The following is a 115,343-nucleotide window of genomic DNA, read 5'->3' on the forward strand; positions in this document are numbered from 1 at the left end:
CGGAACTTCCTCCGCCGGAAGCAGTTCCTTGCTTGTCACAGCTTATCTAGCTTATCACACTGATATCTGTTTGTCAAGCATTTCTTTTCCCTCTGCCGGATCACGGTCAAGTGTCAGGCTTTGGAAGCACCGCATTTTTCGCGAGTGCCTGACTATATTACCACCGAAGTGGAGGGCTGTCAACAGGTTTTTTAACTTTTATTTCTTTTTTTCTGCGATTCATACCGGGAAGCTGCGCCGCAGCAGGCTTCCCGGTATGTTAAACCGCGCCAATTTCCCGGATCGCTTCTGTCAGTGAGCGTACCGGGATCAGGCGAACCGGTGGTTTTCCTGTAATTTCCCTCATACACACCTGCGGCAGCATCACACAGTCAAAGCCCAGTTTTGCCGCTTCCTGCACACGCTGGGCAGCCATGCTGACCGCCCGGATCTCTCCGCTGAGCCCTACTTCTCCAAAACAGATCATACGGTCGGATATCGGCATGTCCCGGTAGCTGGAAACCACTGCCAGCGCCAGCGCAAGATCCAGTCCCGGTTCGTTCATACGAATGCCGCCGGCAATATTGATATATGCATCACAGTTTGACAGCGGCAGTCCGGCGCGTTTTTCCAGAACTGCCATCAGCAGATTGACTCGGTTTAAATCCGCGCCGGCCGCGGTACGTTTCGGAAAGCCGAAGCTGGTCCGGCTGACTAATGCCTGCACTTCCAGCAGGATCGGCCGTGTGCCTTCGATCAGGCAGGTGACTGCAGAACCGGAGGCATTCTCCGGCCGGCCGCTGAGCATATATTCGGATGGATTCTTCACTTCTGCCAGGCCGCTTTCCCGCATTTCGAAGACACCGATCTCATTGGTGGATCCGAAGCGGTTCTTTACCCCCCGCAGAATCCGATATGCCGCATGACGGTCGCCCTCAAAATACAGGACCGTATCTACCATATGTTCCAGCACACGCGGGCCGGCCACTACCCCTTCTTTGGTTACATGGCCCACCACAAAAATCGTGATCTGTTCTTCCTTGGCAAGCTGCATCAGGGCAGCCGTAGCCTGTCGAACCTGGGATACGCTGCCGGGAGCGGAAGATATTTCTTCACTGTACATCGTCTGGATGGAATCGATCACTGCAATCTCCGGTTTGCTGCGGCGCAGCGCATCCGTAATATCCTCCAGATTCGTCTCGCACAGCAGCAGCAGCTGATCGGAAAAATTCCCGATCCGCTCTGCCCGGATTCTGATCTGCTGCAGGGATTCTTCGCCGGAAATATACCAGACCCGGCGTCCGTCAGCCGCAAGGCTGCGGCAGACCTGCAGCAAAAGGGTGGATTTGCCGATACCCGGGTCTCCTCCCACCAGCACCAGGGAACCGCGCACCAGGCCGCCGCCTAATACACGGTCCAGTTCATCCATACCGGTAGTCATCCGTTCTGTATGGGTGACAGATACCTGTGACAGAGGCATGGGCTTTAGTTCCTTCCCTCCGGACTTTGCAGCCCTGCCTGAGGTCCCGGCTCTCCGTTCCGTCACTTCTTCCACAAAGGTATTCCATTCATGGCATCCGGGACACTGTCCCATCCATTTGGAAGATTCATATCCGCAGTTCTGGCAGAAAAAAATCGTTTTTTTGCTTTTCGCCATACAATTGATATCCTTATAAAAACTCTGTTATTCTTCTGTCCCGGACACTTCTTTCGTGCCGTTTACATAAAAGCGGAGCTCTCCGGATCTGGTGCCCACTTCCACTGTATCCCCGGCTTTGATGCGGCCTGCCAGAATATCCTCTGCCAGCCGGTCCTCCAGCTGTGTCTGGATCATGCGGCGCAGCGGCCGCGCGCCATACTTGGGATCAAACGCCTTCTCAGCAATATAGCGTTTGGCGGAATCCCGCACACGCAGCGTAATGCCAAGCTGATCGGCGGCGCGTTTTTCCAGCGTTCTGGTCATCAGCGCGGCAATCTTCTTCATATGCTCTTTGGTCAGCGCATGGAACACGATAATCTCATCGATACGATTCAGAAATTCCGGCTTGAAAATACGGCGCACTTCGGACATCACCTGTCCTTTCATGCGCTCATAATCCTGTTTGCTGTCCTCTCCGGACACAAATCCAAGCTTCTTCGGTTCCACAATCGACTGTGCGCCTGCGTTGGATGTCATGATAATGATGGTGTTCTTAAAGTCGATTTTTCTGCCGTGGGCGTCAGTAATATGCCCGTCATCCAGCACCTGCAGCAGGATGTTAAACACATCCGGATGGGCTTTCTCAATTTCATCAAACAAAATCACGGAATACGGATGGGTACGGACTTTGTCACTTAACTGTCCGCCCTCTTCGTATCCCACATATCCCGGCGGCGAGCCGATCATCTTGGAGACACTGTGCTTTTCCATATATTCCGACATATCTACCCGGATCATGGCATCTTCGGAGCCAAACACCGCCTCTGCCAGCGCCTTGGAAATCTCTGTCTTGCCGACTCCGGTGGGGCCGAGAAACAGGAAGGAACCAATGGGACGCCCCGGATCCTTCAGCCCCACTCTTCCTCTGCGCACTGCTCTGGATACTGCCCGAATCGCTTCCTCCTGGGCAATTACCCTGCGGTGCAGCAGCTGCTCCATATGGGTCAGCCGGCCGGCTTCACTTTCTGTCAGTTTCTGAACAGGAATATGGGTCCAGTCGGCAATCACTTCTGCGATTTCATTTTCACCGACTTCCAGTTTTTTCTGTTTCAGGCGCTGGTGAAAACGGGCAAGCGACCGGTCATATTCTTTCTGAAGTTTTTTCTTTTCCTCCAGAATACTGGATGCCTCCTCAAAAGAGTAGTCCGCAACGGCCTCCTCTTCCCGGACTTTCAGTTCGCCCAGGCGGTCTTTCAGCACTTTCAGACGGTCCGGGATGGCGTATTCCTTCATATGTACTTTGCTGGCGGCTTCATCCATCAGATCAATGGCCTTGTCCGGCAGGAACCGGTCGTTGATATACCGTTCGGAAAACCGCGCAGCCGCTTCGATGCCTTCATCGGTAATCTCCACCTTGTGATGCGATTCATACCTGCTGCGCAGGCCTTTCAGTATCTCAATCGTCTGCTCCACCGTCGGCTCTTCCACCGTTACCTTCTGGAACCGGCGTTCCAGTGCGGCGTCTTTTTCGATGTATTTGCGGTATTCCTCTATCGTAGTCGCGCCGATCATCTGCACTTCCCCCCGGGACAGGGCCGGTTTCATGATATTGGACGCGTCAATGGAGCCTTCCGCTCCGCCTGCGCCGATCATCATGTGCAGTTCATCCACAAAAAGGATCACATTGCCGCAGCGCTTCACTTCTGCTAACGCGCCTTTGACCCGCTCTTCAAATTCACCCCGGTACTTGGACCCGGCAATCATGGCGGACAGGTCCAGGCTGACCACCCGTTTGTTCTGCAGGTGTTCCGGTACGGCCTGCATGACGATCCTCTGTGCCAGCCCTTCTACGATGGCGGTTTTGCCCACACCGGGCTCCCCGATCAGGCAGGGGTTGTTCTTGCTCCTGCGGGACAGAATCTGGATCAGGCGGTTCATTTCCTCTTCCCGCCCCAAAAGCGGATCCAGCTCATCTTCTGCCGCGCGTCTGGTCAGATCGATGGAAAAATGATCCAGAATCGGCGTCTGGAGCTGGTTGATGTGTTTGCCTGATTTCAGCGCTTTGCGTTCTTCCTGGGACAGATCCCGGTCCTTTCCGGCTGCCGTCAGCACTTCCAGATAAATCTTCCCGGTATCTGCCTGCAGCGCTTCCAGCATGCGTCTGGCCAGGCACTCCTGGGATTCCAGGATACCTAAAAGCAGATGGAGGGTTCCGACTTCGTCACTTTTGAACCGTTCGGCCTGATTTTCCGCTTCCCGCAGAACCTGCACCGCCTCCGGCGTATACTCCAGTCTGCGCCGTCCCTGATTTCCGCTGCCCGGAAGGGCAAACTCATCAATCAGCCGGAGCAGCTCGTCAGAAGACACGGGCTGCCCTTTCAAAATCAGGGCTGCCGCGCTGTTATGCTGCAGCAGGCCGAAAAGAATATATTCAGACGACACCACATCCTGGTGCATCTTTCCGGCTGTCTCCTGTGCTGTATCCAGCACCTGCGCAGCCTGTCTGGTATAACTCTTCTGCATAAAAATATCTGCATGATCCCCTGTAAGGATCACTTGCTCCTTTCATAAAATCATTTTCCGTAATAACGGTCAAATATCTTGTCAATCAGCTGATGGGTTTCCTCTCTGCTGATTCCCTTGCATATAGCTTTGGCCACTGTCACCTGCATCTCATCCTGCAGTTCATCCATGGCGGCCAGTTTGTCCACATCCACAGCGATTACCGCGCCTCTTCTCCGATCCATGCGGAGAAGTCCTTCCGCGCGCAGAGAAGCATATGCTTTGTTCACTGTGTGCATGTTGATCCCGATGGTATCTGCCAGCTGTCTGACCGAAGGAAGCGCGTCGCCCTCTGAAAACTGTCCGGTCGCGATTCCGTAAATGATCTGATTGCGCAGCTGCATATACAGTGCCTCATCGCTTTCAAAATCTATCTGTATGTACATCATAAAGGCATCACCTCACCCTTGTTATAACAGAAGTGTAACAAAAACCTGTTCGATTATCCACCCTTTTCACAATTATTTTATATTTTAACCTTGAATTATTCTTTTATCTGTTGCATGCTAATAGAATACAGGCAGAAAAAATGCCGTGATTCAAGAAATACGGGGTGTTATTATGAAGAAAAAATATATTACTGTCTTTTTTGCAGCATCCGCGCTCTGTGCCGCGCTGCTGATGTCCGGATGCGGTTCTTCAAAGTCCGCTTCTTCCGCTCAGTCAGAAGCGTCTGCTCAGTCAGAAACATCCGCTCAGTCAGAAACACCTGCAGCCGCCGGCTCAGAAGAAAACAGTTCCGCTTCTTCCCAGGCAGGAAACAGCAGCTCCGGCGGCAGCCAGCAGTCTGCCGCGGCAAACAGCGGTCAAAACACAACGAACGGCAGCTCCGGCAGCAATTCCGGAAACTCTGACACAAAGTCTGACGCAGCCGCCGCCAATACGCAGCTCAGCATTACCAGCCGCTGGTACAATTCTGACGAAGCGGTACTGGCCAATGCCACCGTCATCGTATCCAGCGGCGATAAACAGCTGTATTCCGCGGTAACGGATGCTTCCGGCAATCTGGCCGCTTTTACTGTACCCGTCAGCACGGAGCTCACCTTTACGATCAAGGATGCCTCCGGCAAGCAGCTTGCCTCTTCCCGGATCACTTATCGTTCCAGCTCCTCTTATTCTCAGCTCCTAATCCATCCGATCAGCTCCGGAAACCAGACCGTAGATGTCCCTTCCACGGACAGCGCTGTGGTATCCGCCATGTTTATCAATAAGAATCATCAAGTCGAAAATGCCGGCATCACTAAGAAGCGCGGCTAAGACTTCCATCTGCGCCGGGCCGCCTGCCCGGCGCTTTTTGTGCAAAAGGCACCTTTGCCTGATCGGACTGCCTTCTATTCCGGCATCATAATTTCCAGATATCTGCCAATCTCTGCCCATGCCCTGCGGGATTCCGGCATCATGCGCATGGCCATCTGAAACACATGAAACATGCCGTCGTAGATGCTCAGCCGTACTTTGACTCCGCTTTTTTTTGCTTTTTCCGCCACCAGTTCCGAATCACTCAGGAGCATCTCATAGCTTCCCACCTGAATCAGCATCGGAGGAAATCCGTGAAAATCACCATACAGCGGCGAAAGAAACGGATTGGTCAGATCATTTGCCTGGGAATACTCCCGATTGTACAGCATGCTGTCCTGGGTGTTTCCAAACAGCGGGTCATTGTGATAATTCAGGACATACGACTCTCCGGAAGCCGTCATATCCGTCCAGGGTGACATGGCAATCAGTCCGCCGGGCAGCTTCCGGTTCTGACGTTTCAGATAATGGCACAGGCACATGGCCAGACCGCCTCCTGCCGAATCCCCGGCCACTATGATTTCTTCCGGGAACCAGCCCCGGTCAATCAGCCAGTTGTAGGCGTAAATCGCGTCTTCCAGCGCAGCCGGGTAGGGATGATCCGGTCCCACACGGTAATCCGGTGTCAATACGCTGATACCTCTGCCCAGTCTGCTGTAGGCCACCGCGAAATCCCGGTAGGCATTGCGCATGCCTGCCACATAACCGCCGCCGTGCAGCTGCAGCAGAACCATCCGGTCATTGATTTCCTCTGCTTCCAGCAGCTCCAGCCGGCAGTTTCTGCCTGCAATGATCCGATGGGAAAAATGCTCCGGCACTTTCCATTCCGGCTCATGCAGATTCAGATTTTTCCGTAGTTCTCCGTTTTTCAGTTTCTGTCCGATCAGATTGTCCGCTGTCACCCGGGCAATCACCTCCCGCATGACCGTACCGGTCAGACTGCTTTTTCCTTTCTTCATATTCTGCTCCCTGTATCTTTCCGCTATCCGACTGTCTTCTGTCAGCAGACAGTCGGCAGTCATCGCTTACATATGAAATCTGCGTCTTAATTCGCTGCGGGCCCGGGTGCCGCCCAGCACAATGGTCCCGGCAAAAATCACGATAACGCCAAACAGTACGCCGCCGAACGGAAGCATCCGCCAGATCAGGCCAGTCCCGAGAAAACGAAGCGCAAACGGCACCAAAGCCAGTCCGATCACCATAATCTGCAGAAAAATATAGCTCTGCCATTCTGTTTTGTGAATAAACATCAGGATCAGTATGGAGATATCCATCGCTGCCAGATAAAACGGGTACACATAATTCAGCGCCCAGCCGCGGTAACCCAGCAGGCCGTCCAGCAAAAGCACTAGCAGAAATGCCAGCAGCGACTGAATCGCTATTTTCACTTTATGGCTGATTGCGCTGTGCATGGAAATCCGCAGGGTAAAGTATCCGTACACCATACAGCCGCCCACCAGTATGGTCCACCACATTCTGTGATGCAGATACAGATTCATCACACACAGCAGGATTTCCACAACAATGGCCGCATAGGTATAGATATTCAGGGCGAAACGCATCCTCCGCCTGCCTCGGTCCGCATAGGGAAACACCGGCTCCACTGCCGGAATCTCCTCACCATTCCAGTGCTCTTCCGTAACGACTGTCTTGCAGAGAGGACAAAGGCTGGAAGGATCCAGCAGAATGATTCCGCAGTTTTCACATTTTTTCATGATATCGGCCCTCCCTTAACTGTAATATACTCCGTTGCTCTCCAGCAGTACGGGTACCCCTTCCGAAAACAGGAAGCGAAAAAACTCCTCCTGTATGCTGGGCCTGCGGAATACCGACGTAATTGTCAGCACCAGCCTGTTCTCATAGGAAATCAGGATGTTGCGCATTCCCTGTCCCTTCGTTTCGGAAATCACCGCGCTGAATTTATCCACATATGGCTGGTATTCTTTCCGTACGTGCACAGCACCCAGATTGGATACCGTAGTCGTGGCTGCCCGTGTGGATTTATTATATGCCGCTTTCAGAGCCGGCCGTTTAAAAAGCATCGGGATTGCGCGGGACAGCAGATTTGTGGCAGTAGAAACATTCGTGGAAAACTGTTCTTCCAGATGTTCCTTGGTAATTTGTTTTCTGAGGCTTGTCCGCACCTCATCCAACACATCTTCGAAGGTGTGCATCATGTGGCGCGGGGTAAATATAGCATTCACATTGGCAAAGAAATTATTGGTTGTTACCGACTGAAAAAAAGGCCGGAGATTCACTGGGACCACAGTCACAATCGGCAGACTGAAGTCCATACTGTGCCGTTTTTCCAGATAGATTGCCCAGGTCAGAGCCGCAACAATATATTCATTGATACTGGCGTTTCTGGCTTTTGCCGCCTTTTTCAGCTCATCCAGCGGGATATTTGCCTGGAGGATGCCCACCTTTCCCGCCGGGAACTGAGGGCCATGCAAAATATAGGCCTTCCGGAAATGATACGGACGCAGCGGTTTCTTCTGGTAATTATCCGAAAAACTGTCCTCCGTACTCAGGGATGTCCGGCTGGAAAGTTTGTCTCCGCAGAATTCTGCCAGCTCCCGGTGCGCCAGGCGCAGATACTGGTACAGCAGCTCTTTCAGAAAATTAATCGCTCCCATGCCGTCCGTCAGCACATGAAAAACCTCCAGATTGATCCTCCGGCGAAAATAGGTCACCCGGAAGAGATAGTTTTTATTTGCCTCTGCATTGATATAACGGCAGGGGTAGGTATTTTCCCGGCGGACCTGCGGCGCTTCCTGTCCGTTCTCTTCCAGATAATACCAGAACACGCCCTGACGCAGCCGTGAATTAAACAGCGGAAACTGCGGAAGAATCCGGTCCAGAGCCTCCTGCAGAAGCTGCGGCAGAATCTCCTCTTTCAATGTGACGCTGATTCGGTACACATTACTGACGGTTTCCCCTGTAATAATCGGATACATCAGTGCCGTGTTGTCCAGTTTTCTCCAGCGGATTTCCCCGGTTCCCCTGCGGCTGCGGTAGGCCCGGAAATCCTCCTCATTCTGAGGCGGTTCGTAGGTCTGCTTTTTTTCTTTTCTCTGTCTCTTTTTTTCTTTTTTCAGCTGTTTCTCAATCTGCTTTAACTGATCCCGGACAATTTCCAGAGATTCCTGCGCAGATACCAGATCCTGCTGATTTTCATTCTTTTTCATCTTTTACTTTATCGTTCTGTCTTCTGCTGCATTCAGATATATCTGCGGACGGCAATTCTATGGCTTCCCTTGCGGGTCACCGCTTTCTCTCCGTCATAGATCAGCTTTCCGAATCCGCGGATGGAAATCACATCTCCCGGTTTCAACATGCCGCTGTTATTTTCATACAGATATCCGTTGATAAATATTTTCTTTTCCCGAAACAGTTCCACACTCTGGCTGCGGGACAGGCGGCAGATCTTTGCCACCAGCACATCCGCCCGCGTACTTGCTACGATCAGTTCCTGGGGCTGCAGCACCGGTGCTGCTTCTTCCGGAATTTCAGCGCTTTCCCGGCACTGCACATAGGTATGGCGCACTTTGATCAGATTGTCCCTGATAAAACTGCTCATCTGCTCCTCGCAGAAGAGCCAGGCGCACTTCTCCCGGACAAAAATATCTCCCAGCACATCCCGCCGAATTCCCAGATGCATCAGCGCACCCAGAAAATCCCGATGAATCAGTGGATCTGCAAACTTTTTCATCCGCGGTTCGATCCGCAGACAGCAAATAGGGAATTCCACGGAATATCCCAGCTGTGCCTCGCTTCCGAAGCGAAGCATCTTCCGCTCACAGGCCTCTGTGCCGCCGTACAGCGCAAAATCCACATAAGCCAGTTCCTGTTTCATATTCAGAACTTCTGACTGTTCTTCCAGTGTCAGAAAATCAGTAAAAACGTAACGATTCTCCCGGCAGCTGCGATCTGCCAGATCCCTGATTCTCTTTTGAAATGCCGCAGCTTCCTGCTTCATCGCTCTGTTCGCCTCCTGTACTGTGCTGACACTTAGCGGCAGCGAACCGCTGTGCCGTACGCAATCACCTCAGCCGCTCCCTGCACAATCGCCGATGTCGTATAACGCACACCCACTACCGCGTCTGCGCCCAGTTTTTCCGCTTCTGCCCGCATTCGCTGCCGCGCCGTATCTTTTGCCTCTGCCATCATGGCGGTATAAGACTTCAGTTCCCCGCCGACCATGGTTTTCAGGCTCTGTCCGATATCTTTGCCGATGTGTTTGCTCTGGATCATACAGCCTTCCACCATACCCAGCAGTTCCAGTTCTTTCCCGGGGATCGTCTCTGTTGTAACAAGCAGCATAGGTTTTCTCCTCTCTGTATCTCGTCTTCTGCTGTCCGGCCATTCCGACCATAAGCTGTTCTTTCCTAATCATACTACATTTTATACAGAAATGAAAAGCGGAAGCCATACCACAGGGCATGACTTCCGTTCCAGTCTCTGCAGTCTGCCAAAAAACAGACCGTATTTTCTGTTTTTTACCGACGGGAAGCTTCGGCAAGCAGTTCCCTGCCTTCTTCTTCCTGCTTCTTTGAATAACCGTGCGCGTCTTCCAGCACCATATCTTTGACTTTCATCAGACGGATCTGTGTGCTTCGCTCATTTTCATCCAGTTTCATTGTGATGTATTTGATATTTTTCTGCGCTTCCGGAATAATTACGTGTTCCAGCGCGTTTACACGGCGGCGGGTTTTTTCGATTTCCGCCGACATCAGCTGGCATGCTTTTTCCTTTTCCGCCAGAGCCAGCATATCCGGCAGAATATCATACAGCGATTTTACCGCATCATCCAGATCACTGGACGTATAGGCAAATCCGTAGGAATAAATATCATTTTCATCCGCTGACCTGGTCTTGTATTCAAAAACCGGCACATCGACACTCATGACGTTCTTTTTGCCGCACTCCAGATATACCTCCTGTTTTGGAGCCATCAGAGCGGTATGGAGTCCTTGCTCGGACATGGCGGATTTGGCTACGACAAAATTTACATTTGCGCTCGCAATGCCTTTTTCCACTTTTTTCCGCAGCTCCATGTTTTCTCTGACAAGATCCAGAAACTGGCGCATCAGTTCGTCCCGTTTGTCTTTTAATAATTTGTGTCCGCGAACGGCTGTCACCAGTTTTCTCTTCTGGCGGGTCAGCTCCATTCGGGTCGGATTAATGGTAGCCAGCGTTCTCACTCCCTTCCTGCTGCTGTATTACGTATACGGAATTTTTTATTCCGGATCATAGTACTGATCCAGATACTTGTCATCGATACGTTTCAGCTCGCTTCTCGGAAGCAGACGCAGCAGCTCCCAGCCGATATCCAGCGTTTCCTCGATATCACGGTTGTTGTCATATCCCTGGGAAATGTATTTTTCCTCAAAAGCATCCGCGAATTTCGCATAGAGGATATCCATGTCTGACAGCGCGGCCTCTCCCAGGATCACCATCAGCTCTTTGGCCTCTTTGCCGCGGGCATATGCCGCGAACAGCTGGTTCATGGTATTGGAATGATCTCCACGGGTCTTTCCTTCGCCGATTCCCTTATCCTTCAGTCGGGACAGGGACGGAAGCACGTCAATCGGAGGCGTGATGCCCTTGCGGTAAAGCTCACGGCTTAAGATCACCTGTCCTTCGGTAATATATCCGGTAAGGTCAGGGATCGGATGGGTGATATCATCCTCCGGCATGGAAAGGATAGGGATCATGGTGATGCTTCCTTCTTTTCCTCTCATACGGCCGGCGCGTTCATACAGGGTGGCAAGGTCGGTATACATATAACCCGGATAGCCGCGGCGTCCCGGAACTTCCTTTCTGGCCGCAGACACTTCACGCAGCGCATCCGCGTAGTTCGTAATATCCGTCAGGATAACCAGTACATGCATATCCTTCTCAAAGGCCAGGTATTCTGCTGCCGTCAGCGCAAGACGAGGTGTGGAAATACGCTCTACCGCCGGATCATTTGCCAGATTGACAAACATTACGGTACGGTCAATGGCGCCGGTTTCCTTAAAGGATTCCACAAAATAGTTGGACTCATCAAATGTGATACCCATAGCGGCAAATACAACCGCGAACTGCTCGCCGGTACCCCGTACCTTTGCCTGTCTGGCAATCTGTGCCGCCAGCTGGGCATGGGGAAGACCGGATGCCGAGAAAATCGGCAGCTTCTGTCCACGTACCAGTGTATTCAGTCCGTCGATCGCGGATACACCGGTCTGGATAAACTCATTCGGGTATTCCCGGGCTGCCGGATTCATCGGAAGGCCGTTGATATCCCGCCGTTCGTCCGGAATAATCTCCGGGCCGCCGTCAATCGGCCGGCCCATGCCGTCGAAGACACGTCCCAGCATATCCGCGGATACTCCCAGTTCCATGCTTCGTCCCAGGAAACGGACTTTACTGTTGGAAAGATTGATACCGGTGGATGCTTCGTAAAGCTGTACCACAGCGTCTCCGCCGTCGATTTCCAGCACTTTGCAGCGGCGTTTTTCGCCGTTTACCAGTTCAATTTCCGCAAGTTCATCATAACCTACATCTTCTACGCCGCGTACCAGCATCAGCGGTCCGGCAACTTCCTGTATGGTTCTATACTCTTTCGGCATAACTTACAGGTCCTCCTTTCCGCATACTGCTGAGATTTCTTTGCTCAGTTTATCCAGTACCTCTTTGTAAGTCTCGTCTATCTTATCCTCTGTGGTGTATTTGAAACGGCCGATATCCTCCCGTACGCCGAGATTGATCAGCTGATTGATTCCGGTTCCCTGTTCCAGCGCTTCTCTGGCTTTCTCGTAATAAGCCAGCACCAGGCGCATCATCAGCAGCTGCTTCTTCGGAGATGTGTAGGTATCCACATCATGGAAGGAGTTCTGATGCAGGAAATCCTCACGGATGGAGCGGGCGGCTTCCATCTTCAGACGGTCAGAAGCGGACAGCGCGTCCATACCTACCATCTTAACGATTTCATCCAGGGAAGCCTCATCCTGCAGAAGATTCATCAGCTCCTGCCGGTTGCTCATCCAGTCTTCCGACACATTGTCATTGAACCAGCCGGATACATTGTCCAGATACAGCGAATAGCTGTTCAGCCAGTTGATTGCCGGGAAATGCCGTTTGTGGGCCAGATCCGCGTCCAGTCCCCAGAACACTTTGACAATCCGCAGTGTCGCCTGGGATACAGGCTCGGAAATATCACCGCCCGGAGGCGATACCGCCCCGATGACCGACAGTGCGCCTTCTCTGCCTTCTGTGCCGCAGGAAACCACGCTTCCGGCACGCTCATAGAACTCTGCCAGACGGCTTCCCAGATAAGCCGGATATCCTTCCTCACCGGGCATCTCCTCCAGACGGCCGCACATCTCTCGCAGCGCCTCTGCCCAGCGGGAGGTGGAATCGGCCATCAGTGCCACTGAGTAGCCCATATCACGGAAATATTCCGCAATCGTAATGCCTGTATAAATGGAAGCCTCCCGGGCTGCCACCGGCATATCGGAAGTATTGGCGATCAGAACCGTCCGCTGCATCAGGGATTCGCCGGTACGCGGATCCTTCAGCTCCGGGAACTCGTTCAGTACATCTGTCATCTCATTGCCGCGCTCGCCGCAGCCGATATAAACGACAATGTCTGCTTCTGCCCATTTTGCCAGCTGATGCTGGATCACTGTCTTGCCGCTTCCGAAGGGTCCCGGTACAGCAGCAACACCGCCGCGGGCAATGGGGAAAAAGGTGTCAATGACACGCTGACCGGTAATCAGCGGTTTGTTGGTGGGAGTTTTCTGCTTGTACGGACGTCCCACACGGACCGGCCATTTCTGCATCAGGGTCACTTCCTGATCCCCTGCCGCCGTCTCAATGACAGCCACGGTATCAGTTACCGTATACTGACCGGAACGGATGGATTTGATGGTTCCTTCCACTCCGTTCGGCACCATAATCTTCTGTTCCACAACCGGGGTTTCCTGCACGGTCCCCAGCACATCTCCGCCGATCACCCGGTCGCCGGCTGCGGCTGTAGCCACAAAGTCCCATTTGGCTTCCCGGTTCAGGGACGGCACCTCAACGCCTCGTTTCAGGCTGCCGCCGCCGGACACCTCCATGATGGCATCCAGCGGACGCTGAATACCGTCATAAATACTGGAGATCAGTCCCGGTCCAAGTTCTACAGACAGGGGGGCATTTGTGGATTCCACCGGTTCTCCCGGCTTTAATCCGGATGTCTCCTCATATACCTGCACGGAAGCCTGATCTCCGTGCATTTCAATGATCTCGCCGATCAGCCGCTGTTCGCTGACGCGCACCACGTCATACATATTGGCGTCACGCATTCCTTCCGCAATAACAAGCGGTCCGGCGATCTTTTTTATCGTTCCTTTGCTCATATGAATCTATAACCAACCTTTCTGTCAGCATGAATTCCGGCTTGTACTTCGTTATTCATTACCGAAAAGAATATCCGAGCCGACTGCTTTTTCCACAGAATTCTTGACATTCTGTATCCCGGCTCCCGTATTTCCCGCGATCCCCGGAATCAGGATAATGGCCGGCATTACCTGCTCGGCATACCGTTCGATTTCATGACTGATTTCCGCCGCGAGTCCTTCGGTAATATATATGACTGCATACTCACCTTCTGCCAGTCTTCTTAATTTTTCTTCGCCTTCTTCCGCACTGGATACGGCAAATATATCAAGACCCAGTGTGGCGAATCCGTAAATACTGTCATACGGTCCCAAAACTGCTATCTTATACATACATTTCCCTTATCCTTCCCCGGATGGAGTCTTCCGGCAGCTGATTTGCTTTGCCGGAAAGAATGATTCCCACCGTTTTGATCTCATTTTCCCTGGCCAGCACGTATGCCACTACCGGTCCGACGGAAAACGAAACATATTTCTGCGGTCTGATCGTATCGATAATACGGTTGTCATACCAGCGCTCAAATGCGGAAAGTGATTCCTCCAGAGCCGGCACAGCATCCCGGTATATGGTCCCGGAGATAAAGTTCTTTACCGCTTCTTCTCCGTTGGCTGCCGCGCGGGCCAGTTCCGCCACATTCATACTGCCGCAGGGAGCAAGTGCCTTTTCAATAAAATCAAGATTTTTGTGTACTCTGGCGCATCGCACCGCGATCTTAATATCTGCCACTGCCACTGCTGATTCCGCGTAATCTCTGATGATATCCTCCGCGGAGTGACGCCCTGTTTCGTAGATTGCGTCTAATGTGGCACGGTCAATAATCATATCACACAGCTGTCCGTCTCTTGTATGAAGCAGGGTTTCGTATGCTTCTTCCGCTGCTTTTGACATATTTACCGGCAGCTTATTGAATCGTTTTTCCCGTACAATCTCCATCATTTCCTCACCGGAAATCGATGTGTCATCATAAAAAATATACGGATTGGATCCCTCTGTGCATACCTGCTTGACCGCAGCCTTCAGATTGTGAAACAGATGCGCGTAAAGCAGCACATCAAACACATGGGCGTCTACGTTCAGCTGACGAATCACATCCCAGGTCTTTTCTGTCTCGGCTGCCAGTATCTCCTCTGCTGCCGCGCCGGAAGCCAGGGTATCGCCCCAGCCTTTTTCCGTCAGCAGCTGCAGACAGGATTCCTGATTCTTACAGTTCATCAGCTGTTCAATCACCGAAGCATCGAAAAGATTCTTTTCAAGTGCCCGTATACGCGCAACCGCAAAAGTGTAATCCAGATTACTCACGTGATTCCTCCTTTAATTGCGCTTTTTATAAAAATATCTCTTTGTGAATCAGATCTGTCAGGTCGTTTTGTTTTGCATCAAACAGTGCCCGGAACGTACAGTTCTCTTCCACACCGCCGTAGATCAGTACAAAGCCTTTTTCGATGGGCCTGGTTTCGCCGGAAAGTTTCAGCGTTCCGCCCTTCTCTGCGGCAATCGCGCTGACTTCTTCCATAAAGCCCTTCGGCATTTTCTGCACATCTTCTTTCGAAAAACAGATTTCTCCGTTCTGTGCTTCCGCATACAGACGAACCATCTTCTTTAAGGTCTCGAAATAGGTCCTGTCATCCTGTTTGCAGAACTTTTCATAAGCTTTCTGCAGCACTTCGGAAATGATTTCCTGTTTTGCGGTCAGCAGTGCGGTTCTTCTCTGCAGATCCGCGTTGGATTTGATCCGTTCCCCATAGGAAATCACATCCTGCCGGGATTTTGCCGCGATGGTTTTTTCCTGCCGGGCTGCTTCCTCCCCTGCTTCCTTCTTAATCTGCTCTGCCTGTGCTCTGGCCTTGGCTGTAATGCTATCTGCTGAGACTTGTCCTTCTTTCAGAATCTGATCTATTATTTCGTTAAGTCCCGCCATCTTCTGTTCTCCTTATCCTATTGTTCTAAGTCTGTGGTGCAGGCAGCCTGCCTGCCGCCGGTATCTGTCAGATCTTAACTGCGCTGACGGTTAATACAGAAATCAGAAGTGCAAGGATTGCGTAGGTCTCAACCATAGCCGGGAACAGCATTGCTTTACCGAACTGCTCTTCGTTGCGGGCAACGACGCCGATGGAAGCTGCGGCACACATGCCCTGATATTTGCCGGATACCAGACCTACGATACCAATCGGCATACAGGAACCAAGCATCAGAAGACCGGTGGTCCAGCTGATATCCGCGTAACCGCCGCCTAACAGACCAATCTTGGATAAAGCGATAAATCCGATCAGCAGTCCGTAAATACCCTGTGTACCGGGAAGCAGCTGCATGATCAGTACTTTCGCAAATTTGTTCGGATCTTCAGAAATAACTCCGGCAGCTGCCTGGCCTGCGATACCGCATCCCATTGCCGATCCTGCGCCTGCAAATAATACTGCACAAGCTGCGCCTGCCAGTGCCAAAGCAAGTCCTAAATATTCCATGATTAATTCTCCTCCTTAACATCCACATATTTCGTATTTTTCTTGAAAGGTTCAAATGGTCTGCCGCCGCCTTCGTAGAATTTTCCGAAGAATTCGACAAACTCAAGTCGGTTGGAATGTACATATGCACCAAGTGTGTTGATGAAAAGGCTCAGTGCCGTACCTACAATAAATACTACAATAAATATAATCAGCTTGATCACGCCGCTTCCGAACATGGTGCCGATCATATTAACCACCGATGCGATTACGCCGGTGGCCATGCCCAGCGCCAGCAGACGGGAATAGGACAGTACGTCGCTCAGCCATCCGGTAATGCCGTAAATGTCGTAGATTCCAAGAAGAATCCGTTTAACCGGCTTCTTGGACCGCCGTCCCGCAAACAGGATAATTCCAACTGCTCCGGCAATCGCCAGAATGCGGGCTAACAGATTCAGCCAGTCCGGAAATACCAGCTGCTTCTGAATAATAGAAGCCATGATTTCCGTCGGCAGAAGCATCAGAATCAGGCCGATCAGGAACGCGTACCAGAATACATCGTCGCAGATGAAATCCCAGACTTTTCCTTTTTTCAGGTAATTATATGCCTGCAGAGCCACACCCATGAACAGATGGATCAGGCCGAAAATCAGGCAGTAAACCAGCAGCCGCATCGGATCGTTCAGCGGTTCAAACCACAGTGCCGGAATATGCACCTGATGTCCGAAAAACTCTCGGGAAATCGTATCCACGATATCGCCGAAATAGCTGCCATACATGATTCCCCAGAACATGGTGGAAATACCGCCGATGCAGAACAGCTTGATGCTCTGCCGCATCTTGTCTTCCATACGCGGAAACTTCAGAAGCAGGAACAGCGACCCGATAAACAGGAGCAGTCCGTATCCGAAATCCGAAAGCATCATTCCGAAAAATACCGCATAGAAGACAGACATGATCACCGTGGGGTCAAATTCTCCCTTGTGCGGCAGTCCATAGGATTCCAGGACGCCTTCATAGGTTCTGGAAAACGGGTTGTTTTTCAGAAGAACCGGGGCCTCTCCTTTGATGTCCCCGAGTTCAAAGGCGCATCCGTAAGGTTCGATCACTTTCTTTTCAATGACCGGGATAGCCTGGACCGGAAGGTATCCGGTGACGAAAAATGTCTTCCGGGACTGGGGAATCTCTCCCAGCACCCTGTATTTCTCTGCTTTGACCCGATATTCATCGGAGAGGATTTCCAGACGTTTGCGCTCGGGAATGGTCGCCCGGATCGCAGCGATGGAATTCTCGATTGTTTTATTATTTTCTTCTATCTGTTTTCGATAAGACTCTGCCAGCTCTTCCGGGACTTTGTTTTCCGCAATGGAAGGCCTTACAAACCCTATCTCTCTCAGCGCATGTTCCAGCTTTTCAGCATCTGTCTTAAGGCAGGTCACCGCGAAATAGGTTCCTGTCTTCTCTGAAAACAGCAGATCCAGCTGATAGGCCGTCAGACCGGGCGCCCCTTTGGCAATGGCTTCTCCCAGCGCCTGTTCGGAAAATGCCCCCGGAACAGATCCTATGAGCAGACTGCTTTTTTCTGTACCGTCACAGTTCATCGGTACATCCAAAGCCATCCAGGGCGTCAGGGCTTCGATCTGTCCCTCCAGCTTCTGGTTTTCGCTTCGGCAGGTACTGATCACCTTAGCCAGACGGTTGACGTCTGCTGTAATTCCCCGAATATCATCATTTTCTTTCAGAACTTCTGTATATTCTTCCCGGGATAACAGATCCTTTCCTTCCAGGCCGGCCAGCAATGACTTCTTCCCCTCATCATACTGATCCATGATCTCTAAAGCACGCTCAATCTGCTGAATGTTCTTGTCATAGATCTGCTTCTTGTCAGAAGTATCCTCCCGTTTCAGGTATTTGCTTTTCGCATACTTGAAATTAAAATTCAGTTCTGTGACTCCAAGTGACTGCAGCTCATCGAGTATGGCCTGCCGATTGGTCTTCAATGCGCAGATACTGAATTTTTGCATCTGCAGTATCGCCATACAATTCCTCCTTTGTTGCTTGACCCCAATGTCATTGATTAATCCGGTAACAGACTGGCAATCACCTTGTCCACTACCTGGGCTTCAAGTCCTGCTACATTCTGCTTCAGGCTGTCGATCTCTGCGTTCACCTTTTTCATGGCTTCCTGCAGATCAATCACTCCCTGGTCCTGTGCAGACTTCAAATCCTGGGCCGCTTGTTTCTTTGCTTTCTGAATGCGTTCTGCCTTCATCTTTTCTGCATCCTGTCTGGCCTGTTCCACAATTGTTTCACTCTCCGCCTTTGCCTGTTTGACAAGGGCTCCGGCTTCCTTCTCGGCCTTTTTGACTGCATTTAAGGTCTTCTTCACATCCATTCCCACAAGCATTCCCTCCTTTCCTGTATTTTGTATCTGAAAAAATACATTACCAATGATAGCAAAGTATCCGTAAAAAAACAATAGTTTTTGTATACTTTGAATTCAAATAAAAAGTTGTGTCATACAATTTTTCTGTTCCACCGCAGGAATCCCGGAAAAATCATCTCAATTACTTCCTATTAAATATAGGCTTGAAAAATCAGTTTTCCACCACATAAAACAACCAGGCATACAGCAGTTTTTTCTGCCATATGCCTGGTTATTTTCTCGAAATTCATGTGGGAAGCTGCTCTTCCGCGCAAAAAATCTGATGCCAGTTATGCTTTTTTGCTGTTGGCTTTTGCCTGGAATTTCTCATTGTTCACAATAAAGCGTTCGTGGGTCCCTTCTCCGATCAGTCCTGCTTCATCTGTCACTTTCACCTGAAATACCAGACGTCTGCGGTCTACTTCCACCAGTTCCGTCTCACAGGTCACCTGCATGCCTACTGGTGTCGCTGCCACATGATTGATGGTAAGATTCGTGCCTACGGTTCCGCTTCCTTCTTCCAGATACGGTGCCACGCTGTCACACGCTGTCTTTTCAATCAATGCGATCATCACCGGCGTACCATACACTTCCAGAACGCCGCTGCCTACTGCTGCCGCTGTTTTTTCTTTTGTTACAGTGTCTGTCAGGGTGCCTTTGATACCTGTTTCAATCATTCTGTCTTCCTCCTGAAATTTGTTCTCTGCCTGTCTCAGTATACTTCATTTCTTTGTTCTTGTAAAAGTTCACGTTGTTTATTTTTCGGAACCTGTCAAGAATCTCTTTTTCATATCCCATACCGTCCGGTTCGTAAAACTTCTCCTCTTTATAAATATCCGGCAGGTACTGCTGATCCACGTAATGATTCTCATATGCATGGGCGTATCGATAACCGATCCCGTGTCCCAGTTCTTTGGAACCGGAATAATGAGAATCCTGCAGATAGGGCGGAATCGGCGCTTCCTTCTTTTTTCTGACCAGAGAAAGCGCCTTGTCGATCGCCAGATAAGACGCATTGCTCTTCGGCGCGCAGGCCACATAGGTAGCCGCCTGAGACAGTACAATACGGGCTTCCGGCATCCCCAGGCGTTCCGCCGCCAGTGCCGCGCTGACCGCCACCTGAATCGCATTCGGATCCGCGTTGCCCACATCTTCCGATGCGCAGATCATGATTCTGCGGGCAATAAATTTCACATCTTCTCCCGCATACAGCATCTTTGCCAGATAATAGACAGCCGCGTCCGGATCCGATCCCCGCATACTCTTAATAAACGCCGAAATCGTATCATAATGGCTGTCTCCATCCTTGTCATACAGTACGACCCGTTTCTGGATACACTCCTGGGCCACTTCCAGCGTAATATGGATCCTGCCGTCTTCACTGCGCGGCGTGGACAGCACGCCAAGTTCCAGGGCATTTAACGCATTCCGGGCGTCTCCGTTGGAGAGCTCTGCCAGATAATCCAGCGCTTCCTCGTCTGCCGCGACCTGATAAGACGCCATTCCCTTCTCCCGGTCTGAAACCGCCCGTTTCAGCAGCTGAAGAATCTCTTCCGGCTGCAGCGGCTTCAGCTCAAAGACCAGTGAACGGGAAATCAGCGCTTTATTCACTTCAAAATACGGGTTCTCCGTTGTAGCCCCTATCAGCGTGATCGTCCCGTCTTCTACAAACGGCAGCAGGTAATCCTGCTGTCCCTTGTGAAACCGGTGAATCTCGTCAATAAACAGGATAGTCTTGCGCCCATACATCCCCAGGGTATTTTTCGCCTCCTGAATCACGGCCTCCATATCCTTTTTCCCGGCGGAAGTCGCGTTGATCTGGCGGAATTCCGAGCTGGTGGTATGGGCAATCACCTGGGCCAGTGTGGTTTTTCCTGTACCGGGCGGCCCGTAAAAAATCGCTGACTGGAGCCGGTCCGCCTGAATCGCGCGATATAAAAGCTTATCCGGTCCGATGATGTGCTGCTGCCCCACCACTTCTTCCAGACAGGTGGGACGCATCCGGGACGCCAGCGGGGACTCCTGTTTCTGTGTTTTCTGCCTTGCATATTCAAACAGATCCATCGTTTCCTCCATGTTTCTTCGGAATCACTTTTTCGGGATGCCTTTCGTGGCATGCCGCTGCTTTCTCCATCTTACCACAAACCCTTTTTTCTGTCTGCATAACAAAAAACGAAGGCAAAAACTGCCTTCGTTTTTTATCAGGAAAGAAAAGTTATGGAACAAAAATCGGTCTGTATGAATTACTCACCGAAGAAAAGCTTCAGATCATCTTCTACACTGGAGATTCCTGCAATGCCAAAGTTCTCTACCAGAACGTTTGCCACGTTCGGGGACAGGAATGCCGGCAGTGTCGGTCCCAGATGGATGTTTTTCACGCCGAGGTACAGCAGGGCAAGAAGCACAATCACTGCCTTCTGCTCATACCATGCAATGTTGAATACGAGCGGAAGCTCATTGATATCTTCCAGGCCAAAGATCTCCTGCAGCTTCAGCGCAATCAGCGCCAGGGAATAGGAGTCATTGCACTGGCCTGCATCCAGTACCCGCGGGATTCCGTTAATATCGCCCAGGTTTAACTTGTTGTATTTATATTTTGCGCAGCCGGCGGTCAGGATGACTGCATCCTTTGGCAGTGCCTGCGCGAACTCGGTGTAATAGGAACGGCTCTTCTGTCTGCCGTCGCAGCCTGCCATTACGACAAATTTCTTAATTGCTCCGGATTTCACTGCGTCTACCACAGCGTCTGCCAGCGCGAATACCTGCTCATGTGCAAATCCGCCCACAATTTCGCCGGTTTCAATCTCTGTCGGTGCCGGGCAGTTCTTTGCCTGCTCAATGATTGCGGAGAAGTCTTTGGTTTCGCCATAGCCTGCGTCGATATGACGGCAGCCCGGATAACCTGCTGCACCGGTTGTCCACAGACGGTCTTTGTAGCTGTCTTTCGGCGGAACGATGCAGTTGGTGGTCATCAGGATCGGTCCGTTGAAGCTGTCAAATTCTTCTTTCTGTTTCCACCATGCATTTCCGTAGTTGCCTGCGAAATTGTCATATTTCTTGAAGAACGGATAGTAATGAGCCGGGAGCATCTCGGAATGTGTGTAAACATCTACGCCGGTTCCCTTTGTCTGCTCTAACAGCATCTCCAGGTCTTTCAGGTCATGACCGGAAATCAGGATACCCGGATTGGAACGCACGCCGATATCCACTTTTGTAATTTCCGGATTGCCATAGGTGGATGTATTTGCCTCATCCAGCAGAGCCATGCCCTGTACGCCGTATTTACCGGTCTCCAGCGTAAGCGCAACCAGCTCGTCTACGCCCAGGTCATCATTCAGAGTCTGTGCCAGCGCTTTCTGCATGAAAGCATCTACTTCCGGATCGTCTTTTAACAGCGCGTTTGCATGTTTGGTGTAAGCAGCCAGTCCCTTGACGCCGTAAGTAATCAGCTCACGCAGGGAACGGATATCTTCGTTTTCTGTTGCCAGTACGCCTACTGTCGCTGCCTTGGCATCATACTCTGCCTCGGAACCGTTCCAGAGTGCTGCTGCCGGCAGTGCGGAAGCGTCCGATACCTGTGCCAGCAGGTTCTGTTTTACTTCCAGTGTTTCTTTGATCCGTGCGGTAATCGCGTCCCGGTCAAAGTTGGCATTGGTAATTGTGGTGAAAAGATTTACCGATACCAGATGGTTGACATCCGCGGATACTTCCTTTCCTTCCGCGCGCAGCTGTGTACAGACTGCAGACAGTCCTTTGGTGACATAGATCAGAAGATCCTGACGGGCTGCCACTTCCGGTTTTTTGCCGCAGACACCGGATACGGTACATCCGGTACATCCTGCTGTTTCCTGGCACTGATAACAAAACATCTTGTTTTCCATAATGAATAAGCCTCCTTTTTCAGCTGTTGCTCTGCTTTCGCAGAAGTTTCTCTGTATGTTTGAATGACCTGTTGTATTTCAGTTCAAGTCTGGCGGCTGTCCGCCTTGCTATGGTGTAATCATACGTCATCCGAGCCATTTTCAGTGTTGCGCACGCAACATTTTTGCGATACACTAATAAAAACATCCGTACCTGTTCACATGCAGCAGAACCAAATGCCGGATTCCGGTGACAAATTCCCGCTCTGCTGCGCCCTTATAAGGAGTATACCATGCAGCAGACAGCAATTCCATATACAGATATCCCTCTTTTCTCAGAAATCCGGCCGGAGGACCTGGAAGTCATGCTGCACTGCCTGAAATCCTACCGCCGGACCTTTGCCAAAGGCGAGGTGGTGATTCTGGATCAGGACAAAGTCCCCTACTTCGGCGTGGTCTTAAGCGGATGCATCCATATGATGAAAGAAGATATCTGGGGCGGCCAAACCCTGCTGTCCTATATGAATCCCGGGGAGCTGCTGGGCGAAACCTTTGCCCTGCGCAAGGAAAACAGTTCCCACGTGTCATTTATCGCCGCCAAAAATTCCGAGATCCTGTTTATCTCTTCCTATCACATTCTGCATACCTGCCAGCGGGGCTGTTCCTTTCATCAACAGATTACCCAGAATATGTTCGATCTTTTGGGTGAAAAAAATATTGGCCTGATGGAAAAGATCGAAATCACTTCCAAGCCTACCCTGCGGGAAAAAATTCTGGCATTTCTCTCCCTGCAGGCGCAGAAGCAGGAATCCAAGTATATTACCCTGCCCTTAAGCCGGGTGGAAATGGCCAATTATCTCTCCACCAACCGCAGTTCCATGACCAGGGAGCTGGCCGCCATGCGGGACGAGGGGATCCTTGATTTTGACAAAAACACGTTTATCTTAAAAAAATAAGAAAAATCAGAAACGAAAAAGAACCGACTGTCTCCAGCGGTTCTTTTTCTATATATAGAAGATAGATCAGACGGCGGCCGAAATCCTCTGGCAGAAGGATGCCGCCCTGTGTAAATTACATAATATTTATTTTCTGCAGGCAATCCAAAATCAGTCTGCCTGTCCGTATATCGCCTCATAGCGCTCCAGGAGGCGCAGATAATGATCCTGTACGCCTTCCGCCTGCTTTTCTGCTTCGTAAGCAAGGCATTTTTTATCCAGTTCCGCAAGGACTTCCGGATCCAGGGAACGGTCCGCGAAGGGATAAACCGCGTTGTTTTCCTTTTCCACATGCTCCTGCAGCAGATTGGCATATCCCATGGCGTGGGTCAGAATATCCAGTTTATATTCTGTCCGCGGCTCTTCCTCATACAGTCCGCAGGCTGTTTCCAGCGCAAGCACATGGCTCCTGCCCAGATCATGCTCTACCAGCATGCCATGGGTAATCAGATTGTCCGCCACCGGCCCCAGACGGGAAACCATTTCCGGGAAGAGGAACACCTCTTCTTTTCCATGGTGATGCTGATCCGCGTATTTGCGGATAAAATCGATGATTTCCCGGAATTCCTCCGTCCTGACCTCTGCTCCGTCCAGAATCCCGCAGCACTTCCTGCGGATCACACGGAGCATCCGGCTGATATTTTCGTGTTCCTGTACCATTATTCCGGTCGTTTCACTCATAGTCATTCTCCTGTATCTCAGCCATCCGGCCAGCGGTATTTCAAAAGCTCCTGCTGTCTCAGGCTGCCTTTTTCACAATTGCGTAATGGGCATTCTCCGCAGACTCTACCGTCAGAGCGGTATCTGCCAGCATGCCGGCCATCAGCGCGTCCCGCAGCACATAATAATACGACGGGTTCCCCTTTGCTTCTTCCCAGTAGGAACCGTGCAGATCCTGCTCCTGATCCCATTCATAACGGGCATCTTCCTGACGTGTCACAACATTTACCCGGTCACAGGGCATACCGTTTAACAGCGTATTTTCAAAACACTGATAGGCATCCGCCGCTGTGGCATCTGCCGCAGCTCCATTCGCTTTCCCATAGGCGTAAGCACAGTTTTTCAGTGCCTCCAGGCGTCCTTCGTCCTCTGTTAAAAGTCCGGTAACCAGTTTCGCATAGCGTGTCTCTGCCTGATGGATGCGGTCCTGCAGCCAGCCGTGAATATTCGCGGTATCAATCAGTTCCTCCAGCGGACGGTCCTCTGTGCTTACATAATTCTCCCGTACCTGATCGGTTTCGGATACCCACTGCTTCTCTTCTGCCAGATCCGCGACTGCTTTGATCAGGCCTTCCTGAAACTGGATTTTTCGATACAGCCAATAATGAATCGGTCCTAAAAATGCGCTCATCTCTATTCCTCCTGTTTTACACATCCCGTGAAAGCCGCGTCTTTGCCGCTCCCGCTGGTTTTTATGATTCTTTCTCAATCCCCGGGCTGCCGGTCAGCCGCACCGTGGAGTCTTCAGACTCACGACAGTTACAGATACTCCGCGGTGCCTGCTTCCGTTTCCTGCCGGGAACCCCGGCTGTGTCATGCGGCAGCTGAATGATAGTTACTTGGGATGCTTCTGTTATAGCATGAACGAAAATAACCAGGTGTTGCGCATGCAACACCTGGTTAAAATTCATGATCAGGCCGCCGGTTCTTTCACTTTGGCCGTCAGTTCATCATTTTCCGTGTCAATCAGTATGGTATCTCTTGCCCGTACCTGATCCGCAAGGATCAGTTTCGCGGAAAGGGTTTCCACATGTTTCTGCAGATACCGTTTCAGCGGACGCGCGCCATACATGGGATCATAGCCATGGTCTGTAATATAAGCCTTTGCTGCCGGGGTCAGTTCTACTGTGATCTCCCGGTCAACCAGCCGTTTGTTCAGGTCTGCCATCAGCAGATCCACGATACCGGCGATGTTTTCCTTGGTCAGCGGTTTGAACATGATAATCTCATCCAGACGGTTCAGGAATTCCGGACGGAAATTGCCTTTCAGTTCGTTCATTACCCTTGCCTCTGCTTCCGGATTGATATTGCCGTTGGCATCAATGCCTTCCAGCAGATGCTGTGAACCCAGGTTGGAGGTCATGATGATAATCGTGTTCTTAAAGTCCACGGTTCTGCCCTGAGAATCTGTGATCCGGCCGTCATCCAGTACCTGAAGCAGGACGTTGAATACATCCGGATGGGCTTTTTCCACCTCATCAAACAGAACCACCGAATACGGTTTTCTGCGGACTGCCTCGGTCAGCTGACCGCCTTCATCGTAGCCGACATATCCCGGAGGCGCTCCGATCAGACGGGATACCGAGAACTTCTCCATATATTCCGTCATATCCAGACGCACCATGTTGTTTTCATCATCGAACAGATTAGCCGCCAGCGCCTTGGCCAGCTCTGTCTTACCTACACCGGTAGGGCCAAGGAACAGGAAGGAACCGATCGGTTTGGTCGGATCTTTGATTCCGGCTTTGGAACGGATAATGGCCTCGGTCACTTTGGTCACCGCATCATCCTGGCCGATGACCCGTTTGTGCAGTTCTTCATCCAGATGCAGGGTTTTGTTCCGTTCACTCTCGGTCAGTTTCGCCACCGGGATACCGGTCCAGCGGGAAATAATTCTCGCGATCTCATCCTCGCTGACATTCTGATGAACCAGAGACATGTCACGGTTCTTTACTTTCTCTTCCTCTGCTTCCAGCTCTTTCTCCAGCTGCGGTTTTCTGCCGTACTGAAGCTCTGCTGCCTTGTTCAGGTCATAATTACGCTGCGCCAGCTCGATTTCCTTGTTCAGGCCTTCCAGCTCTTCTCTCAGTTTCTGTACTTTTTCCACATCAGCTTTTTCATTGTCCCACTGTGCCTTCTTGGAGGCAAACTCGGACTGATATTCTGCCAGTTCTTTCTGCAGAGTGGCCAGCCGGTCTTTGGACAGCTGATCGGTCTCTTTTTTCAGTGCGGTTTCCTCGATCTGCAGCTGCATGATCTTCCGGTTTAATTCGTCCAGTTCTGTGGGCATGGAATCCAGTTCTGTCTTAATCAGCGCACATGCCTCATCCACAAGGTCAATGGCCTTATCCGGCAGGAACCGGTCTGAAATGTACCGATTGGACAAAACAGCCGCCGCAACCAGCGCGCCGTCTGTAATCTTCACGCCATGGAATACTTCATACCGTTCTTTCAGGCCACGAAGAATCGAGATGGTATCCTCCACCGTCGGTTCATCTACCATAACCGGCTGGAACCGCCGCTCCAGCGCGGCGTCCTTTTCCACATATTCCCGGTATTCATCCAGTGTGGTGGCGCCGATGCAGTGGAGTTCCCCGCGGGCAAGCATCGGTTTGAGCATATTGCCCGCATCCATGGCGCCGTCTGTCTTGCCGGCTCCCACAATCGTATGCAGCTCATCAATAAACAGGATGATCTCGCCTTCACTCTTGCGCACTTCATCCAGGACCGCTTTCAGACGTTCTTCAAATTCGCCCCGGTATTTTGCTCCCGCAATCAGGGCGCCCATATCCAGCGCAAACAGTTTTTTGTTTTTCAGTCCCTCTGGTACGTCGCCGCGGACAATCCGCTGAGCCAGTCCCTCTACAACGGCTGTTTTGCCGACGCCGGGTTCGCCGATCAGCACCGGATTGTTTTTTGTTTTACGGGACAGAATACGGATCACATTCCGGATCTCACTGTCACGTCCGATCACCGGATCCATCTTCTGGTCCCGGGCACGCTGTACCATATCATAGCCGTATTTTTCCAGCGTATCATAAGTAGCTTCCGGATTGTCCGAAGTTACCTTCTGGTTGCCCCGCACGGTGGACAGAACGGTCAGGAACCGCTCTCTTGTGATGCCATAGGTCCGGAACAGCTCTTTGATGGCCGGATTCGGGTAACGGATCATGCACAAAAACAGATGTTCCACGGATACATATTCGTCTCCCATCGCTTTCGCTTCGTCTTCTGCCTCAATCAGCACCTTGTTCAGCTGCTGGCCCACAAACACCTGTCCGCCGGAAACCTTGGTCCGCTTTTCCAAAGCTGCCACTGCTTCGTCTTCGAACTGGTTCCGGTTAATCTCCATTTTCTCAATCAGTTTCGGGATTAAGCCGTCTTCCTGCTGCAGCAAAGCCACCAGCAGATGTTCCTGCTCGATCTCCTGATTTCCATAGTCATAGGCAAGCTTTTCAGAAGCCTGAATCGCCTGCATGGATTTCTGTGTAAATTTCTGTATATTCATAAGTCACTGCCTCCTTTCCAGAGGAAATACCATTTTGATTCTATTGAAAAGACAGCCGCCGTTTGTTCTATGTTTTCTATAACAGCTCTGTCTGATAATGTTATAGCATGTATTATTAGCACTGTCAATAGTCGAGTGCTAATTATTTAAAAAATATTTGTTATGTATCTGAAACCCTTTTGTTATAGGGGGTTCAGGTACATAACAAACATTCATTTTTTCAAAAGAACTGGACCCGGTTCTGCTCCGTCATGTGGTTGTACACCTGCATCGTAGCATCAATATTCTAAAAATGATACTTAGGACTTACTGAATTCAACATTCACTAGCAAGATATTATTCCATATTCTGTCTATATTCTAGTTCCAGTTCATCCGCCAAATATGCATCACTCATGCAGTGCATATCCGATACACCGTCACGGATCAGTTGATAAACCTCGGAATGATAAAAAAAATCTAATGCCGCATCCAATGAAAGTCCCTGCTGTTTTGCAAAACATTCAATAACACGACTATATTTTTTCTGAAGTAAAATCGGATTTGCCATCATAATCTTTCACTCCCTTCAAAATGCAGTAAAGACAGCGCTTTTTCTGTACGAAAACAAATTTGCAGATTCGGCTTTTCATAACGCAACCGATTGATTGCTTCTGCTTTATCAATCAGTCCGTCAAAGAACAGCTCCACTGTATTAAACACCTTATCATTTGCAACACCACCAAGTACAAGATCGTAATCAGTCGTATCTTTTCCACTGCGGCAATTCAAAATAAACTCAAGCCATCCCTCAGAATAGGAAGCGAATCTCAAAACTTTCAGTTCCGTTTCTTTGTTTTCATCATATTCATATTTTGAAATAATACCGTCTTTTCCTCGGCGTTTGAATTTCCCGCACCATTTTACAGCCTGCCCATACAACGGTGTGACATAAAACCCACGCCCGAAGTCTACGTTAGGGCGGGAATGAACCAAATCCGGCTGTGCAATCTCTAAAAAAGAACCATGATAGAGAATCATACTTCCACGCCCCTTTCCTTCATCACATCAAGGAGGTCATTTACGATATATTCCCGGCTTTGAGTATGCAGCGCCTCATATTCCGGTACAATATAACCATTCAGAATATCGCTCTTTTCGGTAAATGCCTGATAGACACGCTCTGCATCCACACCCAGCTTTGCCGCAACATTTTCAATGCAAAATACAGCAAACTCGAGTTCATTGGAATTTTTAATTTTCCCATCTGCTATCATATGCAACCCCTCCTCCTACTGTTCCTATCTTTATCAATCAGCAATTTCCTCAGCTTTTTGTAACTAATTGCCCTTTCTTCACCTCAATCTTATTTACTCAAAAATAATGGTTCATGTGGTTAAGAAATCGGAATCTTTCGGCAAGAACTGCCTAGTAGACCGTAAATCAATTAATTATATCCATTGATGGTTCAAAATCTTCCATACTCTAAAATTAATACAATGTAACGATGAAGCCATCGGGCACAAAAGGTTTCAAATCATGCCGTCCATTTACTCAGAATGAATTTCACAGCATCCTTCAGGTTGTCGCTGAAATCACTCAGATCATCCATAGTAATAGCGCCGTCACTCACCAGTGCGGCAATATCCCAGTACGCCGAGCTTTTTTGCAGCTTTATCAGTACGCCCGGACCCTTTTTGTCCTGCTTGATCCGTTCATCCAGTTCCCAGAACTTCTTTGATGCAGGCCCCTCTCCGGAAAACAGTTCGATGTACTCATGATTGAGCTTTTCCATGTACGCTTCCTGCCAGTCCGTGATCCTTGAACAGAACAGTTTCCAGTCTGATTTTGAAATATCTACCATATTTTTTCTCCACGTAAAAAAATCAGGAAGCAGAGCCTGTCGTTCCACTTTCCGTCATGAAATCGAAGTCATCTCTTACGACTTCCAATATACCATTTTAACCGCTGCTTCTCTACCCCGGATTTCAGCCCAAGCTGACTGTTGTTTTCTTCCTGCTTTTATCTCTGCAGAAAACAACAGTCAGCGACCAATGCTAATGCGCCTCCAAACAAAAAAACTCCAATTGCAGTCGGCAACCCCAGCAGACCGCAATAATCAAAGGCCTTCTATGATTTTAATTTTATCATAGAAGACCTTAGTCAAACTTATTTGAGTTCGTTTTTACAGAGATGATTTCCCCGGCCCCGACTCTTTGTCAAATATCATCCTTTCATACTCCCAACAATTATGCTGCACCTCGAAGAGGTTCCATTGACTGCTCCTGAAAGAATGCTGCATCTTAGACTGCTCTGAGTTTTTGCTGTTCCTCTTCCAGCTGTCGTGCGTATAAATTAAATTGCCTGGGATCGTGACGCAGTCATACGATCCCAGGCAATTATTTTTCACCACCGATACTGGCAGCTTCTATGTTTTCTTTCTTCTATCGGATTGTAACCTTTATTTTTTTAGACACGCCGTTATGCGCATAAGCATATACATAACAGGTGCCCTTGCGGATCCCTTTGATCCTGCCGCTTTTTGTAACGGTGGCAATCGTCCTGTCCGTGCTCAGGTAGCGCAGCTTCGCTGCATAGCCTCTTGGCATCAGCCTTCTGCCTTTTTTCAGTGTCCTTACCGTTGCCTTGATGGCAGCCGTTTTGCCTGCTTTTATGCGAAGGCTGCTCTTTTTCACCGATACGCTTCTGGCATTTGTGTATTTCCTCGTATAACCGGTGGTATAGGCGTAAATCATTGGGCTTGTCCGTACATAGGACTTTTTGCCGTCCTTCATAACGTAGGCTTTGACGGTCGCCTTATACGCTGTCTGTTTTTTCAGTCTTGTCTTTGTCCACTTAAAGGTTTTGTTGCCTTTGATGGTTTTAACCTTCTTTGGAGCTTTTTTCCCGTATTTGCCAAGGAAGATGTCATAGCCTTCCGCGCCTTTGACTTTACTCCAGGTGAACGCAAGACTGCTTCTGCCCTTAGCTGTCATCTTCGCAAGGAGAGTTCCGCTTACTTCCGCAGCAGGCTCCGGTTTTTTAATTTCCTGCAGCGCACTTGCGTAATCGGTTTTCTCATCATTGTTGTACTGTTCGTTAAAAAGATACAGATGATCATTATCTCCAAGCTTACCGTCTGTATGGATCTCAACCGTTCCGGATGCATCGCTGCCCACGGTGCAGTTCTTGATCCGTCCGTAATACGTGATCTTTGCGTCTGCATCCGTGATGGGCTTATCGGTAATGATCGCTGACACATATTCGTTATACCCGGGTACAGCACCTTTGTAAGAGACGGATACTCCCTTGTCGGAAAGAGTAGTCTTGGAAACCGCAAAACCGGAATGCGCATCGTCCGCAACGGTCACTTTCCATGCGTTTGCGTCTAAATATTCGTTCGAGTGGGCGATCTGGTCAGACCGCGATTTCAGTGCATCGGCACCCGCGGGGTTGGATTCTTTGCCTAACTTAGCTGAAGATGTGAAGAGAACCGATTGAAGTTTCAGATGAAAAGCAGGACGCACCGCGTAAACTTTGATCAAACCGTCTCCCTCGAAGTTGATGTCACCATTTTTCATAACGAACGCTGCCTTGTTTCTGCTGTTACCCGGCGAGCGCAGCCACCAGGCCTTTTGCAAATAAGGAGCCGTAAGACGGATGTCAGGGTTTACGTTACTCGCTTCCCTCGTGGACAGCGGCCACAGAAGCGCATCTTTTACTTCGCTTCCGGCAATACCATCTGTATTATAAGCCATATAGTCCCCGGACTTCAGTGTCTTTGCGGCGACTGCCGCCTTCTCACCGCTCGAAAAGTTGTCAGCAATGGCATTAACCATTTTTCTGAGTCTGCTGTCTGCGTATGCATTACTGAACAAGTTGCTGGGATAGGGCAAATCGAACGCAGCCTCACCAAAACGGCCGTAGTAATCGTACTGCAGAAGCGCTATCGTATTTCTTTCACTCGCTGCGCCGCTGCGGTCATATCCGATCACTTTCCATGTTTTGTCCCCATAGTATAAAATCTGCGCTTCGTCCGTATTCGAATACTGTTTCAGCACATCTGTTCCCAGGTTCATGGATGGATCTCCGGCAGCCGCATAAGCCGGCACCGCCATCTGCGGGAGGAATCCTGCCATTACGGCAACTGACAGTCCTGCTGCAAGAAACGGCCGCATTCGTTTCTTTACTCGTTGTTTCATGCTATCGCCTCCTTTTTTCACTGCGTCTTCACGACGAAGAACGCACTTTCTGTAAACCTTCCTCTTCCTTTTCTACTCACTTTGATCTTACATACTTTTGCTTCTTTCAGGCAGACCCATATGGGTACTTATTGAAAAGATTCAAGGGAAAGAAAAAGCAGCCCATGAACAACTCATGGACTGCTTTGGTTTTTGATTTATTTCGCTTTAACGGTATAGGCATGCACGTAAGGGGAACTGTACTTCTTACCGTTGACCTTCACATAGGTGCGGATCCGGAAAACATAATTTTTCCGGGACTGTGCTGAAATCGTAAGGGAAGTCTTCTTTGCGGACAGATTCTTTATCGTGTACTTGGCGGCGCCTTTCTTCTTGTAGGCGATGCGGTAGCCGGAAATTCCGGATACGCGGGACCAGCGTACGGTAACTTTTTTCTTTGTACTGGACTTGCCTGTAAAACGTGTCGTCGGAACGGTAACCTCTGTCGGAGCGGAAGCTGCCGGCTCACAGTACTTCAGAGAAATCCAGGCCGGTGTGCCATTGTACAGAAATCTGCCCCAGCGGCCGCTGGTGGAAGTAACGGTAACCGTATATCCCCGGGTAACGGTACCGACAACCTCTGAGGTATTGGATGCCTGAGACCGAATATTCAAACTCCCCGCTGTTACTTTATAAGTACCCTTCGCGTATGTCTGGGCAGATGCTGTAGACGCGGTATCCGCGCTGCTCTCGGAACCCTGATAACGAAGCACATGGGTCCAGCTTCTGCTGTAGAAAGGTTTGGTGCTGATCTCCTGGCCGGTAGAATCTCCCGGTCTGCCGTCGATGTCCTTATGCGCGCCGACGATCTTGCCGTTTCCTGCATAAAGCTCTACATGGCCATATCTCCAGAGGATATCACCGGCTTTCAGATATTTGGTTCCGGCAGTGCTGAGTTTTAATTCGGAAGCGGAATAATCCTTAAACCCGACGGAAGTCAGGCTGCTGCGCATATCTGCGGTACAGGATGCGCCGCCGGTAGGGATTCCCGCTGCTTTATAAGCAGAAATGACGAAAGAACTGCAGTCATAATCCGGATTGCCCCAGCGTCTGCTCTGGCTGTATCCGTGTTTCTTATCCGCCGCGGTGGCAACTGCCCACTTCACTGCGTAAGACGCGGATGCTGCCTGTGCAGGCATGGCCGGTACAGCGGTCAGAATCGTGGCTGCCGCAAGGCCGATTGCTACAAGCTTCTTTTTCATCTTTCTCATATACTCTTCCTCAACAGACTCTTAACGATTTACAGGATCGGAATAAACGAACGTCATTTGAATATATTTTACGTTTTTGACATGCTTTTGTCAAATATTTCTTACAAAATGCCCTGGGTTTTTCTCATTGAAAAAAGCCCGCAAACCCTTGTTTTATCAGGGTTTTGCGAATTATTTCTGTAGTTTTTATCTCCCGCCCTTTATTGTACTGAAAAAAATACATTCATATTCTTAACATTTCTGTAACATATTATTTCCCGGCATAAAAAACGGACAGGGGAAAATTCCCTGCCCGTTAAAGACTGATTGGAATAAAAACCGATCGCCCGTCCGTACTGTCCGCTTATTCTGCGCGCAGTCTCTTGATCTCTTCGGTCATAGCCGGAACTACTTCAAACAGATCGCCTACGATACCGTAATCAGCGATGGAGAAGATATTTGCTTCCGGATCTTTGTTGATGGCAACGATGCAGTCGGAACCGCCGATACCAGCCGCATGCTGGATCGCGCCGGAGATACCGCAGGCAATGTACAGCTTCGGTCCTACGGTCTTGCCGGTCTGTCCTACCTGGTGGCTGTGGGAAATCCATCCGCTGTCTACTGCCGCACGGGATGCGCCAACGGTAGCGCCCAGAACGTCAGCCAGCTCTTTTAACGGTTCGAAACCTTCCGGACCGCCTACACCACGTCCGCCGGATACGATGATATCTGCGCCTTCCAGATCTACCAGCTCATCGGCAGCCTCTTTGATGACTTCCAGAATCTTGGTGCGGATCTGGTCTTCGGAAACATGGAAATCGATATTGATGATCTCAGCTTTGCCTTCTGTCTTGTCGCCCTTCTTGAATACGCCGGGACGTACGGTACCAAGCTGCGGACGGTTGTCCGGGCACATGATGTTTGCCATCAGGTTGCCGCCGAATGCAGGACGGGTCCAGATAATATTATCTGTCTCGTCGTCATAGTTCAGCTGAGTACAGTCTGCAGTCAGACCTGTCTTTAATTTGCAGGATACACGGGGACCCAGGTCACGTCCGTTCGGTGTAGCGCCAAACAGCATGGAGGTCGGTCCGTATGTTAAAACAGCGTGCTCTACGGCTGCTGCGTATGCATCGGTGGAATAATCTTTATATTCCGGTCCGTCGATGACATAAATCTTGTCTACCCCATGTGTATTAGCTTCGTCGATTGCCGGCTGTACGTTGCTTCCCACAATCAGTGCACACAGATTGCCTTTCTGCTTTTCCGCCAGACCGCGCCCCGGATTCAGAAGCTCGATGCCGACATTCTTAGCGGAACCATCTTCATTGGTTTCTACGAATACCCATAAATCTTTTGTTTTTACTTCCACGATATTATCCTCCTGAACTCAAATTAGATGATGTTAGCGTCGATAAGCATTGCAGCGAGTTTCTGGCCTTTCTGTGCGCCATCCTCGCCTTCGATGATAATGCCGCCTTTTTTCTGTTCCGGAACAAAGGTGGATTTTACCTTTGTAGGAGAACCTTTTAAGCCGATGCTGGAATCATCAATTCCAGGAAATTCTTCATAGCCGAGAACCGGGATTTCTGCCTTTCTGGCTGCCAGTTTACGTTTGATATTCGGATAACGGGGATCCCATGCCGGTTTTGTAAATGTAACAAGGCAAGGAGTCTTAACACCGATTACGGTGTTGCCGTCTTCTTCTTCTCTTAAGATCTTCAGGCCGTCTTCGTATACTTCTGCGGTCAGACCATAGGTCACCTGGGGAAGTCCAAGATGCTCTGCAAGCTCGCATCCTACCTGAGCGGTATCGCCGTCAATTGCCTGTTTGCCGCAGAAGATCGCGTCGAATTTTCCTTCGGTCTCTTCAATCTTCTTTACTGCGCAGGAAAGAATGTAGCTGGTTGCCAGTGTGTCAGAGCCGCCGAACTGACGTGCGGATACCAGATAAGCTTTATCTGCCGCAATGGCAAGGCCTTCTCTTAATACTGCTTCCGCCTGCTGCGGTCCCATGGACACAAGTACGATCTTGGTATCCGGATCAGCATCTTTAATTCTGGCGGCTGCTTCCAGGGCATAGCCGTCAAACGGGTTCAGAATACTCGGAACGCCCTTACGAATCAGTGTGTTTGTTTCCGGATCGATTTTGATGATCGTTGTATCCGGTACCTGTTTTACACATACTAAAATGTTCATATGATATCCTCCTAATCATAAATTCGTAATCACTTGAAAATTACGATACCTTTCTTAATATAAGCTTTTTTTACAGCACTGTCAATAAACATCTTGTATTTTTGCTAATATTTTAACAACACTTTGCACAAAACTTATTTCTTACATAATATATCATTTTTATGCATAACATGCGAAGTGTTTTTGTATGCATAACTGACTTTTCCGTCAAAAAAAGGCCATGGGGGTTCCACCGTTATCACATGGTGGAACCCCCATGGCCTGTCTTCTGCTTTTTTGTCTTTACTGCTCCGCAGGATCTGTTTCAAAAGCCTGGCGGATACTGTCATAGTGCAGGAAAATTCCTTCCCGGGCATATGCTCTGATCTCATCCAGGGTCGCGATCTGAAATCCGTCTGTCTCGGACTCCTGGGCGTGGACATCGGACTCGTCAAAATCCAGCACGAACCGATAGACATCGACGAAATAATTGTCTCCTTCTCCGGGATTTTCCCGATGATAGGTAAACAGATATCCGCCGTCCGCATGCCGCACATCCAGTCCTGTCTCCTCTTTGACTTCTCTGCACACGGCATCAAAGGAGGACTCGCCTGCCTGGGCAGCCCCGCCGGACACTTCCCACCAGCCCGGCGCCCAGGCTTTGGTCATCACGCGGCGGGTGATCAGAAACCGGCCGTCCGGACGCGCGATCACGCCCAGTACCGTAAGATGATACTCATCGTCCTTCAGGCACCAGTCATTCCGTTTCATTTTCCGGCCGGTGAGCTGTTTGTTTTTATCATAAATATCCCAGTATTCCATAATTCTTTTTCTCCGCTGTCCGCTCTGCCTGTTCCAGGCGGACGTATTACTTGTTCTGTTCTGCTCTTCTGCGCGGTATTCCGGTGAAACGAGGTCTATTCCCTTCCGTCCCAACAATATGTGCAGAGCTTGCACCGGTCTATGCCGGTGGAATCCAGCATATCATCCAAACGGTTGTATGCCAGGGACGTAAAATTCAGCTGCTGCCGGATGCGCTCCAGCATTTTCGCGTATTCCGGCGTATCCGGATCCGCGTAAACGGAAAGGGTCTCTATATCTTCTACGATACGCCCTTCTTCTTCATTGATGACTCTTCTGGCAATCAGTTCCATTTCAGAAGTGGAGCGGGAGAAGTTCAGATATTTGCAGCCAAATAATATCGGCGGGCAGGCCGGCCGGATATGCACTTCCTTTGCCCCGCTGGCATACAGGAATTCTGTGGTTTCCCGCAGCTGCGTGCCCCTTACGATCGAATCATCGATCAGGAGCAGCCGCTTATTTTCGATCAGTTCATGCACCGGGATCAGCTTCATCTTGGCGATCAGATCCCGTCGCTTCTGGGTCGGCGGCATGAAAGAACGGGGCCAGGTAGGGGTATACTTGATAAACGGGCGCGCAAAGGGAATGCCGGACGCGTTGGAATATCCAATGGCGTGTCCCAGGCCGGAATCCGGTACGCCTGCCACCACATCAATATCTTCCTTCGTCATTCCGTCCCGCTGTGCCAGCAATTCTCCGCAGCGGTTGCGCATCCGTTCAACGGACACCCCTTCGTAGCTGGAAGACGGATAGCCGTAATAAACCCATAAAAAGGTACAGATCTTCATGTCCGTACCGGGTTTTACCAGGGTAGTCACAGCATCCGGCGTCATGACAGCGATCTCACCCGGACCCAGCTCCCGATAATCCGTGTATTCCAGATTCAGATAAGCAAATTCCTCGAAGGAAGCGCAGAATCCCTCTTTTTTCTGTCCGATCACCAGGGGCGTCCTGCCCTTTTTGTCCCGGGCACAGTAGATTCCTTTGGGCGTCATTACCAGAATGGTCATGGATCCGTCGATCATCTCCTGGGCGAATCGGATCCCTTCCACCAGATTTTCCTTCTGGTTGATCAGTGTGGCCGTCAGCTCTGTCTTGTTAATCTCGCCGCCGCTCATTTCCAGGAAATGGGCATGACCGTCTTCAAAGACTTCCGCAATCAGCTCTTCGGTATTGTTGATCTTGCCCACAGTAGTGATCGCGTATGTCCCGTGATGCGAACGGACAATCAGCGGCTGCGGGTCATAATCCGAAATGCAGCCGATCCCCATGTGCCCCTGCATCTGTCTGACGTCTGATCCGAATTTGGTACGGAACGGAGAGTTTTCAATATTATGGATGGAGCGGTTAAATCCATCCTCCCCGTATACTGCCATGCCCGCTCTTCTGGTCCCGAGATGTGAATGATAATCTGTTCCGTAGAACAGGTCAAAGACGCAGTCCTCTTTCAGGGCTGCCGCAAAGAATCCTCCCATTATGCCTCCTTGCTGCTCCGGGCAGGTGTCCTGCCGCAGCTGTCGTATTTGCCGTATTTACATAGACAAATCATTATACCATGTACAGCTAAAATACGCTACGCAAAGTACTGGTCAATTCCGTCAGCGATACCGTCGGCAAGTTTTTTCTGATAAGAAGGATCCGCCATCTGCTGATCTTCCCGCGGATTGGTCATATAGCCCAGTTCCACCAGTGTCACCGGAATTTTGCTCCAGTTATTTCCGGAAAGATCGTTCCGTTCTACCACGCCTTCGCTTCTGGCACCGGTGGCGGCACAGAGATGTCGGATCACATCGGAAGAAAGCTTTCTGCTCTTTTTGTAAAGGCCCGCGTTATATCGGTTGGAAGGGCTCATGCAAATGGCCATGGCGCCGTGGGCGCTGCTGTCACTGACCCCATTGGCGTGAATCCGGACATAGATTTCCGCTCCGGAGCGGTTGGCCAGTTTTGCCCGTTCCACATTGCTTATATTGACATGATTGGAGGTGCGGGTCATCACCACCCGATAGCCCCTGCTTTTCAGGGCCGTCTGCAGCCTTTTGGAAACCTGGAGGTTCAGTTCGTATTCATTCAGCCCTGTCACCGTACCGGATGTGCCGGAGGCAACTTTTGCCTTTTTTTCGGAGGAACCGGGGCCTACCGGTTCTGTTTCGGAATTGCCCCGGGCCTGATGGCCGGGATCAATACATACCGTATGACCGCTGCCGGTTTTTTCCGCGGTTTTCTCCTCATTCGACGGCTTCTTTGCCTGTTTCCCGTCGGCGGCATTTTTCCGGGAGCCGTCAGTTTCGGAGTTTTCCCCGATGCCGGAAGTTTCCCCGGTGCCGGATTTTTTCCCGGTATCGGAGGATTCTGCCTTTTTCTCTGTGCCTTCCGCTCCCGTCTTTTTCTCCGTCTCCGCTGTACCGGATGTGCGCTCGGAAGCGGAGGATCCTGCCTCTTTCCCGGCGGATGTCTCCGCTTGCTGCTGTGTATCCGCTGCAGTCTTCTGTCCGGGAGCTGTTTCCTGTGTATGCCCGCCGCCGCAGGCAGTCAGCATTCCTGCAGCAGCTGCCAGTATCCCGGCCGCTGCCAGTTTTCGCATTTGTTTTCCTGTCATACGTATCCTTCCTCCCTGATCAGCTGAGGCGTCCCACAATCATCCGAAGCAGATCCTTCGGCTCCCGGGCAATACTCTGCGCCTCATTTTCCAGCAGGAATTTTTCATCCCGGAATCCCCAGCTGACGGAAATGCTGTCCATCCCCGCGTTCTGCGCCGTCCGGATGTCCACATCCGAATCCCCGATATAGACGCCTTCTACCGGATCCATGGACAGCTGGCGGCAGACAGAAAACACGGAGTCCGGCGCCGGCTTCCTGCGGATTCCTTCCCGTTCGCCTACTGTGATATCGAAAATCCCGTCAAAAAAATGGGTGCAGAGCTTCTGCACCGGCGCGTCTGCCTTGTTGGAAACAACGGCAAGCTTGACGCCGATATGCTTCAGCATCAGCAGCACCGATTTGATATCGTCATAGGGCCGGGTCAGATCCATGCAGTGCCGGCTGTAATGACTGCGGAATTCCCGGAAAACCTTCTCCTCCAGCGCCGGATCTGTCCCCACCGGCACAGACCGGCTGATGAGAGTTCGGATTCCGTTTCCCACATCTTCCCGCACTTCTTCCAGAGTTCTCCGAGGCAGATTTTCCGCTGCCAGAGCATAATTAACGCTCATGTGAAGATCCCCTAATGTATCTAAGATTGTTCCGTCAAGATCAAAAACTGCTAATCTATAATCCATACTATTACTTCCTTATACAAAACTATCTGAATCGTAATTTTTTTACTCTTCATTACTTTTTAATGGATTATTCTACACGAAACAAATAAAAAATACAAGGAGCCTTTTTCAGGCTCCCTGTATCCATTCCTGCATTATTCTGCCGGCTTGAAGTCATCTTTTGCCGCGCCGCAGATCGGACAGCACCAGTCATCCGGAAGATCTTCAAATGCTGTGCCGGGTGCTACACCGTTATCCGGGTCGCCGACTTCCGGATCATATATATATCCGCAGGGTTCACATTCGTATTTCATCTATAAGGCTCCTTTCTTTTTATCTGAAATCAGACTCGCATACAGCCCATTCCATATGCTACCCTGATTCTATCACAGAACACCGTTTAATATAAGACTTTTTTTGTATATTTTCAAAAAGATTTCCTGCTCAGTCCTGCTGCATCTGATATCCGTAATAATCAAAATAAAAATCCAGTCGGTCGTTGATCTTGCGTCGGATTCTGTCCTCCAGCTGGAAGTGATTTTTCTGGTAATTCTTCTGGCTGTCCAGATAATCTTCAAAATAGGGTCTGGCTTCCGCATATCCCTCCAGCTGCAGCTGCTGATAGATCTTCCGGAGATAGGCTTCCGGATCCTGGCAGAAGTCTTCATATCGGATGTCGATATGATCCTCCGGTTTCATTTCTTCCAGTTCATGGATTGCCTTGCGGTAGACACGGGCGCACAGGTCGATGGAAACATCCTCAATCACTTCCCTGGGAGCCGGCGTATTCAGGCAGAAATTATCCATTTCTTTGGTAAACATATTGATGGTGGACGGAATCAGCGCATAGGGATGCCGGAAAATATTGATAAACTTGGCCGCCGGATAGCACTTCTTCAGGGCATCAATCCGACAGGTATTCTCCGGACTCTTCAGAAGCAGCTGTTTCCCGTCTTTGACAAAGGTGGCTTTTTTCAGAATATAGTCATACGCTCTGCGCCACTGGCGTTTTTTTCTGCTGCTCTGCTCACTGATAAACGCAGTTTCAATATATTTGGTGCCTCTGCCCCCGTCCGGAAACACCAGCATATGGCTGATGGCCTGCGTAGATATGGTGGCCTGGGCAAATACCTCTTCCATCGGAAGATCTGTGGTGTATTCCAGGTTGTCCATCGGGCGGGCTCCCTTAAGAAACACATTCATGTATTTTTCCAGAATCGGCCGCAGCAGAATGCTGTTGTTGAACGTCACGGTATTCACCGGATCAAACCAGGCAAACTGAGGGTCCCTGGTCAGAAGATTCTGCAGAAACGTGGTCCCTGAACGCCAGAATCCCACTATGTATATCGGGTCTTTCTTCAGTCGGGTGGCCTTGATCCTACGGTCATAGATCAATTTTTCCGCCAATGCCGGCGGTGTCAGCAGGGAAATCACAAAAGTCATAAAGGCCGCCTGGGGCCGGTTCTCTCTGGTAATCGGATTGTCACGCAGCAATGCGATCCAGTTACCCAGGGTACATCCCATCAGATTGTGGGAAAGGTTTAGTTTCTTTTCCATGGTTGCTTCTTGTCTTCGCTTTCTCAGTTCTCTTTTTCCCATTGATCCGGAAAGATCATAAGCAGGGAGCGGCTGTCCATACTGTCCACATACTGAAACGCCTTCAGCTGCGGGCAGAAATCCGCCACATGATAGTCTTCCACGAAATATTGTATCACTTGTTCATATAAATCCATAGAAGAAAATTTCAGCTGGATGCTGCTTGCCCCCTGGAGATATTTCTTCTGAATGGCCTTGCCGATGGCCTGCCGGTCAAATTCGGAAAAATACAGCTTCTCATGGACAAAATAATTGTCTTTGACTGCTGTGCATTTCGGCAGTTTGATCATGTCGGAAGCCGTATGGGTGTCCTGTATGTCTGCAGTGGTGGCTCCCAGATAATTGTAATTGATATATTTTTCTGTCTGGTTCTCATTCCCGTTCTGGGAAAAAGCATATTGGGAATTGCCCCAGGTCACATCTACATAGTAATACGCCCCGTCCATCCTGACAAGATTCCAGGCGTGATTAATGCCTCTTGCCCTGCCTTCCACGGTGGTACAGGAAACTCCCAGTTTTTTCAGAAGATACTGCATGCCGTAGGCATATCCCTGGCAGACTGTTCTTCTGCCCAAAAAGGTACTGATGATATTCTGGCTGTTCGGCGCGCTGCTGTCATAATCCACCGTACGGATCAGGGTGTCATAGCAGTACTTTACCTTATCATAATCTGTGCCGTCCCGGGGCGCGTCTTTCAGGATGCCCTTTACTTTTTTGTTGATTTTTTTTCTGCAGCTGTCAATCTTTTCCTCCGACATCGTATATTTGGGTGAAATATCAATGGCCTGGATTTTTCCGTCTTTTTTATAAAGCTCATAGGACAGGTTTTTCACCCAGAAAAACTCCTCATGATCACACCGGACTGCCTGCCAGGATTTTTTCAGGACTTTCAGGCTGGACGTGGCCAGACGCACATCTGATTTTCTGTGTTTGACGGTATCCACCATCTGATCATAAACCAGCTTTTCATTGTCCGTCAGCGTCCGGTAGGCATACAGTTTTTCTGAGTCACTGGGCACCTCCAGGAGTCCGTCACTGGCAAAAAGCTGACTGACCGCATGCTGTCTGCCGCATCCCGACGCAAGGAGCAGAACCGCCAGAACGATTACAACCAACCGTATCCATCTTCTTTTGTTCCCGTTTGATTCTTTTCCCTGTTTCAATCGTTTCCCCGCATTCTGCCGACGCATGATCCCCGGCATCCGTCCTCAGGTCCGAAGTCCTGCCCTGGTGTATGCGGACTCAGACTTCCGCTGCCGGACGCTTTTCCGGAAGTTCTGCCTTCTTTTCATATTCACGCATTGTGATAACCGGGCCGCCGGTCTTTTCAATGTATTCTTCTGTGATGGTTACGCCGCCGATCTCATCATCTTTCGGAATTTCATACATAATATCCAGCATGTAATCCTCAAGAATCGACCGGAGTGCCCGGGCGCCCACTTTACGCTCTTTGGCTCGTCTGGCAATGGCATGCAGCGCCCCGTCGGTAAAGGTCAGTTTCACTTCATCCATGGCCAGCAGCTTCTGATACTGTTTAATAATGGCGTTTTTCGGTTCTTTCAGGATACGTACCAGCATGTCTTCCGACAGCGGATCCAGTGAAAATAAGATAGGAAGCCGGCCGATGAATTCCGGTATCATGCCAAACCGCCGGATGTCTTCCGTGGTCACATATTTGAGCAGATTCGTCTCATTGTCGTACTTATCCTTCAGGTCCGCGATAAATCCCATGGAGGAATGCCTGGTCAGCCGCTCTTTGACAATATCCTCCAGGCCGGGAAAGGCCCCGCCGCAGATAAAAAGAATGTTGGAGGTGTCCACTGTAGTCATCGGAACCATGGCATTTTTGCTGGCGGCTCCTACCGGTACTTCAATTTCTGCGCCTTCCAGGAGTTTCAGCATGCCCTGCTGTACCGATTCCCCGCTGACATCTCTCTGGGTGGCGTTCTGTTTTTTCGCCAGTTTGTCGATTTCGTCAATAAATACGATTCCGTGTTCCGCCCGTTCCACATCATTGTCTGCGGCTGCCAGCAGTTTGGACAGTACGCTTTCGATATCATCACCGATATAACCGGCCTCGGTCAGAGATGTGGCATCCGCAATGGCAAGGGGCACATTCAGCAGTCTGGCCAGTGTTTTCACCAGATAGGTCTTGCCGCAGCCTGTGGGGCCGACCATCAGCATATTGGACTTTTCGATCTCCACCCCGTCATCTTCCATCGTCATGGAAGCCACGCGCTTGTAATGATTGTATACTGCCACGGACATCACCTTCTTGGCGTAATCCTGTCCGATCACATATTCGCTGAGTTTTGCCTCGATTTTATGTGGCGCGGGAATCTTTGTGATATCAATTTCCGCTTTTTGCTCCGCGGCTTCTTCTTTTTTCTTTTTTTTCGGTTTGATCTTCGGCTGGGCGCCTGCCAGTTTCTGAAGGTCCGACAAATTCATAAAGCTTATATTCGGTGTCTTGCCGCCGGCAAACAGATCTCCGATATTCAGACCATCCAGGCCGGGAAAATTCATCTGGTTCATGCTGTCAAAGGTTTTCTGCATGCAGTCCTGACAGATGCATATATGATTCGGAATATGGATCAGTTTGCCGGCAATGCTTTCCGGACGCTTGCACATGTAGCAGACGTCTTCATATCCCCCGTCATCCTTATGTTCGGTATCAGCATCAGTCACTTCCGTATCCTTGGGATCGACTGTTTCTGTGTCCTGTAAGGTTTTGTCGTCTTCCATCTGTTCCTCCTTATAAAATCAGGCTTTTCCGCCCGCAACAAACTTCTGCATATTGGTGTTAATGATACCACAGCTTTCCTTGCCATTTCAACCGAATCCCGTGAAACCACAGATAAATTTAACAATTATTTTATTGACTTTTTACCTACATAAGTCTACCATATCGGAAGGTATGATTTTAATTACGTTATATGTGTAGAGCTATGTGCATTTTTACAGCGGAGGCGTTTTTTTATGAAACCGATCAAACATCTGATCCATCACTGCACTGCCCGACTGGCAGAGCGATTTCCGAATAACAAATTCCTAAACGGTGAGCGTAAGGCCAAACGACTGGCCCGACAGGCGGAGTTCCGCCGGAAGTTCCATATCTTCCTGGAAAAACCTGCTGTCAGGTTCATGAGCAAATACTCGCTTTTCTTTCATATTATATTAGCCTGCGCGCTGGTTCTGATTATCGAGACCTGCTCCAGACACTCCCTGCTCTCGGCATTTTCCTTCGCATTTACGTCGCCGCTGGCATTTTTATACAACGCGCTCTTAGTCTTTGCGTCTCTGCTGCTGGTCTATCTCTTCAAGCGCAGAATGCTGTTTCGGATTGTAATCTCCGTATTCTGGGTGCTGCTGGGCGTTGTCAACGGCATTATCCTGGCATCCCGCGTGACGCCGTTTAATTTCACCGATCTGAAGCTGATCAGCGATTTGCTGGCCATGAAAAATTCCAAATATGTCACGGTCGGGGAATCCGTACTTATCCTCTGCTGCCTGATCGCAGTCGTTGTTTTTATCGTATTCATCGCAGTACGGGGTCCGAAATTCCACGGCAAAATTCACAGAGTCCGCAACCTGCTTGGTCTGGTGGCCTGCCTGGCGGTCATTCCCTTTATTACCAAAGGCGCGATCCACTCAGACATTCTGTCCGGTTACTTCGGCAACCTGGCACAGGGCTACCAGGATTACGGCTTTGTTTACAGTTTTTCCGCCAGCGTAGTGGATACCGGCATGAAAAAACCTTCCAATTACAGCCAGTCTACGGTAAACCAGATCCTGCAGACCGAGTCAAAGAAAAAGACTTCTATAGGCTCCAAGGACCAGCCGAATATCATCTTCGTGCAGCTGGAGTCCTTTATTGACCCCAACGAACTGACCTTCCTGAAATACTCCAAGGATCCCACACCGAATTTCCACAAACTGCGGAGCAATTATTCCAGCGGCTATCTGACGGTTCCTGTGGTAGGCGCCGGTACGGCCAACACAGAATTTGAAGTGATGACAGGTATGACCCTGAAGTACTTCGGTCTGGGAGAATACCCGTTCAAAACGGTCCTCAAATCTTCCACCAGTGAAAGCATTGCCACGGATCTGCACAACATCGGTTACGGTACACACGTCCTGCACAACAACGGCGGTAACTTCTACAGCCGTGCCACGGTATTCCGCAACCTGGGCTTTGACTCCTTCACCAGCAAGGAAGAGATGAACATCACGAAATACAACGAAATCAACACATGGCCCGCGGATGACATCCTTGTCAGCGAAACAAAAAAGACCATGGATTCTACCAAAAATAAGCCTGACTATATTTATACCATTACCGTACAGTCCCATGGCAGCTATCCGACAGAAAAAGTCTTCACAAATCCGGAAATCAAGGTAACCGGCGGTGACACCACAGAAAAAAACAACCAGTGGGAATATTACATCAACGAAATTCACGAAGTGGACAACTTTGTGGGCAATCTGATCCAGATGCTGTCCAAACGTGACGAAAAGACTCTGGTTGTCTTCTACGGCGATCATCTTCCTACCATGGGTCTGGAGGAAAAAGATGTCAAAAGCGGCAACCTGTTCCATACGGTCTACGCCACCTGGGACAACTTCGGCCTGGCGAAAAAGAACAAAAATGTAACCACCTATCAGCTGTCCTCTTACATCACCAATCGTCTGGGCATCCACGAAGGCACCATTTTCAAATACCATCAGACCGCAATGAGCAGCGGAGACGATAAGAAAAGCAGCTATCTCTCCCGCCTGCAGCAGCTGCAGTATGACCTGCTTTACGGCGGCAATTACGCCAACGGCGGCAAGGATATGCCTGCTTCCGACCTGGAGATGGGGGTACAGAACGTCACCATCCGCTCCCTGGCTCTGAAACAGTCCGGCAGCTCATCCGCTGATACGCAGCAGCAGGCCTCCAATACCAACGAAAAATCCGTCAACAAGGCAGCGGAACAGGCCCAGAAATCTGAGAAGAAATCCGCTTCCAAATCCGGCCAGGCGGACAGTCTCACCCCGAAAGTTGCCACTGCGCCCCCCGGTACCGACTCTGCCGCGGACACCTCTTCCGCAGAGGAAGAAACGGAACCTGTCATTTCCATCAAGGGTAAAAACTTTACCCCCTGGAGCAAGGTATATATCAACGGTTCCGCAGTTTCAACCACCTATGTTTCCGGTTCTGAACTGGAAATCAGCCCGGACGCCCTTTCTGACGGCTGCAAAATCTGTATCCAGCAGATGGGTTCCGGCGACACCGTGTTCCGCCGTTCCAATACCATCACTTTGGCAAAAACAGCGGATCTGACTGCCATCACCAATGATCCGTCCACCGCTTCCGGAAAATATTCGGACACCTCAAAGGATCTGACAGACGCTGAATCCTCCGAAGCAGGTAACAGCGCAGAAAATACAGATACGAACCACGCGGCGGATACTGATAAAAACTGATCCGGTCCTCCGCAGCGTATCTTTCCGCTTTCAGAATCAACCGCCGCCAGGCGCACATTTACAAAAAGGCAGCCACAGATCCCAACGATCCGTGGCTGTCTTTCTGTCTTTCTGTCTGTGCGATCCGGATGCCTTGTGTCAGCAGTCAGTCTTCCGGTCGGCGCGGATCAGTTCCCTGACCGCCGCTATGGCTGTTTTTATCGCTGCTTCCGTATCATGTACCACCGGATTCGGCAAACCCGCTTTCTCCCGCTCCTGATTGGCCATAACCAGCAGCACAGAACCGGCACGCACATGCAGCGCGCTGGCCACGATAAAGATGGCTGCCGATTCCATTTCCGAGGCAATACAGCCGAGACGTTTCCAGGCTTCCCATTTTTCTTCCAACATGGCGCCCACAGGCATCCGCTCCGGTTCATGCTGTCCGTAAAAAGAATCTTTGCACTGCACTACCCCGGTATAAGCACGAAATCCGCAGCTGTCTGCCCCCCGGCGCAGGGCTTCCACCACATCCTGGCTGGGTACGGCCGGGAACTCAATCGGCGCATATTCCCGACTGGTTCCCTCCGCGCGGATTGCTCCCGTGGCAATGGCCAGGTCGCCCCCCAGAATCTCCGGCTGCATTCCTCCGCAGGTTCCCACCCGAATCAACGTGCGGGCACCCGCCTGTACCAGCTCCTCCACAGCAATAGCCGCAGAGGGTCCGCCGATTCCGGTGGAGGTGACGCTGACTGCCGTACCGTCCAGCATCCCTGTATAAGTCACATATTCCCTGTGGTCCGCCACCAGACGGGGCTGTTCCAGGTGTTCCGCGATCTTGCTGCAGCGCTTGGGATCCCCCGGCAGGATCACATATTCTCCCACTTCTCCCTTTCGAATCTGCAGGTGGTACTGCAGTCCTTCTTCCGCATAATGCATTTTTCTTCACTCCTTGTCTGTCTGCTTCCTGCAGCCGGTTTTCTTCCGGACTGCCCTGTATTTCCACTATACCACGGCAGATCAGAGAGCGCCAGGCAGATCCCGCGTGGAATCTGCCTGGCGCTCCGCATTCATTGTTAATATTCTTATTCTTAAGAAGGACTTTTCTGTTATCTGTATTATTTATCCGCAAACAGCTCGGTGGATAAATATCTGTCTCCGGTATCCGGAAGCAGCGCTACAATTGTCTTGCCCTTGTTTTCCGGGCGTTTTGCCAGCTCTGCGGCAGCCCATACAGCGGCTCCGGAAGAAATGCCTACAAGGAATCCCTCTTCCCGCGCTACTTCTCTGCCTACTTCAAAGGCTGCGTCATTTTCTACGGTAATGATTTCATCATAAACAGAAGTATCCAGTGTCTCCGGAACAAATCCTGCGCCGATTCCCTGGATCTTATGGGAACCGCCTTTGCCGGTAGACAGTACCGGTGAAGATGCCGGTTCTACTGCTACGATCTTCACATTCGGGTTCTTGGATTTCAGATACTGTCCCACACCGGTAACGGTACCGCCTGTACCTACGCCGGCTACAAAAATATCTACTTTTCCCTCTGTGTCTTCCCAGATCTCCGGACCTGTGGTAGCCTTATGGGTCGCCGGATTTACCTGGTTGGTAAACTGACCCGGAATAAAGCTTCCCTCAATCTCAGCTGCCAGTTCATTTGCCTTGGCGATGGCGCCCTTCATACCCTTGCTGCCTTCTGTCAGAACCAGCTCTGCGCCATATGCTTTCATCAGGTTGCGGCGCTCGATGCTCATGGTCTCCGGCATTACAATAATGATCCGGTATCCCTTGGCTGCTGCTACAGAAGAAAGTCCGATACCGGTATTGCCGGAAGTGGGCTCGATGATTACAGAGCCTTCTTTCAGCTGTCCGTTCTTCTCTGCTTCCTCAATCATGGATTTGGCGATACGGTCTTTTACTGATCCGGCCGGATTGAAGTATTCCAGCTTGCCTAACACAGTCGCCTCCAGATGGTTGGCTTTGGAATAATTTGCCAGCTCTACTAAAGGTGTTTTTCCTACAAGGTCTAAGATTGATTTGTAAATTGCCATATTTTTTTACCTCACATACTGTTAAATCAATTTGAAGTTATCTGTAAGTCAATTGCTATGCATTGAATATATCACCATTACCCCAGTAAGTCAATAGGCAATGTGAGTTTTTATTTTTTTCTTTACTTCCGCCGGCAGTCATTGCATTTTTTCATGTTTTATGCTATCTTAAATTCATAAACACATAGTAAAAACCTAGGCGTTGTTAAACAGAGGCGCCGGTTTGCTGATACACCAATCAGAAGGACATAACAGGAGGACATACCCTATGAAGATTTCAACAAGAGGACGCTATGCGCTTCGCATGATGCTGGATCTGGCGGAACACTACAGCGACGAATACATTTCATTAAAGGAGATCTCCAAACGTCAGGATATTTCCAAAAAATACATGGAACAGATCATCCCCATGCTGAACCAGGGACATCTGCTGCGTACCGCCAAAGGACAGCATGGCGGCTACCGCCTGGCCCGGCTTCCGCGGGAGATCACACTGCGTGAAGTTGTTTCCTGCGCGGAGGGCGGCATTAACATCATCGACTGCCTGGCAGACGAGGTCAACCAGTGTCCCCGGGCCGAGACCTGCATGACCCTGCCGATCTGGGAAGGCTTGAACAAAACAATCAATGATTACCTGGAGTCCTACACTCTGCAGGATATCCTGGACCGCCAGGCCAGTGACATGGGAACCTATGTCATTTAACAGCATCCAGCCACGGACTGAACGCTGCACTGACGGAAAAAGGCATCGACTGAAAAAGCACTGCCGCGAAAGAATTTCTTTCTTCCGCGGCAGTGCTTTTTACCGTTTTTCCTGTCTGGCTGACGCCTGAAACCATTCCATGATCTGCCGATTCACATGGTCACTGGCAAGAATAGTGCCGGCAGCGGCCTGTTCCGGATCCGGCTCCCCGCAGACATCCATTCCACAGATGGGCCTCTTCTGCCGGGCCAGTTCCAGAACCGCCAGCAGTTCTTCCATGGTCATGGTCCCCTGATCCCAGTCTGTTTCCAGGACGGATGGCGCCAGCACATCCTTATCCACGGAAACATACAGCAGCCTGTCGGAACTGTCCGGCTCTGCTTCCAGCCACCGGCTATCTGCCAGCGCCTCTGCTGCCGTCAGCATCTGATACACGCCTTCGCATTCCGGATCAACCGAAGATTTCAGCTCCGGATCCGCCCCTACCAGAAAGACCCGCCGCAGATCCCCGTTTGTCTGTATACTGTCAAGGATCCAGGATCCGCAGCTTAAGATATCTCCGAATGCCGGCCGCTGCATATCTGTGTGATGATCAAAGACGAGCAGGTCAAAGGGTTCCTGTATTTTTTCTGTCCAGAATCCGGTCAGATAGTGATAATTGCCGGAATCCAGATAATGCAGCCCTTCGGCCGGGCAGTCCGCCATCCGGCGGCGGATCCGGTCTGCCGCCTCGTCCGAGCAGTATCCTCTGGTTCCGGAAATATCCTTCAGTTCCATCCGGGAACCGGCCTGCTTCCAGAACTCCTCCCGGTCATAGATACCGGTCAGATTCATCAGAATCACCGGCATGGGCATCTGTTTCTCCTTTTCCATGAATGCATTCTCTCCCTGCCGCGGCACCGCTGCGGCTGGTTTGCACCGATCAGTCGATGAGGCGGCCTTTTGTATCTTTGTAATTAAACACCGGTCCTTCCAGGCATACATAGGTGTCATTAATCTTGCAGTGACCGCATTTGCCGACACCGCATGACATCTTGCGCTCAAAGGAAACCCAGATTTTGTCCTCCCGGGCACCGTTTTTCAGACATTCCAGCGCTGAAAAATGCATCATCACCGGCGGCCCCACAATGACAATATTATAGTCTTCGAAGGAACGGATGGGCACTTTGCCGATATGCGCCGTCACCATGCCGGTTTCATAGCCTTCTTCCACTTCGTTGTCCAGGGTCACGATCATGCGAAATCTGGATTTGAACTTATTGATCTCTTCTTTAAACAATACCGCATCTTTGTTCTTAAATCCAGCGATAACAGTTACTGATTTGCAGACTTCCGGATGATCATAGAAATGATTGATCAGCGTCATTACCGGAGACATGCCGGTTCCGCCGCAGATAATCAGCAGATCCTTGTTTTCAAACTTTTCCGCCGGAAAATGATTGCCGTAAGGCCCCCGCAGGAAAATGCTGCGTCCCGGCTCCAGCCGGAAAATCTCCTGGGTCAGCATCCCCACATTGCGGATGGTAAATTCCACGTATCCCGGTCCCTTTCCGCTGGCGGAAATCGGCGCCTCTCCCACCTTCGGAAGAGACAGCATGAAGAACTGTCCGTAATCCGGTTCCACATCACAGGAAACCCGGAAGGTATATTCCGTTTCGGTATGTTTCAGCACATTTAAAATCTTGTGCGGCGTCGGAAGTAATATATTCTTGCTCATGGTATGCTCCATTCCGCCGCCCTTCTGGCGGCCTGTTCTGTTTCCGTCCCGTCTGCCGGCATCCCCGCCGGCGCGGCTGTCCGGTCTATTATTCCTCTGTCTTTTCCTGCTGCAGGTTCACACGGGCTGCCTGAGCCGAATCAAATACCCAGGAATTTGCCTGGGCCGCTTCTTCTTCCTGGCGGGCCTTCCGCTCTGCCTTGATCGCTTCCACCCCGTCATGGAGCCGGTTTACCGTATCAATAAAGGAAATATCCTCCGGACACCGTGTGGTGCATCTTCCGCAGCCCACACACATATGATCGCTGCCGCCAAAGCGTTTTCTGTAATCGTAGGTCTTGTGCATGGCTTTAAACCGCATCATTTTATCCGGTTTCGGCCGGTCAATATGACCGCCTGCCGTTTTGGAAAACTCCGGCAGCATGCAGGAGGACCAAACCCTGCGCCGCTGTCCGTTCAGGCTGTTTTCCTCATCCAGGAAATCCACCGTTTCAAAACAGCTGCAGGTCGGACATACCGCATTGCATCCGCCGCAGCTGATGCACTGGTCATTATACTCCTTCCAGAAGGGCAGGTCGTTGATCTCCTGCATCATGCAGGGATCATCGATGTCCGGTACCCGCATTTTTTTCCGGTTTTCCTGAATAAACCGCGGTTCATAACTGCAGGCTTCCTCTCCTTCAAAGAATTCGAAGAATTCCGCGTCTGCCACCTGCACCTCAATAAATCCCTTGACCCAGGCCGGCTTCTGCTCCTCCCCGCCGTTCGGGTCAGTACCGTTCTGATTTCCCAGGCTCACTGCCATACTGTAATGGGACGTCTGATTCGACCCCATCGAAGCACAGCAGCAGTTTTCCCAGCTTTCCGGGCATTCCAGCAGAACAAACCGGACTTTTTCCCGCAGCCGCTCATAATAGACGTCCGAATTGCCGCCGTTTGCCAGAAACATATTGTCCAGCCGTCTGGTTCCCTCAATATCACAGGGACGGGCGAAAATAATGATTCCTTTCGGGTCATTATTCAGATTCTCCACGATACTGTCTTCCCGGAACCGGAAAATCGTCTGGGAAATCGGATAATACACTTCCTTCGGTGAAAAATCCGACTGCTCGCTGTTGACGATCTCATCGATGGAATTCAGTTCCTGATAACGGATGACAGAACTTCCGTCACTGCGGTAGCGGCCGGGAACCCGCTTCGGGCCATAGATATTGTAGTCATTTTTCAGCCGGTCCACAATCTGATCCAGCGTTCTGCGGCTGACCAGGTAGCTGCGCTTTTCATTGCTTCTGGCCTTCAGTTCGGAAATCATGGTCTCAAGCAGGAAACTGTCGAACTGAATGAATCCGGTGGTCAGCTGACCTACCATGCGGTAAAACTCCGTATCCGCATACCGCTTAATGTCCAGACAGAATTCCGGAATCCAGTTCAGAAGATGGCGGTTCAGGAAGCCCCGCTGTTCTTCCAGGCCAAAGAGCTGCTCGGTATGGTGACAGGTTTCGTCACACAGAAATGCCATATACTCCAGCTCAATGGCGATATGATCTTCCATCAGACCATCCTGCATATTGCCCAGTTCCAGTCCTTTATCCCGGTACAGCTGGCTTACCTCACTCCAGGCATCCTGCATCATAATACGCTTCGGACTGGTATACACTGATTCATAAGGAAAGGCCGCTTCTCCCTCGGCGCGTCCCGCCCCCAGGAAGGTACTGGCAAAGTCCGCTGCCAGATCGTCCAGCGATTCTCCCATGTCATATTTGAAATATTCGTTCAGCCGGATTACCGCGTCCTGCAGTTCCGTAATGGAGGTCACATCCAGATCTTCCTGAAATTTCACATGCTTTAACTGCTCGTAAAATTCCTGGTCCACCTCCCGCTCAAACAGGCGGGCAAAAAAACGGTAGAGCTTTTCCCGGTTGCGCATCAGTCTGTAGATATCAAAACGATCACTCATAATATTTTTTTCCTCCTTTTCCGAAGGATACCACGTCCAGTTCCTGCGGGAGGATATCCTGCCATGCCGCATGTTTCAGAATATAGCGCGCGGAGGGATGATTTCCGAAATCCTGGAACTGGAAGACATGATCCTCTCCCGCTTCTGCCAGAAGTCTGGAAACTTCACTGTCCGGATCATTGACATCCCCGTAATGCAGCGCCTTTCCGCTGCAGTTTTTCACGCAGGCCGGTTCTTCTCCGTTCGCCCGTTCCTGAAAGCAAATGGTGCATTTATCCATATTATTCCTTGCTTCGCTAAAGGTGTTCGCATGATACGGGCAGGCATTGTTGCAGCTGTGGCAGCCGATGCACTTCTCCCGGTCGATTTTCACGACACCGTCGCTTTCATTTTTATAGATCGCCCCGGTGGGACATACCCGGGCACAGACCGGTTCCTCGCACTGCTGGCACATGGTGGGAAGAAAATACATTTCAAGATTCGGATAGGTTCCGGTGGGACCTACCTTCCGTACTTTGATCCGGTCCGATCCCAGGGGTGTGCCGTTTTCCATCTTGCAGGCCACCTGGCATCCCTTGCAGCCAATGCAGCGATCCAATTCAACTACAAACGCTAACTGTTTCTTTCTCATTCTGCTGCTCCTTCTTATCTATCTCTATTCCTGCATTCCGTCGTTCCGGCACAGATACTCCGGTATTCTCGCTGAAACCGCGCGTTTCTTCCTGCTTTTTTTCTGTCCGGCAGTGCCTCCGCCGACAGATTTTTTCTTTTCACTGTCATCTCCGGGCGCAGGCAGAGGGGTCGGGTCCGAAGGCTGCGCAAGCCATGCCTTGAAGTCCTGCGGCCGCTTCCAGATCCCTTCCGGCGCGCTTTCCGACGGATAGACCTTCACCAGAAAGCCGCGAAGGGTATAGGTTCCCACCACATCATTAAACGGCGCGTCCGCCTTTGTCAGTACATTGACATTCATTTCTTTCCATCCGTGGGTCGGGCTGTTTAACGTCTCCGGATTCCAGAAACGTTCCATGTATACGGTACCCGGTTTGATGCCCTCGGTGACGGAAACCACCGTGCGGATTCTGCCACGCTGGGATTCCACCCAGGCCCACTGGCCGTCTTCCAGGCCATAACGCTCCGCATCCGCCGGATACATCCACAGTTCCGGAATTGGATAGATTTCCCGCAGCCATGCCACATTCCGCAGTGTATTATGATGGAAAAACGGTACACGGCCGCCGGTCATAACCAAAGGATATTCCTGTGCGATTCCTTCTTTATCTCTGGGACTCTCGTAAGGCTCCATGTAATAGGGAAGCGGATCATAGTCCACCGATGCCGGCGGAAGTTCGCATTTCGCAAACGGCTTGCCGGTTCGTCCCAGTTCGATCATGCTCTCCAGGTACAGCTCGCATTTCCGGGAAGGCGTCTGAAATCCCTGCGGCTTTCCGGTCTTCGGATCCGTCTTTTTGTAGACGTAATACTCTTTCCACTCTTCCTTCGGCATATAAGTATACGGTGTCTTTTCCTTCAGTTCGTCAAATGTCAGGCCGATTCTGCCCAGGAAATGATCCCACAGATCGGTCACTTTGTCCCAGTAGGGAAGGTTTTTGCCCATAAATTCCGGATCAAAGGCCCGTTTGCAGTCCTCATCCCCCAGTTCCGCACATTTTCTGGCCAGATCTGACCAGATCTGCGTTTCATCCTTGGTTTCCCACAAATGCGTCACTGCCTGACGCGCGCAGAGGGTGTTGCAGGTTTCTACGATCATATCGGTCTCCAGCCACTCTTCCGTAGGCAGAAGAATGTCTGCGTAAGCCGAAAATGAAGTAGGATACATATACATGTGAACAATAAAATCCAGCTCATCGATTACACGCTTTACCTTGTTGCTGTCTGCCAACGCTGCCATCTTATTGCCGGAACGGTCGATCCATACCCGCGGCTTATAGGGCTTGCCGGTCAGGACCGCATCCAGCACACTGCTGATATGTCCCGCGTACCAGATATGCAGTCCCTTGTATTCAATGCCGCCCAGCCGTTTTTTCAGCTGTTCATCCGGAAGCAGATCCGCCGCAATGGGCACCGGATAATTGGGCATATCAAAGACGCCGCTGGTCTTAAACCGCTGCATCAGCGCACCCGGACGCTCTACATTGCCCATCAGAAGATCCAGGATCGCGGTACACATGGCTGCCTGCTCCGAGTTAGGGGTCTGATCCGTGGATACGCCGATGGCGATTCCGCTTGGGGTATTCTCCGCGTAAAGACGGATCGCCTTCTCAATCGCCTCCGCATCCAGCTCACAGATATCAGCCGCTTTTTCCAGCGTATATTCCTCTACCCGCTCCCACAGCTGCTCAAATGCCGGGCGGTAAGTTTTTCCGTCAATCTCATAGGTTCCGCGCAGCGCAGGCTGCAGGGATTCATCATAAGGATATGCCATCGGTCTGGCGGAACCCGTCTTTTCATCCCATACCATAAACGTATCCGGCACATCCGGGTCATCACTCCGCTCTGCCCGCAGCAGAAGTTTGCTTTCCACATCCACCAGATAGGGCAGATTCGTCCAGCGAAGCACGAAATCCTCATCGTACAGCTTCTCTTCCAGGATAAACCGGATCCAGGCCATCATCAGCGCCACATCCGTACCCGGGCGAACCGGCAGCCATACATCTGCCTTGGCTGCGTCCGGCGTCAGACGCGGATCGATCACCACGGTCTGCACCCCTTTGGCCCGCAGATCCACCACTGCTCCGCCGCCGCTGGCCGGGCAGGAATAAGAGGGATCCGTTCCCCACAGCACCAGTGTTTTGATGGGAGTATTTTCTGTATCGTAGAGTTCCAGGGAATTGGAATCCGCAATACTGGGATCCACACCGCCATACATCATTGTGTATGCCAGCACCCGGGGCAGATAGCACTGCGCGCAGCCGGGCTCAAACCAGTTCGGCGTTCCGAAAATATTGCAGAACCGGGCAATGCTCCAGATCTCCGGATTGCCGCCGCCTCCGGTGGAACAGAAAACCGCCTCTGCACCGTAGTTTTTCTTGGTGTCGATCAGCTTGCGGGCAATGATTTCCAGCGCTTTGTCCCAGGAGATTCTGCGCCATTTGCCCTCTCCCCGCTTGCCGACACGCAGCATCGGATACTTGTTTCGATTCGGATGATACAGTGCCTGAATGCCGGACAGGCCCTTTGCGCACATCCGGCCTTTGCTCATTTTATCCGCCGGATCTCCTTCCAGCTTTACCACCCGCCCGTTTTTTACGGTAGCGATTACGCCGCAGTTGGCAATGCATGCCCTGCAGCAGGTTTTGATCTTTTTGACTTCATTCTTCGGTGCTTCCGCATTGAAATCCCGGTGGAGAAAGTGTCTGCCCACTTCTACGGATTCATTGATGCCCTCTACTTTCGTGGCCTCGAAAAAATCCTGATATCTGTATGCCGGTCTTCCCATAATCCGCCTCTCCTTCCGCAAAAATTCGCAAGCATAAGAATCTGTGCAACCGGTGTTTCGGTGAAAAATTCAGCTTGCGAATACTCTTGGTATACCATTGGTTTTTCTCTTTTCGAAATAATGATACCATACAGAAAACGGTATTTCAACAAATCAGAGCCGAATCTGAATTTCTGTGAAGATGGTACAATTTTTGCAAAAATGTTTGTGAAAATGCGTGTGGCGGTTTTCCGCTCCTTTGTGAAATGACGTGTGGTTTGAGAAAAAAATTTGTTCACGATGCTGAAGGGAACCCCTGGGGGGGACTCCCTAATTTATGATCGTTTTCATCCAGCTGCCGCTTTTTACCAGGAAATATCCGACGAGCACTTTGATCATTTCCGAAAAAGTCACGATGATAAAAAGCATGTGGATATCCATGGATGTAAAATAAGAAAGCACAAAAGCAAGGGGGATCATAATCACCCATGTGAATACAAAGTCAAACAGAAAAGTGATACCGGTCTTTCCGCCGCTGCGAAGGGTAAAATAGCAGGCGTTGGTATACGACCACATCGGCACCGCAATTGCCTGCACCACAATCATAAAAGCCGCCAGGCGGCGCACCGGTTCCTCCGTATTATAGGCCGCTGGAAACACAAACGCCAGCGGCAGGATACAGAGGCTGAGCAGAACGGAAATCACCATCGTGAAAAAATACAGCCTGGTATTGGTCTCTCTGGCCTCCTCCAGCCGGCCCGCGCCCAGAATCTGCCCGACGATAATTCCGATCCCGGCGCCCATCTGTATAAATACGACATTAAACATATTGTTCAGGGTACTGGCTATGTTGCGGGCCGCCACCACATCCAGACCACGGACCGAATAACACTGGGCAATCACCGTCATGCCGGCCGCCCACATAAATTCATTAAACAAAAGCGGCAGGCTCTTTTTGATCATTTCGCGGATCAGTTCAGGGGCAATATGAAACCCGCGAAACAGGCCAACGATGCATTTATTTTTCTCCGGACAGGCATGCGCCCAGGAAATCATCACTATGGCTTCCACAATCTTCGCGATTACCGTCGCGAGGGCGGCACCGGACACTCCCAGTTCCGGCAGTCCGCATTTTCCGAAGATCAGCCCGTAATCCAGGAAAAAATTCACCCCCAGCGCCGCAAAAGAGGCAATCATAGGGATATGTGTATTTCCGCACTCCCGCTCCACACTGGCATAAGCCTGCCCGATTCCAAAGGGGATCAGGCTGAACAAAACCACGGCCATATATTTTTTTCCATAGGTCAGTGTGGCGGAAACCATGCGGGGCGCATCTTCTTTGCTAAGGAAAAGCGAAATCATGGGATCCGCAAGCAGAGCAAACAGCAGCGCGGCTGCCACACTGGCGATCAGGCATACCAGAATCCGGAAGCGTACGGTGTCCCGCTGGCCCGCATAGTCCCCTTTTCCGTAAAACTGTGCGCCAAAAATACCGGGACCGGAAACAGCCCCAAAGATCGTCAGATTGGCAACAAATACGTATTGGTTGACAATGGATACACCGCTCATCTGCGCGGTCCCGATCTGCCCCACCATTATATTATCCAGCAGACTCACAAAGCTGGTAATAGCTGCCTGCAGGATCATGGGGACGACCAGCTGCAGGACGCGGACGTAAAAGGCCCGGTCGGCCAGATACTTCTGTTTCCAGGAGGGGCGGGATGAATGGATTTGTTGATTTGTTCGTTTCATAGGGTATCTCTTTCCAGATCCAAAGCAGCATTCCGTCAGAGGAGCGAATGCAGTTCGTATTATTATTTTCAATCAGAGAGAAAAAGCCCCTGAACGCCGCATAAATACAGATGTTCAGGGGCTTTCCAAAGCAATGAGGCATCGGGGATTCGAACCCCGGACAACTTGATTAAAAGTCTAACTATAAACCGCATAAGCATAAGGGTTTCCGGAAAAGGTGTTCCTATGGGTGTCCCGTGTCTGAGCCCTTTCCTGCCCATATTTAGCAGTCTGTCTCTCTTTTTATGGCTTTTATTCCGGTTTCTATAAGCTCTAACAAACTGCGCCCAGTGTCTGCCATAAACTCTTGTATCTGTTTCTTCTCATCAGGTGCCACTCTTATATATAATCGTTCCGTCTTTGGGTTATCTGTAGGTCTGCCCATTTTCTTTTTCTCTATAAAAATCACCGTTCCGTTCTCTTGCCATCTCTGTCCCAAGATGATATATTCATCTTGTACAGAGCGGTGGCAAGTACCACCCTGTTTTTGTGGGTTAGAAGCTTTACTATTTCAGTAAGGCTTCTATTTTTTTAATTGTTTCTTCCCTCACTCCGTCATCCTTTAGAATCTGGATGATCAGTTTCAGAACTGTCATAAATTCTATATTTGTCATTTCTTCGTTCATGATTTCTCCTTTCTGGCTCTTGCCCCCGTATTCATTAAGGCCTTCCTTACCTGTTTTTATTATAACTTATGTGCGCACATAAGTCAATATTTTTTTCTAACCGGAAATTGCAATAACAAGTTGAACGTTGACAGTTGAATAGTCCTAAGCATACAGGATGGTTATCCTGGAGGAATGGTCACATTCCTCTTAGGTGCCCAAGTGCACATGATATTACAATCGGCGCTGACAATTTTGTCAACGTCCGCGTCAGAATATTTCTTTTCATCGCCGTCATCAGGCTTTTCTTCGGTGCCGCCCTCCTAGCCTTCTTTTCCCTGCCGGATCCGGATCCCCGGCCGATGCGCTGCCCTCTGCGCCTTCTGCGCCGTCATCGTCTGCAAATAACTGCAAGAAAAACATGTGTCGTTTGTCCATAGTTACGTTCCTCCAAATAGTTTATAGTCTTGATTCATTGGACTGGTTCCCCTTAGCTTTTATTGGCTTCCAAGCCTGGCCATGCCTTCCGGTTAATCGATCCGGATATATTCCGGATACTCGTTCTCAATTCCGCAAATGCCGATAAAAAAAGAATCCACCAGAAGCCGTCCAGGCTCCAATAGATTCTCGTATTCGATACGGACATAACCGGTATCAATCTCTGTATTTGTTTTGCCTCGGTCAGCGCTTCCAGGGAAGACGCCAGGGACTGGGTTAATGCTGACACGGCAGCACAGATAATATCATTCCCCGGTGGGGCGTATCCGGCATGCCCGGAAACTATGACTTCACAGTCTGATACGGCTACGCTTATCATGTTTACCTCCTACTCTCGACAGGTTCAGATGCATACGTTTTTTCGAAGATATCCGGTTTACGGGGGTATTTCTCACCATTTACCCCAGTGATGATATAATCGCCAGGGCTTGCCAGCATTACACCTTCCAACGTCTCGATTTTGATGGGCTTATCTGTCTGATAGGCGTCAATGACTACTGGTTTCTTTCGGTATTTCATCTGTCTGCCTCCTCATTTTCTACATAAAAATACCCCGGGCAAATGCCCAGGGTTTAAGAATATTTAACTTTCGTTTTTTACCTTTATCATGAGCTGGTCAGAGGTAAGATATTCCACCCCGCGAAGAGTAATAACCGCACGATCCAGATGCTCAAGTCTCTTTCTGCCGCCATTTACATTAACAATAGTATATCCTTTGGTATATTTGGCGCTCTGAAGTTCATCAAAAATATATATCCAATAAGAATGAGGAATATTAAGTGCGTGTTCATCAATCTTTGATTCGTCTATCTCAGTGCCGTCTTTCAGCTGCTGATATAGATAACTTAGTATCCTGTACACAAGAACGTGTAAATCATTTCTTGCCATTGTTTGCCTCTTCTTCACTCTCATAAGGTTCAAACCCTATGCCGTTGCTGCATTCTTTTACTTCTTTCGGATTCCCCTTTAAAAACCACTCTGAAGGAATACCTTCGGGAAATGCTTGACAAGGCATCCCCTTACCCTCTTCATAATTGCCTAAATTTTTGCAATCAGTACAATCAGAAATAATTACCATCGTACATACTCCTCTATCAGATCTTTGATTTCTTTCGGGACGACTCCACCATTTCTAAGAGCCACAACCCCCTCTGCAATAGTTTCCGCGCCATCTCGCAACGAATCATTGTAATCAGAAACCCCAGGTACATATCTATTACGAACCTCGCGTTCTTTTTGGAGAAAATCATTCCATGTCTTACATGACTCGAACGTCTTGAAATGGGCGGTCTCATGAAGAATCAGGTCATCCATATTTCGGCTCGCAAGCACTCCCATTTTGTAGTTTTTATTATAAATCCTTTTGTTGAACCTTCAAGATTTTTTTGATGGGCTTATCTGTCTGATAGACGTCAATGACTACTGGTTTCTTTCGGTATTTCATCTGCCTGCCTCCTCATTTTTTCGCATAAAAATGCCACCAGCATAAGCTGGTGGTATGTATATAAACTTATATACAGACTTAATAGACGGCGTTAATATCGAGATACCCGGCATCATAAACATCTTTTCCGCGCTTCAGACAGTCGTCAATGATCTTAATCACTTCCGAATCCGCGTAAGATGAAAAAACGATAGTAGGGAATCCATCAAATCGCTCATCGTATTCCTTTATTTTTTCATCCAGCATCATTTTCCACCTGCCTTTTTAATGATCTTTTTGAACATTTTATAGCTGTTTGGGAGATACTTTTTCACATACTGCAGTGCGTCATCCTGCAATGTCTCAGCGCTTGTTATGTTCGCCCAGGCCTCGCTTGCTGTCTCATAATCACGGCACAAATCCGAGCATTTCCGCTGACTTTTAGCATCATACCCCATTTCCTGATATACATTTTTCAAAATCTTATGAAGACCAAAATACTTGATATCATTATATTTCTGATTGTAGTACTTCTCTCCATGCCCCCACGGAAGTATTCTCAAACCCCTGGTGCCAAAAATCCCGTCTAAAGCGTCCTGCACGCCAGAGGATGCAGGGTGTGCCTTCAGGTCCTCCACAACAGATTTCCAGTCATCCGACTGGCGCAAATCATGAAGCGCGGCTTTGTCTTTTCGGACGGCCGCCAAAAATTCATCCGACAGTGATGCCTTCATAATCTATGATATCTCGGACATTTGACTTCATATCCGCCAGAGCGGCGTTGAAATCAGCATTTAATTTATCAATTTCAGTATATTTCAATTTTGCGCTGCTGGCAATATGCGCATCAAACATGTGTCCGCATTCGTGCCCCAAGTTAACATATTTATGCATCCCCGCGTCGATATATTTCTTTTGCGGGATGCTCCAGTGAATAGTGTCATCCAGTGGCCGATAAAAGCTTTTGGCATCCATCGTAACACCGCCGCATTGGTCCATATGCCGCCGGTACAGTTTGCGGATATCTGCGTTCGGATTTGTATTCAGCAATTTCATGTAATCATTAAACTCGTCTTCGGTTTTGAACGACGCCTTTAATTTATTCAGTTGTTCCGCCGTAAGCAGATCTTTTTTATGTCTGGCGGCGGTATTTTCAGGTTCGTTTCTCTCTTTCAGCCAATTGACGCTGTTCCGATCCACATAGGCCGCGGTGCTGCAGTGACAGTTCGGATGCATCGGTGGGGCGTTCTCTCCCGGAAGCTGATACGTTTATCATGTTTACCTCCTACGCTGTAGTTAAAACAGGATATTTTTCTTTATGACATAGCACACCTCCTTATTTTTGGCATAAAAATACCACCAGATCAAGCTGGTGGTTTCCACATGCTTATAAAGCTTTTTTAGATTCCAGGTAAAATACCCTTTACATCTTTCAAAGTTCTTTTTAACTTCTGCATTAAACTGTTATCAAATAAATATTCTACACCGTTAAACGTAATCAACGCATTTTCCAAATTTGAAAACAGAATTCCGTCTTTTGTCGGGGTATATTCAATGCCGGAAATAAATCCCTGGTCGATCATGGTAATCAATATATATATCCCCAGTAGTTTTCTGGAATCATATATGCATCAGCAGTAAGCCTTACCGCCTCTACTTTTTCTCCGGCTTTCAAGCAATCATACATGTATTTTAATACCTGATAGATAATTACAAACATGTCATTTTTTGCCATTGCGCTGTCCCCCATTTATTATTTATTTTCACCAAGAGCAACGGATAATGCTAGTATATCGTCGCTTGTGACTGCCTCAGACAATCTCTCTGCAGTATCCATGTAGTTAAGCAGCACTTTCCAATTCTCATCACCAGGCGCATTGGACATCACCCCGCATATGTAATCCGGGTTGTCGTACAGCTGTTTTAGTTTGTCTGCTAATTTTTTTCCGGTTTCAGATAGCATTTATGTACCTCTCACATATCCGTCAATGTCGTCATTTATTTTCGACTTCTGTCAGATAATTCCGCCCGGTTAATCTGATCCGCACGTTGTCATGAACAATAACGACGCCACCATCTTTTGTAGATACGATGGATATTCCTTTTACATAGCCATCATCTGACACTTCTTCTAATAACGCATCGGCGTAACTTTCTGAGAGCTTATACAGCTGGCAGTCCCGCAGAATATCCTCTTTCGTCGGAGTCTTACCGGATTTCAAACAAATATCTATATACCGAAGGATTCGGTAAATCATGACCTACCTATCATTATATGCCATCGCTTACCTCTCCTCACCCTCACAGGGTTCAAATCCGATGCCGTTGTTGCATTCTTTTACTTCTTTCGGATTCCCTTTCCAAAACCATTCTGAAGGAATGCCTTCAGGAAAAGCGCGACAAACTATCCCCGCGCCTTTTTTGCAGTCCCCCATATTTTTACAATCAGTACAATCAGAAATAATTACCATCGTACATACTCCTCTATCAGGTCTTTGATTTCTTTCGGGACGACTCCACCATTTCTAAGAGCCACAACCCCCTCTGCAATAGTTTCCGCGCCATCTCGCAACGAATCATTGTAATCAGAAACCCCAGGTACATATCTATTACGAACCTCGCGTTCTTTTTGGAGAAAATCATTCCATGTCTTACATGACTCGAACGTCTTGAAATGGGCGGTCTCATGAAGAATCAGGTCATCCATATTTCGGCTCGCAAGCACTCCCGTTTTGTAGTTTTTATTATAAATCCTTTTGTTGAACCTTCAAGATTTTTTTGATGGGCTTATCTGTCTGATAGGCGTCAATGACTACTGGTTTCTTTCGGTATTTCATCTGTCTGCCTCCTCATTTTTTCGCATAAAAATACCACCAGCATAAGCTGGTGGTATGTATATAAACTTATATGCAGACTTAATAGACGGCGTTAATATCGAGATACCCGGCAGGATATCTTTAGCAATTTTTAACGCTTCAACTACCTTTTTCATCATGGAATTTTCCATCAAAAACTCAATGCTGCATTCCGTGATTCCGATATCATCTAATGATATTACCGCACGTCCCGTCTTTATATTCATGTATTTAAACCCTTTGATTCGTCCGCTATCCACTTGATTGCACATAATGTCCAGCCAATAGCTTTCATCAATATGAAACCGCTCAGGGCTGATATGAGCAAGCTGAACTTTCTCTCCTGCCCTTGCCGCAGCATATAGCTCTGTTAAAATTGCATACACAATTCGGAAATAATTATCTTTTGCTATCGCATAACCTCCGGGTTTCGGATTCATTAGTACCACGCTACCATTCCCGAGTCTTCGTTTCTATCAATTCCGGAAAAAGCGTGCCCTAAATACCAGCCAAAATCATCATCTTTTGCCCTCTGAATGGTCTCGCGGCCCCCGTCATTTAAAAAAGCAATTATCCCCGGATTTTTCATATCTCCTTCTGGATAATACATGTATATAGTCTTGTCTGCATTACGGGCAACTAATTTATATTTTAGCATATAGTTCACCTTCTATGCGTCATGTGTTTTCAAATACTCTTGCAACTCTTTCGCATAATTGAACTTCTTCTGGGCTTTATTATGCGCCATTTCATATTTAACTTCAAGACTCTCACCCATAATTTTTCCTTCTTCCAATTCGTGATACAGCATGGTAAGATCATGCGCTTGAATATTTTTGCCTTCTCTAACTCGTATCCACGAATGCGCCATGTAGTAGTCAGGATCGAATTTTGATACTTTTGTACCATTTGATAACAAATGCTTTCGGACAAACATATGATCATATATTCTGCTAACTTCATCGATTGATAAGCCACTATTCTTTGAAACCGCTCTGATTTCAAAACTCTTCTTTCGATTCGTAATTTCAGTATATAAATCTCTGCCTATTTTTTCTCTTTTACGATAATCTGGATCGTTTTTATCGTTATAAGCACCATATACACCCCCGGACGATTTTATCTCATTATCCTTCAACCACTCCACACTGCTACAATCCATGTAGGCGGATGTGCTGCAGTGACAGTTCGGATGCATCGGCGGGGCGTTTTCACCCGGAAGCATGTCCGCCATCTTAAAGTGCTGACCGTCCAGCGCCCGGCAGACGGGGCAGGCATCACCAAAACCACAGGTGATATAAGTGTATTCTGTAACGCCCGCGTTATCGTAGGACTGCATCTGTGCGTCTATCTGCACCCGGGCAAGCTCTGTACGCATTAAGCGCAGCGCCTGGTACTGCGAGACGTCCCAGGTCTTTCTAAGGTCTCTGGCCAGCACTGTCGGATGCTTGCCTTGGATCAGACCAATCTCTAACTGTTTGGCAAAATCTGCTTTTAGCAAGGTATGATTCTGCCAGATTCTATCTGAGAACGTAGCATTGTGGAAAGATGCGTTCACAATCTGCTTTGCCGCCTGTGCCTCGTCACTGATACTGTCCCCAAAGATTCCGGCCTGGCGTTTTAGTTCCTCCTGTTCTACTTCTTACTACTGTTTACAGCTTTACACCGGCGGCCGCTGCCATTGCGCGGGCCTGCTCCGGATTCTCACGCAGCATCTTTCCCTGCTCCGTCAGGTTCCTTGTTTCTTTGGCAAACGGGTTCCGGACACCTGCGCCGCCGTTTCCGCCGTTTGGATGGTACGCCGGTTTGTTCGGCTCTGTCTGGAACAGATGTGCCATAGCGGCATCCTTGCGGTATGGTGCAAGCATCTCATCCAGCCCGATCGGGTGGTTCTCCGCATCGAAGTTGAAATGCTCCAGGCCGCCCGCCTTATAAATCAGGTAATCCGCGTCAAGCACCCCTTTGCCCTTTAAGGCATCCTTCAGTTCATAGGCCTTTGCCGCGTTCCGGCTGTCTTCCTGCTGCTGTTTCAGTGTCTCCTGCAGCGTCTGGATGGTTGTCTGCAGCTCCTCATTGTCCTGGTTGTTCTTCTTTAAGTCATTGACGGTTTTGGTCAGGGTGCTGACCTGACCGCTTAAGCTGTCTTTCTCTTCCTTCAGTTTATGGTAACGGAGGTCAATGTTTTCCTCCGCTGAAAGGAAGATGCCATTCTCCTGCATGCCGGAAGTGATTGCGCTGATCTGCTCCTCGGTCAGCTGGATGGACTGCACTAGTTCTTCAAAGTTCATATGTTTCTCCTCCTACGATGTTTATACGGGTATCGCACCCGGTTGGATTCTGCGCTTTTACGTCACCGCCTGACGAAAAAATATATAAAAAAAGAACCGGCCGTTTCTGGCCAGCTCCTTCCTTATCTCGGTTTGGTTTCTTATGTATGTGTATATCAGTTTATATACATCTATCTTTTCAATCTAAAATTCTAACATTCTTGATTTTCTTATATGCGCCAAGACAGGCTTCTTTCTTATCGCCGTTATAAGTAGTGTCTGTTCCATAAGATAAAGAAAACCTGAGCATCTGCCAATTCTGCAGTTGCTCAGGCTGTAAATAAAAGCAATGAGGCATCGGGGATTCGAACCCCGGACAACTTGATTAAAAGCCTATGTCAGATGCCTTTATTTTCAACACTTACAGAACTTTTTCTGCATAGGTTTCCGCACATATAAGAAAATAGGTTCATCCTATTCCTTTGTTTTTTCTACGCTGGAAATGAACTGTTCCATCAGCTGAGAAATGGTTGCAACCTGCCCTACTCCCTTGCGCTCGCATGCTTCTTTAAAGCGCTCAGCGATATCACCCTTCAGTTTGAAAGTCTTTACCTTATATCCGGCCTTTTTCTGGTAACGATCCACTCGTACTGTATTGCTGTTTGGATTACCTTTTGGCATGTTTATTTCCTTTCTTTTTGAGTGCTAATGCAAAACATAATTTTGCAATTCCAATACAGATAAAAAAGATTGCTAATTTCTCTAACATATTTACTTCAATGAATGATTGTGGTATATTCTGACTAGGAGAAGGGCTTGCGCCCCTCTTCCTATGTTAACTTATCGATAAGTAATAGGATAAGTCCAACTATTAAGTCCGATATCGCTGAGATTATGACGGTTTTCCAGTCGATATCGGACTTCTTATTTTTTTATCATTCATCTTATTACCTTGTATGATGTAGTCAGAAGCAGATACACCATATTTCCTTTCGTTTTATATCGTGGTTCAATACAACTCAAATACTGTGGACAATTGATTTTTCCCTGTAGCTTGACTACTTAATGGAGTGTATTGCCGCTACCTTTATCTGAATTGTTTATAGCTGGATGCGCCGGTGGCTGCTCAGCAGTCCGAGAGTTCTTATTTCAATCAAGTCTACGATGATAATCGTTGGTGGATATCACGGTATCAATACTTGAAAGGGAGGTATACACCTCATGATCTATGTTGGCATTGACGTTGCCAAACTTAACCACTTTGCCTCTGCCATATCTTCAGATGGCGAAGAACTCATCAAGCCGTTTAAATTCACAAATGACGCTGATGGCTTCCAATTGCTGTCCTCTCATCTGGATTTCCTTCCGGATGACAGCTTCATCATCGGTCTTGAGTCAACGGCCCACTACGGCGACAACCTTGTTCATTACCTTGTTAATAACGGTCATAAGGTCTGTGTCATCAACCCGATCCAGACCTCGACCCTCCGGAAGAACAACATCCGGAAGACCAAAACGGATAAGGTTGACACTTACATCATTGCGAAAGCTCTTATGTTGCAGCAGTCTCATCGGTTCGTTACGATTGATGACATCAACCTGATGGACCTGAAGGCTCTTGGCCGCTTCCGCCAGAAGTCACTCAAACAGCGCACCCGGCTGAAGATCCAGCTGAAAGCCTATGTGGATGAGACCTTCCCGGAATTGCAGTACTTCTTCAAATCCGGGCTGCATCAAAAAGCTGTGTACGCACTGTTGAAGGAAGCCCCTTCCGCTAAGGATGTTGCTTCCATGCACCTGACCCATCTGACTCATCTCCTTGAGGTTGCTTCCCACGGCCACTTTAAGAAGGAGACAGCCAGTCAGTTAAGAGTTCTGGCACGGAAGTCTGTCGGTTCCCCTGACAGTGCTTTATCTATCCAGGTAGTCCACGCCATAGAGCAGATGGAACTCCTTGATAGCCAGATCGGCCACGTTGAAGCTGAGATGACAGATATCGTGAAGTATCTCGATTCTGTGATCATGACCATTCCCGGCATTGGTTACATCAACGGCGGGATGATCCTCGGAGAAATCGGCGACATTCGTCGTTTTCCCGGACCTAAGCAGCTACTTGCATTCGCAGGTCTGGATCCGTCTGTTTATCAGTCAGGCAACTTCCAGGCCAAGCGTACCAGGATGTCAAAGCGGGGATCTAAAGTCCTTCGCTATGCTCTGATGCATGCTGCACACAACGTGGTTAAGAACAACTCCACCTTCAAGGCTTATTACGATGCCAAGATGGCGGAAGGCCGGACTCATTACAATGCCCTTGGGCACTGTGCCGACAAACTCGTCAGAATCATCTACAAGATGCTCACTGACAAGGTTGAATTTAATCTCGCTTAAGCGGGATCGGATATCCACAATCGATAGATTTTGAAAAAGCACCTGTAGGGAGCTTTATTAAAGTTACCCTTTTTTGCCTACGATAGCGGATAGAAATTTCCGGTAAAATCTTTCTCAATTCATACTTGACTTTTCATAGCTGGTCTCTTCTGTCATTTTGCTGATCTCTTCGCCAAGCTTATCGACATTTAATCTATCATCGCAAATATAATCATCCATAGCACACCTTAAAGCACTCTAAATACAAAATTGAACTTTTTCGCCAATTCTTCCATTGCATTTAATACCACATATAAACCATGTGGTCAGGAAATGTATTGTATTCTACCATTTGCCGTAATAACTGTATGATTCTCCCAAATCCATAAGCGGCATTATACTTTTCATCCTGCGCATTATATCTTACAGATTCATAACTGTCAGTTTCAATATTGTACCGAAAACTACCAACGTCTTTTTTGTCCTCGTAACAGTAATTGCCTACAATTAAATTATCTATTTTTTTTACGTTTAGTAAGCGAATCATAGTATGCTTCAGACTCCTTGGAATAATTATATTCAGCGCTCGCTATTTCATGCGCTTTCGTATGGTCAATGCCAGGATTTTCCCTTTTTATCTTCATTTCAAGCATTTCATCTCTAAATATATTTAAGCTGGCAATTTTGTTAATTCAGTATCTGGATTAACATACACATTCCCATCTTTCATATTTACAATTACAGATACATAATAATCAAAAGGCGTTTCCTTTATACTAATCTTATTTTCTTTTTTGCTTGTGTCTACAGGGCTAAATAAGAGCGTATATTCCAATATAGAATTTTCCATGTCAAAAAATCTACTTGAACTGAAATCCGATTTATGTGCATTCACAAAATCTTCTCCAAACATTTGAACACATTTTTCTCGTGCGATTCTCACGCAGACATCTTTCGTTAACATAGATACATCTCCGCTTAAATGATAGCAAGTTTTATTATTTTTATCAATCAAATTCGCTTTGATAAAAGATAATTTCTTTCCCTGTAGGCCCGATAATAATACTTTTATATTGACCAAGAACTTTCAAAGTCTCTCTATCATCTTTCGATGCAACTAATTTTCCAAAATCTATATGAGAATGCGCAACCCATTCGTAGCCACGTTTTAATATTTCTTTCTCTAATTTTTTTGTGGGTCGCAAGAATATATAGTTCCATGACATAAAATATCTTCCTTTTTACCTCTGAAAAGTGCAAATTCATGTCCTGTTGCTGCCGAAAGGTATGCAAGATCATGCACCTTCTCGGTTTCTTCCTCAAGCTGATCTGCCAGTTCTGTTTGCGGAATAAATCCTGCTGAGATCACAATGCCGTCTGCCGGCAGTTCCTTATGATTGCCAAAACGGTCTACGATCACTGCCATATGATCTTCTACCCGTTCCAGGCGCATTCCGGTAATCACTTTGATGCCGGCTTCATGCACGGCCTGCAGATAAGCCGGAACGACTGCACTGAATACGCCAAGGAACTGATCCATCATTTCTACGATCGTAACCTTTTTTCCTGCTTCCGCCAACTCAAGTGCTGTTTCTGCACCTGTGATCCCGCCGCCGATCACATCCAGTGCATGACATACGATTTCATCATCGATACCGGAAACATTCACCATTCGCGGCTTCCCACCGATCGCTACGATCGCTGCATCATATCCGCCGTCTTTGATGGTTTCTGCAGATGCTTCCTCCATAATGACCGGAATATCATATTTTTTCAGCTGTGTTTTATAGTATTCGATCAGATTCCAGATATCCTGCTTATAGGATGGCGCTGCCGCTTCAATCATAAGTCCGCCATCAGATGCTTCTGCCGCCGCTTTGATATTATTCGGTGTTACAGAACAATCAACCGGGTTACTCAGATACGTTCCCATGGAGTTACGGATCGTCCGGTTTTTAATCATCAGATTTCAGATTTTTCCTTTTTCGAACAAGTGCGGATAATACTTATTTTTCATCTGCATTCTCCTTTATTCCAGCGTAATTAAAATGCTTCTTTAACTGAATTCATTGTATCATCCGAACTGTAGCCACTTTATAGATATCAGTGACGAAAGTGCCATCCCATTTATGCATGAACAACGAAAAAGAGCCACCGTCTGGCAGCTCTTTTCCGTGTTTATGCTTTTTCATCATTACTGCAGGCAGTAACGGGAAAGCTTATTCAACAAACTCATCCTTTTTACCGATAAAGGTATCTTTTGTTAAGATTGTAAGGATCAGAGAAATAACCAGCATGATCAGGTCAAATGTATACATCCGGATCGGGTTCTTGAAAATACCGGTCAGCATGATACCCAGACCACCGCCAAGCATAGCAATCGTACCGATCATAGCGTATGCAGCAGGATAATCCCAACGACCATATCTCGTACCAACGAAGGACGGGATCAGGTTACGTGCAGAACCGTTTGCCGCAAACAGGATCATTGCCGCCAGCCATACACAGATGACAGAATTTCTCATAAACATTGCAAGGATGATCGCAAGAATCATGAAGAAGATGTAAATGATAAATGCTTTTTTCGTTCCAAGCTTCTGATCGATAAAACCAAACGCTACCGAACCGATGATGCAGAGGATACCACCAATCGCGAATACCATTGATGCGAATCCCGGTGTATATCCGTATGAGATCAGGATCGGAATCGTGCTGGCGATAAATGTCATCGCTACCAGCAGCGGGATCATTGTACCGATTGCCTGTGTCCAGTTACTCGGATCTTTTGCGAGTTTACCCAGTGTATACGGGCTCTTGTATTCGTGCAGTGCCTTTGTGATTTCTTTTGCCTCTTCAAGCTCGACACCTTCCAGACCATCCGGAGTGGTTCCGGCTTCTTCCGGTGTATCCTTGATGATAAAGAAGCTGATCAGCGCGATAATAAGCGTTATGATCGCCAATACGATCTGTGTGTTCGGAACACCGATCTTAGTATACAGAACCGGCATAACCGGAACGTAAACGATCTGCATCAGCACAACACCGATGGTTGAGAATCCAAGGACAACACCTTTCTTGGTCGGCCACCAGTTTGCTGTCAGCGTCATCGCACATGTGGACGAAAAACATCCGGATGCCGCACCCATGATGAACATCAGAGCCAGGAACAGTCCCAGACTTGTTGTTCTGCCGTAGATGACCAGACAGATCGCCATAACGACAAGTGCAACGCCTGCTGTTGCTTTCGCGTTCTTTCTGGAAAGACCTGCGAAAATGATGATACCGATACCATCCAGCAAAGATGCAAAACCTGAAACGATGTTCAGCAGATTGATGTCCCATCCCCTCAATTCGGAGATGACCGGAAGTACCGTGTTGTTCTGGCCGCCGACAAAGCAGGCAGACAGAAGCATCAATGCTCCGGTAAAGATGATCATACCAATCTGTTTTGGCCCGAATACACCACTACTCTTTGTTTTTTCCATATTCTTACTCCCTTCCTTGTGTCCATACGATCCGGACACAAATTACCAGTTACCTTTTACCCATAAAAAATTTTATCATCTAACGAAATGTATTTATTCCTCTACACGTTGATAAAATACATTCCTGTTTTATACACTGATGATGAAATATTCCAAGCTCATTTTTCTCTTTATTTATCTTGATTTATAGGTTGTATGAAGCAGTTCATGCGCACGCGCGCTTCCCGGTTTTCCGAGGTACTCGTCATACAGCTTAATGATTGCAGGGTTCTCATGAGATTTGCGGACCTTTGCCTTTTGATCATTGCCATACAATGCCTCTGCACGCGCTGCAGGAACATTAGTCACCATTCTGATCTGCGCCAGCTGGTGCGGCTGCCCGCCGCCATTGACACACCCACCCAGGCAGGCCATGATCTCCACAAACTGATCATCCGCCTCACCATTTTTAATTGATGTCAGCAGCTGATTTGCGTTTGCCAGACCGGATGCAACGGCTACGTTGATGTTCATGCCGTTGATCTCGACAGAAGCCGCTTTGATGCCTTTCATGCCACGGACAGCCCAATATTCGATTGCATCCACCGGCTTACCTGCCAAAGTATCAGCCGCAGTCCGAAGTGCAGCCTCCATGACGCCGCCGGTCGCTCCAAAGATGACTGCTGCGCCGGTTCCGCTCCAAGCGGTTCGTCGTATTTTGCATTATGATGTGTTGCTTCGAACCGGACTTCACGGTCATTGATCAGTTTTGCCAGTTCATTCGTTGTGATAACGATATCCACATCCGGCACGCCTTTCAGATAGTATAAAGACGGGATTTTCATATCGGAAATCCAATATCCGCTGTTCAGAGACACATAACAAAAAACATCTGTTTTTTGGGCTCTGTTAACGAAAAACGGATAGGAGAAATCACCTTTCTCCTATCCGTCAGCATTTCGTATAAATTTTCAAACTATATTATGACACGAAATCAAATCCGTCCCAAACCGGTTTGCCGGTATATTTTTTCGCCTGTTCCTGTCCGGAGAGAACACGAATGGCACCGGAAGCCATACCTTCTGTTTCGAAGCTTCCCGCATATACATATACCGGTGCGATCCACTCACATCCTTTTTTGATGCGGTCAACCAGTTCTTCATCAAAAGCCATTCCGCCGGTCAGAAGAATGCCATCTACTTCGCCGTACATAGCACCTGCCATCATAGCTGTCCACTTGATAATGGTATAAATCATCGCATCATAGCAAAGCTTGGCAAACTGATCACCATTCGCGATCATCTCTTTCACTTTACGAACATCGTCAGTGCCCAGCAGATCTACAAGACCGCCGCGGTTTGATGCCAGCTCATAGATATCATCAAATGTATAGCCGCGTTTCAGAAGATTTGCAACATCAGCCACACACAGATCACCGGAACGGTTCGGGCAGATTGCGCCCTGTGCATCTCCGGCACGGGAGGTGTCTACCATTCTTCCCTTTTTGTGTGCCGTGATACTGATGCCGCCTCCCATATGAAGGATGACATAATTACAGTCTTCGTATTTTTTACCGACGACCTCGCTGTGATGGATCGCAACCTGTTTCTGGTTCAACGGATGGGAACGGGCTGTACGATATAAGCCCTTAACACCAGTCATACGTGCTTCATCGCAAAGTTCATCAACAGGCATCGGATTGACGTAAAATGCCGGTACATTTAACTCGTCCGCGATCTCTTTTGCGATCTGGATACCAAGTGTAGCCGGATGATGGATCTCAGCCACATCGCGTGTTGCATGGTCCAGTACAAGATCATCGATTTCATAGGTACCGCCTTCGCATGCATAGAGACCAACGCCGCGGCCGACAACGGCATCTACTTCCTTCAGATCAACGTTTTTTGCTTCCAACGCCTCCTTAATCAGGCGGACACGGATCGGCTTCTGATCCGCAAAAGTTTTACAATCTGCAAACTCACTTCTGTCATGATCTACTGTCTCGTCCAACAGAACGTTTTCGCCCTTTACCAGTCCGTATTTTGTGCTGCTTGAACCCGGATTAATGGTCAATACTGTAAATTCTTTCATCGTTTTCTATCATCCTTTCTTAATTCTTGCTGTTTGCTGCCTGTACACACAGGAACGCGATATTATCATATGCCAGTTCTTCATTCATACCGCGTGAGCAGTCAAGGATCGGAAGACGGAAGCCCTGGTAGAGCGGTCCGTAGGACTTGCAGTTTGCGGTAAACTGGATCAGCTTTCCGCCGATGTTGCAGCCCGCCGCATCCGGGAATACCAGGATATTTGCTTTGCCTGCCACTTCACTCGGACGTTTTACCTTCTTCTCACCGATCTCTTTGATCAGTGCAGCGTCAGTCTGGAACTCTCCGTCAATCTTCAGATCCGGACGAAGCTCCTGTGCAAGAGCTACTGCGTCACGTACCTTTTTGACCGGTGCACTCATACCGCCGGACCCGTCTGTTGAATAGGACAGGAACGCACATCTTGGCTCAATGCCTGTTACGGCTTTGAATGTCTCGCAGGAAGCGATCGCGATACCTGCATGCTGCTCTACGGTCGGCTCAATATTGATCGCACCGTCTGTGCAGCCGATCAGCTTATTTTTCTCGCCATGGAAATCATCAAGCTCCAGGATCTGAAGGCCGGATGCGCTTGCAACGCCCGGGATCATGCCGATGATACTGTTTGCAGCAAGAACAAATTCATATGTCGTTGTGTCGATACCAGCCATTGTGCAGTCTACTTCACCAACTGCCTCCATCAGGCAGGCATAGTAAACCGGATTGCCCGCACGCTTTTCAACGAACTTTCTGCCCATGACTTTATTCGGAGATTCCGCATAACGATCAAGCAGCTCATTCTTATAAGCTTCGTCATTGATATCAATGATCTTTACAGCAGCAATATCAGCTCCTACTTCTGCTGCTTTTGCCTGAATCTCTGCCGGATCACCGATCAGCACAACATTTGCCAGCCCATCTTTCTGTGCTTTTGCTGCTGCTTTTAAAATGACCGGATTGGTGCTCTCCGGAAGTGCGATCGTCTGAAGATTTGCTTTTGCCTGTTCGTAAATCGTATCAATAAACATATCTCTCTCCTTTGCTCCTAACTGTTTGCATATTTACTGTTGTAAGCGCCTTGTATAAAAGGGGCTATTATCTTTCTTTTATATTTTAGCATTGACAAAGTTTCGGTTGTTTAGATAAAAAACAACAAATTGCATGGTGATTTTATACATCTATGAACAAACACGGGATTACAGCAACGTAAACGTGATGCCCAGATGTAAAAGCTCCCGTTTATCCTTCAGATCTGTATGTCCAATCTCGCAGATCCTCTTGATCCGGTAGATCACGGTTGCCCGGTGAACAAATAATTGATTTGCGGTCTGTACCACATTCATATTGTTTTCCAGATAGGTTTCTAAAGTACGGATATATTCAGTACCGTTTTCATCATCATATTGCTTTAACCTGAGGAAAATCGGAGATACCAGCTCTTGGGCTGAATAATCTTCTGTCATCTTGTTTAAAAGATATCCAAATGTCACGTCCGAAAACGCATGGATCCAATGCGTCGGTTTTTCCTTCATTCCGATGGATAATGCCAACTGTGCCTGCCTGTAATAGTCATGGATCTTATACAAACCATTGAACATATTGCTGGTTCCGGCGAGAAAATCATTTTCTCTTACGTAGACTGTAAAATCTGCGTCCCGGTTATTCTCTTCATTTCCGGCCTCCTTATGAATGACACAGATGATCGCCGTATCATAAACAAATGCTGCTGCATCCCGGAACAGCCGCATCAATTCCCTGCACTGATAATCCAAAGAAGAAAAATATACATCCTGTGCACTGGGCTGCACATACAATACCTGGTAGCAATCTTCCAGATCCCAGACTATCTTTTCGGCTTCCCTCCGAAGTGCCAGCCGGTTCACTGTCCCGCTGCGGATGATTTCCCCCAGCTGCGTTATCAATCGCTCATGATTCTGCACAAGCACAACATCCGTCTGCGCGATCCCGTGTTCCAGAAACTCTGCGCAGTATTCCAGCAAAAGCTCATCCGTATGGCAAAACGGCCGGACACACTCTGTAATGATCAGACGATAGACAAACTGTTCTCCGACAAATATGTTTTTACAAAGACATCTGTGCGGCAGGATATCTTCTTCATAATAGAAGCATTCCTTCTTATACTGTATTTTCTGATACTGTTCATTGAACTTCATCTCACTTACCAGCGATCCAGGAATATCCCTCTTGTTTTCTCTGACAAACTCTGCCGGATAATTCCCGTATTTGATATTGATCTGGTCCTCTGCCGCAATCTTAAAATTTGCGTCCAATATGGACAGTCCGTTTTCAAAAGCAAAAGAAGAAATCTCCAGAAACCGTTCCAAATCTGCCATTGTCATCTGCTTTCCGGTCAGCATAAGCATTTCCCGTTCCCATTGATGGAATCTGTCAAATAATTCAACGAGCTGATTCCATACGCTGTAAAGATCGGTAGTGTCATCCAACAAAATCCAGTCCGTCCGGTCACGGACCGAACGCGGAAGTGTTTCCCCTACCACGATCAGTGACAACTGTTTTTTTTCAGAGAGTTTATCCGGAAGTCTTCCGTCGCCGCATATATACAATGTGGCATACTCCGGATTGTCATCTCCGGAATAAAACAGTGCCTTTTCCAGGTGCAAATCCTCATTGCATATCCTGCAATCCCCTATTTTAAAGCATTTCTCCAGATGTTTTTTTACAATTTCAAGTGATATTTTCATCTGATTCTCCATTTCTACAAAGTGTAAAAACAGCATCTGCCTTTTTCATTCTCAATGTACAATATACTGTTTTTCTATCGCGCGATACAATTTTCATAACAGCAAACGACTATGAAAAAGGAGGAATGACATGCCATTAACCCCTAAAGAAAACTATTTAAACTTCTTAAACCACAAAGAAATCGAATGGACACCGGTCGAAATCGTGGATTGCTCATATATCGGTTTCGGTTCTGTTCCTGGACCGACCTTTGAAAAAGGCCCGATCGGCGGCGGTCTTGACGGCTTTGGTGTCAACTGGGTTTGTCCGCCAACCGGTAACGGCGCATCTGTTCCGGATCCGTCACAGCACATCATGGACATCGACAACTTCACAGAATGGCGCGACATCGTTAAAATCCCTGATGTCAATGCAATGAACTGGGATCAGATCGCAGCCAGAGAATTCCAGTTCTGTCAGGGATATGATCCGGATATCAATGCCCTGCAATACGGATGCGGAACCGGTGTTTTCGAACGTCTGGCGGCTCTGATGGGCTTTGGCGATGCCTTGATCGCCCTGATCGAAGAGCCGGAAGAGGTCAAAGAACTGTTTGAAAAGATTACGGATTACAAGATTGCAACCGCAAAGAAAGTCAAGGATTATATCAATCCGGATGTGTTTGTCAACTACGATGATATCTGCACACAGCTTGCACCGTTCATTTCTCATGAACAGTACGAAGAATTGATCAAGCCCTATCACAAGCGTCTTTACGATGCCTGCTGGGAACTTGAAATGATCCCGTTGCAGCACACCTGCGGAAAAGCAGAAAGTTTTGTAGAAGATATGATCGAGATCGGTGCAGCCGGATGGACTTCCGTACAGCCTACGAACGACATCGAAGGTCTGCTGCAAAAATATGGTGACCGGTTCTGCATCATCGGCGGTTGGGATTCCGCAGGCGCGGTTTCCCTTCCGGATGCGTCATTCGAATCCCGTGTAGAAGAGATCCACCGCTGCTTCGATACCTACGGAAAATACGATGCATTCGCGATATTCTGCTTTGTACTGGTCAATACAACCAATCCTGCAGAAGTCGGTGCCACACTTGGTCCGCTGCTTGGAGAGTGCGCAAAATATTCCCATATACTGGGCCGAAGCCACCGCATTAAATAGAAACAATCCTTTAAAAAACTCCCGCACCTTCCGGCACGGGAGTTTTTTCATTCTTACTCTTTATAAAAGTCTTTCGTCAGATCTGTTTCTTTCCCGTACTTTTCATATAATCCCGGCAGGATCTGTGCCAGATTCGTATATTCGAGCAGGCTGTGATATGCATTGGCTTTCATCACCTCCATCGGGAATCCGCCCGGCGGGATGGCTGCCGCATATGCTTTGCCGTTTTCGTCAATGCTGTATCCCTGCCAGTAATGTGAACGGTATTCAATCCCACCCGGGATCTTTCTGATACAGTGCGAGAATGTAATCAGGCGCATCCCCGTCTTCGGATCGGATACATATGCATTGATCAGGGCATCTACATTCCTGACCAGTTCCGGATCGTAGCCGTAGGCTTCCGGCGAAAGAAATGACAGATACATTTCCTGCGGACCGTTTCCAACATCTTCTGTCACGACATCTGTCGTTCCCCATCCTCTCTCTTCCAGAGAAAGCGATATGTCCAGACGATGTGCAAGGCTGTCTTCATGCACATGGATCCCGTAATGCTCTGTCGGGCACCAAATCCGGTATCTGAGATCACGGATTCCATGCCATGCGAACCACCAGACGATCATTTCCGGTGTGACACCCGGCATTTCGACTTTGGTTGCTACGGCACCGGATCCATCCGGCATTTTTGCATAACCGTTTTCCACTTCCAGATACCCCGGTTTCAAAATGTCATTTCTGTCATAGATCGATGTGATCTTTTCAGGATCCACAGGACTCAGATCCATCTCCGCCAACAGCTTCGGATCGACCTCCGGAAGCGGTTTCAGCAAAAGATCGCTGTAATCGAGCTTTCTTTCTTCTTCTGTCATAGTTAAATTGCTCATACGATTTCCTTTCTCTGTCACAAAGTGGACCAGCTGATTCGTACAACTGATCCGCTTTCATATCGCTTACTGATTGTTTACTGTGCTGCAATATAGGAGATTGCAAAGATGATCAGCGCAAATCCTGACATGTTTCTCGGTTTTGTTTTAATGACCAGACGTCCGAATACGAAGCCGCCCACCAGACCAATCAAACCGGCCGGTGTCGCTGCGGAAAGCAGAACAGTCGCGTCCCATCCGTGTGCTGCTGCAAAGGCGTTCGGAATCAGATTCATGCCGTCTGTCATGATTGCTGCATAAAAGAAATACAGGATCATCGTATAGAAGATCATGCTCCAGCCCCAGGAACCAAACCTGTTGTCAGTCAAACTTGTTGATAGTCTTCTGTTTTTTCTATAATGTTTTCTCCCTGAAAAAGCATAAACAATGTTTTCTTGTCTTTTATGATACTCTTCTTCCCATACCTCCGGTTCCGTCTTATCTCTATAAATCATACTGCTGATTTCATACTTTGTGTAGAAAACACATCAGCAATATCAAAAGCACTGCCGCATGTCCTGCAGCAGTGCTTTCTTTTGTAGGAGGTTCTAAGGTAAAGGGGGCTATTCTGGCATTGCGATTTCTTCCCAGCCTTCCGGTTTGAACGGATAGCGTTCGATCGGAATACGCTCTGTGAAGATAGACGGTTTTCCATCCTCACCTTTCTCAAGGATGACCCACTTGAGCCAGTTCTTGTCATCGCGCTCCGGATAATCCAGACGACTGAAGCATCCGCGGCTTTCTTTTCTGGTCTTGAATACCATGAACATCATCTCAAGCATATCGATCATGGTACGCAGTTCGATTGCTTTTGCAAGATAATGGCCGTTTACCTTCGGCAGGTGAATCATATCCTTGTACTGATCACGGATCTCATTCAGCTCTGCGATCAGCTCTGTCATGGTCTCTTCTGTCTTATTGAAGCTGTATTCCGGCTTCTTGATCAGACGGGAGATATGACGGATCACATGATCCGGGCGGAACTCGCCTTTGTATTCTGCCGCTTCGAAGATTCTCTTGCGGAAGAATTCTACCTGCTCCTCATCGATCTCGCCAAGCTCGGAATCGTCAATATATTTCGCCATTGCTTTTGCAGTCATCAGACCGGTCTTTGATGCAACGCCAAGTCCGTCGCCGTGTACCCAGCTGCCGTGCGCGGAACCGGCTGTGGTCATCTGACCCAGGCCCCACAGATGTGGAACGCTTGTCTTGCCCTCTACATCGATGCGCAGGGAGCGGATGCTGACACGATAGGATACGGAAACCTCCGGCTTCGGATTGCTCAGGTCGATATCCTGATGATTCCGGATAAACTCATCCAGTTCCAGTCTCTGCTTCATTTCGATTCCATGGAAGAAGCCGTCTGCGCCCTCATTGGTCTTTTGCATCTGTGTGAAGTCTGCAACCAGCGGGCCATTGCCCATTTCAAGCTCTTTTGCCATACCGCGGATCAGGTTAACATCCAGCTCTTCCAGAGAATGTGAATTGTATTTCTTAAAGATGTTTTCGCCCTTGCTGTTGCATACAACCCAGTGAACACCATACAGGAAGTTACCGGTATTTCTGTAAACCAGATCCCACTCGGTCAGATGCTCTACGTTTCTTAACTGTGCACCTGCCTCATAAGCTGCCATATAACCGGTTGCCGGTGCATAGAACAAATCTCTGCAGGATGGATTGAACTCGTTGGTTGCAAGAACCACTTCTTTTGCGCGTACAACAACAAATTCCGTTGTATCCAGGTTGAAGCCAACTGCGCCGACTACCTTGCCGTCATTAGTCAGCAGGTCTGTAAAGTAGGTACGCTCTAAGATCTGCGCGCCGCCTGCCATAACCTGTTTGCAGAACGGTGTCATGAAATCAATGTCGATCTGAACCGCAGAGATCTTCTTGCCTTCAAACTCATGGTGATGATGCAGGCTTCCGTCCGGCTCATGAGAGAATTGACCGCCCATGCGCTCGAGCTCCTGAATATAGGTGTACTGCTCTTTCTGATACTCCACCAGATAATCCTGATCATTCAGATATGTACCATAAGGATTCAGTTCTACTTGTTCTTTCATCATTTCATAGATATCATCCCCTGCTTCCGGAGACAGCATGCACATACCATGGCCGGCTTTTGTTGTCTGACCAGTGTATCCGAAATAACCTTTTTCCATGATCGTGATCTTAACATCCGGCTTCAGCATGTGGAGTTTCTGTGCCATAACTGCTCCGCCAAGTCCGCCGCCAACGACCAGAACATCCGTTATATATGTTTTTCTATTGTTTTCCATATCGTTACCCCCTAATCGTTTAATCCAAGCGGATCATACAGCTGATCATAGAATGAAAGCTCTGCCTCTTCTACCTTGATCGCACCTGCCGGACAGAAGTACATACACTGATAGCAGGATACGCACTCTTCCGGATAAGCTGCTGTAGAAAGCTTTTCTACCGGATCCCATTCGTACACATCGTAGCAGCATGTTCTGATACATTTCATGCATCCCATGCACAGGTCCGGATCAACAGTTACCTTATTTAAACGACGAGGATCGTCCTGTAAATCGCTGATTCTCATAATTGCTCCCTCCTATTTCGCCTGGCTTTTATAGCTGGTGTGCAGTGTTGCATGAGCTTTTTCGCTGCCCGGTTTGCCCAGATAACTGTCATAAAGCTCAATGATTTCCGGATTCTCATGGGATTTGCGAAGCATATCGCTCTTGTCGAGACGATACAATGTCATCGCGCGCTCTGCTCTGAGATCCTTTACCATTCTTACACAAGCCTTCTGCTGAGGCTGACCGCCGCCGTTGACACAACCGCCCGGACATGCCATAAACTCTACAAAGTCATATTCCACTTCACCTGCGCGCATCTTTTCAAGCAGTGCTTTTGCGTTCTTAAGGCCGCTTACGATTGCTACGCGAAGTGTCAGGTCGCCGACTTTATAAGTTGCTTCCTTGATGTCTTTTGTTCCACGGACCTCTGTAAACTCGATCTCGCCCTGTGCTTCTCCGTTCAACCAGTCGTTTGCTGTACGTAAAGCTGCTTCCATAACGCCACCGGTCGCGCCGAAGAGCGTGCCTGCGCCGGTGCCGATGCCAAGCGGTGCATCAAATGCTTCATCCTCAAGACCCGGGAAGGAGATGCCGCTGCGTTCGATCATACGTGCGAGCTCACGGCTTGTCAGTGAAAAGTCAACATCCGGAACGCCTGCTGCATTCTGATCTTCTCTTCCCAACTCACGCTTTTTCGCTGTACATGGCATCGTGCTGACGACAACGATCTTATCTGCCGGGATTCCTTCTTTTTCGGAAAGGAAGGTCTTTACCATTGCTCCGAACATCTGCTGCGGAGATTTACAGGAGGATACATGCGCAAGCATATCATCATAATAGGTCTCGATGTAGTTGATCCATCCGGGACAGCAGGAAGTAAACATCGGGAGTGTTCCGCCTGTCTGGATCCGCTCTATCAGCTCGTTTGCTTCTTCCATGATGGTTAAATCCGCTGAGAAAACGGTATCAAATACCCGGTCAAATCCAATCTTTCTCATTGCTGCTGCAAGCTTTCCTTTTGTGCCGGAGCCGATCGGATAACCAAACGCTTCGGAGATACTTGCACGCACGGAAGGTGCTGCCTGGATCACAACATATTTATCCGGATCCTTTATCATTTCTAATACAGCATCCACATCATCTCTCTCATGCAGTGCGCCGACGGGACAGACTGTGATACACTGTCCACAGCCAACACAACCGCTTTCGATGAGTGTTGCTCCCTTTGACGGTACGACCTTTGCTGTCAGGCCTTCACCTTCCATCTTGATCGCGCCGATTCCCTGCAGGTTTTCGCATGCTGCTACGCAGCGGCCGCAGCGGATACATTTGTTGTCATCTCTCACGATGATGCCGTCTGTCTTCACCGGTACCGGGTCAAATGCTTCCTTTGCCGGGTTCTTGGTCATGCGCAGTTTGTGCTGTACATCCTGCAGCTCGCAGTTTCCGGTACGGCTGCAGTGTCTGCAGTCTCTGTCATGATGATCCAGGATATCCTTCAGAGCCTTTCTCTGCTCAAATCTGACAGCCTCGGAATCCGTGATGACTTGCATATCCGGCTCGATCAGGGTCGTTGCCGCATTGACAATTCCTTTTCCCTGAACTTCTACGATACAAAGTCCGCTGTCATCCTTTTCCTGCACACCCTTTAAATACTGCAGGGACAAGATTTCCGTATCGAACTGCGTTCTCGCATATTTGTCTTCGTAAGCCGCTTCCAGAATCGTAGCTCCATCCCTTGCAGGTACAGGGTTTCCATTGATCATAATCTGCAACATGTTTACCTCCTCCTATGATTCCTTTACCTGTCCATCTCTGTAAAAATCATGATGTTTTCTTTCTTGACCATATCTTATCAAAAAGGGTTTCCTCATATATCGTGCATTTAAAAAGGAATTACACGGCACCTTTTCAACACTGATGTAGAAAGATAATCAAACGAAAAACACGCCATGCGGATCTTTCTCTCGCATAACGTGTTTTTCTTGGGGTTACATGATAAGGTAAACAGTTGTTTCTTTAATTGTCATTTACGCAGACCGGTCGCCCGGCAATCTGAGATGTGCGCCGCCATCGGCTTCACATGTTGCCAGCACCCGGAATGATTGCCCGTTGGCGCTGACACCTTTTACATACAGACAGTCCTGATCCAGTACATAATACATTCCGACCGTCTGTCCTTCCGTCATCTCCTGTGTGTATTCCACCCAGACAGTTTTCAATGCATGCTCCCTGAGCCAATACTCTTCCGGAAGCGCTTCTGTCCAGTCCAGATAATGGGAATTGTTCATATGGCCGTTGTAGTCAATCTCATGTGCTTCAACGGTACGGCCTGCAAGACACTTGTATTCCTCCGGAAAGGGAAGATTCATTTTGGGAGGTTTTGGCTCTCCCGGGATCACAACAGGTGTCAGGTCGATCATTCCTTCCGGATCTCCAGCGGCCGTCCTGGTCTTCTGGTCCATCAAAAGAAACAGGGAAGATGTCGTAACAAGCGGTTCTCCGTCATAGGTGTAGAACGCATATTTTCTTACATGCATCACTGCCTTTTTCTTAGAAGGCCAGATCCGCAGCCTTAAGACTTCGTCTTTTTGGGGCAGACGTTCCACCTGCATCTGGGTCCAGGCAATGATCCAGCTCAGTCCTGCCTGATTCAATTGCGCAATCGTCAAACCTGAGCAGGCATCGAAATACTCCTCTGTGATGATCTGCATCTGTCTTGCCAGTTCTGCCGGATGCATATAGCCTGCACGGTCAACTTCTTTTTCCGTAACCGTTATGATCTTTTCATATACGCCTTTCGGGCATTCTGGTGTAAATTCCGGGAACTGTCCCATTTCTCTCCACTCTTTCTGTTTACAGTCGTTCTCTTACTACTCTGACAAAATCAGCGATCGTCATCAGGTTGCTTGCCTCTTGGATCTCGATCGTGACATCCAGTTCATCTTCGATCTCAGAGATCATGACGATCATCTTCATCGATTCATTGGACAGATCTTCTCTGATATCTGTAGCCAGTGTGATTTCGGATGCATCCACGCCATAGCTGTCAGCTGCGCACTGGATGACTTTCTTTGCGATATCATCCAGCTCTTCCGTGCCTGCGTCGGCTGTTGCAGCAGCTGTGCCGCCAGATACCGAGCCTGACGCTGTATCTGCGGAAATGGTTTCCTCGCCAAGGCGCTCTTTCACTACATTGACAAAATCAGCGATCGTCATCAGATTGCTTGCTTCCTGAATCTCGATCGTGACATTCGTCTCATCTTCAATGGTAGAGATCATTACAATCATCTTCATCGATTCATTGGACAGATCTTCTCTGATATCTGTAGCCAGTGTGATTTCGGATGCATCCACGCCATAAGCATCCGCCGCTGCATCGATGACAATCTGTGCCGTCGCGTCATTTGACAGATCGATTGCTTTGGCTGCCGGTGCTGCCGCTTCCTCCTTTGCTTTTGCCGGTGCTGCTTCCTTAATCTCCGGAATCTTCTTAAACTCGCTCTCGTCTTCGAGCTCCCATACCAGTACTTTTGTGTCTTCATCCTGAATGATCAGCGGTTTTACAACAACTTCATTTTCACGGACAAACCGGTCAAATTCATCATATTTATCATAATCTACGTGCAGCAGGCTGGTGCTTACAGGATCTGCCCCCGGCACTTTTACTTCAATCGAGAAATAATCACCGTGTACCGTTCTGAATTCCGGATCACCAAAGGCGCCTCTTGTCGGCAGTACCTGACCGATCACACCGCGCATATTGGTGAGGTCAACCCACTCTGTATCCAGACATCCGCAGGAATTGCAGCAGAGGTAAGGCGGGAATTCGATGTGTCCGCAGCTGGTACATTTCCGTCCAAGGACAGTTCCTTCCTCCAGTGCGTCATAAAAGGTTTTTGTGATAGGCTCTAAATCATATTTTGTCATCGTCTTCATTCCTCCTCTCCTATTTCTTCTCCAGCATGATGTTTAACAGGTTCTGTGCACCGCCAAAGCCGCGCAGCATCGCATGCTTCACTTCGTGTTTTACCTGTGTTGCGGAATCGCCACGCATCTGATGAACGGCTTCATACAAGTCATGCAGACCTGATGCGCCAGCCGCATGGCCGTAATGACAGCGGCCGCCGTTGGAGTTGACCGGACGGTCTCCGTCAAACGCGATGCGGTTCTCTTTTACATACTGCCAGCCTTCGCCCTCCGGCAGGTATTCACAGATCTCTGCCGAAAGCAGTTCGGACTGGTTATAGAAATCATTGGTCAGGAACAGATCCATGTCCTTTCCGGTCAGACCGGTCAGCGCTTTCATCTGCTCGTATGCATTCTTTGTCGCGGTCATTTCCAGACGCGGATTGGAGTTTTCCAGACAGGAATGACCTACGCCCAGCACCTCGATCGGATGCTCTGTATATTTGTATGCCATCTCGGTCGGGCAGACGATCACTGCTGCCGCGCCGTCACAACGCTGTTCAAAGTGCGCGCCGCGCATGTATTTGCCGATCAGCGGATTGAATTTGGAATGCAGATATTCATATTCGGAATCCATGCCTGCTTCCTCTGCCAGCTCTGCATAGGTCTTGTTTGTGATCGTGCTGAGCGGATTCTGAACCGCTGCACGACGGCAGTTGATGGAAAGCTGTGTCATAAACGCATCCACATCCTTTGCGCTGATATTGTTTTCATTTACATAATGATCCAGCCAGGACTCTGAGTTAAACGGAAGCGCTCCTCTGGTAAATAAGGTATAATCTCTCGGAAGTGTGGAGCAAAGCACCTCATGGAACATTGCATCCGTACCAAAGCGGCGCTTGATCAGATTTTTGGTTGGATAAGCGATGGAATACGGCATTTCAATACAGCCGCTAAGCACCATATCATACTGGCCGGACGCAACTGCCATGACTGCTGTCTCAAGCGCTACATATCCTGTCGCACATGCTTCGCTGTGATGGTAGGATCCTTTTCCTTTCATACCGATCCAGTTCGCAACATGCATATTCGGTGTTGCAAAGTTACTGGTCCATCCCGGGCCTGCCTGGCCATGAATATAGAACTCAACGTCCTTGCCTGTGATGCCTGCGTCTTTCATCGCGTCACGCGCTGCATAGGCAAACAGCTCTGCCTCGTTCATTCCATCAACAGACGGATCATCGAGTACACGGACAAACGGTGTCGCGCCCACGCCGATGATTGATACGCTTCTGCTGTAAGGTTTTAATTTGGGTATATTATCGTTAAAACTCATTGTGCTCCTCCTTCGTATCGTATCCTTTTTTCGTTTTCGTTATCATTATAAAACACGCCGTTTTTTCATATTTGGTATGATTCCCTTGAAATTCCGAACTTCATTTCTACACGGATATAGAAAATAGCATTCCCGCCATGATGATACTATGATATTAACCTACTGCCCTGATAATAATAATGAAATGACCGCTTGAAAGGGAATCGTTATGAGACACATCGATCTCTTGAATATCAACCTGAATCAGATTCGGATCTTTCTAACGGTAGTGGAGTTTGGCGGATTCACAGCCGCAGCCAAAAAGCTGAATATGACACAGCCAATGATCAGTAAGACGATCGCACACCTTGAACAGGAGCTCGGCTTGTGTCTGATCCTACGCGGAAGCAGAAAGTTCCAGGTGACGCCTGCAGGAATGAACCTGTACGAAGAATGGAAAGATCTGATCCGGAGTTTCGAAGACTCTGTTCTCAATGCGCATTCTATACAGGAAGGAAAGAAAGAAACCTTAAAGATCGGCACCGGTGAATTAGACCCAAAAGACAGTCCTGTCATTAAGAAGATCAGAATCATGAAAAACCTTTTGTCCGGCACGGATGTATTTGGAGAATGCATGGAATTATCTGCGCTGGTATCATACCTTGCACAGGACAAACTGGATCTGATCGTGATATCAAAGCATATGCTCCCCCTGATGGAAGGACTGGATATCGGCTGGAAAACCATCATTCCAAGCAGGCTCTGCATTTATGTGCATCAGAGCAATCCTCTGTATGACCGGGAATATCTAGATTTTTCCGATTTACGTATGGAGCGGTTTATCGTTTTTTCTCCGGAAAAAGATAACAGCTATATTGAACTTCTTACAAAACTGTCCAGAGAAGCCGGGTTTACGCCGTTGATCTCCTGCTATGTGCAGCACGAAAAATCATTTACCCTGAACCTGGAGCTGGAAAACGGAATCGTTTTGGCTGACAGTTATACCGACCTGGAATCACCAACAGTCAAAAAATTCCCGCTGGATATCCGGAATGATATCATCGCGGTCTGGAAAAAAGAGCATTTCAGAGATTCCATCGAAATATTTCTCAATCTGTTTCAAACAGAATAGTATCCTCCACCATCCATATCTTTTTGGAATGAATGTATCCTGAACATTCATTTTTCAACGGTTTTCTCAACTGCTACACTGATTGCAAGAACAATGAAACGTGTATCTGACAAAGCAGATTAAGGGAGGAAACTATATGACATCTTACGAAAAAGTTGAAAAAGCTATGCAATGCGTACCTTTAAATGATCCCTCTGAGATTCCGATTTTTCCGCATATTCTGACATGGGCCGGAACAGTGGCAGATGTACCGCAGTCAAAGATCATTTCCGATTGTGATGCCTGGATCGGCGCAATGGAAAAAACCTTTGATGTAATCGGGAATCCCGATCTCTCCATGCCGCAGCATCCGAAAACCATTATTTTCTCAATGAGTATGCCGGTGCGCCGACCGGGTTTTGAGCTTCCGGAGGGAGAACTTTATCAGTTTGTAGAACAGCCTCAGTTTGAAGCCGATGAATATGAGAAAATGCTTCAGATCGGTTGGGAAAACTGGTATGCCATGTATATGATGCGGATACAGAATCCGCCGATGACAGATCCGCAGCAGTATGCTGACTTTTGGGCAGAAACCAATATTGCCGGCGGAAAGATCGCACAGTTTCTTGCGCAAAGAGGTATCGCGCCGATTTTCAACATCGCAGATTTTCCAATCTTCGATCTGTTATCCATGATCCGGTCCATGGAACCGTTTATTTTTGATCTCTATGATGATCCCGGTCCAATCATGGATGTTTTGAACCAGGCACAGCCAATCGAGGACGCACGCAACATTCAGATCCTCAAATCATTCGGCGGAACAAGGATCGGCCGCTACGCGATGCGTTCCTCCGCTACATTTATTTCACCGGATATGTTTGACGAATTTGTATGGCCGGTATTGAAAAAATCAATCCAGACATTCTGGGATGCAGGAATCCGCTGTGTACTCCACTGCGACGCAGAATGGCTGCCGATTCTGGATCGCTTCCTGGAATTGCCCAAGACAAGCGTCAGCTTCGAATTTGACGGCGTAACCGATATTGTTAAGGCATATGACATCATCGGCGGATGGCATTCACTCAGAGGTGATGTTCCGGCCACAATGTTTGCTTACGGAACACCGGATGATGTGAGGGAATATTGCGCCGGACTGATCGATAAGATCGGGACAAAGGGCGGCTTTATCCTGGGTTCCGGATGTGAAGTCCCGCTAAACGCAAAAACAGAATGTGTAAAAGCCATGATGGAGGCTACATCATAATCCCTTTTTTCCATTGGAGTAGATCTCATGATCTGCTCCATTTTTTTTGTTTTTTAAAGATGTCTGATATAATGATATTCAGGTGAGTCAAGGGGACGGTTCTTTTGACTCACTTCAGAAAAACAAATCATATGTAAACACAAAATGAGTCAAAAGAACCGTCCCTCTGACTCATGAAGAAGGAGCTTTGCCATGTACGTTGGTTTAAAAAACATTTGCGCTTTGCTAAAAGAATTACCGACTCATCTGACCGATTCTGACGGAATTCATTGTCTGACAGGCTGGAATCATCTGCAGAATGCGCCTACGCCATATGCATCCTATCTGCTTTATGTATGTAAAAGTGATATCGATCTTTCGACTATTAATTTTACCGAGCACATGCATGTCCTTTGCATCATTTCACCCGGATCGGATCATGAAGAAATCGCGGGGCGTTTCCCTGATGAGGTCAGTCTTCTGCTCGTCGAAGCGGAAGATCCTGTCACGATCTATACCAGTCTGCAGGAATACTTCAACCGCCAGTGCGGTGTCGGCATGTTCGGGCAGACACTTTTGGAATTCCTTGCGTTTGAAGACGGACTGCCGTCTTCCATCGACTATGCCTATCATGTATTCCGCAATCCCGTGTTTGTCTTTGACACCAACTATAATCTGATCGCTGCGACATGGGACGCGATTGAAGAGCTTGGCCTGAAGGATCAGGTCCTGATCGACAAGCGCTTTTCCGCAGATGATTTTAAAATGGCAAACAGGGATCACAACATCCACAGCAAGGTGTTAAAAAGCGAGATCCCGATCATTGCATATAATGACGCACTTGGCTACGAGCAGATGTACTGCGCCATCAACACACGCAAAAACCTCGGTCATATCGTCATCTCCGCGATCAATAAACCGTTCGAACCTATTGACACGGAATTAATGCTGCTCCTCAAAAAATATGTTGATCAGCAGATGAAAAAAGACTCCTTTATCCGAAGTGCTAAAGGGTTTAATTATGAGTATTTTTTGCGGGATCTGCTGGATGAAAAGATTGGAACGGGAAACGGCAATTCTTCCCATATGAAATTTACGGAGGTCACATTTAGCGGCAATATGTACTGTATGGTCGTCGAAACCGCCCGCAGTACAGAAACCGTCAATATAAACCACATCCGGAATCTTTTAGAAAGCCGCTTTCCTTACTCAAAAACACTGATCTACAATGACCAGATCGTGATCATCATCAGCTTTCAGGAAAACCATCTGCTTCCGGGCGAATATCTGGAAACCGGCCGGAAAATCTGTTCCGAAAACGGACTCTATGCCGGTATCAGCAATTGTTTCCAGGATATCATGGAATTACGGGGATACTATGCACAGGCACTTCGTGCCATTGAATATGGCACAGAAGAAACAAACACCCCAAACCTCTATCTCTACTGGGATCATTATCTGCAGCATGTGATCCGTCTGTTTACACAAAAAGAGTCCGCCGGCACATTCTGCAATCCCAAGATGAAGTTTTTGCTTGATTATGACAAAACACACAACTCCGAGCTGGCCTATACACTTTATATGTATCTGATCCATGAGCGCAATCTGGCTGCAGCTGCCGAAGCCATGGATATGCACCGGACTTCTCTTGTATATCGGTTTAAGAAGATCAATTCCCTGATCGGGGAGGATTTTGACGATTACAAAGAACGGCTGTATCTGATTCTTTCGTACGAAATGAACCGATGAGTCAAAGGGACGGTTCTTTTGACTCACTTTTGACTCGAGGAGAAGTAATACCATGAACACCAGACAGATTGAATACTTTCTTGCTGTGGCGGAGGAACTGAGTTTCACGAAGGCCGCAGAGAAAATGTATGTATCGCAGACTGCTGTCACGCAGCAGATCCGTTCCCTAGAGGAGCAGATGGGGGTACAGCTGTTTTCCCGGACAAAGAAAAAGGTCGAGCTGGCGCCTGCCGGAGCGTTTTTTATGATTGAAGGGCGCCAGATCCTCGAGCATATCGACAATGCCTTTATCCATGCCCACGATGTCTCCGAAGGAATGAACGGTGCTCTGGAGATTGGCTTTGCCAACTATGCAAGTAACATTCTGGCAAACAGCCTACAGGAGTTTCACAACCGGTATCCCAATATCAAACTCCATTTCAAATCTTACAGTCCTTCCGTTTTGCTGGATCGTCTGCGGCTTGGCGAACTGGATCTGATCTTTTCCCCGATTTTTGATCCGGCTATCTATGAAGGATGCTTTATACGGGAAGTATCCCGCGTCTCTTTGATCGCAGTGCTTCCCAGCTCCCATCCACTGGCCGGCAAGTACTGTCTGACCAAAAAGGATCTGTTTGACCAAAGTCTGATCCTTGCCTGTACGCCGGACAGTAAGATTGGCGAGGACCGCAAGATCATCGACAGCTTCTTAAAGGCCGGATATCATCCCGAGATCGTCGACAGGATCGAGGATATCGAAACGATTCTTTTAATGGTTGCTGTACAGATGGGCATCTCCATCCTGCCTTCCTACATTACGCTTCCGGTCAGCAATGATCGACGCGGGCGATGTGACCGTCAACGATCTGGCTGAAATGTGGTATCACGACGAGATCGAATACACAGCGCTTACGACCAACGGACGGAATGATTATAAAAATGTCATCCGCCACATCAGAGAGCATCCGCTCGGGAGCATGAAGCTTCGGAATGTAACCTGTGAACATCTGCAGGCTTACATCGACGAAAAATATTTCGGCGAGTTTGATGAGAACGGGAAGCAGTTAAAGCATGCCTATTCCGACAGCCATATGAAAAAACAGTTCCGTGTTCTCTCGGGGATGTTCAAATATGCCGTTGTCCCGAAACATCTTTTGCGGGATAACCTCATGCAGTATGTCAGGAAGAGAAAGAAGCCAAAACCGGTCCGGCTCTTCGGTGAGGAGGAGGACGGAAAGGTACACACGATCTCAAACGAAGATTACAAAAAGATCATCAGCCATCTCACAGACAATGAGCAGAACGCATGCTTCGCTCTCCCGGTGCAGATCGCCTATCACACAGACCTTCGGGCCGGAGAAGTCTGCGGGCTTGCCTGGGAGGATATCGATCTGGAAGGCAGGAGCCTCACGGTACGGCGTTCTCTCTACTATGACACGGAGAACAAGTGCTGGGAGTTAAAAGTCCCGAAAAACGGAAAATCCCGCGTTGTAGCGTTTGGGGATACACTGGCAGGGATCTTAAGAGCGGCGAAGAAAAAAACAGCTCGAAGATAAGATGGCAGATGGTCCTTTGTACCAGAAGCATTATTATCAGATCAACGAGATCAGGGGACGGCAGCACTGCCAGATCTTTACAGAGATCGACCCAGAGATCAAAGTCTTGAGCAGCCGCTGCACGAAGGGAAAGTTTATTGAAGACGCCGGGAAGGAACAGCCCTTACAGCCTTTGCATCTTGTCTTAAGCAAACCCGGCGGCGAGATGCTCACGACACAGAGCTTAAAATGGCTGAACAAGCTGATCCAAAAAGAACTGCCGGAGATCAAAGATTTTCACTTCCACTGCCTACGCCACCACACTGATCGCAAACGGAGCAAATTTCAAGGATGTACAGGCGCTCATGGGCCACTCAGACATCAGCATCACCTTGAATATTTATTCACATGTAACCCCCGAAACACAGCGAAAAGCAGTCGATATTTCCGAGCGAGCGATCAGCTAGATTTATAGGTTTTGTGGGAAGATGTGGGAAAGACCCCATTTCAGACAAAATGAAAAGCCAGCAAACCCGCATGTTTACTGGCTTTCAGTGAGGCATCGGGGATTCGAACCCCGGACAACTTGATTAAAAGTCAAGTGCTCTGCCAACTGAGCTAATACCCCATATCATTGAAACTGGGCCAGCGGGATTCGAACCCACGAGTGTAGCAGTCAAAGTGCTATGCCTTACCGCTTGGCGATGGCCCACTGGTCTGTTGCGTTCTTGCTTGTAAAATGCGGGCGACCGATGATCGCCCGCGTGCAGGGTGGATACAGGGATTCGAACCCTGGGCCTCCAGAGCCACAATCTGGCGCGCTAACCAACTGCGCTATACCCACCATAAAAACTATGTATCCTGCCGAAGCAGTTTTTATAAATACGTGTCCGGAGGGATTCGAACCCCCGACCCACGGCTTAGAAGGCCGTTGCTCTATCCAGCTGAGCTACGGACACATAGAAAGCGGGTGATGGGAATCGAACCCACGTATCCAGCTTGGAAGGCTGGTGTTCTACCATTGAACTACACCCGCATAAATCTTTGAACCAGTTTTCAGGATCGGGGTGACAGGATTCGAACCTGCGGCCTCCTGGTCCCAAACCAGGCGCTCTAGCCAAGCTGAGCCACACCCCGGTACTGGTTTCCCGTGTCTTGTTCTCCGTGACACAATGGATATTATATGGGAATCACTTCAGAATGTCAACACTTATTTTAAATTTTTTCAACACAATTTATTTTTTGTTTCAGTCACTGCCGGAATCCCCAGGAACCGCGCTCCTGCGCCGGATCCAGATAATGAACGGCAACGGACGGCTGTTCCCCGGGCGCTGTGGTCATCACCATATACGAGCGCTGTCTGCCTTTTTGACGGGGATAGGACAGGCTGCCGGGATTCAGTACGGTAATCCCGGCAATCGTTGTCATGACCGGACGGTGAATGTGGCCGAACATGGCAAACGTACAGTCATGGGCAGCTGCCGCACGGACAAGCTCCCCCAAATCGTAATTCACGGAATAATAGTGCCCATGGGTCATGAAAATCCGAAATCCGTCGATATTGATCACCTGTTCCCCGGGAAGATCCACAGAAAAATCGTTATTGCCGGCCACTGCTTCCAGCGGGCAGTCCGCCAGAGCCTCATAATAATCCGCATAATCCCCGATATCTCCCAGATGCACCAGAAGATCCACCGGTTTTTCCCTCTTTAAGGCCAGTTCCAGCCCCTCATGCCTCCCGTGAGTATCACTTACAATCAGTGTACGCATCCAATTCCTCCAGTTTCTTCCGCATCGCGCGCAGCGCGTTTCCCCTGTGGCTTCTCGCATTCTTTTCTTCCGGGGACAGTTCTGCCGTAGAACAGTGCTTATCTTCCACATAGAAAATCGGGTCATAGCCGAATCCGTTGTTTCCGGCCGGTTGATCGCCGATGTAGCCTTCAATGGTACCGCGCACAACAATCGGTTCCTGCCCCGGCACGACGGCCGCGATCGCGCAGACAAAGCGGGCCGTCCGCTGCTCCCGGGGCACACCCTTCAGCCGGTCAAGCAGCGCCTGATTTTTTATCTCATAGGAAGTGTCTTCCCCCATGAAACGGGCGGAATGCACACCGGGCTCCTTATTCAGATAATCGATTTCCAGGCCGGAGTCATCGGCCAGAACAATGTCGTTGCAGAGCGCAGCCACTGCTCTGGCCTTAATCAGCGCGTTTTCTTCAAATGTGGCGCCATTTTCATCAATCTGTGGATTCAGTCCGATCTCCTTCATGGATACAATTTCCAGTCCGGGTCTGCCCAGGATCTGCCGAATCTCAGTCATTTTGTTTTTGTTTCCTGTGGCGAATACAATCCGCTTTCCCATCTGTTTCTCCTCTGCTCCCAGTTTACCAGTTATCCTGCTGTCTGCTGCCGCGGCGGGCGAGGCCCCGGGAACTGGTAGAAATCTGTTTTTATCATTCCATTGTAGATTTTTCGCTTCTTTGCCGCTTTTTTCCCAATGTATCGCTCCGCGTCCGCATAGGCCGAAATCACGTATTCGGACCAGGTGGGAAGCTTCGCGAATGCCGCCCCAATCTCCCGGTACAAATCCGGAAGCCGCTTTTTTTCTTCCAGACGTTCCCCATAGGGCGGATTTGTAATCAAAAAACCATAGGTGCCGGGCAGAGAAACCTCCCCCGCAGAACAGGTCTCCCAGCGGATCATAGGCTCCACACCGGCTCGTTTCGCGTTCTGTCTGGCTGCCCGGATCACATTTGGATCAATATCCGAACCATACAGGAGTACCTCCTTCTGCGGAGTGACCTGTTCCCGTGCTTCCTCATAACTGTCCTTCCAGAGGGACGCCGGTATCAGGTTTTCCCAGCTGCCGGAGAGGAAGCTGCGGTGCAGTCCCGGTGCGATACCGGCCGCCATCATAGCTGCCTCGATCAGGAAGGTTCCGCTGCCGCAGAAAGGATCGGCCAGGATTCGTCCCGGTTTCCAGGGTGTCAGACCGATCAGCGCAGCCGCCAGGGTCTCTTCAATGGGGGCTTTGCTGCGCAGAAGACGGTAGCCTCTGCGATGCAGGGATTCCCCTGTCGTATCCAGCCCCACCGTCGCCACATCTTTATTCAGGAACACCCGCAGCGGATATTCGGAACCGGTTTCCGGGAATGACCGGATCCCATATGCCTGGTGCATCCGATCTACCATAGCTTTTTTCATGACTGACTGCAGATCGGGAATACTGCGCAGCGCACTGCGTATGGAGGACGCCTTTTTTACCCAGAATCTTCCGTCTGCCGGGATCCAGTCTTCCCAGGAAATGTCGCGGATTCCTTCGTACAGCTCATCAAACGTAGCCGCAGGAAATTCCGCGATTTTGATCAGGATGCGCTCCGGCGTCCGAAGGCCGATATTTGCGCGGCATACCGCTTCCGCATCGCCGTAAAAAGTCACCCGGCCGTCTTCCACCTTTGAGATCTCGTAGCCCAGGTCATAGATCTCCCGTTTCAGTACTGCTTCCAGCCCGAAATGACAGGGAGCTGTTAACTCGAATTTATTCATAACGCTCTGTTTCTCCGTTTTCTGCCGGGTCGTTTTCCGCCTTGCCCGTCAAAGCATCTGCTTGATCAGTGTATAGATCACTACAACCACCAGAAGAATCAGCAGCGTGCCGGTCCAGCCGTTGAGTTTCAGCCTGCCCAGGCGGACATCCCAGCCTTTTCCCTCTTTGTATTCTGCTTTGATGCCGTGCTTCGGGTTCTGCACATGGGCATTGATTTCCTCTGCCGTGCTGTCTCCGGTCACATCTTTCAGCGGCTCTCCCTCTGCGTCCACGCCGAAGGGTCTGGCGGTCTGCGCATTCCAGCGCCGCTCCAGATCCATTTTTTTCCGTTTGTGGTAATTTTCCACCACAATATCCGCTATCCTGGACGGATCACCGAGATACCGCAGGACCGCCTCCAGCGGTTTCCCGCCGGCGATTTCTTCATTAATATACCCTTCATAATTGCGGATCTGGAAGTCTACTTCCTCCTGGGGAATCCGTCCCTCCAGCTGCAGTTTTAATATATACAGAAAATCATCCATCGGTCAGATCCCCTCTTCCTGACGAATCTGCGCAATCAGCTCCCGCTCATCCATATGATGCTTCTGCCCTTTGATCTCCTGATAATCTTCATGGCCCTTGCCTGCCAGGACAATCACGTCGCCCTCCCGGGCATTTACCATGCAGTAGCGGATCGCTTCCTTCCGGTCTGTGATACGGACATATTCTCCCGGCGCTTTCTTCACTCCGGTGATAATATCATCAATAATCGCGTCCGGTTCTTCATAACGCGGATTGTCTGAAGTAACGACGGTCAGATCCGCCAAACGGGAAGATACTTCTCCCATCTCATAACGGCGCAGTTTGGAACGGTTGCCGCCGCAGCCAAACAGGCAGACCAGCCGTTTCGGATGATACTCCCGCAGGGTAGTCAGAAGGCTTTCCAGCGCCATCGCATTGTGGGCATAATCGATCATCAGGGTATAGTGGTCGGAAATCGGAATAATCTCCACTCGGCCTTTTACTTTGACCTGTGCCAGAGATTTCTGAATCTGCTCCGGCGCCACGCCGAAATGATAACAGATGGCAATGGCGGTCAGTGAATTGTATACCGAAAATCTGCCCGGAATATCCGTTTCCACCTCAAAATCCATTTTTCCGCAGACATGGTACCGGATGCCCAGAAATCCCGGTCTGCGCTCCAGCTGCAGGTCTCTGGCATAGAAATCATCTGTTTCCCGCAGGCCGAAGGTCTCCACGGTGCAGGTATGGCCTTTCAGAACCTGTTCCAGATGTTCATCGTCCCCATTCAGGATACCGACTTTGCACTGCTGGAACAGCAGGCCTTTGCAGCGAATGTAGTCATCCATGTCCTTATGCTCATTCGGTCCGATGTGATCCGGCTCCAGATTGGTAAAAATACCGTAATCAAACACAAACCCGGATACCCGGTGCAGCATCAGTCCCTGGGAAGAAACTTCCATGACCACGCTGTCGCAGCCGGCTTCCACCATTTTGGCAAAGGATTCCTGCACCACATAGGACTCCGGTGTAGTATTGACCGCAGGAATATGTTCCTCTCCGATGATCGTCTCAATGGTACCGATCAGCCCGACTTTATGGCCGGCGCTCTCCAGGATGTTTTTCACCATATAAGTCGTGGTGGTCTTGCCTTTGGTGCCGGTGATTCCGATGGTGGTCAGCTTTTCCGCCGGATGGCCGAAATATGCGGCAGACAGCTCTGCCAGCGCCAGGCGGGCATCCTCTACCTGAATCTGTACCACATCCGGTACGTCCAGCTTATGTTCCACGACCAGTGCCGCCGCGCCCTGCTGCGCTGCTGCCGGGCCAAATTCATGTCCGTCCCTGACAGCACCCGGGATGCACACAAAGACTGCTCCAGGCACAACTTTTCTGGAATCGTATACAACCGCGGATACTTCTGTATCCGGATTTCCCTGCACACATGTATACGCTGTCCGCTCTAGTAAATCAGATAATTTCATAAATCCATTCCTCTTTTCTGCTGTATCCTGCGGCTGACGCAGGTTTCATACAAATCTGCCCCTGCATCCGTCCATGCGGCCGGATCACGGAAGCTCTATCTCGCCTTCAAAGACTGTAACTGCCGGACCGGTCATAAAAATCGTATGTTTTTCCCGGTCGTAGCGAATCCGCAGATCACCGCCGATGACGTGAACCAGCACCTCATCATCGGTATATCCGTTGAGAATGCAGGCATATACCGCAGCGCAGGTACCTGTGCCGCAGGCCAGTGTTTCGCCGGAGCCCCGCTCCCAGACACGCATATCGATGGCATGACGGTCAATGACATGGATAAACTCCGTATTGACACGATCCGGAAAACGCACGTGATTTTCAAACAGCGGCCCGATTTTCTCGATATCCACGGCCTTCGTATCCGCAACAAACACTACGGTATGAGGATTTCCCATCGATACTGCCGTCATGTGATATTCTTCCCCGGCAATCAGAATCGGCTCATCCAGTATGATCTCATCATTTTCCGCAGGTACTGCCGGGATCTCAGAGGGTCTGGTGATCGGCGCCCCCATATCTACCGTAACCTGCTCCACTTTTCCGTCTTTTGTAAACAGGTCCAGATATTTAATCCCTGCCTTCGTCTCTATGGAGATCTTTGTCTGATCTGTCATTCCATGATCATAAACATACTTGGCCACACAGCGGATCCCGTTTCCGCACATCGCGCCTTCGGATCCGTCCGCATTATACATTGCCATGCGGAAGTCTGCCTGATCGGAAGGATGGATGCAGATCAGTCCGTCGGATCCGATTCCGAAATGTCTGTCACTGACATACTTGCTGACCCCGTTAGGATCTTCCAGGTGTTCTTCAAAACAATTCACATATACGTAGTCATTCCCGCAGCCATGCATTTTTGTAAATTTCATAGATTATCCTCATTCCTGCTGTTTCCTGTCAATTGCCGCAAGCGGCTCATCTCCAAGCTTTTATTGTGCAACGTTTTATTCGGTTATGCAATCGTTTCTTTTCGATTCTTTCCCATTTTTTGTATCTCTGCCCATACATATCCGCCTGCAGGGCACTGCATTGCCGGTTCGGTCCCTTCTTTAGAATAAAAAAAGTCAGACCTGCATGGATTCCGCACAGTATCTGACTTTATGCCTTATCAATATTATCGGTCAGTCCTGACGCCAGACGGCAAACAGATCCTCCTGATAAACCCCTTTGCGGATCAGTTCCCGGAAGGACTCCACCACAGATGCCTTGTCCTCTTTGTAGGTGACGCCAAACCACCGGTCATCCGTGGGCAGTACCTGAACAGACACTCTGCCCTCTTTCAGAAGTTCTCCAATATAAATCGGGATCAGATACTCCGCTTTCTCCTCATTGCCCTCCAGATGGTCAAAAAACTCCCGAAATCCCTGTTCCAGCAGCTGCATAAACTCCGGTGTCAGCCCCCACATATTCATGGACACCAGCGCATCCCGGTCCACCGGTGTATATGTCCTGGTGCCGTCCGGCAGAACCTGCTCCACGGCTGCCCCGTCCGCCGTGCGGACGATATCATGGGTCTCCTCCACATCTGTAAGGAAACCGGAGGCGTCCATCTTACAGACCCCGCGGGTCACTCCGCCGTTATCCGACAGGGTATTCTTCAGCACAAATCCAGCCATGCAGAAATCGGTCGGATGCTCCGGAGAATAGTGCTGCAGGAAATCATGCACTTTGGTGAATGCTTCTTTGCCGTAATAATCATCTGCATTGATGACGGCAAAAGGTTCCTGAATCATCCCCCGGCAGGCCAGCACTGCCTGACCGGTGCCCCATGGTTTGGTACGGCCTTCCGGAAATACCGCGCCTTCCGGCAGATCATCGATTCGCTGAAACGCGTAGGATACTTCCACTCCTCTGTCGCGGCAGATCGCTTCGATCCGATCGCCGATCACGGCCCGGAAATCCTCTTCGATGTCTTTTCGGATAATAAAAATAATACGGTTAAACCCTGCTTCAATCGCGTCATGGATGGAATAATCCATGATAATTTCCCCGGTAGGTCCCACCGGTTCCAGCTGCTTGATCCCCCCGCCATATCTGGATCCGATGCCGGCAGCCATAATCGCTAACGTTGTCTTCATACTTCTCTTCTACCTTCTCATATTTATTCTGCAGGAAACGAACGTTTCTGTCGGGTCAGCCGTCCCTTTTCCTGTGCTGTAATTCTATGTATTATACCAAAAATCAGTATGCATTACAATCTGTACAATACGGGTTTCCTACTATGCATGTAATTCTGTACCCGGAACACCTGATTTTCACCCGCTGACGCCGGGATTTCGAAGCTTTTTCCAGTAAAATACCGGCCGGATTCCAAGTATCCTTCGCAATCCCGGGACGAAACGGATCCACTCGGTTATGCCAATGGACGCAAACAGCACGGCCACTGTGCGTAGCGTGTGTATCCCCAGATTCTGTTCCGGGTAAAAGGGAAACAGGAACTGAAGATACAGGTAACACAACATGTAGTGCACGGCATAGATATTCATCGTCCTCATGGAAAAGAACCGAAACAAACCAGGCAGCAGTATTCTTTTCCGGATACAGAAAAACCGGAAAATCATAAAGCTCAGCATATAAGATGCGATGCGCTGATAATCTTTGTCCAGCCGCACCCACATCATATGAAAGGTCCCTGTCTGCAGATATTTCTGCAGAAGAAGCACACCAAAAGCCGCTGCAAGAATCACCACCGTGATGATCTGCTCCATTCCGGATGTTTTTTTCTGATAATTTCTTTCATGCACCAGACCGCCCGTCAGAAAAAACAGCAATTCATCCGCCCCTTCTGCAAACGGGAAGGAATACGCCTTTAATGCGTCAAAGGAAATCATCCGGATCCCGCGGTATACACGCAGATGTTCCGCAATCTGGCTGTAATCTGTGTAAAAAAACACAAAGAAAAACAGCACAATACAGAGAAACACAATCACTTCCCGATGCTCATCATACGCAATCCTGATAAACGGAAAAATCATATAAATGCCCAGCAGCGCATACATAAACCAGAAGTGTTCTGCCGGTATGTAGGGATTGGACATATTCAGGCCGGTACAGTAACGGAACATTTCCGTCACCGGAATCTCCCGGTATACATCCCCGAAGATCAGCAGCATCACCAGATAATAGATCAGCTTCCAGCCCACTACAGCAGTGAATACAAATGCCGTACGCTGTATATGCCTGCGCAGCGAGAACTCTCTCGCATTGAGCAGAAGCGCTCCATTTGCCATGAAAAACAGCGGGACAGCCGTAACGGTTGTAAACTGCAGAATAATATTCGCTGCCACTGATGTCCCAATGACTAATTCATGGCAGAAAATAACCATGATGATTGCCATGGTTTCGATCAGGTCGATATAAGCAATCCGTTCCGTGTCCGTCTGATTTCCCCGGATGCCGCTCCATCTCTGCTGTCTGTTCCACATCGCGGCTTACTCCTGTTCCCGATAGCCGTTCGGATTGTTTTTCTGCCAGTTCCAGCTGTCCCTGCACATATCCTCAAGCGTACGCTCTGCCTTCCAGCCCAGTATTTTCTGCGCTTTATCGGAATTCGCCCAGAATTCCGGCAGATCCCCTGCCCTGCGCGGGCCGAATTCATGGGCAATCGAGATGTGATTCACTGTTTCAAAGGCCTGTACTATCTCCAGCACGCTGTATGGCGTACCTGTTCCCAGATTGAAGATTTCCACGCCGCTGTGATCCGCTGCGTATTCTACCGCACATACGTGTCCGGCCGCCAGATCCATGACATGAATGTAATCTCTTCTGCAGGTTCCGTCCGGTGTGGGATAGTCATTGCCGAAAATCGTCAGGTGATCCCGTCTGCCGACTGCCACCTGTGAAATATACGGCATCAGATTGTTCGGGATTCCCTGGGGATCCTCCCCGATCCGGCCGGATTCATGGGCGCCGATGGGATTAAAGTAGCGCAGAAGCACCACCGAAAGATGCGGGTCCGCTGCTGCTGCGTCTTCCAGAATCTGCTCCATCATGGATTTTGTCCATCCATAGGGATTGGAACAGCTCCCCCGCTTCATTGTCTCCACATACGGAATTTCATTCTCTTCGCCATATACCGTGGCAGAGGAGGAAAATACGATACTGCTTACCCCATGCTTCTGCATGCATTCCAGCAGTGTCAGGGTGGTGTCGATGTTGTTGCGGTAATATTCCACCGGCTTCTGCACGGATTCTCCCACTGCCTTTAACCCGGCAAAATGAATCACGCAGTCGATGGTGTGGCCGGAAAACACCGCGTCCATTGCCTGAGGATCCCTGACATCCGCCTGATAGGATACGATTTTTTTCCCGGCCAGTTCTTCGATCCGTTCAATTGCCTTCGGGCTGCTGTTGCAGAAATTATCCGCAATGATCACATCATGTCCGTGTCTGATTAATTCCACCGCCGTATGGGAACCGATATACCCGGCTCCGCCTGCTAATAAGATTGCCATCTGCTCTTCCTTTCTTCTGTTCTGCTGTATCTTTTTTCCGGCTGATTTCCCTGTTTTATGAACGGTCTGTATCCGGATGTTCCCTTTTGCCGCTGATCCGGCAGACCAGGTCAAACAGCGGCTCACAGATCATAAACAGCTTCCACATAAGAATCCGCTGCCTGCCGGCATTCGTTTTCCGCATATCAAAAGACCTCACCGTACGCGCCGCTCTGCGGTAGACCGGATCTTTCCGGTCATGGGGGCAGGTGACAAGATAACGGTACGCCGCTTCATACCAGGCAATTCGATTTGCCTGAATCCCTTCCACCTGACGGGATTCCAGAAAGCGAATCTGCTGATCCCACATCAAAAAAGAGTCTGTGTTATTTTTGATATTCTCATGATGCATGATACTGCCTGCATTTTCCGTATTGTAGAAATAAAGCCGCTGATTCAAAAATCCCACACGTTCTGCCGGATACAGCACCTGACAGATGGTTCCGATGTCTTCATAGTTCACTCCCATGGGGAATTGGATCCCGTCAAACAGTTCCCGCTTCCAGAGCTTATTCCATGCCATATTGCCTACATAGGTACAAGTCAGATACTGCATGGCTTTTCTGCCGTCACAGACATACTCCGTTTCTGAACTTTCCGCTGCCGGAAACCTGCCCCGCTCCGGCTTGCTGTCATCCAGCGGGCAATGTTTATAGGAATATACCAGCACATCCAGCTGATGGCGTTCTGCCTGGTCAAGGGCAGTCGCGCAGAGTTCCGGAGCAATCCAGTCATCGCTGTCGACAAACAGCAGCCATGGTCCCCTTGCATGCTTCAGGCCGCAGTTTCTCGCTGCGGCAATTCCGCCATTTTCCTGATGAATCACCTGCACCCGCGCATCCTCTGCCGCGCAGCGGTCACAGATTGCTCCGCTGGCGTCTGTGGATCCATCGTCTACCAGAATAATCTGCAGATTGCGGAAAGTCTGGCCGCAGATGCTGTCCAGACAGCGCTGCAGATAGGACGCGCAATTATATACCGGTACTATGATACTGATCCTGTTTTCTGTATCTTCCATTCTGCTTTTTCCTTATCTCCTGAAACGCCCGTCCGGGCGCAGTTCTTTCTGATCTCTGCCCTACGGTCTGCCTACAGCTCTTTCCGGCACATTTCCAGTGCGGAAGCAACCACTGCGTCCATATCATAATAACGGTACTCACCCAGACGGCCGCCGAAAATCACCTTTTTTTCCTGCTCCGCCAGTTTCCGGTATTTCTGATACAGCCCGCTGTTTTTCTCATCGTTCACCGGATAGTACGGTTCATCTCCCGGTTTCCATTCCGAACTGTACTCTCTGGATATCACTGTCTTCGGAAGTTCTTCTCCATTGTCATCCCTGCCAAACTCAAACCATTTGTGCTCAATGATACGGGTCCAGGGAGTCTCCCGGTCTGTGTAATTCACTGCCGCGTTTCCCTGGAAATTGGGCTGATCCAGCAGTTCATTCTCAAAACGCACCGAACGGTATTCCAGGGCGCCGAGACGGAAATCAAAATACGCGTCAATGGCGCCGGTATATACTACTTTATCCGCCAGCTGATCCAGCTCTTTTTTCTGTTTCAGATAATCTACGCCCAGGCGCACTTCAATATCGCCAATCATATTTGCAACCATTTTGGTATAACCGCCCTTCGGGATTCCCTGATACAGCGCGTTAAAATAATTGTTGTCGAATGTAAAGCGCACCGGCAGACGTTTGATAATAAATGCCGGAAGCTGACTGCATGGACGCCCCCACTGTTTCTCGGTATAGCCTTTGATCAGTTTTTCGTAGATATCGGTGCCCACAAGGCTGATTGCCTGTTCTTCCAGATTCTGCGGGCTGCTGATATCTGCCGCTTTCTTCTGTTCTTCAATTTTATCAGCAGCTTCCTGGGGCGTCACAACGCCCCACATTTTATTAAAGGTGTACATATTAAACGGCAGGCTGTACAGCTCTCCCTTATAATTTGCCACCGGTGAATTGGTAAAACGGTTAAACTCCGCAAACTGCTGCAGATAGTTCCATACCTCGGTATTATTGGTATGAAAAATATGGGCTCCATATTTGTGCACATGAATGCCTTCCACATCTTCCGTGTACACATTGCCGCCGATATTCGGCCGTTTGTCCACCATCAGGACTTTCTTACCCGCTTTTGCCGCTTCATGGGCAAACACTGCGCCATACAATCCGGTTCCTACTACAAGATAATCATACTTCATTGCTGCCTCCTGTGATACCTGTGTTCTACTGTATCCTTCTATATTTCAATTTTTCCAAGTTCTGTCTTCCTGCTTGTCATGGCAGAATATAACGCCGAATCAAAGGGATCTTCCGCAGCAGCCAGGATACAGCCACCACCAGCGCAACAATCAAAAGCGGCAGAACCAGCCGCACAGAAAGTGCCTGAAGATCCGGCTTCAGCTCCCTTGCAATCACCTGCAGTACATACCAGTGCAGCAGATAGATGCAAAAAGAATACTGTCTCATCCAGTCCACGATGCTTCTGCAGATCCGATTTCGCATGGCACGTGTCCCGGCATAGCGAAACAACAAAAAAACACCTGTGCTGTACAGTACTCCGGGTAAATTCAGATATCCCTTATATACCGTACTGATTTTTCCGGTTTCAATCGTAAGAATCTGTGTTCCGCAGATATGCAGCAGCGCACCGACCGCCGCAAGCAGATACAGCAGCAGCCGGACGTTTTTCGGAATCTTGCCGTGACTCAGCAGATAGCCCAGCAGCAGATACATCAGATAGCCGGTGTGCATCCCCAGGGAAAAGAAATCCGGATTCACCGGAATCCCCAGCACCCCAAGAAGGAACGGAATCAGCGTTCCCGTCAGAAACAGGACTGCTGCCAGATAAGAAAACACCCGCATCCGCAGTTCTTCTTTTACCGCTGCCAGCAGAGGGATCGCAAGATACGCCGCAAACAGCGGAATGAAAAACCAGTAAATCGAGATACTCCGTCCGGTCAGAAACAGCTCTGCCACTGCAGCTGCGTCCAGATGTTCCACCGGAAAGCCGCCCAGATAAACCCGATAAAAGAGCAGTCCGAATACACTCCAGATAATGTAGGGCAACACCGTTTTGATTACGCGTTTTTTCCCATAGGTACGCAGCGAATAACGCTGGAAAAAATCCAGCAGTGTTGCGCCGGATATCATAAAAAAGACCGGGACCGCAAAATAGCACAGACTTTCAATCAGATTCGCCGACTTCCAGTATCCGGCTCCCGGATGATACTTCCAGAAACACCCGTTGACATGGAGATATACTACTGCCACTGCGGAAGCCAGAGCCGCCAGGTTCAGATATTCCGTTGCCTCCCTTTTCGATTTCAAAACGATTCCCCTTTTCTCTTCTCATTTTCTGTTTCAGCTTCGTTTCAGTTTTGCCTTCACCTGCCGCAGAATCAGAACCATGATCGGCTCTTTCCAGGCCAGCAGAATTCCCCCATAAATTCCGAAAAACAGCACTGCCGTAACCACCAGGGTCAAAAAATTTCCCAAAGGCAGAAGTTTCACCCACAAGCTGCCCGCAGACGCTGCAGCTGCGCCGATCAGAATCGCATAATATTTGATTCCGCCATACATACTTCCGATGTGATCCTTCATTTTGTACAGCTGATACAGCAGCACGGCAAACTCTGCCGCCACCGTTCCTATCGCCGCGCCGGCAGAGGCCAGACGCGGGATCAGCAGCGCATTGACCGCCAGATCCACAACCGCGCCGATGCTTACGGAATAAAACACTGTCTTTTCTTCTCCCAGCGGAACCATGACCTGAATCCCCATGATATTTGTCAGACCGATAAAAACCAGGGTCGGCATAATCAATTCCATAGGAAGGATCGAACCGGTGTAGGCTCTGCCGGAAAGAAAATAGATCCCCTCCTTCGCGTAAAAAATAAAATAAAGCGTCATCGGGATCGAAACCACCATCACAAAATTAATGGATTTCCTTGTAACCTTGATGAATTCATCGATACGCCTGTGTTCAATGTAATAGGTGGCCCGCGGAAGCACCACAGTTCCCAGGGAGGTAATGACTCCTACCAGAACATTCTTGATCTTTACTGCTGCGTTGTAATAGCCAACGGCTTCATTGTTTTTCATGAACCCCAGCATTACCGTATCCAGATTCGTATAAATCGTGGTAGCACAGGCCATGGCAAAAAATATTGCCACTGCCTTCAGATGCCTTTTGAGATGATATCCTTTGACCGGACGCATCGATATGTAGCGGTGTGCGTTGATGAAATTCAGCACATTGGAAGCCGAAGCCGCAAAAATGGAGATTCCGCCATAGATCAGGTAATCGGACTTCTGGTGTACCAGCACAAACATTGCCACAAACGCGACTGCCTTAAAGAGAATCGACCGTATGGTTATGTAAGTATATTCTTCCAGGGCTTTATACAGCCACTCCATGCCGATGGCATTGAACAGTATGGTCGTACTGACAATCAGGATCAGCGTCCTCTCCGCCCGAAGCCTTGGAATCGCCGCAACACAGATGAAAAGCGCCGCATATACCACCGCGCTCATAATCAGGTTGATGATCATCAGCTCCTGTGCGGTACGGGATAATTTTTCCTTATCATCCCGTACCCTTGCACAGGCCCGTATGCCGTAAGTAGGAATGCCCAGCTGCGCGATCATCGCAAAATAACTGATCAGCGAAGTCGCAAATGAAACCCGGCCGGTACCGACCGGCAGCAGCACACGCGATACATATGGAAATGTAATCAGCGGAAAGATAAATGACGATATGGAAAGAATCGCATTCATCACAAAATTTATTTTTAATGATTTTTGTTTTGACATAACTTTACAACAGCTGCCCCTCTGTCTGCATGATTCCTCTGTGTTTCAGCTGATAATAATAGGCCGCCCCCAGCATCGGAAGCATGGGGTTATAACGGATTTCAAACAGCTGAGGGTCTGTGAAGCTATGCAGTGCCAGAATAATCAGGACTGCGCAGGCACTGTACTGACGGGCATCTGCCATCTGTCTGCCGATCAGCATAAAGCCAATCACCAGAAACAGCAGCATCACAAAACCGTATGTCAGAAATATGTTGAGGTAAGAGGAGTCCACATAAAAATAATCGGTAAACCGCTCAATGCCGAACCGACCGGTAGCCCAGTGGGTCTCTGTCCCCCACAGATGAAATCCATACTGCTCAATCGCCATATGGGACAGGCGCAGACGGTCACTTAACCGGTTGTTCAGCAGAACAAACAGTGGTTTCTGTTCCGAATATCCGCAGGCCAGGAAAAAAATTAATATCGTCAGCGCCGGCATGGTCCATACCGTAAAAAAACGGATCACCCGGCTGATCCAGCGTTTTTTTTCATCGATCAGCCTCGCTGCCCAGAGCATTGCAAGCAGAAGCATCAGCTCCAGATATACTGCCTTTGTATCGGTATAGCGATACAGAACATAATTGATTCCAAGTACAACCGCGGTACTGATCCAGCCAATCCTGTGTTTTTTTACAAAATACCATCCTAAAACCAGAAAGAAAAACAAGTTCGGCAGAATCGTGGTATATGTAAACCCAAAATAGTAACGGATGGTTGCGCCGCCTGTTCTGGTATTAAAATCTGACCCCAGAATTCCTGTCCGCCAGAGTATCAGCACCAGGGCAATCCCGCAGGCTGCTGCCACCGCATACGTGCTGCAGATTTTCTCATAGGATGTCTTCATGCCGAAAAAGACCACCAGAAAGAATCCCAGCGTATACTTGATCCTGCCGCTGTACCCTGCCGTCAGCGCACACAGCACAAAAATTGCCAGCAATACCATAAATTCCTCTGACCGCAGTCTGGCTTTTCGCAGGAAGGAAATGCCTAACACCGCCAGTGCCAGCAGCAGGATGCCTGTATAATAGTGATCCCACCAGGACAGTTTGTTCAGATTGGATGTGGCCAGCACTTCATTGAAAATCAGCACTGCATATACAGCCAGAAATATTCGATTGTATCCCCAGCCGGATCTTTTATCCGGACGGCCGGAAGCATCCGCCGGGGATGTAACTGCGTGACACTGCTGCATGTTCTGCTCTCCGTTCCTTGTACGTTCCGTGATCTTACCTGATTTCCGTCAGACTGGTTCCCGGCTCCACCGTCTTTCCCATTCGCCCGTTCACCGCATCTGCATATGCCTTCCGGATTACAGGCACACGCTCATTCTTCTTCTGTCTGCGGGCACTGATTATTTTCGCTGTTTTGCTCAGTGCGGGCCGAAACTTCCTTACCAGGAAATTTCTGCCATATTTGCGGTCAAAACGAAATTGATTCCGCAGAAGATAATATTCCTTCCAGTTCCATTCCTGCACTTCCGTCTGCTGCGCGCGGGAGGCCAGCCTGCGATGCAGGCGCGTTTCCGTTACATAACGCAGCTGCGTATACTGCGCAGCCCGATGCGCAAAATCCGTATCGTCAAACATAATAAAATACTGATCGTCCGGCACGCCGATTTTCCGGATCAGCTGCATTGTCATCAGCGGTCCCTCCAACGGCATATCCACGACATTGATATACGGCGTCCGGATCGCGTCGCTTGGAATCTTCGTCTTCATCTGTGTCAGATTCATCAGCAGCGGATTTTTCAGGTCATACCCCACAATGGCATAATCCTGATAGTTTTCATCCGTGCGGCAGGGAAGGCAGAGCTGCGCGTCTCTGGTCAGATATTTCATCAGTGTTTCCAGACAATTCCTGTCCGGACTCACATCATCGTCCATCGCCCAGACACAGTCATAATCCATACCCGCCGCAATGCGGAACACATTGGCAAATCCGCCGGATCCTCCCAGATTGGAGGCACTTCTTGTATAAAAGATCTGGATTCCCTTCCATTCGGACTGTACCGTCTGATCCGTACGCCAGGCGGCAATGACTCCATTTCCCTTTAAAAATTCCGGTGTGCCGTCCTGAGACGCGTTATCATAGATCAGAATCGCGGATACCGGATAAGTCTGAGCCGCCAGGTCCTGCAAGACTTCCAATAGCAGCTGTTTTCTGTTGTAAGTTACCAGTACCGCACATACTCTTCTGTTACCATTCATTTTTCTTCCCTGCCAATCGTCTCAAACTGTAAGTGATTCTCCATACCTGAAAAAGCTTTCTTTTGCGGAACAGACGATATTTGATCTGTTCTTTGCGGTCTGCCGTCCGGACTGCCTGTGCTGTGCAGAGATCCGTATACGGAAAGCTTGTGTAAATCTGATCCATGGCTTTCTTTTTTTCTGCCCGGGACGCCTGCCATTCCGGCCGGTTCAGCCAGCAGGAAAACATCTCATTCAGCACAAAACGGATCCGTTCACACCATCCCTTCAGCTCCGCGGGATTTTCCAGATCCACATACGTTCTGAGCCGGGTCAGGGACGCAGTTTCCTGCTGAAAAATATCCGGATTGTAGCGATGGGTGGCCGAATCCTGGTTTCTCACATAATAATACCAGGCCTGCTTCACCAGCACCACACGGCTTTCGGAACAAATGATATCCATGTTAAACAGCGTATCTTCTCCATACGCCAGTGTCTGATCAAACAGATGGCGCTGTGCCACCTCAGTCTTTACCAGGCGGGCAGCGATTCCCCGGTTAAAAAACACTTCCGGTGTAACCCGTTCTATTTCACCCAGCATGATTTTTTTTATCCAGGTGCGGTTTTTGTGATTGATCCGGATAATTTCCGTTTCCGGCAGACGCTTCGCGCGCACGGTTCCATCATATACGGCTGCCGTACCGCCAATCAGCAGATCCGCGTTTTCTCTTTCCGCAATCTCCGCTGCTTCCTTCAGACAGCCGGGAACCAGCAGGTCATCCGCATCCAGAAAAAAAATATACGCTCCCTCCGCGCTGCGAATTCCGGCATTTCTCGCCGCGGACACCCCGCCATGGGGCACATGCAGCACTCGGATCCGATCATCTGTTTCTGACACTTTCTGCAGTATCGGCAAATATTTCGGTTCATTCCCGTCATCAATGATCAGGATTTCCAGATCCGGATATTCCTGGGTCAGAACGCTGCTGACCGCACGCTGAAGCTGGGTCTCTTCCGAACGATATGCTGGAATTATAACACTGATTTTCATGCTCTTCTCCTTGTTTTTCATCCCAGCTCCGCTTTTTCCGGTTCCTCTTCCGCGATCCATGCATCCATGTCATGTGTTTTTCGTTTTTCCTCCGGCGGCAGCTGCATATAATCCCCGTATAACTGCGTCAGATACTGGTCCCAGCAGGACATGGCCTGAAAGGTGTATCCCTCAAAGGATACATCCACCGGCTGCAGAAATGCCTCTTTATCAACTACTTCGCCGGTTCCATACAGTCCCCATGTCACAATCGCGACTTTGCGGGCCGTTTCAAATGGTTCCCGGGAAGCCAGTGCAATCAGTTTTTCATTGCACCTGCGAATGCCGTAAAGCTTCGCAAAGGGAATGACAAACCGTTTAAACATACGACGGAAGGTTGTTTTCCCGGCTCGGGGATTCGCCCAGTTCAATTTCAGAATTTTCCGGTATTTTTCCGTCTTCTGAAAAATATCACGCTGCTGCTGCGGATCCTCCGGCACACCGTCCACCGGCAGAATATCCACCCATAACGCGCTGGAAGCATCTTCCTTTGAGTACGCATCCTGAACCCTGGTTCTGGTGTCTACCAGTTTCATAAAAGGATAGGAATCCGTGCCGGTCTCATAGCAGATCAGCCGCAAGTGATCGGAAAACAGCGATTCTTTTTTGTTTAACTCGATCAGTTTCCGGTAATCCGGCCGGGGCAGCGATACATCAATATCGTCATCCCAGGGGATGAACCCGCCGTGACGGACAGCGCCCAGCAGGGAGCCGCCGCACAGATACAGCCGAAGTCCGTGGGTACGGCACACCTCCTGCAGTTCCAGCGCAAGCTCCAGTTCCTTTTCTTTTATTTCCTTTAACGTTAGTTTTCTCATATTTTACTGTTCCCGTCCGGTCCGTTTATGCTTTGATCTTCAGCCATGCGGCACGATATAGTCGGTAGCTGATATTCAGCAGATGGATGGCTGCACGGTCTCGTTTCGGAGTATTCGGATCACGCAGAACAGCTTTTCCATGCTCCCGGATATACCGGATGATTTCCTTCCGTTCCTCAGCGCATTCCTCCGTCTGCAGCATCTGATTCAATGTACTGAACCGGGCATACACCTGCCGGCGCAGTACCGCAGACTGCAGATCCGGATACCACTGCAGCACCTGCTGCGCCATCTGATCGGTCATTTCCAGAAGATCCAGTTTCTTTTTGGAAAAGCCGGTATTCACAATGGATGTTTCCCGCATGATATAGCAGTATTTGGACTCATAGCCCAGCGCAATCTCCCGGGCTTGATGCATCAGCTTATAGGTCGTTGCAATATCTTCAAAAATTCTTCCCACAGGATACTGTATCCCGTCAAACAGGCTTTTCCGATACAGTTTCGCCCAGGCAGAGGTATCCACCACATCATGGTACAGCATTCTGCGGATACTGTCATGGGCGGATATCCGTTCATCGCCTCTTCCGCCCAGGTCCCGGACCCGGTCCGGAAATACGATTCTATGCTGGCATACCGACAGATCTGTCTGATATTTACCGATCAGCCCATACAAATACTCCACATAATCCGGATCCACATAATCATCCGAATCAATACAGGTCAGATATGTGCCGGAAGCCCTGGCGATCCCGTAATTTCTGGCATCGGACAGTCCGCCGTTGGGTTTGTGATAAACCACAATCCGCCCATCTGAATTCGCCAGCTGATCACACAGAGTCCCGCTGCCGTCTGTCGCGCCGTCATCCACAAGGATAATTTCCAGGTTTTTATAGGTCTGCCCGCATACCGAAGCCACACACTTCGGCAAAAACTCCTTCACATTATATACAGGAAGAATCACGGAAATCAGCTCTTCCATATCTATCTCCTCTGCTTTTTCCCTTTAAACTTCCGTTTCAGGAAATCTCCGCCCTTTTTCAGCCAGTTTTCCTGCTCCATAAATACCACCGGAATATCCACACTGTCATAATGATTGGTTTCCAGCCACACATCCAGCAGCCGTTCACTGACAAATCCGAAGACCCGGGCATCATTCCGGGAATACCCGGAGATATCCAGACGGCCTTCCAAAGTGAAAAGGATGTCAAACAGCCAGGTACAGTACTGGTCCGCCAGTTCCCGCTTCATAATGAACATATTGAACCGGTGCCCGTCTGTCCGCTTCATGACTGCGTCATAGGCCTTCAGATATTCCGGATACTTCTCCTGAATGATCTTTCTGGTCTCGATCAGATCCGCCTCATGATGCGCATGCACATACTGGCTGTAATTGGTTTCAATATAATAATTCCGCTTCACCGGCAGTATGATATCCGTCCGGGACAGCAGATCCCGGATCTGTTCCCCGCTGGCGATGCGTTTCCACTTATCCCGATCCTTTGTCACACTGAAGTATCTGCGGTAATGCACCAGTCCCAGGTAATCCGAAGGTACATTTTTCCACATATAATACAGGCCGGTCAGTTCGCAGTAGTTGGGATTTTTCCGGGATATGTTGTCTCCCGTATTATCTCCGGTAAATCCCAGAGAAGCCTTACCTTCTGCCCCTACGTGCACCGGAAGGTATACGTCATCCTGCGGCACACGGTATGGCTTGTGCAGCGCAATCATTATTTTAATATCTGTTTCGTCCTTCATTACTGTGCTCCATCCCCTTTCGCGACGGATTTTACGGTCCGGAATACGATCCGGATGTCTAATTTGGCGCAGTGATGGTCCACATAGTACATCTCCATCTTCTGACGCTCCCCGCTTTCATATGTCGCGTTATTTCTGGCATACGCCTGCCAGTAACCGGTCAGACCCGGTTTGACACTGAGCAGTTTTGCCACATCTTTTCCATAAATTGCCGTCTCTTTTTCCACAATCGGCCGTGGCCCCACAACAGACAAACCGCCGCCGAAAATATTAAACAGCTGGGGCAGCTCATCCAGGCTGGATTTACGCAGGAAATTGCCGATTTTTGTAATTCGGGGATCATTGTCAATCTTGAATTCCCGCTGATACTGCTCCATCTGTTCCGGCGTCAGCAGCTTCTCCAGATCCCCTGCGTCCTGCTTCATGCTGCGGAACTTGTAGACCCGCAGTTTTCTTCCGTTTTTGCCGATGCGGACATGGGCATAAAACGGGCTGCCGCCGTCATCCATAGCCACCAGAATCATCAGTATGAGAAACAGCGGCGACAGGACTGCGATGGCAAGACCTGAAACGATAATGTCAGTTACCCGTTTCGCAGCAAGATACAGCCGCTCTCTTCCGGTCACTGTATGCTGATAGGCGGAATGATCGTATTCCAGCGGTTTCTTAAATTCGAGGATATCCCGGATGATCTCCTGTTCTTCCTCGATCTGAGCCGGATCGAACCCCCGCATCAGCGTATTGGTGATAAAACGGAAGAAAAACTCCGCAATCAATGCCAGTTCCTGAAATACATTCCACTGTTCAATGTATATTCTTTCCTGCGCGATAATCTCTTCTTCATCCAGCTCAAAGCTCCATCGCCCGATAATTCCCGGCCGGATACACATATTCTTCCGCCGCTCCGGCTGATATTCCAGGAACCTGGAAAGCCGCGGCGCATGGATGCCTACCAGTGACATGTCCGACAGCAGCACATTCAGGATCAAAGGCAGCCGGTCCAGGTGGCTGACACACAGGAATACGCCCCAGCGGGTTCTCGCAGGCTTGCCCTGTGCCGTCCGCTCCGCCGCGTCCATCCGCAGGATGCGGAACCGATACTGCGTAAAACGGCGCCCGTTTTTGCCCACCCGGATTCTTCGGATAAACAACGGCCCCTTTGACTCGAGATTGTTAAATACAGCTGTCAGGATAATAAACAAAAGCAGCAGCGGAAGCAGAAGAACGGAAATCACCAGATCCAGCACCCGTTTCAGAAACAACTTTCTTCTGGCAATCTGATGTACCGGGAAAAAGCTGAGTACCGAACAGCTGCCCACCCGGTCCAGATCCTGGCGCGCCTCCGGAATGACATTAAAGGGATCCACATCCACACGGACCAGTTTTCCGATATCATTAAAGTGCCGGGCGGCTTCACGAAGCGCCCGGTTCGTTCCATTCGGAACTATCAGAACCGAATCCACCGGGGACTGCCGGATCACATCCACCATAGTCTCTGTATCTGCCAGAACCTTGATGCCTTCGATATACTCTCCGGTCATATCCCGGTCTGTCACCACAAGGCCGGCCAGATTGATTCTCCATTCCGTGGGACTGCTGATTTCCCTGATTTTCTTCCTGACATCAGCATAGCGGCAGATCAGGACACAGCGCTCCACATTCTTACTGAAGCTTGAAAATTTGCGGACAATTCTGCGAAAGATTTCCCGCAGTCCCAGCCCCAGCACAAAAAACGCGATGGCAAATACTACCACAAACTCTCTGGAGTACAGGAGTCCCGTCTGCGCAAAGAACATATAAAGCAGTGTGATTACCACTACCACCGCCACAATCTTTGCCATTTCTTTCAGATCCCGGCCGAATTTGCGGGTTACGAAATTATCCCGGGTGCTGAAAAAATAAGCCGCGACAAAATAACTCACCAGCATCGCCGGAATCAGTGTCAGATAAGCTCCTTCTGTATAAACCCCGGTCCGGAAGGAAGAAAGAAATTTCCACCAAAAAGCAAATGTATAGGCCAGAAGAAGCGCGATTACATCCGCAATACATTGTAAGTAAAAGTTATATCTTGATAAATTAGTCATAATGCTATTTACCCACCAGGCTCAAAACCGTACCGATTGATCCGGCGCTGTCAGCAGTCAATGCAGACTGCCCCCCAGATCGTACGGTCATAACCATCCAGCTCAGCAATATACCGGTCCAGCTCTCCGCAGGATGCTGTCCCGCCGGACACTGCCAGCACAAGATTTTCGCTGCTGCGTACCGCATCCTGATACTTTTCTGACGCGGTATCATACAGATTCAGCCTTCTGACTTCTATTCCTGCGGATTCACTGATCTGACAGCAGATTTTTTCCAGTTCTTCCCGGCTGCCCGGATTCATACGGGACGGCAGCGCAAACGTAATCTGTTCCATCTGATGGAACTGTGCCAATGAAGCAATATAGGCCGCGATTTTCCGCGTTGCTCCCCGTTCTGCCAGCACAGAGCGATATCTGATCCGATAGATCCCTTTACTGTGAAACAGCCGGCG

Annotated in this window: 114 protein-coding genes and 6 tRNA genes (1 of these 120 running past the window's edge); 12 read left to right on the forward strand and 108 right to left on the reverse strand. The window is 49.1% G+C overall.

Translation table 11 applies throughout. The features are described 5' to 3' along the window. Window positions 1–259: 259 nt before the first annotated feature. From radA to CXIVA_RS00015, 3 genes are read right to left on the reverse strand one after another with little or no spacing between them, the layout of a single operon-like run. Window positions 260–1,636, reverse strand: a complete 1,377-nt coding sequence (gene radA / locus CXIVA_RS00005) for a DNA repair protein RadA (protein WP_013975952.1) — start codon at window positions 1,634–1,636, stop codon at window positions 260–262. A gap of 27 nt (window positions 1,637–1,663) precedes the next feature. After that, window positions 1,664–4,141, reverse strand: coding sequence for an ATP-dependent Clp protease ATP-binding subunit (locus tag CXIVA_RS00010; RefSeq protein WP_041727996.1), 2,478 nt, complete (start codon window positions 4,139–4,141; stop codon window positions 1,664–1,666). Window positions 4,142–4,191: 50 nt separating this feature from the next. Beyond that, the gene (locus CXIVA_RS00015; RefSeq protein WP_041727998.1) at window positions 4,192–4,566 is read right to left on the reverse strand and encodes a GntR family transcriptional regulator; all 375 of its coding nucleotides are present in this window, start codon (window positions 4,564–4,566) and stop codon (window positions 4,192–4,194) included. 175 nt (window positions 4,567–4,741) lie between these two features. Between CXIVA_RS00015 and CXIVA_RS00020 the strand changes: the two genes are divergently transcribed. Further along, window positions 4,742–5,437 (forward strand): hypothetical protein, encoded by a 696-nt coding sequence (locus tag CXIVA_RS00020; protein WP_013975955.1) that lies wholly within the window; start codon window positions 4,742–4,744, stop codon window positions 5,435–5,437. 74 nt (window positions 5,438–5,511) lie between these two features. On the opposite strand, the gene CXIVA_RS00025 is transcribed toward CXIVA_RS00020, so the two are convergent. The 17 genes from CXIVA_RS00025 to hcp all read right to left on the reverse strand — a co-directional run bounded on the left by CXIVA_RS00025 (window position 5,512) and on the right by hcp (window position 22,650). After that, window positions 5,512–6,435 (reverse strand): alpha/beta hydrolase, encoded by a 924-nt coding sequence (locus CXIVA_RS00025; protein ID WP_013975956.1) that lies wholly within the window; start codon window positions 6,433–6,435, stop codon window positions 5,512–5,514. 66 nt (window positions 6,436–6,501) lie between these two features. Next, window positions 6,502–7,191, reverse strand: coding sequence for a DUF6320 domain-containing protein (locus CXIVA_RS00030; RefSeq protein WP_013975957.1), 690 nt, complete (start codon window positions 7,189–7,191; stop codon window positions 6,502–6,504). A 15-nt stretch (window positions 7,192–7,206) separates the two neighbouring features. Next, on the reverse strand, window positions 7,207–8,664 hold the full coding sequence (locus CXIVA_RS00035) for a hypothetical protein (RefSeq protein WP_013975958.1): 1,458 nt from the start codon (window positions 8,662–8,664) through the stop codon (window positions 7,207–7,209). 32 nt (window positions 8,665–8,696) lie between these two features. Next, on the reverse strand, window positions 8,697–9,455 hold the full coding sequence (locus CXIVA_RS00040; RefSeq protein WP_013975959.1) for a YlmH/Sll1252 family protein: 759 nt from the start codon (window positions 9,453–9,455) through the stop codon (window positions 8,697–8,699). 32 nt (window positions 9,456–9,487) lie between these two features. Further along, on the reverse strand, window positions 9,488–9,799 hold the full coding sequence (locus CXIVA_RS00045) for a YbjQ family protein (protein ID WP_013975960.1): 312 nt from the start codon (window positions 9,797–9,799) through the stop codon (window positions 9,488–9,490). Between the two features lie 176 nt (window positions 9,800–9,975). Continuing rightward, a complete protein-coding gene (locus CXIVA_RS00050) occupies window positions 9,976–10,680 on the reverse strand; it encodes a V-type ATP synthase subunit D (RefSeq protein WP_013975961.1) in 705 nt (234 codons plus the stop codon). Between the two features lie 36 nt (window positions 10,681–10,716). Further along, entirely contained in the window at window positions 10,717–12,090 is a 1,374-nt protein-coding gene (locus CXIVA_RS00055) for a V-type ATP synthase subunit B (RefSeq protein WP_013975962.1), read from the reverse strand. Between the two features lie 3 nt (window positions 12,091–12,093). Next, window positions 12,094–13,863: a V-type ATP synthase subunit A gene (locus CXIVA_RS00060; RefSeq protein WP_013975963.1), complete on the reverse strand. Its 1,770-nt coding sequence runs from the start codon at window positions 13,861–13,863 to the stop codon at window positions 12,094–12,096. Window positions 13,864–13,914: 51 nt separating this feature from the next. After that, the gene (locus CXIVA_RS00065) at window positions 13,915–14,235 is read right to left on the reverse strand and encodes a V-type ATP synthase subunit F (protein ID WP_013975964.1); all 321 of its coding nucleotides are present in this window, start codon (window positions 14,233–14,235) and stop codon (window positions 13,915–13,917) included. After that, window positions 14,228–15,202, reverse strand: a complete 975-nt coding sequence (locus tag CXIVA_RS00070; protein ID WP_013975965.1) for a V-type ATPase subunit — start codon at window positions 15,200–15,202, stop codon at window positions 14,228–14,230. Before CXIVA_RS00070 ends, CXIVA_RS00065 begins: the two co-directional genes overlap by 8 nt. 25 nt (window positions 15,203–15,227) lie before the next feature. Beyond that, window positions 15,228–15,821 (reverse strand): V-type ATP synthase subunit E, encoded by a 594-nt coding sequence (locus CXIVA_RS00075; RefSeq protein WP_013975966.1) that lies wholly within the window; start codon window positions 15,819–15,821, stop codon window positions 15,228–15,230. A 67-nt stretch (window positions 15,822–15,888) separates the two neighbouring features. Further along, window positions 15,889–16,365, reverse strand: coding sequence for a V-type ATP synthase subunit K (locus CXIVA_RS00080; RefSeq protein WP_013975967.1), 477 nt, complete (start codon window positions 16,363–16,365; stop codon window positions 15,889–15,891). 2 nt (window positions 16,366–16,367) lie between these two features. Beyond that, entirely contained in the window at window positions 16,368–18,383 is a 2,016-nt protein-coding gene (locus CXIVA_RS00085) for a V-type ATP synthase subunit I (RefSeq protein WP_013975968.1), read from the reverse strand. Window positions 18,384–18,421: 38 nt separating this feature from the next. Then, window positions 18,422–18,745 (reverse strand): hypothetical protein, encoded by a 324-nt coding sequence (locus tag CXIVA_RS00090; RefSeq protein ID WP_148267757.1) that lies wholly within the window; start codon window positions 18,743–18,745, stop codon window positions 18,422–18,424. A 314-nt stretch (window positions 18,746–19,059) separates the two neighbouring features. Continuing rightward, a complete protein-coding gene (locus tag CXIVA_RS00095) occupies window positions 19,060–19,446 on the reverse strand; it encodes a thioesterase family protein (RefSeq protein WP_013975970.1) in 387 nt (128 codons plus the stop codon). Then, the gene (locus tag CXIVA_RS00100; RefSeq protein ID WP_013975971.1) at window positions 19,439–20,833 is read right to left on the reverse strand and encodes a replication-associated recombination protein A; all 1,395 of its coding nucleotides are present in this window, start codon (window positions 20,831–20,833) and stop codon (window positions 19,439–19,441) included. The genes CXIVA_RS00095 and CXIVA_RS00100 overlap by 8 nt, the downstream gene beginning before the upstream one ends. A 179-nt stretch (window positions 20,834–21,012) precedes the next feature. Then, window positions 21,013–22,650 (reverse strand): hydroxylamine reductase, encoded by a 1,638-nt coding sequence (gene hcp / locus CXIVA_RS00105; RefSeq protein WP_013975972.1) that lies wholly within the window; start codon window positions 22,648–22,650, stop codon window positions 21,013–21,015. Window positions 22,651–22,922: 272 nt separating this feature from the next. On the opposite strand from hcp, the gene CXIVA_RS00110 reads away from it, so the two are divergent. Then, window positions 22,923–23,585, forward strand: coding sequence for a Crp/Fnr family transcriptional regulator (locus CXIVA_RS00110; RefSeq protein ID WP_013975973.1), 663 nt, complete (start codon window positions 22,923–22,925; stop codon window positions 23,583–23,585). 150 nt (window positions 23,586–23,735) lie between these two features. Here the strand turns inward: CXIVA_RS00110 and CXIVA_RS00115 are convergent, their stop codons facing one another. The 19 genes from CXIVA_RS00115 to clpX form a co-directional block, all read right to left on the reverse strand. After that, a complete protein-coding gene (locus tag CXIVA_RS00115) occupies window positions 23,736–24,305 on the reverse strand; it encodes a hemerythrin domain-containing protein (RefSeq protein WP_013975974.1) in 570 nt (189 codons plus the stop codon). A 58-nt stretch (window positions 24,306–24,363) separates the two neighbouring features. Then, the gene (locus tag CXIVA_RS00120) at window positions 24,364–24,975 is read right to left on the reverse strand and encodes a hypothetical protein (RefSeq protein ID WP_013975975.1); all 612 of its coding nucleotides are present in this window, start codon (window positions 24,973–24,975) and stop codon (window positions 24,364–24,366) included. Between the two features lie 282 nt (window positions 24,976–25,257). After that, window positions 25,258–27,852 carry an ATP-dependent chaperone ClpB gene (clpB, locus tag CXIVA_RS00130; RefSeq protein ID WP_013975977.1) on the reverse strand — a complete coding sequence of 865 codons (2,595 nt, stop codon included), beginning with the start codon at window positions 27,850–27,852 and terminating at the stop codon, window positions 25,258–25,260. A gap of 336 nt (window positions 27,853–28,188) precedes the next feature. Next, entirely contained in the window at window positions 28,189–28,404 is a 216-nt protein-coding gene (locus CXIVA_RS00135) for a DUF3791 domain-containing protein (RefSeq protein WP_013975978.1), read from the reverse strand. After that, complete coding sequence (locus CXIVA_RS00140) at window positions 28,401–28,871, reverse strand: DUF3990 domain-containing protein (protein WP_013975979.1); 471 nt, start codon at window positions 28,869–28,871, stop codon at window positions 28,401–28,403. Before CXIVA_RS00140 ends, CXIVA_RS00135 begins: the two co-directional genes overlap by 4 nt. After that, complete coding sequence (locus CXIVA_RS00145) at window positions 28,868–29,107, reverse strand: DUF3791 domain-containing protein (RefSeq protein WP_013975980.1); 240 nt, start codon at window positions 29,105–29,107, stop codon at window positions 28,868–28,870. Before CXIVA_RS00145 ends, CXIVA_RS00140 begins: the two co-directional genes overlap by 4 nt. Window positions 29,108–29,367: 260 nt before the next feature. Beyond that, on the reverse strand, window positions 29,368–29,625 hold the full coding sequence (locus CXIVA_RS00150; protein ID WP_347475633.1) for a multidrug transporter: 258 nt from the start codon (window positions 29,623–29,625) through the stop codon (window positions 29,368–29,370). Window positions 29,626–30,274: 649 nt separating this feature from the next. Then, window positions 30,275–32,032 carry a DUF6273 domain-containing protein gene (locus tag CXIVA_RS00155; protein WP_013975982.1) on the reverse strand — a complete coding sequence of 586 codons (1,758 nt, stop codon included), beginning with the start codon at window positions 32,030–32,032 and terminating at the stop codon, window positions 30,275–30,277. A 197-nt stretch (window positions 32,033–32,229) separates the two neighbouring features. Next, window positions 32,230–33,282 (reverse strand): SH3 domain-containing protein, encoded by a 1,053-nt coding sequence (locus tag CXIVA_RS13160; RefSeq protein WP_013975983.1) that lies wholly within the window; start codon window positions 33,280–33,282, stop codon window positions 32,230–32,232. 343 nt (window positions 33,283–33,625) lie between these two features. Beyond that, window positions 33,626–34,633 carry an electron transfer flavoprotein subunit alpha/FixB family protein gene (locus CXIVA_RS00165; protein WP_013975984.1) on the reverse strand — a complete coding sequence of 336 codons (1,008 nt, stop codon included), beginning with the start codon at window positions 34,631–34,633 and terminating at the stop codon, window positions 33,626–33,628. A 23-nt stretch (window positions 34,634–34,656) separates the two neighbouring features. Beyond that, window positions 34,657–35,460, reverse strand: coding sequence for an electron transfer flavoprotein subunit beta/FixA family protein (locus tag CXIVA_RS00170; RefSeq protein WP_013975985.1), 804 nt, complete (start codon window positions 35,458–35,460; stop codon window positions 34,657–34,659). 282 nt (window positions 35,461–35,742) lie between these two features. Next, window positions 35,743–36,261, reverse strand: coding sequence for an NUDIX hydrolase (locus tag CXIVA_RS00175; RefSeq protein ID WP_013975986.1), 519 nt, complete (start codon window positions 36,259–36,261; stop codon window positions 35,743–35,745). Window positions 36,262–36,356: 95 nt separating this feature from the next. Beyond that, window positions 36,357–37,775, reverse strand: a complete 1,419-nt coding sequence (locus CXIVA_RS00180) for an amidophosphoribosyltransferase (RefSeq protein WP_013975987.1) — start codon at window positions 37,773–37,775, stop codon at window positions 36,357–36,359. A gap of 98 nt (window positions 37,776–37,873) precedes the next feature. Next, window positions 37,874–38,896, reverse strand: coding sequence for an N-acetylmuramoyl-L-alanine amidase (locus tag CXIVA_RS00185; RefSeq protein WP_013975988.1), 1,023 nt, complete (start codon window positions 38,894–38,896; stop codon window positions 37,874–37,876). A 19-nt stretch (window positions 38,897–38,915) separates the two neighbouring features. Next, window positions 38,916–39,575: an HAD-IA family hydrolase gene (locus CXIVA_RS00190; RefSeq protein ID WP_013975989.1), complete on the reverse strand. Its 660-nt coding sequence runs from the start codon at window positions 39,573–39,575 to the stop codon at window positions 38,916–38,918. 134 nt (window positions 39,576–39,709) lie between these two features. Beyond that, window positions 39,710–39,868 carry a rubredoxin gene (gene rd / locus CXIVA_RS00195; protein WP_013975990.1) on the reverse strand — a complete coding sequence of 53 codons (159 nt, stop codon included), beginning with the start codon at window positions 39,866–39,868 and terminating at the stop codon, window positions 39,710–39,712. A 130-nt stretch (window positions 39,869–39,998) separates the two neighbouring features. Beyond that, window positions 39,999–41,111 (reverse strand): sulfotransferase, encoded by a 1,113-nt coding sequence (locus tag CXIVA_RS00200; protein WP_013975991.1) that lies wholly within the window; start codon window positions 41,109–41,111, stop codon window positions 39,999–40,001. A gap of 23 nt (window positions 41,112–41,134) precedes the next feature. Then, complete coding sequence (locus CXIVA_RS00205) at window positions 41,135–42,265, reverse strand: transglutaminase domain-containing protein (protein ID WP_013975992.1); 1,131 nt, start codon at window positions 42,263–42,265, stop codon at window positions 41,135–41,137. A gap of 127 nt (window positions 42,266–42,392) precedes the next feature. After that, window positions 42,393–43,895, reverse strand: coding sequence for an ATP-dependent Clp protease ATP-binding subunit ClpX (gene clpX / locus CXIVA_RS00210; protein WP_013975993.1), 1,503 nt, complete (start codon window positions 43,893–43,895; stop codon window positions 42,393–42,395). A 234-nt stretch (window positions 43,896–44,129) separates the two neighbouring features. On the opposite strand from clpX, the gene CXIVA_RS00215 reads away from it, so the two are divergent. Next, window positions 44,130–46,619, forward strand: coding sequence for an alkaline phosphatase family protein (locus CXIVA_RS00215; protein WP_013975994.1), 2,490 nt, complete (start codon window positions 44,130–44,132; stop codon window positions 46,617–46,619). 138 nt (window positions 46,620–46,757) lie between these two features. Here the strand turns inward: CXIVA_RS00215 and udp are convergent, their stop codons facing one another. Together udp and cysK are read right to left on the reverse strand one after the other, a co-directional pair. After that, complete coding sequence (gene udp, locus CXIVA_RS00220; protein ID WP_013975995.1) at window positions 46,758–47,537, reverse strand: uridine phosphorylase; 780 nt, start codon at window positions 47,535–47,537, stop codon at window positions 46,758–46,760. A gap of 179 nt (window positions 47,538–47,716) precedes the next feature. Continuing rightward, complete coding sequence (gene cysK, locus CXIVA_RS00225) at window positions 47,717–48,649, reverse strand: cysteine synthase A (protein WP_013975996.1); 933 nt, start codon at window positions 48,647–48,649, stop codon at window positions 47,717–47,719. 268 nt (window positions 48,650–48,917) lie between these two features. Here cysK and CXIVA_RS00230 point away from each other — a divergent pair, with 268 nt between their 5' ends. Then, complete coding sequence (locus CXIVA_RS00230; RefSeq protein WP_013975997.1) at window positions 48,918–49,352, forward strand: Rrf2 family transcriptional regulator; 435 nt, start codon at window positions 48,918–48,920, stop codon at window positions 49,350–49,352. 99 nt (window positions 49,353–49,451) lie between these two features. On the opposite strand, the gene CXIVA_RS00235 is transcribed toward CXIVA_RS00230, so the two are convergent. The 23 genes from CXIVA_RS00235 to CXIVA_RS00355 all read right to left on the reverse strand — a co-directional run bounded on the left by CXIVA_RS00235 (window position 49,452) and on the right by CXIVA_RS00355 (window position 66,582). Next, window positions 49,452–50,225: an arginase family protein gene (locus CXIVA_RS00235; protein ID WP_041727500.1), complete on the reverse strand. Its 774-nt coding sequence runs from the start codon at window positions 50,223–50,225 to the stop codon at window positions 49,452–49,454. A gap of 49 nt (window positions 50,226–50,274) precedes the next feature. Continuing rightward, window positions 50,275–51,069 carry an anaerobic sulfite reductase subunit AsrB gene (gene asrB / locus CXIVA_RS00240; protein WP_041728015.1) on the reverse strand — a complete coding sequence of 265 codons (795 nt, stop codon included), beginning with the start codon at window positions 51,067–51,069 and terminating at the stop codon, window positions 50,275–50,277. 88 nt (window positions 51,070–51,157) lie between these two features. After that, complete coding sequence (asrA, locus tag CXIVA_RS13610; protein WP_013976000.1) at window positions 51,158–53,026, reverse strand: anaerobic sulfite reductase subunit AsrA; 1,869 nt, start codon at window positions 53,024–53,026, stop codon at window positions 51,158–51,160. After that, window positions 53,019–53,657, reverse strand: coding sequence for a 4Fe-4S dicluster domain-containing protein (locus tag CXIVA_RS00250; protein WP_013976001.1), 639 nt, complete (start codon window positions 53,655–53,657; stop codon window positions 53,019–53,021). The genes asrA and CXIVA_RS00250 overlap by 8 nt, the downstream gene beginning before the upstream one ends. 24 nt (window positions 53,658–53,681) lie before the next feature. Further along, complete coding sequence (locus CXIVA_RS00255) at window positions 53,682–56,483, reverse strand: molybdopterin-dependent oxidoreductase (RefSeq protein ID WP_013976002.1); 2,802 nt, start codon at window positions 56,481–56,483, stop codon at window positions 53,682–53,684. Between the two features lie 309 nt (window positions 56,484–56,792). Further along, on the reverse strand, window positions 56,793–58,214 hold the full coding sequence (locus tag CXIVA_RS00260; protein WP_013976003.1) for an MATE family efflux transporter: 1,422 nt from the start codon (window positions 58,212–58,214) through the stop codon (window positions 56,793–56,795). A gap of 1,134 nt (window positions 58,215–59,348) precedes the next feature. Further along, window positions 59,349–59,675: a ribosomal-processing cysteine protease Prp gene (locus CXIVA_RS14520; RefSeq protein ID WP_148267759.1), complete on the reverse strand. Its 327-nt coding sequence runs from the start codon at window positions 59,673–59,675 to the stop codon at window positions 59,349–59,351. A 2-nt stretch (window positions 59,676–59,677) separates the two neighbouring features. Continuing rightward, the gene (locus CXIVA_RS00275) at window positions 59,678–59,875 is read right to left on the reverse strand and encodes a hypothetical protein (protein WP_013976007.1); all 198 of its coding nucleotides are present in this window, start codon (window positions 59,873–59,875) and stop codon (window positions 59,678–59,680) included. Between the two features lie 63 nt (window positions 59,876–59,938). Beyond that, complete coding sequence (locus CXIVA_RS00280; RefSeq protein ID WP_013976008.1) at window positions 59,939–60,244, reverse strand: YjcQ family protein; 306 nt, start codon at window positions 60,242–60,244, stop codon at window positions 59,939–59,941. Then, window positions 60,231–60,434, reverse strand: coding sequence for a hypothetical protein (locus CXIVA_RS00285; RefSeq protein WP_013976009.1), 204 nt, complete (start codon window positions 60,432–60,434; stop codon window positions 60,231–60,233). Before CXIVA_RS00285 ends, CXIVA_RS00280 begins: the two co-directional genes overlap by 14 nt. A 444-nt stretch (window positions 60,435–60,878) precedes the next feature. Further along, on the reverse strand, window positions 60,879–61,049 hold the full coding sequence (locus tag CXIVA_RS14055) for a hypothetical protein (protein WP_013976011.1): 171 nt from the start codon (window positions 61,047–61,049) through the stop codon (window positions 60,879–60,881). After that, a complete protein-coding gene (locus CXIVA_RS00295) occupies window positions 61,046–61,417 on the reverse strand; it encodes a hypothetical protein (RefSeq protein WP_148267760.1) in 372 nt (123 codons plus the stop codon). Before CXIVA_RS00295 ends, CXIVA_RS14055 begins: the two co-directional genes overlap by 4 nt. Before the next feature lie 73 nt (window positions 61,418–61,490). Beyond that, window positions 61,491–61,979, reverse strand: a complete 489-nt coding sequence (locus CXIVA_RS00300) for a hypothetical protein (RefSeq protein ID WP_148267761.1) — start codon at window positions 61,977–61,979, stop codon at window positions 61,491–61,493. Window positions 61,980–62,179: 200 nt separating this feature from the next. Continuing rightward, on the reverse strand, window positions 62,180–62,362 hold the full coding sequence (locus tag CXIVA_RS13695; protein WP_242822937.1) for a YjcQ family protein: 183 nt from the start codon (window positions 62,360–62,362) through the stop codon (window positions 62,180–62,182). 5 nt (window positions 62,363–62,367) lie between these two features. Then, window positions 62,368–62,514 carry a YjcQ family protein gene (locus CXIVA_RS13980; protein WP_158309827.1) on the reverse strand — a complete coding sequence of 49 codons (147 nt, stop codon included), beginning with the start codon at window positions 62,512–62,514 and terminating at the stop codon, window positions 62,368–62,370. An 18-nt stretch (window positions 62,515–62,532) separates the two neighbouring features. Continuing rightward, a complete protein-coding gene (locus CXIVA_RS00310) occupies window positions 62,533–62,742 on the reverse strand; it encodes a hypothetical protein (RefSeq protein WP_013976016.1) in 210 nt (69 codons plus the stop codon). 31 nt (window positions 62,743–62,773) lie between these two features. Next, window positions 62,774–63,037: a YjcQ family protein gene (locus CXIVA_RS00315; protein WP_013976017.1), complete on the reverse strand. Its 264-nt coding sequence runs from the start codon at window positions 63,035–63,037 to the stop codon at window positions 62,774–62,776. A gap of 27 nt (window positions 63,038–63,064) precedes the next feature. Beyond that, window positions 63,065–63,250: a hypothetical protein gene (locus CXIVA_RS00320; RefSeq protein WP_013976018.1), complete on the reverse strand. Its 186-nt coding sequence runs from the start codon at window positions 63,248–63,250 to the stop codon at window positions 63,065–63,067. A 362-nt stretch (window positions 63,251–63,612) separates the two neighbouring features. Continuing rightward, window positions 63,613–64,074: a YjcQ family protein gene (locus CXIVA_RS00330; RefSeq protein WP_013976020.1), complete on the reverse strand. Its 462-nt coding sequence runs from the start codon at window positions 64,072–64,074 to the stop codon at window positions 63,613–63,615. After that, window positions 64,074–64,292, reverse strand: coding sequence for a hypothetical protein (locus CXIVA_RS00335; RefSeq protein WP_013976021.1), 219 nt, complete (start codon window positions 64,290–64,292; stop codon window positions 64,074–64,076). Before CXIVA_RS00335 ends, CXIVA_RS00330 begins: the two co-directional genes overlap by 1 nt. 12 nt (window positions 64,293–64,304) lie before the next feature. Continuing rightward, window positions 64,305–65,135: a minor capsid protein gene (locus CXIVA_RS13170; protein ID WP_158309828.1), complete on the reverse strand. Its 831-nt coding sequence runs from the start codon at window positions 65,133–65,135 to the stop codon at window positions 64,305–64,307. A gap of 151 nt (window positions 65,136–65,286) precedes the next feature. Continuing rightward, window positions 65,287–65,922 carry a phage scaffolding protein gene (locus CXIVA_RS00350; protein WP_013976023.1) on the reverse strand — a complete coding sequence of 212 codons (636 nt, stop codon included), beginning with the start codon at window positions 65,920–65,922 and terminating at the stop codon, window positions 65,287–65,289. 453 nt (window positions 65,923–66,375) lie between these two features. Continuing rightward, window positions 66,376–66,582 carry a hypothetical protein gene (locus CXIVA_RS00355; protein WP_013976024.1) on the reverse strand — a complete coding sequence of 69 codons (207 nt, stop codon included), beginning with the start codon at window positions 66,580–66,582 and terminating at the stop codon, window positions 66,376–66,378. Window positions 66,583–67,122: 540 nt separating this feature from the next. On the opposite strand from CXIVA_RS00355, the gene CXIVA_RS00360 reads away from it, so the two are divergent. Next, window positions 67,123–68,289 carry an IS110 family transposase gene (locus CXIVA_RS00360; protein ID WP_013976025.1) on the forward strand — a complete coding sequence of 389 codons (1,167 nt, stop codon included), beginning with the start codon at window positions 67,123–67,125 and terminating at the stop codon, window positions 68,287–68,289. A 649-nt stretch (window positions 68,290–68,938) separates the two neighbouring features. Here CXIVA_RS00360 and CXIVA_RS00370 read toward each other — a convergent pair. From CXIVA_RS00370 to CXIVA_RS00400, 9 genes are all read right to left on the reverse strand, one after another. Then, window positions 68,939–69,232, reverse strand: a complete 294-nt coding sequence (locus CXIVA_RS00370; RefSeq protein ID WP_013976028.1) for a hypothetical protein — start codon at window positions 69,230–69,232, stop codon at window positions 68,939–68,941. A gap of 43 nt (window positions 69,233–69,275) precedes the next feature. Further along, window positions 69,276–69,494, reverse strand: a complete 219-nt coding sequence (locus CXIVA_RS13985) for a hypothetical protein (protein WP_013976029.1) — start codon at window positions 69,492–69,494, stop codon at window positions 69,276–69,278. Next, window positions 69,452–70,231 carry an FAD-dependent oxidoreductase gene (locus CXIVA_RS00375; protein ID WP_013976030.1) on the reverse strand — a complete coding sequence of 260 codons (780 nt, stop codon included), beginning with the start codon at window positions 70,229–70,231 and terminating at the stop codon, window positions 69,452–69,454. Before CXIVA_RS00375 ends, CXIVA_RS13985 begins: the two co-directional genes overlap by 43 nt. Before the next feature lie 256 nt (window positions 70,232–70,487). Next, window positions 70,488–71,753, reverse strand: coding sequence for an MFS transporter (locus CXIVA_RS00380; RefSeq protein WP_013976031.1), 1,266 nt, complete (start codon window positions 71,751–71,753; stop codon window positions 70,488–70,490). Window positions 71,754–71,927: 174 nt separating this feature from the next. Then, the gene (locus CXIVA_RS14435) at window positions 71,928–72,338 is read right to left on the reverse strand and encodes an iron hydrogenase small subunit (RefSeq protein WP_278244607.1); all 411 of its coding nucleotides are present in this window, start codon (window positions 72,336–72,338) and stop codon (window positions 71,928–71,930) included. After that, a complete protein-coding gene (locus CXIVA_RS14210; RefSeq protein ID WP_013976033.1) occupies window positions 72,302–72,577 on the reverse strand; it encodes a [Fe-Fe] hydrogenase large subunit C-terminal domain-containing protein in 276 nt (91 codons plus the stop codon). Before CXIVA_RS14210 ends, CXIVA_RS14435 begins: the two co-directional genes overlap by 37 nt. Window positions 72,578–72,713: 136 nt before the next feature. Further along, window positions 72,714–73,823: a butyrate kinase gene (gene buk / locus CXIVA_RS00390; protein WP_013976034.1), complete on the reverse strand. Its 1,110-nt coding sequence runs from the start codon at window positions 73,821–73,823 to the stop codon at window positions 72,714–72,716. A gap of 19 nt (window positions 73,824–73,842) precedes the next feature. Beyond that, window positions 73,843–74,847 (reverse strand): phosphate acyltransferase, encoded by a 1,005-nt coding sequence (locus CXIVA_RS00395; RefSeq protein ID WP_013976035.1) that lies wholly within the window; start codon window positions 74,845–74,847, stop codon window positions 73,843–73,845. Between the two features lie 168 nt (window positions 74,848–75,015). Further along, a complete protein-coding gene (locus tag CXIVA_RS00400; RefSeq protein ID WP_013976036.1) occupies window positions 75,016–76,542 on the reverse strand; it encodes a helix-turn-helix domain-containing protein in 1,527 nt (508 codons plus the stop codon). Between the two features lie 130 nt (window positions 76,543–76,672). On the opposite strand from CXIVA_RS00400, the gene CXIVA_RS00405 reads away from it, so the two are divergent. After that, a complete protein-coding gene (locus tag CXIVA_RS00405) occupies window positions 76,673–77,701 on the forward strand; it encodes a uroporphyrinogen decarboxylase family protein (protein ID WP_013976037.1) in 1,029 nt (342 codons plus the stop codon). 53 nt (window positions 77,702–77,754) lie between these two features. Here the strand turns inward: CXIVA_RS00405 and CXIVA_RS00410 are convergent, their stop codons facing one another. The 8 genes from CXIVA_RS00410 to CXIVA_RS00445 form a co-directional block, all read right to left on the reverse strand. Next, the gene (locus CXIVA_RS00410) at window positions 77,755–78,582 is read right to left on the reverse strand and encodes a hypothetical protein (protein WP_013976038.1); all 828 of its coding nucleotides are present in this window, start codon (window positions 78,580–78,582) and stop codon (window positions 77,755–77,757) included. 77 nt (window positions 78,583–78,659) lie between these two features. Then, entirely contained in the window at window positions 78,660–78,950 is a 291-nt protein-coding gene (locus tag CXIVA_RS00415; protein WP_013976039.1) for a hypothetical protein, read from the reverse strand. A gap of 234 nt (window positions 78,951–79,184) precedes the next feature. Beyond that, the gene (locus CXIVA_RS00420; RefSeq protein ID WP_013976040.1) at window positions 79,185–80,900 is read right to left on the reverse strand and encodes an FAD-binding protein; all 1,716 of its coding nucleotides are present in this window, start codon (window positions 80,898–80,900) and stop codon (window positions 79,185–79,187) included. A gap of 11 nt (window positions 80,901–80,911) precedes the next feature. Further along, window positions 80,912–81,187, reverse strand: coding sequence for a ferredoxin family protein (locus CXIVA_RS00425; RefSeq protein ID WP_013976041.1), 276 nt, complete (start codon window positions 81,185–81,187; stop codon window positions 80,912–80,914). Window positions 81,188–81,199: 12 nt separating this feature from the next. Continuing rightward, a complete protein-coding gene (locus CXIVA_RS00430) occupies window positions 81,200–82,945 on the reverse strand; it encodes a [FeFe] hydrogenase, group A (protein WP_013976042.1) in 1,746 nt (581 codons plus the stop codon). Between the two features lie 252 nt (window positions 82,946–83,197). Continuing rightward, on the reverse strand, window positions 83,198–84,004 hold the full coding sequence (locus tag CXIVA_RS00435; RefSeq protein ID WP_013976043.1) for an acyl-ACP thioesterase domain-containing protein: 807 nt from the start codon (window positions 84,002–84,004) through the stop codon (window positions 83,198–83,200). Window positions 84,005–84,023: 19 nt separating this feature from the next. Next, on the reverse strand, window positions 84,024–85,106 hold the full coding sequence (locus CXIVA_RS13185; RefSeq protein WP_013976044.1) for a phosphopantetheine-binding protein: 1,083 nt from the start codon (window positions 85,104–85,106) through the stop codon (window positions 84,024–84,026). A gap of 10 nt (window positions 85,107–85,116) precedes the next feature. Beyond that, the gene (locus tag CXIVA_RS00445; protein WP_013976045.1) at window positions 85,117–86,412 is read right to left on the reverse strand and encodes a thiolase family protein; all 1,296 of its coding nucleotides are present in this window, start codon (window positions 86,410–86,412) and stop codon (window positions 85,117–85,119) included. A 208-nt stretch (window positions 86,413–86,620) separates the two neighbouring features. Between CXIVA_RS00445 and CXIVA_RS00450 the strand changes: the two genes are divergently transcribed. The 6 genes from CXIVA_RS00450 (at window position 86,621) to CXIVA_RS13700 (ending at window position 92,475) form a co-directional block, all read left to right on the forward strand. Beyond that, a complete protein-coding gene (locus CXIVA_RS00450) occupies window positions 86,621–87,523 on the forward strand; it encodes a LysR family transcriptional regulator (protein WP_013976046.1) in 903 nt (300 codons plus the stop codon). Window positions 87,524–87,659: 136 nt separating this feature from the next. Continuing rightward, entirely contained in the window at window positions 87,660–88,766 is a 1,107-nt protein-coding gene (locus tag CXIVA_RS00455) for a uroporphyrinogen decarboxylase family protein (protein ID WP_013976047.1), read from the forward strand. A 192-nt stretch (window positions 88,767–88,958) separates the two neighbouring features. Next, entirely contained in the window at window positions 88,959–90,494 is a 1,536-nt protein-coding gene (locus CXIVA_RS00460) for a helix-turn-helix domain-containing protein (protein WP_013976048.1), read from the forward strand. A 52-nt stretch (window positions 90,495–90,546) separates the two neighbouring features. Beyond that, a complete protein-coding gene (locus tag CXIVA_RS00465; RefSeq protein WP_013976049.1) occupies window positions 90,547–91,347 on the forward strand; it encodes a LysR substrate-binding domain-containing protein in 801 nt (266 codons plus the stop codon). Next, window positions 91,325–92,029 (forward strand): tyrosine-type recombinase/integrase, encoded by a 705-nt coding sequence (locus tag CXIVA_RS00470; protein ID WP_041727507.1) that lies wholly within the window; start codon window positions 91,325–91,327, stop codon window positions 92,027–92,029. The genes CXIVA_RS00465 and CXIVA_RS00470 overlap by 23 nt, the downstream gene beginning before the upstream one ends. 305 nt (window positions 92,030–92,334) lie before the next feature. Continuing rightward, complete coding sequence (locus tag CXIVA_RS13700) at window positions 92,335–92,475, forward strand: tyrosine-type recombinase/integrase (RefSeq protein WP_242822939.1); 141 nt, start codon at window positions 92,335–92,337, stop codon at window positions 92,473–92,475. A gap of 88 nt (window positions 92,476–92,563) precedes the next feature. Here the strand turns inward: CXIVA_RS13700 and CXIVA_RS00480 are convergent. The 27 genes from CXIVA_RS00480 to CXIVA_RS00610 form a co-directional block, all read right to left on the reverse strand. Next, window positions 92,564–92,636: transfer RNA gene (locus CXIVA_RS00480), tRNA-Lys, on the reverse strand. Window positions 92,637–92,648: 12 nt separating this feature from the next. Continuing rightward, window positions 92,649–92,720, reverse strand: a tRNA-Gln gene (locus tag CXIVA_RS00485). A 58-nt stretch (window positions 92,721–92,778) separates the two neighbouring features. Continuing rightward, window positions 92,779–92,852 (reverse strand) — tRNA-His (locus CXIVA_RS00490). Window positions 92,853–92,893: 41 nt separating this feature from the next. Continuing rightward, a tRNA-Arg gene (locus tag CXIVA_RS00495) sits at window positions 92,894–92,967 on the reverse strand. A gap of 6 nt (window positions 92,968–92,973) precedes the next feature. Beyond that, window positions 92,974–93,044 (reverse strand) — tRNA-Gly (locus CXIVA_RS00500). A 26-nt stretch (window positions 93,045–93,070) separates the two neighbouring features. Continuing rightward, window positions 93,071–93,145 (reverse strand) — tRNA-Pro (locus CXIVA_RS00505). Window positions 93,146–93,259: 114 nt separating this feature from the next. Then, the gene (locus CXIVA_RS00510) at window positions 93,260–93,778 is read right to left on the reverse strand and encodes a metallophosphoesterase (RefSeq protein ID WP_013976051.1); all 519 of its coding nucleotides are present in this window, start codon (window positions 93,776–93,778) and stop codon (window positions 93,260–93,262) included. Next, a complete protein-coding gene (locus CXIVA_RS00515) occupies window positions 93,756–94,370 on the reverse strand; it encodes an XTP/dITP diphosphatase (RefSeq protein ID WP_013976052.1) in 615 nt (204 codons plus the stop codon). Before CXIVA_RS00515 ends, CXIVA_RS00510 begins: the two co-directional genes overlap by 23 nt. A 29-nt stretch (window positions 94,371–94,399) precedes the next feature. Further along, window positions 94,400–95,554, reverse strand: a complete 1,155-nt coding sequence (locus tag CXIVA_RS00520) for a class I SAM-dependent RNA methyltransferase (protein ID WP_013976053.1) — start codon at window positions 95,552–95,554, stop codon at window positions 94,400–94,402. A gap of 48 nt (window positions 95,555–95,602) precedes the next feature. Further along, on the reverse strand, window positions 95,603–96,079 hold the full coding sequence (locus CXIVA_RS00525; RefSeq protein ID WP_013976054.1) for a hypothetical protein: 477 nt from the start codon (window positions 96,077–96,079) through the stop codon (window positions 95,603–95,605). Window positions 96,080–96,082: 3 nt separating this feature from the next. Then, window positions 96,083–97,543 carry a UDP-N-acetylmuramoyl-L-alanyl-D-glutamate--2,6-diaminopimelate ligase gene (locus CXIVA_RS00530; protein WP_013976055.1) on the reverse strand — a complete coding sequence of 487 codons (1,461 nt, stop codon included), beginning with the start codon at window positions 97,541–97,543 and terminating at the stop codon, window positions 96,083–96,085. An 84-nt stretch (window positions 97,544–97,627) separates the two neighbouring features. After that, a complete protein-coding gene (gene dapF / locus CXIVA_RS00535; protein WP_013976056.1) occupies window positions 97,628–98,470 on the reverse strand; it encodes a diaminopimelate epimerase in 843 nt (280 codons plus the stop codon). Between the two features lie 252 nt (window positions 98,471–98,722). Beyond that, window positions 98,723–99,679: a nucleotidyltransferase gene (locus tag CXIVA_RS00540; protein WP_013976057.1), complete on the reverse strand. Its 957-nt coding sequence runs from the start codon at window positions 99,677–99,679 to the stop codon at window positions 98,723–98,725. 177 nt (window positions 99,680–99,856) lie between these two features. Next, window positions 99,857–101,026: an acyltransferase gene (locus tag CXIVA_RS00545; RefSeq protein WP_013976058.1), complete on the reverse strand. Its 1,170-nt coding sequence runs from the start codon at window positions 101,024–101,026 to the stop codon at window positions 99,857–99,859. Between the two features lie 6 nt (window positions 101,027–101,032). Next, complete coding sequence (gene galE / locus CXIVA_RS00550; RefSeq protein ID WP_013976059.1) at window positions 101,033–102,055, reverse strand: UDP-glucose 4-epimerase GalE; 1,023 nt, start codon at window positions 102,053–102,055, stop codon at window positions 101,033–101,035. A gap of 55 nt (window positions 102,056–102,110) precedes the next feature. Then, on the reverse strand, window positions 102,111–103,112 hold the full coding sequence (locus CXIVA_RS00555; RefSeq protein ID WP_013976060.1) for a glycosyltransferase: 1,002 nt from the start codon (window positions 103,110–103,112) through the stop codon (window positions 102,111–102,113). 71 nt (window positions 103,113–103,183) lie between these two features. Then, window positions 103,184–104,299, reverse strand: coding sequence for a UDP-galactopyranose mutase (glf, locus tag CXIVA_RS00560; RefSeq protein ID WP_013976061.1), 1,116 nt, complete (start codon window positions 104,297–104,299; stop codon window positions 103,184–103,186). A 76-nt stretch (window positions 104,300–104,375) separates the two neighbouring features. Then, window positions 104,376–105,428, reverse strand: coding sequence for an acyltransferase (locus CXIVA_RS00565; protein WP_013976062.1), 1,053 nt, complete (start codon window positions 105,426–105,428; stop codon window positions 104,376–104,378). A gap of 33 nt (window positions 105,429–105,461) precedes the next feature. Further along, window positions 105,462–106,913 carry a flippase gene (locus CXIVA_RS00570; RefSeq protein WP_041727511.1) on the reverse strand — a complete coding sequence of 484 codons (1,452 nt, stop codon included), beginning with the start codon at window positions 106,911–106,913 and terminating at the stop codon, window positions 105,462–105,464. Window positions 106,914–106,917: 4 nt separating this feature from the next. Further along, window positions 106,918–108,147 (reverse strand): hypothetical protein, encoded by a 1,230-nt coding sequence (locus tag CXIVA_RS00575; protein WP_013976064.1) that lies wholly within the window; start codon window positions 108,145–108,147, stop codon window positions 106,918–106,920. Window positions 108,148–108,181: 34 nt separating this feature from the next. After that, on the reverse strand, window positions 108,182–109,162 hold the full coding sequence (locus CXIVA_RS13190; protein WP_013976065.1) for a glycosyltransferase: 981 nt from the start codon (window positions 109,160–109,162) through the stop codon (window positions 108,182–108,184). After that, window positions 109,152–110,192, reverse strand: a complete 1,041-nt coding sequence (locus CXIVA_RS13195) for a glycosyltransferase family 2 protein (RefSeq protein ID WP_013976066.1) — start codon at window positions 110,190–110,192, stop codon at window positions 109,152–109,154. The genes CXIVA_RS13190 and CXIVA_RS13195 overlap by 11 nt, the downstream gene beginning before the upstream one ends. Before the next feature lie 17 nt (window positions 110,193–110,209). Beyond that, window positions 110,210–111,049, reverse strand: a complete 840-nt coding sequence (locus CXIVA_RS00590) for a LicD family protein (RefSeq protein ID WP_013976067.1) — start codon at window positions 111,047–111,049, stop codon at window positions 110,210–110,212. A 25-nt stretch (window positions 111,050–111,074) separates the two neighbouring features. Next, on the reverse strand, window positions 111,075–112,028 hold the full coding sequence (locus CXIVA_RS00595; protein WP_013976068.1) for a glycosyltransferase family 2 protein: 954 nt from the start codon (window positions 112,026–112,028) through the stop codon (window positions 111,075–111,077). 2 nt (window positions 112,029–112,030) lie between these two features. Continuing rightward, window positions 112,031–112,807: a DUF4422 domain-containing protein gene (locus CXIVA_RS00600; RefSeq protein ID WP_013976069.1), complete on the reverse strand. Its 777-nt coding sequence runs from the start codon at window positions 112,805–112,807 to the stop codon at window positions 112,031–112,033. Continuing rightward, entirely contained in the window at window positions 112,807–114,891 is a 2,085-nt protein-coding gene (locus CXIVA_RS13705; protein ID WP_013976070.1) for a sugar transferase, read from the reverse strand. Before CXIVA_RS13705 ends, CXIVA_RS00600 begins: the two co-directional genes overlap by 1 nt. A gap of 50 nt (window positions 114,892–114,941) precedes the next feature. Next, window positions 114,942–115,343: the final stretch of a hypothetical protein gene (locus CXIVA_RS00610; RefSeq protein ID WP_148267764.1), read on the reverse strand. It continues 1,146 nt past the right edge of the window; the window shows 402 of its 1,548 coding nt (coding positions 1,147–1,548); its start codon lies off the right edge, out of view; the stop codon is at window positions 114,942–114,944.

Origin of the sequence: Clostridium sp. SY8519 (assembly GCF_000270305.1) — a bacterium.
GTDB lineage: Bacteria > Bacillota > Clostridia > Lachnospirales > Lachnospiraceae > SY8519.

What these genes read in the sequence shown, in the direction of transcription:
- radA (WP_013975952.1), bottom strand. Translation starts at nt 1,636, where the DNA reads ATGGCGAAAAGCAAAAAAACGATTTTTTTCTGCCAGAACTGCGGATAT.
- CXIVA_RS00010 (WP_041727996.1), bottom strand. Translation starts at nt 4,141, where the DNA reads ATGCAGAAGAGTTATACCAGACAGGCTGCGCAGGTGCTGGATACAGCA.
- CXIVA_RS00015 (WP_041727998.1), bottom strand. Translation starts at nt 4,566, where the DNA reads ATGTACATACAGATAGATTTTGAAAGCGATGAGGCACTGTATATGCAG.
- CXIVA_RS00020 (WP_013975955.1), top strand. Translation starts at nt 4,742, where the DNA reads ATGAAGAAAAAATATATTACTGTCTTTTTTGCAGCATCCGCGCTCTGT.
- CXIVA_RS00025 (WP_013975956.1), bottom strand. Translation starts at nt 6,435, where the DNA reads ATGAAGAAAGGAAAAAGCAGTCTGACCGGTACGGTCATGCGGGAGGTG.
- CXIVA_RS00030 (WP_013975957.1), bottom strand. Translation starts at nt 7,191, where the DNA reads ATGAAAAAATGTGAAAACTGCGGAATCATTCTGCTGGATCCTTCCAGC.
- CXIVA_RS00035 (WP_013975958.1), bottom strand. Translation starts at nt 8,664, where the DNA reads ATGAAAAAGAATGAAAATCAGCAGGATCTGGTATCTGCGCAGGAATCT.
- CXIVA_RS00040 (WP_013975959.1), bottom strand. Translation starts at nt 9,455, where the DNA reads ATGAAGCAGGAAGCTGCGGCATTTCAAAAGAGAATCAGGGATCTGGCA.
- CXIVA_RS00045 (WP_013975960.1), bottom strand. Translation starts at nt 9,799, where the DNA reads ATGCTGCTTGTTACAACAGAGACGATCCCCGGGAAAGAACTGGAACTG.
- CXIVA_RS00055 (WP_013975962.1), bottom strand. Translation starts at nt 12,090, where the DNA reads ATGCCGAAAGAGTATAGAACCATACAGGAAGTTGCCGGACCGCTGATG.
- CXIVA_RS00060 (WP_013975963.1), bottom strand. Translation starts at nt 13,863, where the DNA reads ATGAGCAAAGGAACGATAAAAAAGATCGCCGGACCGCTTGTTATTGCG.
- CXIVA_RS00065 (WP_013975964.1), bottom strand. Translation starts at nt 14,235, where the DNA reads ATGTATAAGATAGCAGTTTTGGGACCGTATGACAGTATTTACGGATTC.
- CXIVA_RS00075 (WP_013975966.1), bottom strand. Translation starts at nt 15,821, where the DNA reads ATGGCGGGACTTAACGAAATAATAGATCAGATTCTGAAAGAAGGACAA.
- CXIVA_RS00080 (WP_013975967.1), bottom strand. Translation starts at nt 16,365, where the DNA reads ATGGAATATTTAGGACTTGCTTTGGCACTGGCAGGCGCAGCTTGTGCA.
- CXIVA_RS00085 (WP_013975968.1), bottom strand. Translation starts at nt 18,383, where the DNA reads ATGGCGATACTGCAGATGCAAAAATTCAGTATCTGCGCATTGAAGACC.
- CXIVA_RS00095 (WP_013975970.1), bottom strand. Translation starts at nt 19,446, where the DNA reads ATGATTGAAACAGGTATCAAAGGCACCCTGACAGACACTGTAACAAAA.
- CXIVA_RS00100 (WP_013975971.1), bottom strand. Translation starts at nt 20,833, where the DNA reads ATGGATCTGTTTGAATATGCAAGGCAGAAAACACAGAAACAGGAGTCC.
- hcp (WP_013975972.1), bottom strand. Translation starts at nt 22,650, where the DNA reads ATGGAAAACAAGATGTTTTGTTATCAGTGCCAGGAAACAGCAGGATGT.
- CXIVA_RS00110 (WP_013975973.1), top strand. Translation starts at nt 22,923, where the DNA reads ATGCAGCAGACAGCAATTCCATATACAGATATCCCTCTTTTCTCAGAA.
- CXIVA_RS00115 (WP_013975974.1), bottom strand. Translation starts at nt 24,305, where the DNA reads ATGAGTGAAACGACCGGAATAATGGTACAGGAACACGAAAATATCAGC.
- CXIVA_RS00120 (WP_013975975.1), bottom strand. Translation starts at nt 24,975, where the DNA reads ATGAGCGCATTTTTAGGACCGATTCATTATTGGCTGTATCGAAAAATC.
- clpB (WP_013975977.1), bottom strand. Translation starts at nt 27,852, where the DNA reads ATGAATATACAGAAATTTACACAGAAATCCATGCAGGCGATTCAGGCT.
- CXIVA_RS00135 (WP_013975978.1), bottom strand. Translation starts at nt 28,404, where the DNA reads ATGATGGCAAATCCGATTTTACTTCAGAAAAAATATAGTCGTGTTATT.
- CXIVA_RS00140 (WP_013975979.1), bottom strand. Translation starts at nt 28,871, where the DNA reads ATGATTCTCTATCATGGTTCTTTTTTAGAGATTGCACAGCCGGATTTG.
- CXIVA_RS00145 (WP_013975980.1), bottom strand. Translation starts at nt 29,107, where the DNA reads ATGATAGCAGATGGGAAAATTAAAAATTCCAATGAACTCGAGTTTGCT.
- CXIVA_RS00150 (WP_347475633.1), bottom strand. Translation starts at nt 29,625, where the DNA reads ATGGAAAAGCTCAATCATGAGTACATCGAACTGTTTTCCGGAGAGGGG.
- CXIVA_RS00155 (WP_013975982.1), bottom strand. Translation starts at nt 32,032, where the DNA reads ATGAAACAACGAGTAAAGAAACGAATGCGGCCGTTTCTTGCAGCAGGA.
- CXIVA_RS13160 (WP_013975983.1), bottom strand. Translation starts at nt 33,282, where the DNA reads ATGAGAAAGATGAAAAAGAAGCTTGTAGCAATCGGCCTTGCGGCAGCC.
- CXIVA_RS00170 (WP_013975985.1), bottom strand. Translation starts at nt 35,460, where the DNA reads ATGAACATTTTAGTATGTGTAAAACAGGTACCGGATACAACGATCATC.
- CXIVA_RS00175 (WP_013975986.1), bottom strand. Translation starts at nt 36,261, where the DNA reads ATGGAATACTGGGATATTTATGATAAAAACAAACAGCTCACCGGCCGG.
- CXIVA_RS00180 (WP_013975987.1), bottom strand. Translation starts at nt 37,775, where the DNA reads ATGGGAGGATTCTTTGCGGCAGCCCTGAAAGAGGACTGCGTCTTTGAC.
- CXIVA_RS00185 (WP_013975988.1), bottom strand. Translation starts at nt 38,896, where the DNA reads ATGACAGGAAAACAAATGCGAAAACTGGCAGCGGCCGGGATACTGGCA.
- CXIVA_RS00190 (WP_013975989.1), bottom strand. Translation starts at nt 39,575, where the DNA reads ATGGATTATAGATTAGCAGTTTTTGATCTTGACGGAACAATCTTAGAT.
- rd (WP_013975990.1), bottom strand. Translation starts at nt 39,868, where the DNA reads ATGAAATACGAATGTGAACCCTGCGGATATATATATGATCCGGAAGTC.
- CXIVA_RS00200 (WP_013975991.1), bottom strand. Translation starts at nt 41,111, where the DNA reads ATGGAAAAGAAACTAAACCTTTCCCACAATCTGATGGGATGTACCCTG.
- clpX (WP_013975993.1), bottom strand. Translation starts at nt 43,895, where the DNA reads ATGGAAGACGACAAAACCTTACAGGACACAGAAACAGTCGATCCCAAG.
- CXIVA_RS00215 (WP_013975994.1), top strand. Translation starts at nt 44,130, where the DNA reads ATGAAACCGATCAAACATCTGATCCATCACTGCACTGCCCGACTGGCA.
- udp (WP_013975995.1), bottom strand. Translation starts at nt 47,537, where the DNA reads ATGCATTATGCGGAAGAAGGACTGCAGTACCACCTGCAGATTCGAAAG.
- cysK (WP_013975996.1), bottom strand. Translation starts at nt 48,649, where the DNA reads ATGGCAATTTACAAATCAATCTTAGACCTTGTAGGAAAAACACCTTTA.
- CXIVA_RS00230 (WP_013975997.1), top strand. Translation starts at nt 48,918, where the DNA reads ATGAAGATTTCAACAAGAGGACGCTATGCGCTTCGCATGATGCTGGAT.
- CXIVA_RS00235 (WP_041727500.1), bottom strand. Translation starts at nt 50,225, where the DNA reads ATGGAAAAGGAGAAACAGATGCCCATGCCGGTGATTCTGATGAATCTG.
- asrB (WP_041728015.1), bottom strand. Translation starts at nt 51,069, where the DNA reads ATGAGCAAGAATATATTACTTCCGACGCCGCACAAGATTTTAAATGTG.
- asrA (WP_013976000.1), bottom strand. Translation starts at nt 53,026, where the DNA reads ATGAGTGATCGTTTTGATATCTACAGACTGATGCGCAACCGGGAAAAG.
- CXIVA_RS00250 (WP_013976001.1), bottom strand. Translation starts at nt 53,657, where the DNA reads ATGAGAAAGAAACAGTTAGCGTTTGTAGTTGAATTGGATCGCTGCATT.
- CXIVA_RS00255 (WP_013976002.1), bottom strand. Translation starts at nt 56,483, where the DNA reads ATGGGAAGACCGGCATACAGATATCAGGATTTTTTCGAGGCCACGAAA.
- CXIVA_RS00260 (WP_013976003.1), bottom strand. Translation starts at nt 58,214, where the DNA reads ATGAAACGAACAAATCAACAAATCCATTCATCCCGCCCCTCCTGGAAA.
- CXIVA_RS14520 (WP_148267759.1), bottom strand. Translation starts at nt 59,675, where the DNA reads ATGATAAGCGTAGCCGTATCAGACTGTGAAGTCATAGTTTCCGGGCAT.
- CXIVA_RS00275 (WP_013976007.1), bottom strand. Translation starts at nt 59,875, where the DNA reads ATGAAATACCGAAAGAAACCAGTAGTCATTGACGCCTATCAGACAGAT.
- CXIVA_RS00280 (WP_013976008.1), bottom strand. Translation starts at nt 60,244, where the DNA reads ATGGCAAGAAATGATTTACACGTTCTTGTGTACAGGATACTAAGTTAT.
- CXIVA_RS00285 (WP_013976009.1), bottom strand. Translation starts at nt 60,434, where the DNA reads ATGGTAATTATTTCTGATTGTACTGATTGCAAAAATTTAGGCAATTAT.
- CXIVA_RS14055 (WP_013976011.1), bottom strand. Translation starts at nt 61,049, where the DNA reads ATGATGCTGGATGAAAAAATAAAGGAATACGATGAGCGATTTGATGGA.
- CXIVA_RS13695 (WP_242822937.1), bottom strand. Translation starts at nt 62,362, where the DNA reads ATGATCGACCAGGGATTTATTTCCGGCATTGAATATACCCCGACAAAA.
- CXIVA_RS13980 (WP_158309827.1), bottom strand. Translation starts at nt 62,514, where the DNA reads ATGGCAAAAAATGACATGTTTGTAATTATCTATCAGGTATTAAAATAC.
- CXIVA_RS00310 (WP_013976016.1), bottom strand. Translation starts at nt 62,742, where the DNA reads ATGCTATCTGAAACCGGAAAAAAATTAGCAGACAAACTAAAACAGCTG.
- CXIVA_RS00315 (WP_013976017.1), bottom strand. Translation starts at nt 63,037, where the DNA reads ATGATTTACCGAATCCTTCGGTATATAGATATTTGTTTGAAATCCGGT.
- CXIVA_RS00320 (WP_013976018.1), bottom strand. Translation starts at nt 63,250, where the DNA reads ATGGTAATTATTTCTGATTGTACTGATTGTAAAAATATGGGGGACTGC.
- CXIVA_RS00330 (WP_013976020.1), bottom strand. Translation starts at nt 64,074, where the DNA reads ATGAATCCGAAACCCGGAGGTTATGCGATAGCAAAAGATAATTATTTC.
- CXIVA_RS00335 (WP_013976021.1), bottom strand. Translation starts at nt 64,292, where the DNA reads ATGCTAAAATATAAATTAGTTGCCCGTAATGCAGACAAGACTATATAC.
- CXIVA_RS00350 (WP_013976023.1), bottom strand. Translation starts at nt 65,922, where the DNA reads ATGAACTTTGAAGAACTAGTGCAGTCCATCCAGCTGACCGAGGAGCAG.
- CXIVA_RS00355 (WP_013976024.1), bottom strand. Translation starts at nt 66,582, where the DNA reads ATGCCAAAAGGTAATCCAAACAGCAATACAGTACGAGTGGATCGTTAC.
- CXIVA_RS00360 (WP_013976025.1), top strand. Translation starts at nt 67,123, where the DNA reads ATGATCTATGTTGGCATTGACGTTGCCAAACTTAACCACTTTGCCTCT.
- CXIVA_RS00370 (WP_013976028.1), bottom strand. Translation starts at nt 69,232, where the DNA reads ATGTTAACGAAAGATGTCTGCGTGAGAATCGCACGAGAAAAATGTGTT.
- CXIVA_RS13985 (WP_013976029.1), bottom strand. Translation starts at nt 69,494, where the DNA reads ATGTCATGGAACTATATATTCTTGCGACCCACAAAAAAATTAGAGAAA.
- CXIVA_RS00375 (WP_013976030.1), bottom strand. Translation starts at nt 70,231, where the DNA reads ATGATTAAAAACCGGACGATCCGTAACTCCATGGGAACGTATCTGAGT.
- CXIVA_RS00380 (WP_013976031.1), bottom strand. Translation starts at nt 71,753, where the DNA reads ATGGAAAAAACAAAGAGTAGTGGTGTATTCGGGCCAAAACAGATTGGT.
- CXIVA_RS14210 (WP_013976033.1), bottom strand. Translation starts at nt 72,577, where the DNA reads ATGAAAATCCCGTCTTTATACTATCTGAAAGGCGTGCCGGATGTGGAT.
- buk (WP_013976034.1), bottom strand. Translation starts at nt 73,823, where the DNA reads ATGAAAGAATTTACAGTATTGACCATTAATCCGGGTTCAAGCAGCACA.
- CXIVA_RS00395 (WP_013976035.1), bottom strand. Translation starts at nt 74,847, where the DNA reads ATGTTTATTGATACGATTTACGAACAGGCAAAAGCAAATCTTCAGACG.
- CXIVA_RS00400 (WP_013976036.1), bottom strand. Translation starts at nt 76,542, where the DNA reads ATGAAAATATCACTTGAAATTGTAAAAAAACATCTGGAGAAATGCTTT.
- CXIVA_RS00405 (WP_013976037.1), top strand. Translation starts at nt 76,673, where the DNA reads ATGCCATTAACCCCTAAAGAAAACTATTTAAACTTCTTAAACCACAAA.
- CXIVA_RS00410 (WP_013976038.1), bottom strand. Translation starts at nt 78,582, where the DNA reads ATGAGCAATTTAACTATGACAGAAGAAGAAAGAAAGCTCGATTACAGC.
- CXIVA_RS00420 (WP_013976040.1), bottom strand. Translation starts at nt 80,900, where the DNA reads ATGGAAAACAATAGAAAAACATATATAACGGATGTTCTGGTCGTTGGC.
- CXIVA_RS00425 (WP_013976041.1), bottom strand. Translation starts at nt 81,187, where the DNA reads ATGAGAATCAGCGATTTACAGGACGATCCTCGTCGTTTAAATAAGGTA.
- CXIVA_RS00430 (WP_013976042.1), bottom strand. Translation starts at nt 82,945, where the DNA reads ATGTTGCAGATTATGATCAATGGAAACCCTGTACCTGCAAGGGATGGA.
- CXIVA_RS00435 (WP_013976043.1), bottom strand. Translation starts at nt 84,004, where the DNA reads ATGGGACAGTTCCCGGAATTTACACCAGAATGCCCGAAAGGCGTATAT.
- CXIVA_RS13185 (WP_013976044.1), bottom strand. Translation starts at nt 85,106, where the DNA reads ATGAAGACGATGACAAAATATGATTTAGAGCCTATCACAAAAACCTTT.
- CXIVA_RS00445 (WP_013976045.1), bottom strand. Translation starts at nt 86,412, where the DNA reads ATGAGTTTTAACGATAATATACCCAAATTAAAACCTTACAGCAGAAGC.
- CXIVA_RS00450 (WP_013976046.1), top strand. Translation starts at nt 86,621, where the DNA reads ATGAGACACATCGATCTCTTGAATATCAACCTGAATCAGATTCGGATC.
- CXIVA_RS00455 (WP_013976047.1), top strand. Translation starts at nt 87,660, where the DNA reads ATGACATCTTACGAAAAAGTTGAAAAAGCTATGCAATGCGTACCTTTA.
- CXIVA_RS00460 (WP_013976048.1), top strand. Translation starts at nt 88,959, where the DNA reads ATGTACGTTGGTTTAAAAAACATTTGCGCTTTGCTAAAAGAATTACCG.
- CXIVA_RS00465 (WP_013976049.1), top strand. Translation starts at nt 90,547, where the DNA reads ATGAACACCAGACAGATTGAATACTTTCTTGCTGTGGCGGAGGAACTG.
- CXIVA_RS00510 (WP_013976051.1), bottom strand. Translation starts at nt 93,778, where the DNA reads ATGCGTACACTGATTGTAAGTGATACTCACGGGAGGCATGAGGGGCTG.
- CXIVA_RS00515 (WP_013976052.1), bottom strand. Translation starts at nt 94,370, where the DNA reads ATGGGAAAGCGGATTGTATTCGCCACAGGAAACAAAAACAAAATGACT.
- CXIVA_RS00520 (WP_013976053.1), bottom strand. Translation starts at nt 95,554, where the DNA reads ATGAATAAATTCGAGTTAACAGCTCCCTGTCATTTCGGGCTGGAAGCA.
- CXIVA_RS00525 (WP_013976054.1), bottom strand. Translation starts at nt 96,079, where the DNA reads ATGGATGATTTTCTGTATATATTAAAACTGCAGCTGGAGGGACGGATT.
- CXIVA_RS00530 (WP_013976055.1), bottom strand. Translation starts at nt 97,543, where the DNA reads ATGAAATTATCTGATTTACTAGAGCGGACAGCGTATACATGTGTGCAG.
- dapF (WP_013976056.1), bottom strand. Translation starts at nt 98,470, where the DNA reads ATGAAATTTACAAAAATGCATGGCTGCGGGAATGACTACGTATATGTG.
- CXIVA_RS00540 (WP_013976057.1), bottom strand. Translation starts at nt 99,679, where the DNA reads ATGAAGACAACGTTAGCGATTATGGCTGCCGGCATCGGATCCAGATAT.
- CXIVA_RS00545 (WP_013976058.1), bottom strand. Translation starts at nt 101,026, where the DNA reads ATGTGGAACAGACAGCAGAGATGGAGCGGCATCCGGGGAAATCAGACG.
- galE (WP_013976059.1), bottom strand. Translation starts at nt 102,055, where the DNA reads ATGGCAATCTTATTAGCAGGCGGAGCCGGGTATATCGGTTCCCATACG.
- CXIVA_RS00555 (WP_013976060.1), bottom strand. Translation starts at nt 103,112, where the DNA reads ATGGAAGATACAGAAAACAGGATCAGTATCATAGTACCGGTATATAAT.
- glf (WP_013976061.1), bottom strand. Translation starts at nt 104,299, where the DNA reads ATGAAGTATGATTATCTTGTAGTAGGAACCGGATTGTATGGCGCAGTG.
- CXIVA_RS00570 (WP_041727511.1), bottom strand. Translation starts at nt 106,913, where the DNA reads ATGTCAAAACAAAAATCATTAAAAATAAATTTTGTGATGAATGCGATT.
- CXIVA_RS00575 (WP_013976064.1), bottom strand. Translation starts at nt 108,147, where the DNA reads ATGCAGCAGTGTCACGCAGTTACATCCCCGGCGGATGCTTCCGGCCGT.
- CXIVA_RS13190 (WP_013976065.1), bottom strand. Translation starts at nt 109,162, where the DNA reads ATGAATGGTAACAGAAGAGTATGTGCGGTACTGGTAACTTACAACAGA.
- CXIVA_RS13195 (WP_013976066.1), bottom strand. Translation starts at nt 110,192, where the DNA reads ATGAAAATCAGTGTTATAATTCCAGCATATCGTTCGGAAGAGACCCAG.
- CXIVA_RS00590 (WP_013976067.1), bottom strand. Translation starts at nt 111,049, where the DNA reads ATGAGAAAACTAACGTTAAAGGAAATAAAAGAAAAGGAACTGGAGCTT.
- CXIVA_RS00595 (WP_013976068.1), bottom strand. Translation starts at nt 112,028, where the DNA reads ATGGAAGAGCTGATTTCCGTGATTCTTCCTGTATATAATGTGAAGGAG.
- CXIVA_RS00600 (WP_013976069.1), bottom strand. Translation starts at nt 112,807, where the DNA reads ATGAAGGACGAAACAGATATTAAAATAATGATTGCGCTGCACAAGCCA.
- CXIVA_RS13705 (WP_013976070.1), bottom strand. Translation starts at nt 114,891, where the DNA reads ATGACTAATTTATCAAGATATAACTTTTACTTACAATGTATTGCGGAT.